83 protein-coding genes, 1 tRNA gene and 2 pseudogenes (2 of these 86 cut by a window edge) are annotated in these 115,343 nt (G+C 41.7%); 34 read left to right on the top strand and 52 right to left on the bottom strand.

Annotated features, from left to right (window positions below):
• Positions 1-728 carry the 3' portion of a murein L,D-transpeptidase catalytic domain family protein gene (locus tag AB5935_RS02130; RefSeq protein WP_007847751.1) on the top strand. It extends 70 nt beyond the left edge of the window, so only the last 728 of its 798 coding nucleotides appear in the window; the start codon falls outside the window, past its left edge; the stop codon is at positions 726-728.
• 121 nt (positions 729-849) lie between these two features.
• Here AB5935_RS02130 and dinD read toward each other — a convergent pair whose 3' ends face one another.
• Entirely contained in the window at positions 850-1,485 is a 636-nt protein-coding gene (dinD, locus tag AB5935_RS02125) for a DNA damage-inducible protein D (RefSeq protein WP_007847754.1), read from the bottom strand.
• 605 nt (positions 1,486-2,090) lie between these two features.
• Here dinD and AB5935_RS02120 point away from each other — a divergent pair.
• Complete coding sequence (locus AB5935_RS02120; RefSeq protein ID WP_007841737.1) at positions 2,091-3,323, top strand: nucleoside recognition domain-containing protein; 1,233 nt, start codon at positions 2,091-2,093, stop codon at positions 3,321-3,323.
• Here the strand turns inward: AB5935_RS02120 and AB5935_RS02115 are convergent.
• The 5 genes from AB5935_RS02115 to AB5935_RS02095 are packed head-to-tail and all read right to left on the bottom strand — an operon-like array spanning position 3,309 to position 10,934.
• Positions 3,309-4,661, bottom strand: coding sequence for a sensor histidine kinase (locus tag AB5935_RS02115; RefSeq protein WP_007841736.1), 1,353 nt, complete (start codon positions 4,659-4,661; stop codon positions 3,309-3,311). The genes AB5935_RS02120 and AB5935_RS02115 overlap by 15 nt on opposite strands.
• A 44-nt stretch (positions 4,662-4,705) precedes the next feature.
• Positions 4,706-5,380: a response regulator transcription factor gene (locus tag AB5935_RS02110; RefSeq protein WP_007834324.1), complete on the bottom strand. Its 675-nt coding sequence runs from the start codon at positions 5,378-5,380 to the stop codon at positions 4,706-4,708.
• A 39-nt stretch (positions 5,381-5,419) separates the two neighbouring features.
• Complete coding sequence (locus AB5935_RS02105) at positions 5,420-8,545, bottom strand: efflux RND transporter permease subunit (RefSeq protein WP_038608414.1); 3,126 nt, start codon at positions 8,543-8,545, stop codon at positions 5,420-5,422.
• 9 nt (positions 8,546-8,554) lie between these two features.
• The gene (locus AB5935_RS02100; RefSeq protein ID WP_008674560.1) at positions 8,555-9,652 is read right to left on the bottom strand and encodes an efflux RND transporter periplasmic adaptor subunit; all 1,098 of its coding nucleotides are present in this window, start codon (positions 9,650-9,652) and stop codon (positions 8,555-8,557) included.
• Positions 9,653-9,680: 28 nt separating this feature from the next.
• Positions 9,681-10,934 (bottom strand): TolC family protein, encoded by a 1,254-nt coding sequence (locus tag AB5935_RS02095; RefSeq protein WP_038608411.1) that lies wholly within the window; start codon positions 10,932-10,934, stop codon positions 9,681-9,683.
• Between the two features lie 170 nt (positions 10,935-11,104).
• On the opposite strand from AB5935_RS02095, the gene ybeY reads away from it, so the two are divergent.
• The 9 genes from ybeY (at position 11,105) to deoC (ending at position 20,674) form a co-directional block, all read left to right on the top strand.
• Positions 11,105-11,521 carry an rRNA maturation RNase YbeY gene (gene ybeY, locus AB5935_RS02090; protein ID WP_007834320.1) on the top strand — a complete coding sequence of 139 codons (417 nt, stop codon included), beginning with the start codon at positions 11,105-11,107 and terminating at the stop codon, positions 11,519-11,521.
• 234 nt (positions 11,522-11,755) lie between these two features.
• Positions 11,756-12,289: a hypothetical protein gene (locus AB5935_RS02085; protein ID WP_007834318.1), complete on the top strand. Its 534-nt coding sequence runs from the start codon at positions 11,756-11,758 to the stop codon at positions 12,287-12,289.
• 25 nt (positions 12,290-12,314) lie between these two features.
• Positions 12,315-14,015: a flotillin family protein gene (locus AB5935_RS02080; RefSeq protein ID WP_007841733.1), complete on the top strand. Its 1,701-nt coding sequence runs from the start codon at positions 12,315-12,317 to the stop codon at positions 14,013-14,015.
• 146 nt (positions 14,016-14,161) lie between these two features.
• A complete protein-coding gene (mnmG, locus tag AB5935_RS02075) occupies positions 14,162-16,033 on the top strand; it encodes a tRNA uridine-5-carboxymethylaminomethyl(34) synthesis enzyme MnmG (RefSeq protein WP_038608408.1) in 1,872 nt (623 codons plus the stop codon).
• 59 nt (positions 16,034-16,092) lie between these two features.
• Complete coding sequence (locus tag AB5935_RS02070; RefSeq protein ID WP_008654056.1) at positions 16,093-16,617, top strand: adenine phosphoribosyltransferase; 525 nt, start codon at positions 16,093-16,095, stop codon at positions 16,615-16,617.
• Positions 16,618-16,970: 353 nt separating this feature from the next.
• On the top strand, positions 16,971-18,791 hold the full coding sequence (gene uvrC, locus AB5935_RS02065; RefSeq protein ID WP_038608405.1) for an excinuclease ABC subunit UvrC: 1,821 nt from the start codon (positions 16,971-16,973) through the stop codon (positions 18,789-18,791).
• 156 nt (positions 18,792-18,947) lie between these two features.
• A complete protein-coding gene (gene dtd, locus AB5935_RS02060) occupies positions 18,948-19,400 on the top strand; it encodes a D-aminoacyl-tRNA deacylase (protein ID WP_007834310.1) in 453 nt (150 codons plus the stop codon).
• Positions 19,400-19,720 carry a nucleotide pyrophosphohydrolase gene (locus AB5935_RS02055; RefSeq protein WP_038608402.1) on the top strand — a complete coding sequence of 107 codons (321 nt, stop codon included), beginning with the start codon at positions 19,400-19,402 and terminating at the stop codon, positions 19,718-19,720. The genes dtd and AB5935_RS02055 overlap by 1 nt, the downstream gene beginning before the upstream one ends.
• Before the next feature lie 6 nt (positions 19,721-19,726).
• A complete protein-coding gene (deoC, locus tag AB5935_RS02050) occupies positions 19,727-20,674 on the top strand; it encodes a deoxyribose-phosphate aldolase (protein ID WP_007834308.1) in 948 nt (315 codons plus the stop codon).
• A gap of 180 nt (positions 20,675-20,854) precedes the next feature.
• Here deoC and AB5935_RS02045 read toward each other — a convergent pair whose 3' ends face one another.
• On the bottom strand, positions 20,855-21,829 hold the full coding sequence (locus AB5935_RS02045) for a polyprenyl synthetase family protein (protein ID WP_007834307.1): 975 nt from the start codon (positions 21,827-21,829) through the stop codon (positions 20,855-20,857).
• A 91-nt stretch (positions 21,830-21,920) separates the two neighbouring features.
• Between AB5935_RS02045 and polA the strand changes: the two genes are divergently transcribed.
• The 6 genes from polA to AB5935_RS02015 all read left to right on the top strand — a co-directional run bounded on the left by polA (position 21,921) and on the right by AB5935_RS02015 (position 29,352).
• Positions 21,921-24,836 (top strand): DNA polymerase I, encoded by a 2,916-nt coding sequence (gene polA / locus AB5935_RS02040; protein ID WP_008654057.1) that lies wholly within the window; start codon positions 21,921-21,923, stop codon positions 24,834-24,836.
• 309 nt (positions 24,837-25,145) lie between these two features.
• Entirely contained in the window at positions 25,146-25,532 is a 387-nt protein-coding gene (locus AB5935_RS02035; RefSeq protein ID WP_007834304.1) for a DUF3836 domain-containing protein, read from the top strand.
• A 198-nt stretch (positions 25,533-25,730) separates the two neighbouring features.
• Positions 25,731-26,834 (top strand): redox-regulated ATPase YchF, encoded by a 1,104-nt coding sequence (gene ychF / locus AB5935_RS02030; RefSeq protein ID WP_007834303.1) that lies wholly within the window; start codon positions 25,731-25,733, stop codon positions 26,832-26,834.
• A 131-nt stretch (positions 26,835-26,965) separates the two neighbouring features.
• Positions 26,966-27,877 carry a ketopantoate reductase family protein gene (locus AB5935_RS02025; RefSeq protein ID WP_007834302.1) on the top strand — a complete coding sequence of 304 codons (912 nt, stop codon included), beginning with the start codon at positions 26,966-26,968 and terminating at the stop codon, positions 27,875-27,877.
• Positions 27,874-28,695 (top strand): prolipoprotein diacylglyceryl transferase, encoded by an 822-nt coding sequence (gene lgt / locus AB5935_RS02020; protein WP_005843938.1) that lies wholly within the window; start codon positions 27,874-27,876, stop codon positions 28,693-28,695. Before AB5935_RS02025 ends, lgt begins: the two co-directional genes overlap by 4 nt.
• The gene (locus AB5935_RS02015; RefSeq protein ID WP_005849885.1) at positions 28,696-29,352 is read left to right on the top strand and encodes a chloramphenicol acetyltransferase; all 657 of its coding nucleotides are present in this window, start codon (positions 28,696-28,698) and stop codon (positions 29,350-29,352) included.
• Positions 29,353-29,587: 235 nt separating this feature from the next.
• Here AB5935_RS02015 and AB5935_RS02010 read toward each other — a convergent pair whose 3' ends face one another.
• The 6 genes and pseudogenes from AB5935_RS02010 to mutS all read right to left on the bottom strand — a co-directional run bounded on the left by AB5935_RS02010 (position 29,588) and on the right by mutS (position 39,864).
• Positions 29,588-30,286, bottom strand: coding sequence for a porin family protein (locus AB5935_RS02010; RefSeq protein WP_038608399.1), 699 nt, complete (start codon positions 30,284-30,286; stop codon positions 29,588-29,590).
• 670 nt (positions 30,287-30,956) lie between these two features.
• A pseudogene (locus AB5935_RS02005) lies at positions 30,957-32,610 on the bottom strand (hypothetical protein).
• Positions 32,611-32,718: 108 nt separating this feature from the next.
• Positions 32,719-34,386, bottom strand: a complete 1,668-nt coding sequence (locus tag AB5935_RS02000) for a tetratricopeptide repeat protein (protein ID WP_038608396.1) — start codon at positions 34,384-34,386, stop codon at positions 32,719-32,721.
• A 42-nt stretch (positions 34,387-34,428) separates the two neighbouring features.
• Positions 34,429-35,016 (bottom strand): outer membrane beta-barrel protein, encoded by a 588-nt coding sequence (locus AB5935_RS01995; protein ID WP_007834292.1) that lies wholly within the window; start codon positions 35,014-35,016, stop codon positions 34,429-34,431.
• A gap of 206 nt (positions 35,017-35,222) precedes the next feature.
• A complete protein-coding gene (locus tag AB5935_RS01990) occupies positions 35,223-37,202 on the bottom strand; it encodes a family 20 glycosylhydrolase (RefSeq protein WP_007847805.1) in 1,980 nt (659 codons plus the stop codon).
• A gap of 49 nt (positions 37,203-37,251) precedes the next feature.
• Positions 37,252-39,864 carry a DNA mismatch repair protein MutS gene (mutS, locus tag AB5935_RS01985; protein ID WP_007841697.1) on the bottom strand — a complete coding sequence of 871 codons (2,613 nt, stop codon included), beginning with the start codon at positions 39,862-39,864 and terminating at the stop codon, positions 37,252-37,254.
• Between the two features lie 118 nt (positions 39,865-39,982).
• On the opposite strand from mutS, the gene AB5935_RS01980 reads away from it, so the two are divergent.
• Positions 39,983-40,489, top strand: a complete 507-nt coding sequence (locus tag AB5935_RS01980; protein WP_007847810.1) for a flavin reductase family protein — start codon at positions 39,983-39,985, stop codon at positions 40,487-40,489.
• A 194-nt stretch (positions 40,490-40,683) separates the two neighbouring features.
• Here AB5935_RS01980 and AB5935_RS01975 read toward each other — a convergent pair whose 3' ends face one another.
• The 7 genes from AB5935_RS01975 to AB5935_RS01945 all read right to left on the bottom strand — a co-directional run bounded on the left by AB5935_RS01975 (position 40,684) and on the right by AB5935_RS01945 (position 50,711).
• Entirely contained in the window at positions 40,684-44,016 is a 3,333-nt protein-coding gene (locus AB5935_RS01975) for a hypothetical protein (protein WP_007841695.1), read from the bottom strand.
• A gap of 19 nt (positions 44,017-44,035) precedes the next feature.
• The gene (locus AB5935_RS01970) at positions 44,036-45,283 is read right to left on the bottom strand and encodes an ATPase (RefSeq protein WP_149940829.1); all 1,248 of its coding nucleotides are present in this window, start codon (positions 45,281-45,283) and stop codon (positions 44,036-44,038) included.
• Entirely contained in the window at positions 45,280-46,296 is a 1,017-nt protein-coding gene (locus tag AB5935_RS01965; protein ID WP_008654070.1) for a FimB/Mfa2 family fimbrial subunit, read from the bottom strand. Before AB5935_RS01965 ends, AB5935_RS01970 begins: the two co-directional genes overlap by 4 nt.
• Positions 46,297-46,324: 28 nt before the next feature.
• On the bottom strand, positions 46,325-47,941 hold the full coding sequence (locus AB5935_RS01960) for an Mfa1 family fimbria major subunit (RefSeq protein WP_007841692.1): 1,617 nt from the start codon (positions 47,939-47,941) through the stop codon (positions 46,325-46,327).
• 23 nt (positions 47,942-47,964) lie between these two features.
• Positions 47,965-49,383 carry a DUF3868 domain-containing protein gene (locus tag AB5935_RS01955; RefSeq protein ID WP_007841690.1) on the bottom strand — a complete coding sequence of 473 codons (1,419 nt, stop codon included), beginning with the start codon at positions 49,381-49,383 and terminating at the stop codon, positions 47,965-47,967.
• A gap of 12 nt (positions 49,384-49,395) precedes the next feature.
• A complete protein-coding gene (locus AB5935_RS01950) occupies positions 49,396-49,983 on the bottom strand; it encodes a DUF3575 domain-containing protein (RefSeq protein WP_007834282.1) in 588 nt (195 codons plus the stop codon).
• 657 nt (positions 49,984-50,640) lie between these two features.
• Positions 50,641-50,711 (bottom strand) — tRNA-Gln (locus tag AB5935_RS01945).
• Positions 50,712-50,845: 134 nt separating this feature from the next.
• Here AB5935_RS01945 and AB5935_RS01940 point away from each other — a divergent pair.
• Positions 50,846-54,100 (top strand): S41 family peptidase, encoded by a 3,255-nt coding sequence (locus AB5935_RS01940; RefSeq protein WP_038608393.1) that lies wholly within the window; start codon positions 50,846-50,848, stop codon positions 54,098-54,100.
• Between the two features lie 92 nt (positions 54,101-54,192).
• Here AB5935_RS01940 and tyrS read toward each other — a convergent pair whose 3' ends face one another.
• The 8 genes from tyrS to metK all read right to left on the bottom strand — a co-directional run bounded on the left by tyrS (position 54,193) and on the right by metK (position 60,478).
• Positions 54,193-55,485 carry a tyrosine--tRNA ligase gene (gene tyrS, locus AB5935_RS01935; RefSeq protein WP_347145288.1) on the bottom strand — a complete coding sequence of 431 codons (1,293 nt, stop codon included), beginning with the start codon at positions 55,483-55,485 and terminating at the stop codon, positions 54,193-54,195.
• Between the two features lie 78 nt (positions 55,486-55,563).
• Positions 55,564-56,193 (bottom strand): TatD family hydrolase, encoded by a 630-nt coding sequence (locus AB5935_RS01930; RefSeq protein ID WP_007841686.1) that lies wholly within the window; start codon positions 56,191-56,193, stop codon positions 55,564-55,566.
• A gap of 14 nt (positions 56,194-56,207) precedes the next feature.
• Positions 56,208-56,429 carry a membrane protein insertion efficiency factor YidD gene (gene yidD / locus AB5935_RS01925; RefSeq protein ID WP_005843973.1) on the bottom strand — a complete coding sequence of 74 codons (222 nt, stop codon included), beginning with the start codon at positions 56,427-56,429 and terminating at the stop codon, positions 56,208-56,210.
• Entirely contained in the window at positions 56,426-56,818 is a 393-nt protein-coding gene (rnpA, locus tag AB5935_RS01920) for a ribonuclease P protein component (protein WP_007834276.1), read from the bottom strand. Before rnpA ends, yidD begins: the two co-directional genes overlap by 4 nt.
• A 102-nt stretch (positions 56,819-56,920) precedes the next feature.
• Positions 56,921-57,670 carry a uroporphyrinogen-III synthase gene (locus AB5935_RS01915; RefSeq protein ID WP_007834273.1) on the bottom strand — a complete coding sequence of 250 codons (750 nt, stop codon included), beginning with the start codon at positions 57,668-57,670 and terminating at the stop codon, positions 56,921-56,923.
• A gap of 4 nt (positions 57,671-57,674) precedes the next feature.
• Positions 57,675-58,487 (bottom strand): DUF4271 domain-containing protein, encoded by an 813-nt coding sequence (locus tag AB5935_RS01910; protein WP_234246047.1) that lies wholly within the window; start codon positions 58,485-58,487, stop codon positions 57,675-57,677.
• Positions 58,484-59,071 carry a TIGR00730 family Rossman fold protein gene (locus AB5935_RS01905; protein WP_347145289.1) on the bottom strand — a complete coding sequence of 196 codons (588 nt, stop codon included), beginning with the start codon at positions 59,069-59,071 and terminating at the stop codon, positions 58,484-58,486. Before AB5935_RS01905 ends, AB5935_RS01910 begins: the two co-directional genes overlap by 4 nt.
• 114 nt (positions 59,072-59,185) lie before the next feature.
• A complete protein-coding gene (gene metK / locus AB5935_RS01900; protein ID WP_007834270.1) occupies positions 59,186-60,478 on the bottom strand; it encodes a methionine adenosyltransferase in 1,293 nt (430 codons plus the stop codon).
• Positions 60,479-60,755: 277 nt separating this feature from the next.
• On the opposite strand from metK, the gene AB5935_RS01895 reads away from it, so the two are divergent.
• A complete protein-coding gene (locus AB5935_RS01895; RefSeq protein ID WP_007834269.1) occupies positions 60,756-62,132 on the top strand; it encodes an MFS transporter in 1,377 nt (458 codons plus the stop codon).
• 90 nt (positions 62,133-62,222) lie between these two features.
• On the opposite strand, the gene AB5935_RS01890 is transcribed toward AB5935_RS01895, so the two are convergent.
• The 5 genes from AB5935_RS01890 to AB5935_RS01870 form a co-directional block, all read right to left on the bottom strand.
• Entirely contained in the window at positions 62,223-63,224 is a 1,002-nt protein-coding gene (locus AB5935_RS01890) for a GRP family sugar transporter (protein WP_038605208.1), read from the bottom strand.
• A gap of 36 nt (positions 63,225-63,260) precedes the next feature.
• A complete protein-coding gene (locus AB5935_RS01885; protein WP_250884328.1) occupies positions 63,261-64,760 on the bottom strand; it encodes an ADP-ribosylglycohydrolase family protein in 1,500 nt (499 codons plus the stop codon).
• A 62-nt stretch (positions 64,761-64,822) separates the two neighbouring features.
• The gene (gene rbsK, locus AB5935_RS01880; RefSeq protein ID WP_007847821.1) at positions 64,823-65,746 is read right to left on the bottom strand and encodes a ribokinase; all 924 of its coding nucleotides are present in this window, start codon (positions 65,744-65,746) and stop codon (positions 64,823-64,825) included.
• Between the two features lie 14 nt (positions 65,747-65,760).
• Positions 65,761-67,278, bottom strand: coding sequence for a RagB/SusD family nutrient uptake outer membrane protein (locus tag AB5935_RS01875; protein ID WP_007847823.1), 1,518 nt, complete (start codon positions 67,276-67,278; stop codon positions 65,761-65,763).
• Between the two features lie 33 nt (positions 67,279-67,311).
• Positions 67,312-70,326, bottom strand: a complete 3,015-nt coding sequence (locus AB5935_RS01870; protein ID WP_007847826.1) for a SusC/RagA family TonB-linked outer membrane protein — start codon at positions 70,324-70,326, stop codon at positions 67,312-67,314.
• A 485-nt stretch (positions 70,327-70,811) separates the two neighbouring features.
• On the opposite strand from AB5935_RS01870, the gene AB5935_RS01865 reads away from it, so the two are divergent.
• From AB5935_RS01865 to AB5935_RS01825, 9 genes are all read left to right on the top strand, one after another.
• Positions 70,812-72,344: a hypothetical protein gene (locus tag AB5935_RS01865; RefSeq protein ID WP_038605214.1), complete on the top strand. Its 1,533-nt coding sequence runs from the start codon at positions 70,812-70,814 to the stop codon at positions 72,342-72,344.
• A gap of 102 nt (positions 72,345-72,446) precedes the next feature.
• A complete protein-coding gene (locus AB5935_RS01860; protein ID WP_195370161.1) occupies positions 72,447-73,190 on the top strand; it encodes an endonuclease/exonuclease/phosphatase family protein in 744 nt (247 codons plus the stop codon).
• Between the two features lie 14 nt (positions 73,191-73,204).
• Positions 73,205-74,347 carry an acyltransferase gene (locus AB5935_RS01855; RefSeq protein WP_005849916.1) on the top strand — a complete coding sequence of 381 codons (1,143 nt, stop codon included), beginning with the start codon at positions 73,205-73,207 and terminating at the stop codon, positions 74,345-74,347.
• Positions 74,348-74,705: 358 nt separating this feature from the next.
• A complete protein-coding gene (locus AB5935_RS01850; RefSeq protein WP_368327320.1) occupies positions 74,706-76,583 on the top strand; it encodes a tetratricopeptide repeat protein in 1,878 nt (625 codons plus the stop codon).
• 182 nt (positions 76,584-76,765) lie between these two features.
• Positions 76,766-77,134, top strand: a complete 369-nt coding sequence (locus tag AB5935_RS01845; protein ID WP_007834262.1) for a DUF3244 domain-containing protein — start codon at positions 76,766-76,768, stop codon at positions 77,132-77,134.
• A gap of 11 nt (positions 77,135-77,145) precedes the next feature.
• Entirely contained in the window at positions 77,146-77,718 is a 573-nt protein-coding gene (locus AB5935_RS01840) for a hypothetical protein (protein WP_007834261.1), read from the top strand.
• A 29-nt stretch (positions 77,719-77,747) separates the two neighbouring features.
• On the top strand, positions 77,748-78,608 hold the full coding sequence (locus tag AB5935_RS01835) for a thiol-activated cytolysin family protein (protein ID WP_007841675.1): 861 nt from the start codon (positions 77,748-77,750) through the stop codon (positions 78,606-78,608).
• 12 nt (positions 78,609-78,620) lie between these two features.
• Positions 78,621-80,168 (top strand): thiol-activated cytolysin family protein, encoded by a 1,548-nt coding sequence (locus tag AB5935_RS01830; protein ID WP_007834258.1) that lies wholly within the window; start codon positions 78,621-78,623, stop codon positions 80,166-80,168.
• Between the two features lie 12 nt (positions 80,169-80,180).
• Positions 80,181-81,233, top strand: a complete 1,053-nt coding sequence (locus AB5935_RS01825; RefSeq protein WP_007841673.1) for a thiol-activated cytolysin family protein — start codon at positions 80,181-80,183, stop codon at positions 81,231-81,233.
• A gap of 345 nt (positions 81,234-81,578) precedes the next feature.
• On the opposite strand, the gene folK is transcribed toward AB5935_RS01825, so the two are convergent.
• Genes folK through AB5935_RS01790 form a run of 7 tightly spaced genes read right to left on the bottom strand, consistent with a single transcriptional unit; the run spans position 81,579 to position 86,687 of the window.
• A complete protein-coding gene (gene folK, locus AB5935_RS01820; RefSeq protein WP_005844011.1) occupies positions 81,579-82,025 on the bottom strand; it encodes a 2-amino-4-hydroxy-6-hydroxymethyldihydropteridine diphosphokinase in 447 nt (148 codons plus the stop codon).
• A gap of 18 nt (positions 82,026-82,043) precedes the next feature.
• Positions 82,044-83,099 (bottom strand): tRNA preQ1(34) S-adenosylmethionine ribosyltransferase-isomerase QueA, encoded by a 1,056-nt coding sequence (gene queA, locus AB5935_RS01815; RefSeq protein WP_007834254.1) that lies wholly within the window; start codon positions 83,097-83,099, stop codon positions 82,044-82,046.
• Positions 83,100-83,110: 11 nt separating this feature from the next.
• On the bottom strand, positions 83,111-83,818 hold the full coding sequence (gene truB / locus AB5935_RS01810; RefSeq protein ID WP_005844015.1) for a tRNA pseudouridine(55) synthase TruB: 708 nt from the start codon (positions 83,816-83,818) through the stop codon (positions 83,111-83,113).
• A 4-nt stretch (positions 83,819-83,822) separates the two neighbouring features.
• Positions 83,823-84,623 carry an undecaprenyl-diphosphate phosphatase gene (locus AB5935_RS01805; RefSeq protein WP_007834252.1) on the bottom strand — a complete coding sequence of 267 codons (801 nt, stop codon included), beginning with the start codon at positions 84,621-84,623 and terminating at the stop codon, positions 83,823-83,825.
• 37 nt (positions 84,624-84,660) lie between these two features.
• Positions 84,661-84,906, bottom strand: coding sequence for a DUF3098 domain-containing protein (locus AB5935_RS01800; protein WP_005844019.1), 246 nt, complete (start codon positions 84,904-84,906; stop codon positions 84,661-84,663).
• A 12-nt stretch (positions 84,907-84,918) separates the two neighbouring features.
• Positions 84,919-85,788 (bottom strand): cell division protein FtsX, encoded by an 870-nt coding sequence (locus AB5935_RS01795; protein WP_005844021.1) that lies wholly within the window; start codon positions 85,786-85,788, stop codon positions 84,919-84,921.
• A gap of 2 nt (positions 85,789-85,790) precedes the next feature.
• The gene (locus AB5935_RS01790) at positions 85,791-86,687 is read right to left on the bottom strand and encodes a class I SAM-dependent methyltransferase (protein WP_007834249.1); all 897 of its coding nucleotides are present in this window, start codon (positions 86,685-86,687) and stop codon (positions 85,791-85,793) included.
• A 137-nt stretch (positions 86,688-86,824) separates the two neighbouring features.
• Between AB5935_RS01790 and AB5935_RS01785 the strand changes: the two genes are divergently transcribed.
• Positions 86,825-87,061, top strand: a complete 237-nt coding sequence (locus AB5935_RS01785; protein ID WP_007841667.1) for a PspC domain-containing protein — start codon at positions 86,825-86,827, stop codon at positions 87,059-87,061.
• Between the two features lie 9 nt (positions 87,062-87,070).
• Here AB5935_RS01785 and AB5935_RS01780 read toward each other — a convergent pair whose 3' ends face one another.
• Positions 87,071-87,472, bottom strand: coding sequence for an FKBP-type peptidyl-prolyl cis-trans isomerase (locus AB5935_RS01780; RefSeq protein ID WP_007834245.1), 402 nt, complete (start codon positions 87,470-87,472; stop codon positions 87,071-87,073).
• Positions 87,472-88,842, bottom strand: a complete 1,371-nt coding sequence (miaB, locus tag AB5935_RS01775) for a tRNA (N6-isopentenyl adenosine(37)-C2)-methylthiotransferase MiaB (protein ID WP_007841664.1) — start codon at positions 88,840-88,842, stop codon at positions 87,472-87,474. The genes AB5935_RS01780 and miaB overlap by 1 nt, the downstream gene beginning before the upstream one ends.
• A gap of 337 nt (positions 88,843-89,179) precedes the next feature.
• Between miaB and AB5935_RS01770 the strand changes: the two genes are divergently transcribed.
• The 3 genes from AB5935_RS01770 to xyl3A all read left to right on the top strand — a co-directional run bounded on the left by AB5935_RS01770 (position 89,180) and on the right by xyl3A (position 93,841).
• Positions 89,180-89,530, top strand: coding sequence for a hypothetical protein (locus AB5935_RS01770; protein WP_007847872.1), 351 nt, complete (start codon positions 89,180-89,182; stop codon positions 89,528-89,530).
• 38 nt (positions 89,531-89,568) lie between these two features.
• Entirely contained in the window at positions 89,569-91,062 is a 1,494-nt protein-coding gene (locus tag AB5935_RS01765; RefSeq protein WP_007834239.1) for an acetyl-CoA hydrolase/transferase family protein, read from the top strand.
• A gap of 184 nt (positions 91,063-91,246) precedes the next feature.
• Positions 91,247-93,841, top strand: coding sequence for a xylan 1,4-beta-xylosidase (gene xyl3A, locus AB5935_RS01760; RefSeq protein WP_038605225.1), 2,595 nt, complete (start codon positions 91,247-91,249; stop codon positions 93,839-93,841).
• Positions 93,842-93,929: 88 nt separating this feature from the next.
• On the opposite strand, the gene abc-f is transcribed toward xyl3A, so the two are convergent.
• The 7 genes from abc-f to AB5935_RS01725 form a co-directional block, all read right to left on the bottom strand.
• Complete coding sequence (gene abc-f, locus AB5935_RS01755) at positions 93,930-95,522, bottom strand: ribosomal protection-like ABC-F family protein (protein ID WP_368327319.1); 1,593 nt, start codon at positions 95,520-95,522, stop codon at positions 93,930-93,932.
• A 256-nt stretch (positions 95,523-95,778) separates the two neighbouring features.
• On the bottom strand, positions 95,779-97,305 hold the full coding sequence (locus tag AB5935_RS01750; protein WP_005844037.1) for an arylsulfatase: 1,527 nt from the start codon (positions 97,303-97,305) through the stop codon (positions 95,779-95,781).
• Positions 97,306-97,415: 110 nt separating this feature from the next.
• The gene (locus tag AB5935_RS01745; RefSeq protein WP_007834230.1) at positions 97,416-98,837 is read right to left on the bottom strand and encodes a sulfatase; all 1,422 of its coding nucleotides are present in this window, start codon (positions 98,835-98,837) and stop codon (positions 97,416-97,418) included.
• A gap of 94 nt (positions 98,838-98,931) precedes the next feature.
• Positions 98,932-100,854, bottom strand: a complete 1,923-nt coding sequence (locus AB5935_RS01740) for a RagB/SusD family nutrient uptake outer membrane protein (RefSeq protein WP_007834228.1) — start codon at positions 100,852-100,854, stop codon at positions 98,932-98,934.
• 21 nt (positions 100,855-100,875) lie between these two features.
• Positions 100,876-104,403: a TonB-dependent receptor gene (locus AB5935_RS01735; protein WP_007834225.1), complete on the bottom strand. Its 3,528-nt coding sequence runs from the start codon at positions 104,401-104,403 to the stop codon at positions 100,876-100,878.
• Between the two features lie 64 nt (positions 104,404-104,467).
• Complete coding sequence (locus tag AB5935_RS01730; RefSeq protein ID WP_007847886.1) at positions 104,468-105,478, bottom strand: FecR family protein; 1,011 nt, start codon at positions 105,476-105,478, stop codon at positions 104,468-104,470.
• Between the two features lie 88 nt (positions 105,479-105,566).
• Positions 105,567-106,154 (bottom strand): RNA polymerase sigma-70 factor, encoded by a 588-nt coding sequence (locus AB5935_RS01725; RefSeq protein WP_005844047.1) that lies wholly within the window; start codon positions 106,152-106,154, stop codon positions 105,567-105,569.
• A 178-nt stretch (positions 106,155-106,332) separates the two neighbouring features.
• Here AB5935_RS01725 and AB5935_RS01720 point away from each other — a divergent pair, with 178 nt between their 5' ends.
• The gene (locus tag AB5935_RS01720; RefSeq protein ID WP_038608352.1) at positions 106,333-109,557 is read left to right on the top strand and encodes a S41 family peptidase; all 3,225 of its coding nucleotides are present in this window, start codon (positions 106,333-106,335) and stop codon (positions 109,555-109,557) included.
• A gap of 62 nt (positions 109,558-109,619) precedes the next feature.
• On the opposite strand, the gene AB5935_RS01715 is transcribed toward AB5935_RS01720, so the two are convergent.
• The 3 genes and pseudogenes from AB5935_RS01715 to AB5935_RS01705 form a co-directional block, all read right to left on the bottom strand.
• On the bottom strand, positions 109,620-111,401 hold the full coding sequence (locus AB5935_RS01715; RefSeq protein ID WP_007847896.1) for a RagB/SusD family nutrient uptake outer membrane protein: 1,782 nt from the start codon (positions 111,399-111,401) through the stop codon (positions 109,620-109,622).
• 14 nt (positions 111,402-111,415) lie between these two features.
• Positions 111,416-114,469, bottom strand: a pseudogene (locus AB5935_RS01710) (SusC/RagA family TonB-linked outer membrane protein).
• A gap of 33 nt (positions 114,470-114,502) precedes the next feature.
• Positions 114,503-115,343, bottom strand: partial view of a sugar-binding domain-containing protein gene (locus AB5935_RS01705; protein WP_007847900.1) — the 3' end only. It continues 1,598 nt past the right edge of the window; only the last 841 of its 2,439 coding nucleotides appear in the window; the start codon falls outside the window, past its right edge — the gene reads right to left on this strand; the stop codon is at positions 114,503-114,505.

The raw sequence follows: 115,343 nt of genomic DNA, 5'->3' as shown, positions 1-115,343 counted from the left end.
TATTCCTCTTTCCGTCGAGCAATGTATCGACCCGGACGGCTACACCCGAAAAGAAAGTTGCTACATCTGTCCCTACACCTCAAAAAATGGACGGCGAACAATTATTTGAAGATATGCAATTGGGAGGGGTGGTCAATTTCCTGGCATTCCGACAGGCTGTGGCAGGATACAACTTGATTAAACAAAAAAGCAAATCCATACTGACATTGATTGATTTCACCAAACCCTCTACCGAAAAACGTTTGTTTGTCTTTGATATGGAACAGAAAAAGATGCTATACTCATCAGTGGTCTCTCATGGAAAAAACAGCGGTGAGAACTATGCTACCTCTTTCTCCAACGAAGTCGGCTCTTATAAAAGTTCCCTCGGCTTCTATCTTACCGGAAACACATATCAAGGTAAAAACGGATACTCTCTTTTATTAGACGGGCTGGAAAAAGGCATAAATGACCGGGCCCGTGAACGTGCCATTGTGGTTCATGGCGCCGCATACGCCAATCCATCCGTTTGCAAATCGGGTAGATTAGGACGGAGTTTCGGTTGTCCGGCTTTGCCACAGGCACTGACCAAACCTATTATCAATACGATAAAAGGGGGAAGCGTACTCTTTATTTATGCCAATAATAAAGAGTATATGGCTAAAAGTTCTATTTTGCCTAACCAGACATCACAAGAATTATTTACTGAAGCATGTGAAAGTGAGCAAACCGTTTCAGCCCATTTATAGTTTCTCCTCAAGCGGTTCCTTCATTATTTCTTAGTTATTTTCTTTTCTTCTGATTTCAAACGGTGTTCTACTTTCTTTAAATCTTCGCCTGCAGGCAATTGTTCCGGATAGATTCCTCGGCTTACCCCATCATATTCCGAACAGCCGTATTATTCTCAATATGTTCTTTTTCAATTGATGACTGTCCATAAAGATCTTTTTGTTGTACGTTAATAGAAGTCATCTCAGCAGCAAAATCTTTTGCCTTAATGCTGATGGTTGGTAAGAAATCGACCAGCGGACGACTGTGGGGCGCACCAAGTTTACATTTTAGCAACGCTGTGTCAAGACGAAACAAGGCTTTATCTCCTTTTGAACGGATAATGGCAAAACCTTTACTATCTACTCCGCGTTCATAAAACACACCCGATAACAGCTTTTCCGTTTCAGTCAATTTAGTCCGTGCTTGAACCCGCTCATAATCCAACAGATGTTGTTCCACCAATTCTGCACGCCTTGTCTGAACAGCAAAGTAGTTTTGAGCAAAAGCTATAGCCGGTTTACGCGCATCACCATTTTGAGCAGTCAAATAACAGGCATAACGGGTAAGATAGATATCATCTATCTCTCTTTCTGCACCTTTAGGTAAACTTATCATTTTGCTGACGTCAGCAAAATGATAGGTCACATCTTCACCTGCATTCGTGCAAGCAGCTTTCGCTTTATTGATGATAGCCTCAAAGTTTCTCCACTGGGTATAACCCAATAAGGAATACAACTCGCGTGCACTCCAACACTCTACTCCATGATAATCACAAACGATACTTTCAAACTGCTTGAACTAATCTTTTATTTCCTCGGTTTTCATCATATATTCTCCCATATTACTTGTTATTACATCAATGCCCTCCTTCTACTACAGAATTCACACTACATATTTGCACAAATATAACCTTTTATTATCAGATCCGATCAACAAAACTCTTTTTCCTAACTATTTCGATTCTTATATTATCCGTTTCTTCTAGAACAGACTTATTTCAAGAGTTATTTTACATCTCATTAGTATCCATTTCAAAGCATATTTAAATCCATAAAGAACATTTTTCTTTATATACCCGACAAATAGCAAACCATCAAACGTCTTTTTACTCTTTTTGATATTCTTCAAACTCGCGAGAATCGCTTAAACGCTTCCTTCTCGTCCCGTTCATCGAAATAATCAAATGAGAGAGTAGTTTGCTCTTAAAATCATTTCATACTATTTTGCTATCGTGTTCAAACAAAGATTGGAAATAAAAATAAGAGAATTGAATCTTTTCTAATTCAAAAACGAATAAATTGACTACTTTTGTCCGAGTTATTACTAATAAAACTAGCGATATGGTTCTGAACTACATTTGGATAGCCTTTTTTCTGATAGCCTTCGTAGTAGCGTTGATGCGACTCGTTTTCCTTGGCGACACACAAGTGTTTCCCGAAATTATCAACTCTACTTTCAGTTCTTCCAAAACTGCATTTGAAATTTCACTGGGACTGACCGGTGTCCTTTCCCTTTGGCTGGGTATCATGAGAATAGGCGAACAAGGCGGAGTCATCGCTCTGTTTTCCCGATTGCTGGGACCTCTGTTCAGTAAACTTTTTCCCGATATCCCCAAAGGACATCCTGTGACAGGTAGCATCTTTATGAATCTGGCAGCCAATATGCTGGGACTAGATAATGCCGCCACTCCCTTAGGACTGAAAGCAATGGAGGGCCTGCAAGAACTGAACCCCAAGAAAGATACTGCCAGTAATCCCATGATTATGTTCCTGGTACTGAATACTTCGGGGCTGACTCTGATTCCTATCAGCATCATGGTATATCGCGCTCAACTAGGTGCTGCCCAACCTACAGACATATTTGTCCCCATCCTGCTGGCAACCTTCTTCTCTACCTTGGCAGGTATTGTCGCTGTAAGCATTTATCAGAGAATCAACCTGTTTAACCGTACCATCCTCTTCTTCTTAGGGGGAATGAGTTTGCTGGTAGCAGGAATTATTTATTTCTTCAATACCTTGTCACGAAACCAGATAGATATTTACTCCACTACCTTTGCCAATGTCTTTCTATTTCTTATCATCATCGGCTTCATTGTAGCAGGGATCAGAAAAAAAATCAATGTCTACGACTCCTTTGTTGAAGGGGCCAAAGAAGGATTCAACACTGCCATACGCATCATTCCTTACCTGGTAGCCATACTGGTAGGCATCGGTGTCTTCCGTGCATCGGGTGCGATGGACTATTTGATTGACGGCATTGACAGAGCCGTAAAGCTATGCGGTATCGACAGTGATTTCGTAGGAGCACTCCCCACAGCACTGATGAAACCATTGAGTGGAAGCGGAGCACGCGGATTGATGGTGGATGCCATGACTACATACGGTCCCGATTCTTTCGTAGGCAGACTGGCCTGTATCTTTCAAGGTTCCACAGACACTACCTTTTATATCCTGGCAGTATATTTCGGTAGCGTAGGAGTAGTGAGGACACGCCACGCCGTTCCTTGCGGACTACTGGCCGATTTGGCCGGAGTGATTGCGGCTATTCTTATCTGTTATTTATTCTTCGGCTAGGGACAGAGGAAAAGTTATACTTACGGTGGTAAAATGTCCCTCTTCCGAATGGATTCCCATTTGGCCGCCGTAAGTAGATATAATTTTCAAAGAAAGGCTTAGCCCGATGCCTTGCCCCTTGTAAGAACGTGTATTACTAGCACGATAGAAAGATTGAAAAATCAATTCTACCTCTTCTTGAGGAATACCAATACCCTGGTCCCTGATTTCCACCACTCTCCGGCCCTCCTTTTCGAACAAGCTGATTTCCACATCCTTATCCGAATATTTACAGGCATTATCCACTACATTCTGAAGGGCTATTCCCAATAAATAAGGATTGGCACGGACAATAAAGTCATTCTCCTCCCTAAGTGTGGAAGACAGACGAATACGAGGACGGCCGGCATACTGCTCCCTCAGCATCCGAGGCAGGCAAACATCCTCTACCGTATTTGCTAGAATATCCTTATCCTGACGGGATAAAAACAGCAAAGACTTTATCAGCAGAGAAATACGTTTGCTCTCTACCGAGATACGTTCCAAAGAATCCATATATTCCGAAGTGCTACGCTCTTTCAGAAGGGCTATTTCGCACTCCCCCTGAATAGCAGTAAGCGGGTTGTTCAATTCATGGGAAGCGTTGCTGACAAATGATTTCTCGGATTTAAACGCTGTGTCAATACGATCCAGCATCCCATTCAGTGACACAATCAGCTGATCCAGCTCATCCTTGTTCCCATAGCTTCTCAGACGTACATTCAGGTTATTGGCGCGAATACGCTTCAATTCTTTCAAGATATGTTGCAGGGGAGTAAGAATCCGGTTAGAATAAACACGCCCGATAAAAAAAATAAAAATAGAACTGATGACAACGAGAGTAACCGAAAGTAGCAAAATATGCTCCTGTATCTCCTTGCCATAAGTGTTTTCAGAGAAGACAAAGACAATAAAATATCCTTCATTATCCGGATAATAGAGAGCCGCACCCAATTCTTTCTTATATTTAAAAGTCACCGGAGTACCGTCACCATGAAAAAGTCTTTCCTGCTGACTGGCATTGAGATATTTTCCCAACGTGTCCTTGACGTGTGCCAACGTGTCCATATTCAATAATACTTCCCTTGCTTGCGGCAGCAGCTCATCATATTTCTGCTGGATTAACCGATAGCTCTGTTCGTCAACTTCATCTTTTTCCCAATATTTCTGAGCAGTGATAAATGCCTTCTCCCGCAAATAAGACTCATACAGACGGTTGATATAGCGAGAGCTGAACAAATAGAACACGCTCATCACCATGATAATGGCACACATCGTAATGAGGGAATAAAACAAAGCTATTTTAGGTCCAATCTTCATGTCTATCCTTTCTTTTAAGTTTCTCTATATCCTAAAGATACTTTTCAATCAGTCATCATATAGCCCACACCCACCACTGTATGTATCAACTTGTCCTCAAAACCTTTATCTATTTTGGCGCGCAAATAATTCACATATACATCCACTACATTCGTATTGGTGTCAAAATTCTTATCCCACACATCACGTAATAGCGTAAGCCGGGAAAGCACCGCCCTTTGATGCAACAAAAAATACTCTAATAACCGATATTCCTTTACCGTAAGATCAATATCCATGTTTCCCCGGCGAGCACGCCGCAACGTACAGTCCAAAATCAAATCCCCACAAACCAATTGCTGTACAGGAACCTCCTTACTCCGGCGGAGCAAAGCCTTGATACGCGCCTCGAGTTCCTGAAAGCTAAACGGTTTCACCAGATAATCATCCGCTCCGGCATCCAGTCCTTTCACAATATCGTCTGTAGTTCCAAGCGCCGTCAGCATAACAACAGGAGAGTGATAGCCGAAACGCTGCCGGTACATGCGGCACAGTTCCAATCCGTTCATACCCGGCATAATGATATCCAATATCAACAAATCAAAAGACTCATTCTGAAGCAGTTCCCATCCCGCATTACCATCGTACACCACAGAGACCTCGTGACCGAACTCACGAAGCCCTCTTTCAATGAACGAGGCAATATTTATCTCATCCTCTACCAATATTATTTTTGCCATAAACAAATCTGTTTTTCTGTCGGTTGCAAATATACATCATTATAATTTTCTTTGCAGCAGATTACCTTCTTTATCATACAACATCTTGCTATAAACCCACTCCACAATCAGCGGAAATACGAACAAGGCAAAAAAAGTGGCTCCTATCAAACCGCCAATAATAACAATAGCTAGCGGGCGCTGTGATTCGGAACCTATGCCATGACTCATGGCAGCAGGCATCAACCCGATAGCCGCCATGGCCGCCGTCATTACAATGGAACGGATACGCGAGCGCATTCCTGTTTTCACCGCATCCGGCAAGGATAGCCGTGTATGCAGATTATGCTTGATATCCGAAATCATAATCACCCCATTCTGAATACAGATACCGAATAAAGCAATGAAACCGATCCCCGCAGAAATTGAGAAATTAAATCCCGTCAGCAACAATGCGGCAATACCTCCCACGGCTGCAAAAGGTACATTCAGCAGCACCAGTCCTGCATCTCTGGCATTCGAAAAAAGTACAAACAGAATGACAAAGATAATAGCGATACTCACAGGAACCACCTGGGCCAAACGCTTGGACGCCCGTTGCTGGTTCTCAAAATCTCCCGTCCATTTCAAAGAATATCCTTCAGGAAGATGGATCGCGGCATTTACTTTCTTTTGTGCCTCTGCCACCGCCGTTCCCATGTCCCGTCCCCGCACGGAGAATTTGACCGCACAGAAACGAGTGTGGTTGTCCCTGAAAATAAGTAAGGGTCCTGTAATGGTACGGATATCCGCCAATTCCTTGACAGGTATCATGGCTCCATCGCTGGCCGGAACCAATATCTTGCCTATCTGATCTTCGTTCTGACGGAATTCCGGATTATAACGCACCATAATATTGAACTTCCGTTCATCTTCATAAAGTAAAGAGGCCGATTTTCCGCCGATAGCCATCTCGATGATGGACTGCACATCTTCTTTCGCTACCCCGTATCGTGCCAGTTTCTGTTCATCCAGTTCGATACGCAGTTCAGGCTGGCCGATGTTACGGATTACTCCCAAATCTTCAATACCTTCCACAGTCCCCAAAATCTTATCAATCTGTACGGCAAGTTTCTGTGACTCATATAAGTCCTTGCCGAACACTTTCACCGCAATAGAGCCCTTTACCCCCGATGCCGCCTCCTCCACATTATCCGATATAGGCTGTGAGAAGTTGAAGTCGATGCCCGGATAAATGGATAAATCCTGCTGCATCTTATCAATCAGTTCCAGTTTGGTCAGTTTGCTCTCCCATTCTTTCTCGGGATAGATGTCTACATGAAATTCAATATTATAGAAACCGGTCGCATCTGTTCCGTCATTCGGTCGTCCGGTTTGGGACATCACTTGTCTCACTTCGGGATAAGCCATCAGTTTACGACGCATGGTGTTGGCCAGCTCCACCGATTCATCCAAAGCGATGCTTTGCGGAAGCGTGGCGCGTACATAAATGGAACCTTCATTCAGCTGAGGAAGAAACTCCGTTCCCAAGACAGTAAAAAGCCACAATCCGAAAACCGCCACCACCGTAGAGAGTCCGATAGTGAGACTGCGACGGGCATGAAACCGGTCGAACAGCAACGAAGCTTTTTCATTGATAAAACGGACGATACAGTTATTCCTCTCACGGACATCACGTTTCAGCAACATAGAAGACAGGACAGGAACCAGTGTCAAAGTGAAGATCAAAGCCCCCAGCAGTGCGAATCCCAATGTATATGCCAACGGAGAGAACATCTTTCCTTCCACTTTCTGAAAAGAGAATATAGGCACCAACGCTGTGATAATAATCAATTTGGAGAAGAACACCGCTTTCGCCTTATCTTTGGCAGTGCTCCGGATAAGCCCCATTTTCGACATCCGGTTGAACGCAGGCATTCCCACCTCGTACGCTTTTCTGTCCAGCGCCACAAAAACCCCTTCTACCATCACCACGGCGCCATCAATGATGATGCCGAAATCTATCGCTCCCATAGAAAGCAGATTAGCAGACATTCCCATCGCTCTAAGGCAGATAAAGGCAAAGAGCAGCGCCAACGGAATCACGATGCCGACAATCACTGTCGTCCGCCAATCCGCCATAAAAATTAAAACGATAAACGTAACTAACAATATACCCTCAATAAGATTATGAGTCACCGTATGAACAGCCAGATTGACTAAGTTCTCACGGTCATAGAATGGAACAATCTCCACATCTTCGGGCAGAATCCCTGTATTCAGTTCTGCTATTTTATGCTTCAAGGCAGCAATCACCTCACCCGGATTTTCTCCTTTCCGCATGACGATAATGCCTTGCACCACATCATCTTCCTCCATGCGTCCTACTTGTCCCAGTCTGGGCAAACAGGATTCGTGCACATCCGCCAAATGACGGACCAATACAGGCGTACCGTTGATATTCTTCACTACAATATTCCGGATTTCCTCCAAATCATTGATTAATCCGATTCCACGCACCACATAGGCCTGTGAGCTCTTAGTAATCACATCTCCTCCGACATTGATATTACTCTTTGCAATAGCATCATACAGTTCCAATGAAGTAATACCGTAATTTATCAGTTGATGGGGATTCACACTGACTTCGAAAGTCTTTACCTCGCCACCGAAACTCACAATATCAGCCACACCCGGCACAGCACGGAGATTGCGGTCTATCACCCAGTCCTGAATTGTTTTCAATTCGCGCACATCACGCTTGCCACTGCGCAAAGTGTAGCGGTAAATCTCTCCCGTCGGGCCATAAAGCGGCTGTACTTCAGGAGTGACCCCTTCCGGTAAATCAGCATCATTCAACAAGTTATACACCTGCTGGCGAGCTGTGAAATCATCGACATCGTCCTCAAACATCACATTGATAACAGACAGACCGAAAAGAGTGGTAGAACGGATATCAGTCTTCTTCTGAACAGGATTCATCGCTATTTCAACAGGGATAGTGATGAATTTCTCCACCTCTTCCGCACTTCTCCCCGGCCACTGGGTGATTATGGTCACTTTCGTGTTCGTCACATCGGGAAAAGCATCTACAGGTGTATGTTTGAAAGATATCGCCCCTGCAATGACCGCTATCGTGGTACAGAAAAATATAAAAAATTTATTTTTCAGTGAAAAAGCTACTATATTATCAATAAACTTATGCATACTTTCCTTCTATTTAGAATCGTCATTCAAAGCATTATAAACCAACAGAACATTTTTGTTAAGAATCTTATCGCCTCCGGTAACACCGGAACGGAGATAGCATTCCTTATCCGACCGCTTGTAAATCTCCACCTCTTTCACCTGAAGACTGCCGTCGCCGTCTACCGCTACCACATAATTCTTCCCATTCTCAAAAACCAGCGAATGAGGGTCTATCCGTGCCATCCGTTCCTCGGATGCCTTGCAAGTCACCTTTACATTGGTAAACATACCCGGCTTCAGCAGATAATCCTTATTTTGCAATTTTATGCGCACGCTCATCGTTTTACTCTCGTCATTCAGCACCTGATACACTTTGTCTATAGTGCCTCCGAAACTCCTGTTCCGATAAGCCAGTGTAGTAATCTCCACCCTGTCTCCTGCACATACTTTGCTGATATCACTTTCATAGACATCGGCCATCACCCAGACATTCTCCAACCCCGATACAGTAAATAATTCCTCACTCTGGTCTGAACGTATCTGCATATCTTTGCTGATGTTTTTATTGACAATAAATCCCGCTACCGGAGACTTCACTTGATAAATGGAATTACCCAACAGATGATAAATGGAGAAAACTTCCTTCACCCTTTTATCCTCCGCCTCGGCTGCGGCCAGTTCTTGCTTTGCCTGGAGCATATCGCGCTCCGAAGCTATGCCCGAAACATACATGTCCTGAGTCGCATCCATGGCACGCCGGGCGGTAAGCACTTGTTGGGCAGCATCTTTCTGCTGTTTCTCATAGTCGGCCACTTCCCCGCTACGGATTACGGCCAGAACCTCACCTTTTTGCACATAATCTCCCGTTTCCGCATGGACTTCCGTCACCGTCCCCCCGAATATGGGATACACCCGTGCCACCTGTTCTTGGTTGAAAGTAACACGACCGTTCAGGGTAAGTTCCATCGTGACCTCCTGTATACTTACAGTATCAATGGCCACTACTTGTTTCAAACTGTCTGTCAGGAAGATCCCCCCATTGGTCGTGTCTGTTTGTTCAGCCGGTGCCGAACAGTTACAAAGAAGAGGAAAAAATAAGCCCAGTAAAAAGATATTCTGATTCATTGTTGTTCTCTGATTGATAAGTTAGTTATTAATAATTAAATACATTTTGTCCGATAACTCGGTTCAAATTCTCCATAGCCAGAAGCAAGTCCTTACGTGTGTCATATAACTGTATACAAGTTTCTTTATAACTCTCATAATAGTCTATAAATTCCAACAGACTGATACTACGTTTCCGGAACGTTTCATTCACTCCCGCTATCAGTTTCTCAAAGTTCTGCTCCAAATCACTATCCACCGACTGATAAAGATTCATCGCCTTCTCCAGCTGCGAATAAGCGGTAAAAAGCTCCATCTCCGCTTTTCCCATGGCATACTCCTTTTCCTTATCCGCTTTCATGATTTCGATGCGGGCCGACTTTATATTACCCTGATTACGGTTAAATATAGGAACAGAGAAACTGATCCCCACAGCAAAGTAATTATTGATAAAATTACCGGCACGGTCATAAGTCCCTTTAAAGGATACTTCGGGAAAAGCCAGCGACTTCTGAAGTTTAAGGTTCGCCTGCGAAGCACGGATATAGGTACGGGCCAGTTTTAAATCGGGACGTCCAGTCATACGTGCCATCAAGTCCGCATAAGAGAGTTGTGACAAGTCCAGCTGTTTCAACATACTTTCATCCAGTAGCAGTTCAGGACGCGCATCAGCAGGAAGGCTCAGAAGAAGGTTCAATTCTCCCCGGGCGGCAACCAGCTGATTCTCCTGCTCATTCCTTTCCTTCTTCAATGAAAGCAACATGGCCTCCAGACGCGAGGCTTCCATCAGTGAAATGTTTCCTTTCTGTTGTTGAAGTTTCATCTCAGCCAGAAGGCGCTCCAACGAAGTTATTTCTTTTTCATAAACAACCATATTTCTAGTCAGAAAATAAGTCTCGACAAATCGTTCGTTCAGCTCACTATGCAAGGTGCGCATGATTTCCTGAAACTGATATCCGGCCATTTCCTTGTTCACTTTTTCCAGACGGATACGGTTACTACGCTGCCCGGCAATACTGATAACCTGCTCTATCTCCACTCCTGACTCCCCGTCCTTTCCCATGTCAAAGTATTTTCCATTCAGCCTATTGTACACATTTTGCTCTAACGAGATAACGGGATTCTCAAAAAGTCTGGCCTGCAATACCTGTGCCTGAGCAATGTCCATATCATACCGGGCTGCAATAAGAGACAGGTTCTGCTTCAGAAAAAGCTGTCCGGCATCTTTCAGAGTCAAGGTCTGTGCCTGCAGTATTCCTGTCATTATGCCTATAAAAAAGAAAAGAATAGCACGTTGTTTCATTGTTTTCTGTTTTTGGGTGACAAAAGTACAACGCCCTTTTCCCGATGAGAAGTGAAACCGATTATAATCAACTCAGACCAGATTAGAAAGTTATTAGAAAATATCCCGAAAGTGAACCGCTAACAAGATACTTTACCTATCTTTGCCTGTCATTTCTAATTTGTTATTCTATGATAAGTTATCAAACCGATGGGGTAAAGATGCCCGATATCAAAAAGAAAGAAACCACCGAATGGATTAAAGAGGTAGCCGCCTGCTATGGAAAAAGAGTGGGAGAAATCGCTTATATCTTCTGCTCGGACGATAAAATACTGGAAGTAAACCAGCAGTATCTGCAACATGATTATTACACGGATATCATCACTTTCGACTATTGCGAAGGTAATCGCATTTCCGGTGATTTATTCATCAGTCTGGATACTGTCCGCACCAATGCGGAACAGTTTGAGCAACCCTACGACCGCGAGCTTCACCGGGTGATTATTCATGGTATCCTGCACTTGTGCGGCATCAACGACAAAGGGCCCGGTGAACGGGAGATTATGGAAGCTGCCGAGAACAAGGCGCTGGCATTGGTTTCCCTATAACAGGACATACAAGGTAGAACAACCTATAAAAGTTACGGGCATAGTTCGCACGAATGATTGCCCGTAACTTTTCAAAGACATGCCAATAGTTAGGGAAAACTTTCCGCCGGACGGATAAAAACGTCGAAAGCTATACATGCAGCTACATTTATTCCCTTATCTTCTTGCTTTTCCGGATTAATTGCTTTATTTTGTGAATTGAAAAAACAGATAAACACAAAATATATCACTCAAATGGAAGCTAACGTATATTTTTTCGCTGCATTAGTAAGTACGGGAATCTTTCTTCTGCAATTCATCTTATCCATCTTTTTCGGCAATATGGACACCGACATAGACGTCAATGCCGACGGCAACGCCGATATAGACATGAGCAGCGTACTCTCCTTCAAAGGGCTGATTCATTTCTGCATGGGTTTCGGTTGGTTCATGTATTTATGCCAGCCTCCCTACATTGTCTTGCATTATCTGGGCGCCGTGATAAGCGGCAGCTTTTTTGTTTTCGTCCTAGCTTGGATTTATAAACTCTGCTATAAGCTGAAACAAGAAAATAAGCCCGAACAGGGAGAAGAATTAATAGGCAGGAAATGCGAAATATATACCCGCTGTCAGGAACAAGGACAGGCAGGAACAGAATACGTGGTCTATATCGCCATCAATGGTGCACAAAGAGAACTTACCGTGCGGAGCATACAGGGTAAAAGCTATCAGGAAGGCGATATCCTCACACTGAAGGATTACAAGGAAGGAATCTATTATATTGATTAAATAAACCCTAAAAACGCAATCATTTATGGATGAGCAGATTCTCATTTATGCAGCTATTCTGGTAGCTGTCATCGTCCTGACCATCGTCGGGATTTTAAGTCGTTACCGCAAGTGCAAGAGCGACGAGGTATTGGTAGTATATGGTAAGACCGGCGATAAGAAATCGGCTAAACTGTATCACGGAGGAGCCGCTTTTGTATGGCCCATCATTCAGGGATACTCTTTCCTGAACATGAAACCCATGCAGATTGACTGCAAACTGACCGGCGCCATCTCCAAACAAAACATCCGCGTAGATGTGCCCACTACCATCACTGTGGCCGTAAGCACAGAGCCCGAAGTCATGCAGAATGCGGCCGAACGCTTGCTGGGACTGAACATCGAGGCACAACAGGAACTGATTAAAGACGTTGTTTACGGACAAATGCGTCTGGTCATCGCCGATATGACTATCGAACAACTGAACAGCGACCGTGATACATTCCTTGAGAACTGCCGCAAAAACATCGATTCCGAATTGAAGAAATTCGGCCTTTACCTGATGAACATCAACATCAGCGACATCCGTGATGAAGCCGACTATATCGTCAATCTGGGAAAAGAAGCCGAAGCGAAAGCCAAGAATGAAGCCTTAGCCAACATTGAAGAACAGCAGAAACTGGGGGCCATCAAGATTGCAGAACAGCAAAAAGAGCGCGCCACCAAAGTAGCGGAAACCAACCGCGACAAGAACACTCAACTGGCCGATACGCAACGTGACGAGGAGATTAAAGTAGCCATAGCCGACAAGGAACGTGAATCGAAAGTAGCGGAAGAAAACGCCGAAAAAGAATCACGTATCGCCAAAGCCAGCGCCTCTATGGAAGTGAACAAGGAACAGGCGCGTACCGAACAGGAGAGTCGTACTGCAGAGCTCCAGTCCGATATGGAGATAAAGCAGGCGGAAGCACAAAAGAAATCGGCCATCGGGCAAAATAACGCTGCCAAAGAGGTTGCCGAAAGTAATGCGGAACTGGAAGTTACCAAGGCGGAAGCCTCTAGAAAAGCCGGTGAAGCACAGGCCAGAACGCAAGCTGCCGTCCTCACTGCACAGGAAAACGCACAGCGTGAGATAGAAGAAGCGAAAGCCCGCAAAGTAGAACAGGCCTTAAAAGCGGATAAGATTGTTCCTGCCGAAATAGCCAAACAGCAAGCTATCTTGGATGCGGACGCATTGGCTGAGCAAATAAAACGTAAGGCAAATGCAGAAGCGGAAGCTATCCTGGCCAAAGCACAGGCGGAAGCCAAGGCTATCCAGATGAAGCTGGAGGCAGAAGCGGAAGGTAAGAAGAAGTCCTTGCTGGCCGAAGCTGAAGGCTTCGAGGCCATGGTGAAAGCTGCCGAACGCAATCCCGAAATCGCCATCCAATACAAGATGGTTGACCAATGGAAGGAAATCGCTTCGGAACAGGTTAAGGCATTTGAACATATTCAACTGGGGAATATTACTGTTTTTGACGGCGGCAACGGCACGACATCTAATTTCTTGCAGAACGTCGTCAGCAAAGTAGCTCCTGCACTGGGTATTCTAGACAAGCTTCCCATTCATGATACCTATCAGAACATTGTCAATCCTTCCTCGAAAGAAAACGCACAGAATGAGCCGGAGAAAGAGGAGTTTGAACCGGTAGACAAGGACGGAAAGAAACGCCCGTCCGACACCCCTCCTGCTCCGGACAAGAAATAACAGGAAATAGTTTACTTTAGAAATAGTGTTTGTATGATGTGGCGGCAGAAGCAGATTTCTGTCGCCACACATTCTTTTTAACCGTATTATCACCGCTTTACAGAGTAAAATTCGTAATTTTGCAATCGGTAAAAAGAAATAAATCAATGGATTTTAAGTACGACGTTATTGTAATAGGCGCCGGACACGCAGGCTGTGAGGCAGCTGCGGCCGCAGCCAACATGGGTTCGAAGACCTGCCTGATTACCATGGATATGAACAAAATCGGGCAAATGAGTTGTAACCCTGCCGTAGGTGGAATTGCCAAGGGACAAATCGTAAGAGAGATAGACGCATTAGGTGGCTATATGGGACTGGTTACAGACCGTACAGCCATACAGTTCCGTATGCTTAACCGTTCCAAAGGTCCCGCTATGTGGAGCCCCCGTGCCCAGTGTGACCGCGGCAAGTTTATCTGGGCATGGCGCGAGATTCTGGAGAACACTCCCAATCTGCACATTTGGCAAGATACTGTAGAAGAACTAATCGTGGAAAACGGTGAAGCGACCGGAGTCATGACTTGCTGGGGAGTGACTTTCCATGCAAAATGTATCGTGCTCACCGCAGGAACCTTCCTGAACGGACTGATGCACATCGGGCATAAACAACTGGCAGGAGGACGCATGGCCGAACCAGCTTCCTACCATCTGACCGAATCAATCACCCGCCACGGAATCACCGCCGGACGTATGAAGACCGGTACGCCTGTCCGCATAGACGGACGCAGCGTACACTATGAGCTGATGGAAACACAGGACGGAGAAAACGACTTCCACCGCTTTTCGTTCATGAGCGAACCGCGCAAGCTGAAACAACTGCAATGCTGGACCTGCTTTACCAACGAAGAGGTGCACGAGGTACTGCGCAAAGGTCTGCCCGACTCTCCCCTTTTCAACGGACAAATCCAAAGCATCGGACCGCGTTATTGTCCCAGCATAGAAACCAAAATCGTAACCTTCCCCGACAAGCCGCAACATCAGCTTTTCCTGGAACCCGAAGGAGAAACCACACAAGAACTTTACCTGAACGGGTTCTCTTCTTCACTGCCCATGGACATACAGTTGGCGGCATTGAAGAAAGTACCTGCATTTAAGGACTTGGTAGTTTATCGTCCGGGATACGCTATCGAATACGATTACTTCGACCCTACCCAACTGAAACATACGTTGGAATCGAAAATAATAAAGAACCTGTTCCTTGCCGGACAAGTAAACGGGACCACCGGTTACGAAGAAGCAGGCGGACAGGGAATCATTGCCGGTATCAACGCACACATCAACTGCCACGGTGGCGAGCCGTTCACACTGGGACGGGACGAGGCCTACATCGGTGTCTTGATTGACGATCTGGTTACAAAAGGTGTGGACGAACCTTATCGTATGTTCACCTCCCGTGCCGAATACCGCATCCTGCTCCGACAAGACGATGCAGATATGCGCCTCACTGAACGTGCCTACAAACTAGGTCTGGTAAAACAAGACCGTTACGAACATCTTTGCAGCAAACGGGAAGCCGTGAACCAAATCATCGACTTTGCCAAGACCTTCTCCATTAAAGCCGCATTAATCAATGATGCTTTGGAAAGTTTGGGTACTGCCCGTCTGACACACGGCTGCAAACTAATCGACCTGCTGAACCGTCCGCAGATTACCATCGAAAATATAGCCGGGTACATTCCGGCTTTCAAAGCCATGCTGGACCAAATTACCGACCGTAAAGAAGAAGTGATTGAAGCCGCCGAAGTACTGATCAAATATCAGGGATACATTGACCGCGAGCGAATGATCGCAGAAAAGATACATCGCTTGGAAGCCATCCGCATTAAAGGCAAGTTCGACTACAACTCATTGAATTCGCTCTCTACCGAAGCCCGGCAGAAACTGATGAAGATAGATCCCGAAACATTGGCCCAAGCCAGCCGCATACCGGGTATCTCTCCTAGCGACATCAACGTCCTACTAGTTCTGCTGGGGCGGTGAAACAAGGTATGTTTCACGTGAAACAAGTAATTTAATAGACTAACAATAAAACACTGGTTATGAGCAAAGAAACGCTTAAAGCAAACTTAAGAGAAATTCCAGATTTCCCCATTCCGGGAATTCTGTTTTATGATGTGACAACCTTGTTCAAAAATGCCGAGTGCTTGCAGGAAATGCTGGACACTTTATATGAAATGTACAAGGACAAAGGTATCACCAAAGTAGTAGGTATAGAGTCGCGCGGCTTCATTATGGGCGGTGCTCTGGCGGCACGTTTAGGAGCCGGATTCGTAATGGCACGCAAGCCGGGCAAACTCCCTGCAGAGGTTGTAGAAGAAACGTATGCTAAAGAGTACGGAACCGATACCATTCAAATACATAAGGATGCCATCAATGAAAACGATGTAGTTCTGCTGCACGATGATTTATTGGCTACCGGTGGAACCATGGCGGCCACTCATCGGTTAGTACAAAGATGTGGTGCCAAAAAGATCTTCATCAACTTCATTATCGAGTTGGGAGGTCTGAACGGCAGAAAGGCATTCCCCGAAAATATCACGGTGGATACGCTGCTTACTTTATAACGCCGCACAATCTGCCCGTAAAAAAGCGAAGTCCGTCCCGAGTCACTATAGAAAGACAACAATGGATGGACAACGAAAAGATATGGACGATGAAGCCGAAAGATATATATCTTCAAGCTGTAAGATATATAATGTTACAGCTTGAAGATTTATAAGATGATTACCCACAATCATACCACGAAATGCTATTTTGAGATGTTTCCACCGTAGGGGCGAACACATGGGGACACCCCTACGGAAGCGCTCATTTGTCCGGAAAACAATCGTTTGTCATTTAACTCAAAATTCAGCAACGAGGTATTTTTATATCGAGCTTACATTAACATATAATCAGGTAATACCAATATACACTTATGGAAAAAGAAGAGATTACAACCAATGACTATCTGAAAGGAATCGTACTAAACCTGCCCGACAGCCCGGGCATTTACCAATACCTAAACTCCGAAGGAACCATTATCTACGTTGGAAAAGCAAAAAACTTGAAACGAAGAGTCTCTTCTTACTTCAACAGAGAGCACCCCAACGGCAAGACACGCCTGCTGGTCAGCAAGATTTCAGACATCCGTTATATCGTGGTAAAGACAGAGGAAGACGCCCTTTTGTTAGAGAATAATCTGATAAAGAAATACAAACCGCGCTACAACGTATTGCTGAAAGATGATAAGACCTACCCTTCCATTTGTGTAAGCAATGAGTATTTTCCACGCATCTTCAAGACCCGGAAAATCATCCGTAACGGCTCCTCCTACTATGGTCCGTACAGCCACATGCCCTCCATGCTTGCCGTGATGGACCTGATAAAAAAGCTCTATCCCATCCGCACTTGCAAACTCAACCTGAGTCCAGAGAACATTCGTGCCGGCAAGTTCAACGTATGTCTGGAATATCATATAAAGAACTGCAAAGGGCCCTGCATCGGACAACAATCGCATGAGGAATACATGAAGAATATCGGTGAAATCAAAGATATCCTGAAAGGAGATACACAAATTGTAAGTGACCTGCTGATGGAGGAAATGCAAGCGCTTGCCGCCGAAATGAAATTTGAGGAAGCACAGAAAATAAAAGAGAAATATGACTTGATAGAAAACTATCGCTCCAAGAGCGAAGTGGTCAACTCCATCATCCATAATGTGGATGTATTTTCCATTGAAATGGAAGAAAATTCAGCCTATATCAACTATCTGCATATCACTAACGGATGCATCAACCAAGCCTTCACTTTCGAGTACAAGAAACGTCTGAACGAAACAAAAGAAGAGCTTTTACAACTGGGCATTATCGAAATGCGTGAACGATATAAGAGCACTTCCCGCGAAATCATCGTACCTTTTGAAGTGGATATGGAAATGAACAACGTCACCTTCACCGTTCCCCAACGAGGAGAAAAGAAGCATTTGCTGGACCTCTCCGTAATGAACGTGAAGCAGTATAAAGTAGACCGTTTGAAACAGGCGGAAAAGTTAAATCCAGAACAAAGAAGCGTCCGTCTGATGAAAGAAATCCAAGAGCAGCTACATATGAAGAAGATGCCGAACCACATTGAATGTTTCGACAACTCCAACATTCAGGGTTCGGACGCAGTGGCCGCCTGTGTAGTCTTCAAAAAGGCAAAACCAAGCAAGAAGGATTACCGGAAATACATCATCAAGACAGTGACCGGACCCGACGATTACGCCTCTATGAAAGAGGTGGTACGCCGCCGGTATAGCCGCGCCATAGAGGAAGGTTCCCCCCTGCCCGACCTCATCATTACCGACGGTGGAAAGGGGCAAATGGAAGTAGTGAGAGAAGTGATAGAAGACGAACTCCATTTGGATATCCCCATAGCCGGACTGGCCAAAGACCGCAAGCACCGCACCTCGGAATTGCTATACGGTTTTCCTCCGCTGACCATCGGTGTAAAACAAAGCACTCCCTTGTTCCATCTGTTGGAGAATATACAGAACGAAGTACACCGCTTCGCCATCACCTTCCATCGGGACAAGCGCAGCAAGAGCCAGGTGGCATCCGCTTTAGACAACATCAAGGGAATAGGTGAGAAAAGAAAGACCGCCCTGCTGAAAACATTCAAAAGCGTCAGCCGCATCAAGCAAGCCTCACTGGAAGAGATTGCAGCCGTGGTAGGTGAAGCAGCCGCTAAAAATATCAAAGAAAACCTCACAGAATAAAAGGGATTTCCTACCTTTGCATACATCCATTGCAAGGATATGCCGCCCTCATAACTGTCAAGCCAAGAGGTCGGCAATGTTTCCACCCACCATAGTAGGCGGACATAATACCGGTAAACGGCAAGCATTTTCTAATAATAAATAAAGGATATAAATATGAGAGTAGTTATTCAACGAGTAAGCCACGCCTCTGTTACCATAGAAGGTGTATGCAAATCGGCGATAAAAGAAGGATTCATGATATTGGTTGGTATCGAAGAAGCTGATACACAAGAAGATGCTGACTGGTTATGCAAAAAGATAATAGGATTGAGAGTCTTTGACGATGAAAACGGAGTGATGAATAAATCCATTCGGGAGGTAGAAGGCAACATTCTGGTTATCAGCCAGTTCACATTGCACGCATCTACAAAGAAAGGGAACCGTCCCTCCTACATCCGTGCCGCAAAACACGATATAGCCATTCCTCTCTACGATTATTTCTGCCGGGAACTAAGCATCGGTTTAGGCAAAGAAGTAGGAACCGGAGAATTCGGAGCAGACATGAAAGTTGAACTTCTGAACAACGGGCCTGTTACTATATGTATGGACACTAAAAACAAAGAATAATGACACTGGAAGAAGCACAAAAAGAGGTGGACAGCTGGATTAAAACGTACGGTGTACGCTACTTCAGCGAACTGACCAATATGACCGTCCTGACCGAGGAAGTAGGCGAACTGGCACGTGTGATGGCACGTAAATATGGAGACCAATCTTTCAAACAAGGAGAGAAAGACAACCTTGCCGATGAAATGGCAGACGTATTGTGGGTCCTTATCTGTCTGGCCAACCAGACCGGAGTAAACCTGACCGAAGCCTTCCGTCAAAACTTGAAGAAGAAAACAAATAGAGATAAAGACAGACATAAAAACAACCCCAAATTATAAAGAATTATGGAACATAATCACGAATTCGAAGGTGGACATGAACATCGTCATGACCACGATCATGGACCCGAGCACAGTAAGTACGAGGAAGCACTTGCCAAGTATAACATCCGTTTGCGCGATGAGGATGTAAAAGCGAAAACTGCCCTACTCATCGAAAAACATGTAGCAGAAAACAATACACCGGACGTAAAGAAATTCCTGTTCCATTGCATTGACCTGACCACTTTAAAGTGCACTGATTCGGATGAAAGTGTAATGAAATTCACCGGAAAAGTAAATGAATTTGTTGACAAGTACCCTGATCTGGACAATGTAGCCGCAATCTGTGTATATCCTAATATGGCAGAAGTAGTCAACGACACCTTGGAGGCAGACCATGTAAACATAGCCTGTGTATCGGGTGGTTTCCCTTCATCACAAACATTTACTGAAGTAAAGGTAGCCGAAACAGCCATGGCTCTCCATACCGGAGCTGATGAAATAGATATCGTTATCCCGGTAGGCAAGTTCCTGAGTGGGGATTACGAAGGAATGTGCGATGAAATAGAAGAATTAAAAGCTGTATGTGGTGAGCACCACCTGAAAGTAATTCTAGAAACTGGAGCACTGGGGAGCGCATCCAACATCAAAAAAGCGTCCATTCTATCGATGTATTCCGGAGCCGATTTCATCAAGACCTCTACCGGAAAGGAAAACCCCGCCGCTACTCCTGAAGCCGCCTTGGTGATGTGCGAGGCTATCAAAGAATACTATATGACAACAGGCCGCAAAGTAGGATTCAAACCCGCCGGAGGAATTAATACCGTACACGATGCTTTGGTTTACTATACCATTGTAAAAGAAGTGTTAGGTGAAGAATGGCTGACAAACGAGCTATTCCGCTTAGGAACAAGCCGCCTGGCCAATCTGCTTCTCTCAGAAATTGTAGGTCAGGAAACCAAGTTCTTCTAAACAAAGAACCGTTTCACTATTTAAATAACAACCACATTTAAAGTGACCGGAATGAGCCTTATCTATTCCGGTTATTTTAAACTACCAAAGAAAGGCGTACCTCAAAAAGCTCGGGCGTGGTCCTTATCGTATAAAGGATCACGCCCGAACTTTTTGAGGTACATATCTTCAACAATCGTACTATTTATCTCTTTCAATCACATAATCAATATAAGCAGTCAAAGCATCTTTTACAGCTTGACCGGCTGATTGTGGAAGTAAAGCCAACGCTTTATTACGATAATCCACCATTGCCTGTCTGGCATACTCTATCCCTCCCTTCACCTTAGTATATTCGATGAAACGGGCAATATCTTCATCCGAAGCGTCTAATGACCGGATACATAACGCCAGTTTCCGCATCTCCTCATCATCAAACGTATTTAACACATACAAAGCCGGCAATGTCAGCTTCCCTTCACGCATATCGTTTCCGGTAGGTTTACCTATCTCATCAGAAGAATAATAGTCAAAGATATCATCCTTTATCTGGAAAGCAATACCAATCATTTCGCCAAACAGACGAGCATTTTTCACCATTTCATCGGATGCATGAACCGAAATAGCCCCCGCTTCCGCACTGGCAGTAAACAATGCAGCCGTCTTTTTACGAATGACATCATAATACACTTCTTCCGAGAACTCAGAAGCATTAATATTCGCCAATTGAATAATCTCGCCTTCAGATAAGTTCTGTCCCAAACAAGCCACCAAATCTACAATTGTAATCTCGCGGGTCATGGCAGAATGCTTCAGGCTGGTTGCCAGCATATAGTCGCCTACCAGAACCGACACCTTATTATTATAGATAGCATTTACCGAAGACTGCCCACGGCGCTTGTCACTCTCATCCACCACATCATCGTGCACCAGGCTGGCCGTATGGAGCAACTCCAATGAAAGGGCCGCATGAAGCGTAGAATCATTGATTTCACCGAATAGTTTAGCAATCAACAACGCCAATATGGGACGCATCATCTTGCCATTTCTCTGCTTAATATAGGATAACACCTCACTAAGTAAAGAATTGGAACTTTGGAGCGAAGAGTCAAACAACCTTCTAAATTCCTCAAACTCCTTGTCAATAGGCAATTTGATTTGCTGTAATTTGTCCATGCAGGTTAATTTGTGCACAAAAGTAGTAATAAAAGACGGAATACGGTATTTTTTTGTACTTTTACAATGAAAAAACTAAAGATTTTTAAGAATGGACAAACTTTTTCTATTAGATGCTTATGCATTAATATACCGCGCGTATTACGCTTTCATCAAAAGCCCGCGCATTAACTCCAAGGGTTTCAACACTTCAGCCGTACTGGGATTTGTCAATACACTGGAAGAGGTCTTGAAGAAAGAAAATCCTACGCACATCGGTGTGGCATTTGATCCCGCCGGTCCCACCTTCCGGCACGAGGCCTATGAACAGTATAAGGCACAACGTGAAGAAACACCCGAAGTAATCCGTTTGTCCGTACCCATTATAAAGGATATTATCCGGGCCTATCGTATTCCTATTCTGGAAGTACCGGGATACGAGGCTGACGACGTGATCGGTACACTGGCCACCGAAGCCGGCAAACGAGGGATCACTACTTATATGATGACACCAGACAAAGACTATGGTCAACTGGTGGGCGGAAATGTCTTCATGTACCGTCCCAAGCATACAGGCGGTTTTGAAGTGATGGGCATAGAAGAGGTAAAGGCAAAGTTCGATATCCAGTCACCCGCACAAATCATTGATATGCTGGGACTGATGGGCGATAGTTCCGACAACATTCCCGGTTGTCCGGGAGTGGGCGAGAAAACAGCACAAAAGTTAATCGCGCAATATGGCAGCATCGAGAATCTTCTCTCCCACTCTGCCGAACTGAAAGGAGCCTTGAAAACCAAAGTGGAAGCCAACCGGAAAATGATTGAGTTCTCCAAGTTTCTGGCAACTATCAAAATTGATGTCCCCATCACATTGAACATGGACGAACTGAAAAGAGAAGAACCAAATGAAGAGGAACTACGGAAGATTTTTGAAGAGATGGAGTTCCGTACCCTCATCGACCGCGTTTTCAACCGAAACAAGAAATCCGCCTTCGCCGGAACATACACCGATGCGACCGGAAACGATCTGCAAGGACGAAACCGCACACCGGAAGGAAGCGCCCGGCAGGGAAACATGCCGGACGGTTCGGGACAACTCTCCCTTTTCGGTGAACCGGCTTCGAATGGCAAATCGCCCGCTTCTCCGTCTTCCCCTCAAGGCAATCTCTTTGCAGAATTTACCAACGGAGGGACGGAAAGTGAGAAATATTCGAATCTAGCATGTTTAGATAATTTAAAATACGACTATCAACTCATTGATACAGAAGAGAAAAGATCTGAATTATTACAAAACTTACTTACAAAAGAAATTTTCAGTCTAGACACAGAAACAACAGGAACCGATCCCATCACCGCAGAACTCGTGGGAATGAGCTTCAGCTATGCCGAAAATCAAGCATTTTATGTCCCTGTACCTGCCGATCGGACCGAAGCGCAAAAAATAGTTAATGAGTTCCGGCCGGCTTTCGAAAAAGAAGGAGCGTTGAAAGTAGGACAAAATATAAAATACGATATGCTGGTATTGGGCAACTACGGAACTGAAGTGCGCGGTCCCCTGTTCGATACCATGGTGGCACATTATGTACTACAACCGGAATTGCGCCACAATATGGACTACCTTGCCGAAATCTACCTGCATTATCAGACTATCCACATCGAAGAACTGATTGGTCCCAAAGGCAAAGGTCAGAAGAATATGCGCGATCTCTCCCCCGAAGCTATCTATAAGTACGCGTGCGAGGATGCTGATGTCACACTGAAATTGAAAAACATCTTGGAACAGGAATTGAAAACCAACGATGCGGAAAAACTCTTCTACGAAATAGAAATGCCCCTGGTCCCCGTACTTGCTTATATAGAACGCAACGGCGTGCGTGTAGACACTGAAGCCTTAAAACAGACCTCGGAACATTTCACCGCCCGCATGAACCAAATAGAAGAAGAAGTGCACCAACTGGCAGGTACGGATTTCAACATAGCCTCACCCAAACAGGTAGGTGAAGTGCTGTTTGACAAGCTGCGTATCGTGGAGAAAGCCAAGAAAACCAAAACCGGACAATATGTCACCAGTGAAGAAGTATTGGAAAGCCTGCGAGGGAAACACGAAATAGTAGGCAAGATATTGGAACACCGCGGTCTGAAGAAGCTTCTCGGTACTTATATTGATGCTCTGCCCCTATTGATTAATAAAGAAACAGGTAAAATTCATACTTCGTTCAATCAAACGGTCACTGCTACCGGCCGGCTCAGTTCCAGCAACCCGAACCTTCAGAACATCCCCATCCGCAACGAAGACGGCAAGGAAATCCGTAAGGCCTTCATTCCCGATGATGGTTGCGAATTTTTCTCCGCCGACTATTCACAGATTGAGTTACGCATTATGGCACACCTTAGCGGAGACGCCAATATGATAGAGGCTTTCAAGGAAGGAGATGACATTCATGCCGCCACCGCAGCAAAAGTATATAAGATAAGTATAGACAAAGTTACCCGCGAACAACGCAGTAAAGCAAAAACAGCTAATTTCGGTATCATCTACGGCATCAGCGTATTCGGACTGGCAGAACGTATGAATGTAGACCGCAAAGAGGCAAAAGAACTAATAGACGGCTATTTCGAAACTTATCCCCAAATAAAGGAATATATGGACAAAAGCATCGACCTTGCCCGCAGGCAAGGATATATTGAAACCATATTCGGCCGTAAACGATATCTTCCGGATATCAATTCCAGAAATTCGGTTGTGCGCGGATATGCCGAACGAAATGCCATCAATGCTCCTATCCAGGGAAGTGCAGCCGATATTATCAAGGCAGCTATGGTACGCATATACCAGCGCTTTCAATCTGAAAATATAAAGTCCAAAATGATACTTCAGGTACATGATGAGTTAAATTTCAGCGTTCTACCCGAAGAAAAGGAAAAAGTACAGAAAATTGTGATTGAAGAGATGGAAAATGCCTACCATATGCAAGTACCTTTACGCGCAGACTGCGGTTGGGGAAGCAACTGGCTTGAAGCGCATTAAAGCATATAGAAACCAACTATTCGCAAGATATATAGTACTATATATAAGGTATTTATATCATAAAAGCTCAATGGTCTTTTCCAATCCATTGAGCTTTTCATTTGCCATCCCGAACGTAAATGAAAAACACAAACACAAGATAATTGTAATAAATAGATCTTATACAATTATTAATATTTGTTTAATCAGTGACATTTTGCAAAAATATAATCATTTTTTAGCAGAAATGTTAGGAGATTCAATTTTCTTTCGTACATTTGCACCGTTTTTAAAAACAATATGAAAGTAACAATCTAACATATCAATATCATGAAGAAGATCAATTTTTTGAAAGGAATGCTCGTTGTAGCAATTTTATTTATTGCTAACCTTACAGTTTTTGCAGGAAATCCGGGTGACAACCTGATTTACAATGCAGAAGAAGTAAATGGAGTAATTGTTTCGGAAACGATTTTTAAAATGGAAGGCACCATGCTTACTAATTATATGAAGCACAATTACAAGTATGATGCCAACAACCAACGCACAGAGGACGAGGCGCAAAAATGGAACAGTAACAAAAATCGCTGGGAAAATGACCTCTGCATTCGTTATACTTATGGCAACAAAAGTATGACTACTGAATATTACAAATGGAACTCTAAAAAGAAAGAATATATATTAGTACCCGAAATGACCGTAACTATGGACAAATAAATCTATTCTAACAATCTAACACTTTTCATAAAAACTCTACGAAAGGGCAACCGTGACGGTTGCCCTTTTTGTTTCGTGACGGGCAGTCTTTTCGCATATAAAAAAGCCAAATCTGACTTCAATATGAAGCCTGATACAAAAAGAATGGTTATCTTTGCAAACAAATAGATAGATAATAATCAAAAAAACAAATAGATAATGGCTTTACAATGTGGCATTGTCGGTCTTCCAAACGTAGGAAAGTCGACACTTTTTAATTGTTTATCGAATGCAAAGGCTCAAGCAGCCAACTTCCCTTTCTGTACCATCGAACCGAATGTAGGTGTCATCACCGTTCCTGATGAACGCCTGACCAAACTTGCCGAACTGGTTCATCCGGGACGTATCGTTCCCACTACTGTAGAAATTGTTGACATTGCAGGACTTGTAAAAGGAGCTAGCAAAGGTGAAGGGTTGGGAAACAAGTTTCTGGCAAATATCCGTGAAACAGATGCTATTCTGCACGTACTCCGCTGTTTTGATGATGAAAATGTGACTCATGTAGACGGTAGTGTAGATCCGGTCCGTGACAAAGAAATCATTGACACCGAACTCCAGCTGAAAGATTTGGAGACCATTGAAAGCCGTATCCAAAAAGTACAAAAACAGGCACAGACGGGCGGTGACAAACAAGCTAAACAAATGTACGACATCCTTGTTAAATACAAAGACGCATTGGAACAAGGCAAATCTGCGCGTACCGTACAATTTGACAGCAAAGACGAACAGAAAATCGCAAAAGAACTGTTCTTGCTAACCAGCAAACCAGTGATGTACGTATGCAACGTGGACGAAGCAAGCGCTGCTACCGGCAATAAATATGTAGAACAAGTACGCGAAGCCGTAAAAGAAGAGAATGCAGAAATTCTAGTCGTAGCCGCCAAAACCGAAGCCGATATCGCAGAACTCGAAACCTATGAAGACCGCCAAATGTTCCTTCAGGAAGTCGGTCTGGAAGAATCAGGTGTAAATCGTCTGATCAAATCGGCTTACCACCTGCTGGAACTGGAAACCTTCATCACCGCCGGAGAAATGGAGGTAAAAGCCTGGACCTACCGCAAAGGATGGAAAGCACCCCAATGCGCAGGGGTCATCCACACCGATTTCGAGAAAGGATTTATCCGCGCCGAGGTGATCAAGTACGAGGACTACATTAAATATGGTTCGGAAGCCGCCGTGAAAGAGGCTGGAAAAATGGGCGTGGAAGGTAAAGAATACGTAGTGCAGGACGGTGACATCATGCACTTCCGCTTCAATGTATAAACCGTAGGTAAATCAAAACGCAAAAGACTTATCACAGCCATGCTATGAATGAAAAAACATCAGGGAACCAGCAAAACTAATGGCAGACTGATAAGTCAGTGTTTTGTTTCCTAAAACAAAATACAACTAACATGGAAAAATATTTAATCGTGGGAACCGGCGGCGTTGGAGGAAGCATCGCCGGTTTCCTTGCTTTAGCAGGAAAAGATGTAACATGCATTGCCCGTGGCAAGCATCTGGAAGCCATTCGTGAAAAAGGACTTCACCTAAGATCAGACTTGAAAGGTAATCACTTTCTGCCTGTACAAGCCTGCACAGCCGAGGAATACAACGAGAAAGCCAACGTAATTTTTGTATGCGTAAAGGGCTACTCCCTAGATTCCATCAAAGATCTGTTGGAAAAAGCCTCGGATAAAGATACCTTGATTATCCCCATCCTGAATGTTTACGGTACAGGTCCCCGTATCGGGCAACTTGTTTCACATGTAACAGTACTAGACGGATGCATCTACATCGTAGGTTTCGTCTCCGGACCGGGTGAAATCACACAAATGGGCAAAATATTCCGACTGGTTTTCGGCGCACGTCCCCAACAGGGTGTGGCTCCGGAACGTCTGGAAACCATTGCCGATGTACTAAGAAAAGCAGGGATCAAAGCCGATATTTCGGATGATATCAATCGCGACACCTTCATCAAATGGTCATTCATCTCGGCTATGGCCTGCACAGGTGCCTACCATGATGTCCCAATGGGTCCTCTGCAACATCCCGGAGCAGAACGCGACACTTTCATCGGTCTGTCCAAGGAAAGTTCTGAAATAGGCCGCAAAATGGGAATTACCTATGCGGAAGACCCGATAGAATACAACTTAAAAGTGATTGACAAATTAGACCCAGACAGTACCGCATCCATGCAAAAAGATATAGCCAAAGGACATGAGTCCGAAATACAAGGACTATTGTTTGATATGATCGCACTGGGCGAAAAGATGGATGTGGATATGCCCACTTACCGCAAAGTTGCACAAAAATTCAAGATATGAATACACTGTCAGCCATTCTTTGGAATCCCGATATAGAAATCTTTTCCATTTTCGGCATTTCCATCCGTTATTACTCCGTATTGTTCGTTACAGGGCTTTCATTGGCCTACTGGGTGATATACAAACTCTACCAAGACCAAAAAATTCCTTACGAAAAATTTGATTCCCTGTTCGTTTACTGCCTGCTGGGTATTGTTATCGGTGCTCGCCTGGGACATTGTCTGTTCTATGAACCAGGCTATTGGCTCTCTCACCCTGTAGAAATGCTGTTGCCCGTCAAGATTACCGATTCTGGGATAAAATGGACCGGTTATCAAGGTCTTGCCAGCCATGGAGGAACCATCGGACTAATGCTCGCCTTATGGATCTATTCACGCCGTGTAAAATTGAAGTTCCTGACTGTACTAGACAATATAGCCATCGCCACCCCGCTGGCAGGTTGTTTTATCCGTTTAGGTAACCTGATGAATGGTGAAATAGTAGGTACGGTAACTCATGTTCCTTGGGCGTTCATTTTTCCGCACGAAGATATGCAACCCCGCCACCCGGCACAACTCTACGAAGCCATCGCCTATCTTCTGATTTTTATCATAGGCTTGCGGTTGTATAAAAAGTACAAAACCACGCTATACCCCGGTTTCTATTTCGGCTACTGCCTCACTACCATATTCACCTTCCGCTTCCTTGTGGAGTTTATAAAAGCCAGCCAGGAAGCCTTTGAAGACAGTATGATGCTGAACATGGGGCAATGGCTCAGCATTCCGTTCATACTGCTGGGAGCGCACTTCATGTACCATTCTTTTAAACCCGTAAAATAAATGAAACATATAATAGATATTGAAACTTGGGAACGCCGGGACAATTATAATTTTTTCCGCAACTTCCATAATTCATGGATATCCATTACCAGTGAAGTGGATTGCACTGAAGCATTTCCAGCTGCAAAAGCCGCCAAGCGCTCTTTTTTCCTGTATTACCTGTATGCTGTGCTACGTGCTGCCAATGAAGTGAAAGAATTCCGTTTCCGTACAGATAAAAACGGACAGGTGGTCTATCACGATCAGGTGGACATCATATCACCTATCGCTGTACCCGGCAAGACTTTCTACACAGTCCGCATCCCTTACCATGCAGATTTTGAACGGTTTTATGCCGAAGCATATCACATCGTCCATAACATCCCCGAAGAGGGTGACCCGTATGGAGCCGAAAAAGTCATTAAAGAACAGGGAGATTTTGATATTATCCAACTGAGTGCCACGCCTCAGCTTTATTTCACTTCACTCACCTATACACAAATGGCTCCCGACCATCCATTAGACTATCCGCTGATGAATGCCGGCAAAGTAGTGCCACGCGAAGGAAGACTGGTAATGCCCATCGCTTTCACTGTAAACCATGCTTTTGTGGACGGAGCGCACATAGGACAACTCTTTCAGAAAATAGAGGAGATATTGAAAGAGCTGGCTCAATAAATAGAGGGGTCTCAAAAGGCATAAAGATCCCTGTCGGACACGTATGTATGCATTTCCCTACATATACGTTCACATATATCCATAAAAGAATAAATAACCAGAAAAAGAAGACAATCTGTCAAAATGCCGATGCACGAGAATACGATGAAAATACACAAACTGTATCCTTTGAAACAGGACACCCTCATACACCGGCATTATCATTTTGACAGATTGCCAGTTTAATTAAATCAGTTTAGAAACGATAGCCCACAGAGAACTGGAAAGTTGAATTCCGCAAACCATTTTGTGCCTGTATCTTTTTTATTCCGACCCTATAATCAAAACTTATCGTATAATGATCGGCAATAACAGCCTTCATTCCAACAATGCCCCCATAATCCCAACGGCGGAAAGCCTGAAGATTAGCACTATTATTGGGCTCCCCGGCTTTATAGGAAAAACCATCCAAGGGCTTCCATTTTGCAGGCTCGGTAGTTATATTATCCCCCTCTTGGTGAATAACATCCAAAGAACAGTTTCCAGCACCAAATCCGTAAGAAGCATAAACTCCAACCGACGGAATGAGGCTGAGTTTATCCGAAACCCGAATATTATATCCCATTTTTAACGGCAAAATCAGATTATTTATCTTTATCTCTGTCTTAGGAAAATAAGTAACCATGTGATCCATCATTTTCATGGTACTTCTATTCTGCAACCAAGACAAACCGGACATTAACATCCAATGCTTTCCTATCTCGTAGTCCACAGTCACCCCCAATTGAAAGCCGGGCTTCATTCCACCTACCTGTTCGGCTTTATATCCGTCAGAACCGGAAACCAGATAATGAGACAGGTTCATTCCACCTTCCACACCAACTTTTACCTGTGCAGACAAAGGCAATACACACATGGTAGCCAACACCACCACTACAATCATTTTAGTCTTCATACTTATTTTTTTATTTGATGTTGCAAAATTAGAAAGAAGATATAAGCATAAAGCTCTATCCATATAACATCACTCACCTATACAACACTAAAAATCAACCATATAACATATTTTATCATAACATGAGCAATAAAATAAGATTCAGATATGAACTTCACATTATCAATAACCTTAGATTATCAACTAAAATATTATCATACAGCCTTAATTGGAATTACTTAAAAACTTAAATTTATCTGAGTCGAGTAAGCACTTCCTTTATCACACTTAGGAAGTACAGCTGTTTTTTCAAATGCGTTATTCATAACTACACCTTTTCATTACCATCCTTATCTAGCATAGTAATATCAGCATCATTTAATGAGAACTGAGATGTGAGATACAAACAGTCATTTATATCTTCGGCTTGTATTGAAAAAAATAAAAGGAATTCTAGTAGCCACCTTCTCATAAACTTTGCAAACTGCATGAGGCTTCTTTTGGTGATGCTCCGAAGCAAAAACTCCCAAACTCAAGGAAACTAAAAATAACATCAATAATAACTTTGCTTTCATACTTCTTTTTGTTTAAAAATGATGCCGCAAAGTTAGAGGGAAAGGAAAGAACGTACAACTATTTGCTGTGACATAATATTTCTATAAAACACTGATAAACAATATATTTCAGTTTATCACTCTGACATTTTCTTTTTTAGACGCGATTTCCTTTGATTGAGGGCTACCGTATCCGTATGTCCGAAACATAAAGAAATGGCCAACGGAGAAATACCCGCTTCTTGCAGGCAAAGGACCAACAAGTCATCCTCCGTCAGTTGGGAGTATTGTGCTTGCAAAGGAGAAATATAATCAGCATAGATTTCAAAGGTCGTTTTCTTCAGTTTGTCCAATTCAGCAGCTGCCATCACCTTACGGATTTTCTTATTCACCTGCTGCTGGTCAGACAATGACATCACCTTTTTGTATATAGAAGTCTGCTGGAATAACCATGTACGAAGTGCCAACTTTTCTTTCTTCAATTGAGTTATCAATTGCTCTTTTTGGGCAATTTCATCAAGATTTTGGTTTTCCCTATCCTGTAACAGTGCAAGAGCGGATTCATTTTCTTCTATGCGCTGCTGCATCACATTCTGTTTCTCATCAGCATATTGTAATGCTTGCCGATAGAGTGCCTGCTGGTTATTTTTCTTATTTATCCAACGTTGGTAAATCAAAGCAACGACAAAGCAAATAATAATGGCTGAAAAAACAATACGCCCTATAACCTTTCTGGATTTTATTTGCTCATCCTTTACTTCCAATGCTGTCTGATTTTTATAGACTATATGCTGCACTTCAGACAATCGCTCACTAGCATCCAATGAATCCTGAACCATGACAAAAGTATCTAGATAGTGATAGGCGGACTTGAAATTTCCTAGCTTAGCTTCCATTACGGCAAGTGACCAGTAAGACATAGAAAGGGATGGAGAAAAGAGCAGGCTTTTCTCTAAATAATACCTAGCAGAATCATATTGTCCTAAACCAATGTACAAATCACCTATATTATAGAAATAACCGCTAAATATTTTATTTTCATCAGATATATTTTGCAAAACTTTATAGGCATAAACCACGGCAGAATCGATGTTTTCAAATCGTCCATAATACAGACTTAAATTGTGCCAAGAAGTGAGTATCATGCTTGTATCTTTAGAACGCATAGCATATTCCACAGACTTTCTCTGATAAGTTATAGCAGAATCCTGCATATCCCTCATACCATAAATATATCCAATGTTATGATAGGCAATAGCAGTATCTTTAGCACTAAAAGAATAAAGAAGAGCTTGATTTTGTATTTCCAACGCCTTGTCGTACAATTCACAATCACCATACCCCTAACATACTATAAATCAATCTTCTACATTTTAAATCTTGCGGATAATTCTGCAACACTTCCAACGCTTTCAAATTATGCTCTATCGCCGACATTTCATCATTCATCTGCGCCAGCAGCCTTCCCTTATACATCAATGCCACAGCCTTCTCCCTATCATCATCTCCATAATAATCCAAGGCGAAATTCAATAAGGAATCGCAAGGTAATAAGGGTAGTTTGTTCTTGTCCGTAGCCTCAGCCAGCAACAAAGCATAGTATGCCTTGTCTACTTCCGGCAAATCCTCTAAAACAGATATATTTTTTAAAATAGTCAATGCACTGTCCGGCTTCATTTCCAACAATGAATCTACTTGCTGTAACATCGGATTGGAAGAATGGTGGTTACAGGCAAACAAACAGACAGCCAGCAAACTGACGAAATTTAAATATATAATAAATGAACGCATAGTAATTTTGTCTTTTAGCTTTCTATGCACAAAGATAGCAAAATGCCTTTATAACCTGATATACAAACATCTATTAAAAAAACATTATGCAAATTCTGTAACACACAGTTATTCCATCTTACTTTTCATACGATATTTGCGTTGCGCTACAATCTGTGTATCATTATTACCAAAGCATAAAGCGATGGCAAAAGGAGATAAATCCGCCAATTGCAGACATAGCAAAAGGACATCATCTTCGTTCAACTTGGGATACCGGGTATGCAGTTGCTCTATGTAATCAGCATAAATCTGTCCTATAATCACTCTGAGTTGGCGTTGCTCAGCATTGGTGAGCACTGCAATACGCTCTTTGTGATGCTTTTGCTGGTTGGCCAGTTTGTCTATTTTCGTATAGAGGGCACTTTGCCGGAACAACCAGTTGCGCAATTTCTCTTTCTCCATCTTCATGGCCTCTATAGCCCGTTCCTTCTCTTCTATTTCCTCGGCACGGCTTTCTTGTTTCTGTTTCAATTCGGCTATCACCTCTTCATGTTGAGCAATATTCTGCTGCATATCCATCAGGTTCTGTTTCAGCTTCTGCAACAGATATTTATAGTTGGATTGCTGTATCTTCTTGTTCTTCAGTATCTGTTGATAAATAATCACAATGACCAGCAGCAACACCACAGCTATCATCGCAATGGTGTATATCCTCCGTTTAGCCTTGAACTGTTCTTTCCTTACTTGCGCGTCGGCATTCCAGCGATAGGTCTTCTTCTCCAGTTCCGTGGCCACATTGGTGGAATAGATGGAATCTTCCAACTCGGTGCTGATTTCCAGATATTCCAAAGCTTTCTCCACATTTCCCTGCTGCTTAGCTATGGCATACAAGTCAAAGAAAGAGAGATACCGGATATGAATATCGACAGCTTCCTTGCTCCGGTTCAAATAATAAAGAGCCGAATCAAGCTGCCCGTTATTATAATAAAATTCCCCTAGATTCCAAAGACACTGCAAGCTGTCTTCTCTAAGACGACAAGCATCGTATGCCCTTTTCAGACAAGTAATAGCTATACTGGTCCGTCCTGTACGTCCGCATAAATCCCCTATATTTCCATAAAGAGAATGCAAAAGGAAACTATCAGTAGAAAGAGAAAGCTGCAAAGCGCGTTGCTGGCAGATAAAAGCGGAGTCTATATTTCCATAGCCGATATAAGCTACCCCCAGATTGCTGAGTGAACTGATGAAATGACGGTTATGCCGTGCCAGCGAATCATTATAACAAGCCTTGACATACATATCTTTGGCCTGTGCGTACAAGTTCTGTTTGCCATACAGCCCACCCAACATATTATATACAAACCCCTTCCAATAGAATTCACATGGATAGGCGGAAAGGATTTCAAGCGCCATACGGTAACTTTTCAGGGCATCGGCATAGTTTTCCATTTCCTGTTGCACTTTACCCTTATACAGAAGAGCTATAGCATGTTCTTTGGCTTCTTCATGGTATACATGGAGGGCTAAATTCAATAATGAGTCACAAGGAAGCAGTGAATAACCATTTTTATCCGCAGCCTCAGCCAGCAGCAAAGCGTAATCGGCCTTGTCTTCCGGGGTCATACCGATCAGGGAAGAGATGGATTTCAATAATGAAAACGCACTGTCGGCATGTTCTTCCATCAAGTATCCTGCTTGCCGCAAAGTAGGATGTTCCGTGCGCTGCAAAGTACAGGAAAGACAAAACCAACATAGAAGGCAAACAATACCCGGCTGTTTTATATAAACATACATGCAACTCTATTTTTATTCTCCGGCGACAAAGATACAGAAAACTCAGAACTTATATCCTACACCGGCCGATAAACTGACATTCCGCCCGAAAGGCCTCTTACGAAGAGAACATTTACCATCGATAGTGTAAATGAAATGCTCGGATTCCAATGAAACCCCGGTCCTTCCACCGTAAGTAAAATGATCTGGAAAATCCTGATGCCACCAGCCCAAACTAGAGTGCATTCCGTTGCCATAGGCGTAGTCAATGGATTTATCCCTGCCAAACATAGCATAGGACAGATACGGTCCCGCATTGATGCGCAAATTCCATTTGTTATTTAAAGCAACATTATAAGAAGCAAGGATAGGAAGCTCCAAATTGAATTTACTAAAAAAGGAATCGGTACCAAGCCTTGTCTTGGATCTGAATTCTTCATAAGTAAATAATAATTGTGGCTGTACATACCATGAGTTTTTAACATGAACGTCATACATTCCTCCGGCATAACCGCCTAGGCTGAAGCGTGCATCCCTGGACAAAGATTTAGAAAAAAGTCCGCCTCCTACAATACCCCAGCTATTCTGTGCGGAAGCGGGAAGAATAAAGCAGGCTAAAAGCATGCAAAGTAGAATTTGTTTTATTTTCATCGGGTTTGTTGCTTAAGTTTAATAATGCAAAGTAAGGTATAAAGCCCTTTTCATGAAAATAAAACAGATAACATTTATCGCATATAAAACATTGATAATAAACAATATAACACTATTAAAGATAACATTCGGAGAAATTTCACTCCTATTGGGCATAGGGACAGGTCTAAAACCTGCCCCTACACAGCAAGAGAAAGAAATATCTTTTATTGCATGCAATTTATATTCCGCAACTTCCCTCTGAACCCATTCTGCACATCCCCTATCTGCCGCATGGGAAACACCAAAGTTTCCTGCATATACATCTTGTCCTTGCGTTTATGAGTATAGTTGTAAAACTGTTTGACACGTCCTTCCAAACGTTCCGCTTTCTCACCGTTTATGTAAAGAGTAGTACCTTTGTGGTCTCCCTCTATGCGTACCTTCGTCCATGCTCCGGCAGGCAGTGTAGCAGCGTGGAATACAAACGTATAGCCGTCACGGCTGAAAGCCAGCTTTCCCTTATTTTCCCAATTGGCATATACGGTGGAATGAGGGCCTTTAAACAAAATACCGTTGATATTTTGTTCTTTGTCCGGATTTATTTCAAATTCTACCGCGTATGGATAGCCTATTTCCGGCAACATAGTGGCAATGCTGTCCGTACCGTTCAAAGACAGTTCTTCATTCTGCCCCGGAAAGACTACCTCACCCTGCACACGCCCCAGCAGGTTGATACCGGGAGCTTCAGGCATCTGTTTGCACAATTTCTCAAATTCTTCGTAAGAAACCATTTCATTCTTACCTCTCCACATTTTCTCGGCCAGTACCTGGGCGGCTGGGAATGTACGGAAATGCACATCCTGTTGTGACACACCGTTGCCACAATGGTCATTCCATACGGCAAACATACCTCCCAACAGTCCCGGAGTTCCTTCAGGCAACTCTTCCTTAGGATTCACTTTACCCACACGCCATTGCTCATACAGCCATTTCGTGTCCAGGAAATCACGATAATATCCGGCAGCCGGAACAATATAAAGATAAGCATCACACGTATTGATAATCTTATATCCGTCTTTCAAAGAAGCATTAGGATCAATCCAGTCGTATGACCAGGCATTGATAGTCACATTATCTGCTTTCACCGGAGTGTTTCCTTTCAACCAGCGCAGTGCTCCCCACATACGGACATTCTTCCCGTATTTCTCTATATACTTCAGATACCGGTCTGTAAAATAGCGGAATTTTTCAGCTTCCTTGGCATTGTACTCGTCTGTACCGATATGTACATCGGGACCTATGAAAACCGGTTTCTCGCCAGAAAGATACTCATCCAGCAAAGAATCTACAAAACGATAGGTTTCCTCCTTGTATAAATCCAAATGATCCATTCCATATTTATCACTGCCTATCTCGGGTTTATAATGTGTAAAGGCCAATGAATGAGCCGGAATATCAATCTCCGGAATCACATTCACACCATATTCCATGCCCAGACGTTGCAGGTCGGTGAATTCTTTCTTGGTATAAGAACCATCCTTGGCGGTCAGCCCCGGAAAACGTTCACTCTCCAGGCGGAAAGCAGCGTAGGTCTTGTTCCAGTCGTTATCAAAGAACTGTACAAAACCATTGTCATTGAGATGGATCTGAAATTCATTCAGTTTATAGAACGATAGTATTTTGACATATTGCCGCAGGAAATCCATTGTGAAGAACTTGCGGCCCACATCCAGCATGAAGCCACGACTGGGATATTGCGGCCAGTCACGGGCAACTCCTTTGGGCAACTGTCCTTTTTCATTATAAAGAATCTGCAACAAACTCCGGGTTCCCCAAAAGGCTCCCTGACGAGCCGGCGCTTCGATACCGGCATAGCGTCCAGCAGTCAGCACATACCCTTCCTCTCCCAATTGTTTGTCGGGTTTCATCAATGAAAGATAAATATCATTCTTTCCCGGTTTCCCGGTCCTAATGGTGTAGTTCCAATCCAACAGGTCTTTCAAGTCCTGTGCCAGCACAGTCGCCACACTTTTCAGTGCCGCCTCATCGGCAGGAGCTACAACAATACTGCCTTCAGCAGGCAATACGAGTTTTCCACTTCCCCCCTTCCACTCTTGCAGGGCGGGAATTACTTTCGGACATGTTTCCTTGGCCGAAACACATAGACACAAGGCCAACATCCATAAGGTTAGTAGGTGTTTCATGATAATGATTAATGGTTAGTAATTAATGGTTAATGAAAAATGAAGGCATTTATTTGCCTTTTACTATCTTCTTGATATCATTCAGCTTATTCAATGCTTCAAGAGGGGTCAGATTATTGACATCCAAATTCAGAATCTCATCCCGTATCTGACCCAATACCGGATCATCCAACTGGAAGAAGCTGAGCTGCATTCCGCTCCGGCCGGACGCTATCTCAGCCGTAGGCTTGGCAATGCCCTGCTGGCGGTTGTCCGTTTCCAGTTGATGCAGAATATCATTGGCACGCTTCACAATACTTTTCGGCATACCTGCCATCTTTGCCACATGAATACCGAAAGAATGTTCGCTGCCGCCACGTTCCAGTTTGCGCAGAAAAATCACTTTATTATCTATCTCCTTCACAGATACATTATAATTCTTGATGCGCTTGAAAGATTTCTCCATCTCGTTCAACTCATGATAATGAGTGGCAAACAGTGTACGTGCCTTGGCTTTAGGATGCTCGTGAATATGCTCCACAATAGCCCAAGCAATGGAAATACCATCATAAGTGGAGGTTCCGCGCCCCAACTCATCAAACAGCACCAAACTGCGGCTAGAAAGGTTGTTCAAAATATTTGCCGCCTCATTCATTTCAACCATAAAGGTAGATTCGCCCACAGAAATATTATCGCTGGCTCCCACACGGGTGAATATTTTATCCACCATACCGATCCGCGCACTTTCGGCAGGAACAAAACTACCCATCTGCGCCAACAAGGTAATCAGCGCAGTCTGGCGTAGCAAAGCCGACTTACCCGCCATATTGGGACCGGTAATGATAATGATTTGCTGGGTTTCCGAGTCCAGAAAGACATCATTGGCAATATACTTCTCCCCTACCGGAAGCTGCTTCTCGATGACAGGATGACGGCCTTGCCTGATGTCAATCACCTCACTGTCCTCCACAACAGGACGGATATAATTGTTCTCTCTCGCCACATTCGCAAAAGCCAGCAGGCAGTCCAAACGGGCAATCTGATTGGCATTAATCTGAATGGCGGGAATAAACTCTGCCAAAGCGATCACCAATTCGTTATAGAGCTTTGTTTCAAGTACTAAAATCTTATCTTCGGCACCCAAGATCTTTTCTTCGTATTCTTTCAGTTCCTGAGTAATATAGCGTTCCGCATTCACCAGTGTCTGTTTACGGATCCAGTCGGCAGGTACCTTGTCCTTATGCGTGTTACGCACCTCAATATAGTAACCAAACACATTGTTATAAGCAATTTTCAAGCTGGGAATGCCGGTCAGCTCACTTTCACGTTGCTGTACTTTAAGCAGATAATCCTTGCCGGAAAAAGCTATCTGCCGTAGTTCATCCAGTTCTGCATTCACCCCGTCTGCTATCACACCACCTTTATTCACCAGCAAAGGAGGATCATTCTTAACCTCTTTCGCTATCTTTTCACGGATAGACAGACATAAATTCAGTTGTTCCCCAATACGGCGGAGACTCCCGTTATCCGCATTCAAACAGGCATTCTTAATCGGCTCGATGGCTTGCAAAGCTACTTTAAGTTGCACCACCTCGCGTGGAGAGATTCGTCCTACGGCAGCTTTCGAAACAATACGTTCCAAATCTCCTATCAGATGTAGTTTCTCTTCTATGAACTCTTTGAAATCCGGCTCGCGGAAGAAGTATTCCACTACATCCAGACGCTCATTGACAGGCTTCTCATCTTTCAACGGAAAGACTACCCAGCGTTTTAGCAGACGGGCTCCCATAGGACTGATAGTGCGGTCGATCACATCCAGCAGACTGGTTCCGCCCTCATTCATGCTACCTATGAGTTCCAAGCTCCGTACCGTGAACTTATCCAGACGCACATAACGGTCTTCCTCTATACGAGAAAGAGAAGTAATATGACCGATCTGATAATGCTGCGTCATATTGAGGTATTGCAAAATAGCGCCCGAAGCTACAATACCATTCTTAAGATGCTCCACCCCGAAACCTTTTAAGTTCTTGGTCTCAAAGTGCTTCAACAGCTTCTCGCGCGAAGAACTTTCATTAAACACCCAGTCATCCAACTCAAAAGTAAAAAACTTGCTTCCGAAATTTCCTTCAAACATCCCCCGTTTACCACGTTCGAAAAGCACCTCTTTGGGGGCGAAATTATTTAATAACTTGTCTATATAGTCAAAAGGCCCCTCTGCGGTAAGGAATTCACCGGTAGAGATATCAAGGAAGGCCACACCACAACTAGCTTTCCCAAAATGAACGGCAGCCAGAAAATTATTTTCTTTGTAAGAAAGAACATTGTCATTGATGGCTACACCCGGGGTCACCAATTCGGTGATACCGCGCTTCACCAATTTCTTAGTCATCTTGGGATCTTCCAATTGGTCACAAATGGCCACCCGCTTGCCGGCACGTACCAGCTTGGGCAAATACGTGTCCAATGCATGGAAAGGAAAGCCGGCCATTTCTACGCTCTTTGCCTGTCCATTGGCCCGCTTGGTCAGCGTAATACCCAAAATCTCTGAGGCAACAATAGCGTCTTCTGAATAAGTTTCATAAAAATCCCCGCACCTGAATAGCATAATCGCATCGGGATGCTTTGCCTTCAACTCAAAAAACTGCTTCATCATCGGGGTTAAAACTACATCATTTACCACTGTATCGTCCTTTCTTTTTTTAAATTAATATTTCTCGCAAAGATAATAATTAGCAAATTTAATCTGAAACAGTAAAAGAAAAAATTATATCTTTGTACTAGCTAAAAATACGGAAACAATGAAAGAAATAAAAGTAAACGAACTGACTGACAATCTGTTCGAAACAATCAGCAAGGAATGGATGTTGGTAACTGCCGGTACCAAAGACAAATTCAACACTATGACGGCAAACTGGGGAGGTACAGGATTTCTATGGAACCGTCCGGTAGCCTTTATCTTTATCCGCCCCGAGCGTTATACATTCGACTTTATAGAGCAGAATGACTATCTCACTCTCTCTTTTCTAGGTGAAGAGCATAAAGAAGTGCATAAAATATGCGGTTCCAAATCGGGACGTGACATGGATAAAGTAAAAGCGACAGGACTATCTCCCTTGTTCACCGAGAACGGGAGCATTATTTTTGAGCAGGCGCGGCTGACTTTTGAATGCAAGAAATTGTATGCCGACCTGATCAAGCCCAGAAACTTTATCGACAAGAGCATTACAGACCGATGGTACGGGGAATCGCACGGTGGTTTTCACAAGATGTATGTGGTGGAAATTGTAAATGTGCTGCATCGTTAATCCCGGTAGTTTTCAAGAACACCCTACACATAGGGTGGTAGCAGTGGCAGCAGAAAATGAAACTTTAAGAGAAGAGCGTCACCAGAAATATTTGCAAACATTCACGCACGTACATGAACAACATACAGGACAATCGAATCCAAGTTCCAGCAACTTTGGATCGATTGTTCTGTTTATATTTGCCTAAAAAGAAACTAATTTGGATCTTCTACGCAACGGATGAAGCAGGCGTCACTGTTATTTCCATTAAACACATTAGCCTCATATATTCTGTTAAAGTCAAATGTAAAATAATTAATATCCCAACCTACAGTCGTTCCCCATGTTCCTGTTCCAGTAACATCCTCTGTCCAATAAATAGCACCGGGCCGCATATAGAGGTCATAAAATAACGGAGCGGTAGATGCATCAGTATAGAATCCATTAGGATTCGTTGGGAATATCTGAGTTTGCCCGCAAGAATAACGCAGAACTCCATTTCCTTCTTTAGCTTTTCTATGACCATATCCGGAAGCCCCCACCGGAAGAAAGATATGATTACCCGTATTTCTATTATAAACAAAGCATCCACGTATTCCACGGTCTTTTATAGCACTTCCACCGAAGTAATATGCTTGATCTTCTTGATATCCGTATGCATCCACAATGTTTGTTTTGGGTTCCGTAGATTCATCCCCATAAAGCACACCATAACCTTGCGCAATCATTTCGTTTTCAAACAATGCCTCATAATCCTCTATTTGAGCAATACGAGTACTCGTCAAGTCAAGCCCCCAAGAAGCCTCTTTATTATTTGCAGGCTGATTTGTTATCTCCATCCACTTCTTGATTTCACCACCTACCAATTCATACCTATTCTGATTTGATACAGGATCAGGGAAATCCTTGGAGGTTACATCTATCATTGGAATCTTACTGGAATACTGATTCTTTGCAGCAATAGGCTGATCAAGATTTTTATATTTAAACAAAGAGCCTTCATCCAACGGATTAGAAGCTTCCCTATTCTTGCTGACCAGATTCGACACATGCCATGCCGGCTTGTCGGATAACAACTTCTGCGGCCGGTTTCCTTGGTGCACGAAAATAAGATGTTCGCAGGTGTAATTATGATATTCCACACGCACTATCGCATTCCTATTGGGGGCATCCGCTGCTATTGTTCCATTAAAATTAATATCAAATTTAATATCCGAACCAGTAACACCATGTATAACCCCCTTTTCATCCTGACTTGTATTTTCTGTATCTGAAACAGAAAGACTGATAAATCCACGATTAGGATCTGTATAAGGGGGATCTCCTCTATCAGCCTCTGTTTGTGCATTTACAACATACGCTTTCCAAGGTCCTTCGGATGAAAAAGGAATAAACTCTGTTGCATTTTCCCTTGGCAATCGCAATAAAGTTACATGAAAAGGCTCATTTTTGTTATTGCTTCTATAAATGCCTTTGGGATTCACAAGTCTTCGTACTTGATATATATCGACAGTTTCTTCAAGTGTATGTTCTATGTCTGACACTTTTACCGTAGCGGTAATTTTAACTTTTGCATGCCGCTGATAAGCCACATACGGATTATTTCCTGTATAACCCGTTTTAATATGCATCTGTTTGGCGCGAGTATATAAAGGAATAGAAGCAAGTAAATGATCGTCATTTTCAGTTATACTGTAATTACCGTCTGCTTCCTCATGTGTTCCATTTCCCACTACATATTTACGAACTCCTTTATTTGTTGTCTCATAATAGTCCTTATTGCTACTGATATTTACCATTGCTCCTTCTGGTAGACCGGAGGGTACCTGATCCTTAGCATTCCCTTCTTGATTACAAGCTAGAACTCTGGCAGCAGTTTTACGAAGTGAAAGAAATCCATTCCATGGTTGATTTAGCGATGAGTTACTTGGATTTTCAGCATAATCATATTGTCTGGCATAATCCAACCCACCTTTCGCCAAAGGAAGTGTTCCATACGGTGCCCAATTATTCGTGAGAATCTCAGCTTTTAAAGACGTAAGTGTACCTCCTCCCGTATTAATCTTTACCGGAAGATTCATCGTACGGTTATAAAGATAAGAGATATAATAAGGATTCGGAACCTCGATACCCGGCTCCGGTTCTTCATACTCTATATGCCAGTCTGCATCATTGGCATATCCCTTGAACTTCAAAGTCAGTTTGTAGTGATGGTTACGCTCCGCATTATAATCGGTTATCACATCTTTTCCTAACATAAAGCGGTACTTGATAGGACCTCTACCCACTTTCTTATCATTGATAGAAACATAAAAAGCATCCACTTCTATATAGGTTCCGTATGGCTTGGCATCTTTCCATGCTTCATTGTTCTCTTGACCTCCGTTAGGATAGGTCGGTTCGGTCTTATTAAGGGTATTTGCAACCACCTGACGTTTATCACTAGGAGTACCTTCTTTACCCTTACCCTGCATATTCTCATAAAAATAAAGAGCGTTGGTAATTTCGGTATGCACATCCGCCAACTTTTTGGGATGATATGCGTTTTCACCCTGTTCTTTACTGCCGAATAGAGGTTTCCCCTTCGTAATACGGGCTTCGTATGTTTCCTTAAAATCACTTATAGTCGGCTCGGTGTCACCTTCATAATATTTTATGGTTTCACCATTTTTTATCAAATCAAGCTTTACTCCTTCGTCCCTATCCTTCGGTTGATAGTTTTCCGGAACTGCAGGATTATCCTGTCCCAGACAACAATTCTGCGGGATGTCCTTTATGGTCACCGATTTCAAATAAATGAAAACACCCTCTTCCAGTTTACTGCCATCGTATGCAATCGTTACCTTGGAAGCTGCACGGCGTATCCAGGAATGCAACTTCATGCCCTTTTTATTGATAGTGATCAATTCACTGTTATTCTCTTGCCCCACTATGGTGAAATGACCGAACATCTGACTGTTCTTAGCCACATCAGCAACATCCCAAGTAAGAGAAATGCTTTTTAATCCTTCTTTCGTTGCAATAGCTGTCTTATACTTTGCAACCTCCTCTGCAGCACCATTTTCCTTCCCATGCGCCTGAACCGCCTTCTTAAAGTCCTCTCCCATATTGGCTACCGCATAGATGTAATAACGTCCGTAAGGAATGGTCAATTTGAGATTCGCTTGTGGGGTTTTCGTTTCGGCTATAGTGCCACCATCAGGTGCATCCCCATCCTTGCGTGTTACCTCATTCACATAAAACTGTCCATCAGTCGGGTTTGCATTGCTTATCGATTCCAACGAATGTCCCTCTACAAAATTTCCTTCCGTGTCATACAACAACACACACAAATCCTGAATGGACTTGATAGCATCACCCGCCGTACGCGATTTGCCCGCAAGCCCCTCCACCAGTGGCCGGAAGTCCACCTGTGCTATTATTGTGGTTTCTCCTTCGGGAATAGGTTCCCCGTCCGTGTACAGCAGATCGTCCTTGCACGAGGTAACGGCAAGCATCAACAGACCGCATACCAACCAAACACAACGCATCGCTTTATTTTTCATCATTCTCTTCTCCTTATTTTCATTATATTCCAAATTCAGGTTCAAGTACCACTTCGCCGTATGGACGCAAATCCACCTGCCATGATATGTCATTCGCATCATTGATGGTGATGCGCACCACCACATGGGTATTGCGAGGCAAAGCAGAAAGATTCGGAAAGAAACTTTCCAAGGTGAACTCCCCGAAGGAAGTGTTTCCGGCCCTGTCGCCTAACACCTCACCACTATTATCCTTTGTATCCAGCGTAATAGCGGTCTTGTAGGAAGTCTTATAATTATTGCCATTCGTATTATCTGAATATGTGTCATTGGCATTCTCATACTTTCCTTCCGACAGGTAGAATGAAGGTAGTTTGACCGGCTCCGTTGATTTTGCTGTCAATTTCTTATTCTCCTTGTATAGCTGATTAAACGGTGTATATTTAGCTGCCGGTACTTGGAAATCAGTCACATTTTCCGCATCATCGTACGTCATACCATTAGGCAGAAGATATTCATGGGAAGCCGACTTATCTATTCTGATTACACTCAACCAGTAATCCCGGCTACTCTTGTTCGTTATCTCATACGTGAATTTTACGGCAGCACGGGTAAGTTTCAATGTGATCTCCTTCTTTTTCAGTACCACTTTCTCACCCTCTTCACCGGTCTGTCCCTGCTCCCCATTGTCAGGTTCCAGACCTTCGTCATCCAGCATCACCGTATGACATTCGCTCATAGGTAGCGGGTGAGTTTTATCGAAAGCCCCCACATTGTCAAACGACAACACAAGCCCTGCCATCTGCTCCTTGGCAAGAAATTTGTCTCCGGGTTTAAAGTCGCCCCAAGCTTTGGATACCCGAGACACCTCACCCTCCACAGCGGGAAGTTCCACCGAAGCACTCCCCTCGTTACCCAGCAGGTAAATAGTCTTTTCCTCATTGCCCTGCACCTTCAGGCGGATTTTTCCATACCGGTCGCTCACAGAAGCATTCTTCAAATCAAGATAGACATTATGTTCCACCCTGCCATCCGGACGAACCAGAATGACACGCAGCGTATGCATCTTCTCGGCTTCCGTCACCTCACCATACATTTCTTCCTCCGCACGTCCGGAAACAGAACGTCCGGATGCGGAAGCATCTCTCAGGGCGACATTGATATCCAGATAGACCGCATCAGGCCCGTTAGATAACGAAAGCCCCTCATCACTTCTGCTGTCACATCCGCACATCAGGAGGAAGCAGACGCCCAGCACGACCACGGTATATCCCCAATCCTTTATTCTCATAATTCTGCATCATTAATTCTTACTATCCAGTCATTGACAACAATATGGGTACGTATCCAATTGTGATTATTATCCAAGAAAAATATCAATGACCAGTTATTTTCACGGTCCAGGAATTCCTGATCACCCATTTTGTCGAAGTGATCACTCTTCAGTAGCAGCAGATACTCGTTCAGCGGAATGTTCAGTACCTGCGCATTGTCACTATTACGGGTGATGGTCAGGCGCGTATGATTGCCGGCAACCAGTCGCGAGGTAGAAAACTCGGCGTATGCCACTGTCACTGTTTCATCACCTTCTTCTGTCACTCCCACTGTACGTTGCCCTTGTGTCCATGGAGCATAGACTTGTCCGCCATTGCTTATCAGACTGTTATCGGGAGCAAACAAGGTGTTGTCATCCGTAATACGGAAAGTAAAGTTCTTGTCGTCCACCTCGCCGCCGTTCATCTGCTGAAGCACCACACGGATGTTGTTGGTGTTCTTCATCAGGTACACAGTCGCTTCCTCGTAAGCGCCATTGTCCACACTCATGTCCAGCGAGCCGTGGAACAAGGGATGCAGATCGGTTTCCGAAACACGTCCGGCATTATGCATCTCTACACGCAAATCCTGCATGATTGAACCGATGCCGGGAACCGCCTTGAACGAAAAAGAGGTTTTCGGACAAGTCAGCCCGCCGTATGCAATGAAATGATAACTACCTTTCTCCAAATCGAGGGTCATGCGGTAATTCTCATCTTTCAGTTCGTCACCTGTACCGATATAAGTAACCAGGTAGTTGCCCTGTTCGTCATAGACCAACAGAGCCAGACAGTCCACCTGCGAATGGAATGCATTGGCATACTCCATATTATAGTCATAGACAAAACGCAAACGGACACCTTGCGAGCAGGGTTCCAGATCATTGTATATGCCATGGCAGGAGGACAACAATGCAGCTACCGCCAGCACGGTGCAAAGCACCATGCCCGGCAATCTTAATGTATGTATGAATCTTGTTGTCTTATTCATTGTTTAATAGGGTATAATAAGTACTTATTTAGAACTCTATGTCATTTATGCGGACCACCCAAGGACGCACTTCTACGGTTACTTCGATGTAGAGGTCATTTCGTTCATCCGGATTGTTCGGATCGAACGGATCGGGATCATCTTTAGGACCCGGCGAGGTAGGATGGCCATAGCCGTTAATTTTGTTCACCATCAGTTTGTACACATTGTTGCGCACCACAGCGAACTCCATCGGTCCCATCAGGTTAGGATCATTATTGTCATTATGACGGTTCCAATAGCAATAATACATTTCATAGTCACCGCTTCCGTTCGGGCGTAAAACAGTGAATCCTGCTTTGCCAAATTCAGCATCGGCAGCGGGTGTTTCCCCTATTTGGGCATAAGCGGCTCTCAGGCTCTCATCTGCGTTGGCAGCATTAGCCACATCTTTCACTTTCTCCCAAGTACCATACAACACATTGTTATATACAAAAATGGGCTGATCACCGGTTACGCCATAAGTTGACTTGTTAAATTGTAGTTTTCCCTTGAAAATCACACCGGTAGAGATACCGTTTTTCTGATTACTGTTAGGAGCAGGGATGGTATTCTCGGTTGCATAACGCCAAATTTTGTATCCGTTGCGATTGCCTGTGTTCCAAGATTCGTCATTGTCTTCTTCGGTCAAAGAAGATATCTTTGTGAATTTATTTTCCCATTCAGCTGCCGATCTAGCAAAAAAGTTATTATAAAAATAGTTACCTTTATAAGTTTCTCCGACATTACCGTTCTTTTCCCTTGCATCCGTGTCCACCACATAGTTGTTTGAAGTTTCCTGTCCACACAAGTCTATATCATCCGCAAGTCCGTTAGCAGACACCCGGCGCAGATGATAGAAACTCTTGCTGATATTGACCATTACCATATCAGTCAGCAGGACTTTGACGCCATTGGTGCTCTCCAGCACATAAGTGTTAGTAGCCTCTGTAGTGGGATAGCTGCTCGCTTTGAAATCAAAACGTGCGCAAGCACGTTCCACCGAGATGGTACCCAGAGAAAGACGATTGGACTCAGTATATTGTTCCCAGTTCCAAATCGTATTCGGGGTAGAATTTGCCACTTTCACCAAATTGTGGTTAGACATCAGGAAAGCGTCTTTTTTCCAGATTTCATCGTTGTCTGTTAATAATTCAGGTTCATCCGACAGCGTATGAATACTATGGGTCAGATCATTGATATTGATAGAAGAAATGGGATTACAGAAAGCATAAGCGTAAATCTCTCCTGTTTTGTATGTCTCCAATGCACTTCTGTCCAAAGTTGTCACAAGTCTGGGGTATTTTCCATCCTCTTTAGGTTCCACATCCAGACGTTGACTGACAATGAGAGATCCGTCAGCCTTTGTCAGCACCAACAATATCTCCTTGACACTATTCTCATAATTCTTGCCCACTTCAGCACCGCCAGTAGAATTGCTTCCGTTTCCATCCTCGCCATCTGTTGTCGTGCTCCTTGAACTGCTTCCCTGCATCAGTTGCACCCCGAATTCCACATATACATCATTCTCAGCATTGGCCGGCTGAGACACATTTGCCTCATCTGAGCATGCCCACAAACACAATGCTGCAAGCCCGGACATCAAAATCTTACTAAACTTTTTCATATTGATTCCTTATTTTCTTATTATTACTTCTTATCAATTTTGTTAATCTGTTCCAGTGCATCGGCAGCCTCTTTCACACCCATGCTTTGTGCCTGCGACAACAAGCGGCGTGCCTGTACATAGTCTTTGTCCAGTCCGGCAAGTACACCGCGCGCATATACCGCCTCAGGCGTGCCGCCTGCCTTTGCCACATACTTACGCGCCGAAACAAGATCACCGCGAGACATCGCCACATTGGAAGCGTTCAGATTTGCCGTAGCATCATCAGGATAGAGACGAACCATGGTTTCGAACACCTCATTATACTCGTCACTGCCTGCCGGATAGCTCTCCGCCACACGATAAAATTCATTCAAACTCAACTTACCCGGGGCAGTACGCCAAATGCGACGCGCCTCTTCTATATCAGTATAAGCACGGACTACATATTCCACCGTATAGTCCGAGTGACGAAGACCGGGATAGACCTCACGAAGCAGAAACTGATAGTCCCGGGGATAACGCGCCTTGATTTTCTGTTCACGTGCATCCGGATCACCACCGCTGTGCACCAACTCCAAAATGCCATAACGATCCGGAAGTGTACAAGTTTTCAAATAACGCTCCAGTCCTGCCCAGTCCTCAGGCTCGTAGTCTGTAGCCATGACACCAGACGGGAAATTATACAAACGCTGTACATAATCCTTCAATGTTTCCGTACGTCCTTGGGCAAGGCGGGTGTTATTGGCATAACTACCCTCAGGAGAAGCATAGCCCTTAATGCGGATAGAAGTGATGCGGGTATCAGCATCATTGCGCACGGTGTCTATCGTGGCACGGATCTTAGCAAGTTCTATCGGATTACGACGGTAATCCTCGTAAATTTCCGTGCGGTTCACTGGAAAATCAATATAAGCGGAACCTTTCAGTTCACGAGTTTTCAGCTCCTCTGCTTTCGGAACACAATAAACAAAGATCGGAGAGAAAATCTTCGGGTGAAAATCCAGCGTAGTCAACGGCGAACGGTCGGACAAAAGTACCTCGCACAAACAACCACACACCTCATCGCCAAGCTCAAGAGTAGCGTCGGCCATCCATTCAGCATATGGCACCATGGCGCTATAATGAATTACCCGGTCATGACCGGCACGAAACAGTGAAATACCCACACCTGGAGCAGCATCATTGCGTAAATGGAAATAATAACGGTTACGACCTGCCAGCACTACAGGAGAAAGAAACAATTCATTATTCTCCGCACGGAGCACAGGAGCAAAAGATACTTCACGGGAAGACGGCATATCAATACCTGCCACATCAATATTCATTGACACAAGCAGATTCTCACCGCTACGAGCAATATTCAGACCGTCTACTTTTACACGTCCCAACGTCAGAATAGTCTGGCTGTTTATTCCTATTATGCAAAATAACAAAAGAAGTATACATAGTAATTTCTTCATAAGCAGTATCTTTTAAAATACGTAGATCAGGTTTAGTGCGACCTTTGTAGGGCCTACATAGTGATGGGATTTGCCATCAATCAGTTTGGTGCCGCAATCGGCACAGGGATAGGCATCGAAACGGGTATAGGCATAACCCACACCGATTTCGGCCTCCACGTTCCAGTAGCGGGAAAGAATCCACGAATAACCGTAAGCAATACCGGCACCTACAAACCATCCTTGATAACGACGATCAGAAAGTTTGGACAAATCACTACCCAAAAACGAAATGTCATTCTTCAGGTTACCCACATTGTATTGTCCACCGTGAGCATGAACGCCCACAAAATGACCGGTAAAACGATCACAGAACCAATAACGTGCCTCAGGTTGCAACATCCAATGTTTCCACGTACGACCATGCGAACGGACCCACCCATTATAGTTGCCTGATACATCAAGCGTCCATCTGGGGGCAAGACCAACCTCAGCACCCAAATTGATAGTGCCTGAGGCGTCATAAAGGATATTGCTCTTCAACGCGATATCCTGCGCCTTCACAAATGCACTTCCACCAAGCAGGAAAGAAAGCAAGATTGCATAATTTTTTAACTTCATTATATCTATAATTTATATCAATTCATGCTACGTTACGATATATCTCTTGGCAAGAGATATACTCTTCATGATTAATACACTGAAATACAGATAGTTATAAAATAAATATCCTTCACCAAATACATATATAAACTTTGATTATCATAACTTTTTATTTCTTTAATATAGAATTATCGTTGTTTTTTATTGCTTATTACCAGTAATTTACGTATTTTTGCAATATACTTTATAGATCTCTTGCCAAGAGATATGTAGATATTGTAACTATTTTTATTTGTCATATTCCCGATATTCAGTACCCTATTCATTCTTATTTTTACTTTAATATAGACAGATACCGCATTCTTTAAATATAGAAGAGAAAAGCAAATATGAATCAAACAACAGAAACAGGAGAAATTTCAAAAATAAATCTGTAGTATAAAAGGAGAATGGCTCTAACTTTTTTATAAAAACAATATCTTAAACACTTAGACTTTTATTTTTGTATCTTTGTTCTTACTCAGACAAGTCACCCAAAGCAATGAGAGCAAATTGTTGGCATCCAATTGGGCCCTGATTATAGGGCTATTTTTAAAACTGTGACGACCGGATACGAAAAAAACCCGTCAAACTATATGTTTAACGGGCTTTTGTTTCATTTCGGATTGAAAATTGTTGGACTACCAAGATTCGAACTTGGACAAACAGAACCAAAACCTGTTGTGCTACCATTACACCATAGTCCAATCATTATGTGCTTTCCTTGGAAAGCGGTGCAAAGATACGTTTTTCCTGCAATATAGTCCAAATATTTTCGCACTTTTTTTTGCAATAAAGTGCAAATGCTTAACTTTGCGTACAAACTAAAAGAAATAAATACATGAAAAAACTTCTAACTTGCCTTGCTTTAAGCCTTGTTGCAGCAAGCAGTTATGCAGCTACACCTTTATGGCTGCGTGACGTGCAAATTTCCCCCGACGGCACGGAAATTGCATTCTGTTATAAAGGAGATATCTATAAAGTACCCTCCAACGGAGGAACTGCCACCCAACTCACTACGCAAGCCTCATATGAGTGTAACCCCATCTGGTCACCGGATAGTAAACAAATTGCCTTCGCCAGTGACCGCAATGGTAATTTCGACCTGTTTGTCATGTCGGCCGATGGCGGAGCAGCCCGGCGTCTTACCACCCATTCGGCTTCCGAAATACCGTCAACCTTCACCACCGACGGCAACTATATCCTGTTCTCGGCCTCCATCCAAGACCCTGCCAACAGTGCCTTGTTCCCTACCTCAGCTATGACAGAACTATACAAAGTCCCTGTAACCGGCGGACGTACCGAACAGGTGCTGGGTACTCCCGCAGAAATGGTCTGCTTTGACAAATCAGGAAAAACATTTCTCTACCAAGACCGCAAAGGTTTTGAAGACGAATGGCGCAAACACCACACCTCGTCCATCACCCGTGACGTATGGTTATATAATTCGGAAAACGGCAAGCATACCAACCTGACCGCCCATGCAGGCGAAGACCGTAACCCTGTATTTGCACCCGACGGACAAACCGTTTATTTCCTGAGCGAACGAAACGGCGGTACATTCAACGTATATTCCTTTCCAATAAGTAGTCCTCAATCATTGGAAACGGTCACCAACTTCAAGACTCATCCGGTCCGCTTCCTGTCAATGGGTAGCAACGGCACTCTCTGTTATACGTATGATGGAGAAATATACACTCAAAAACAAGGAGATAAACCGCAGAAAGTCAAGATCGATATCACCCGTGATGACCAAAATACAATAGCGGATCTGAATTTCAGTAATGGAGCGACCTCAGCTACCGTATCACCGGACGGCAAACAAATTGCTTTCATTGTACGAGGTGAAGTATTCGTCACTTCTGCCGATTATAATACTACCAAGCAAATCACACATACCCCTGCCCGTGAAGCAGGACTTACTTTCTCACCGGACAACCGTACTTTAGCGTACGCCAGTGAACGCAACGGAAACTGGGAACTTTACATGGCCAAGATTGCACGTAAGGAGGAAGCTAACTTCCCCAATGCGACTACCATTGAAGAAGAAGTACTCCTGCCTTCGGACAAGACAGAACGTACCTATCCGCAATTCTCGCCGGACGGGAAGGAACTAGCCTTTATAGAAGACCGTAACCGGTTGATGGTGCTTAATCTGGAAACCAAAAAGGTACGTCAGGTCACTGACGGCTCCACCTGGTTCAGCACCGGCGGTGGCTTTGACTATTCATGGTCACCGGATGGCAAATGGTTCACATTGGAATTTATCGGAAACCGGCATGATCCATATTCCGATATAGGTATGGTGAATGCACAAGGAGGAAAAATTATCAATCTGACCAATAGCGGCTATACCAGTGGCTCCCCCCGCTGGGTACTAGATGGTAATGCCATTTTATTCATTACCGAACGTTATGGTATGCGTGCCCATGCTTCATGGGGATCACTAAACGATGTGATGCTGGTATTTATGAACCAAGATGCGTATGACAAGTTCCGCCTGAGCAAAGAAGATTACGAATTGCAAAAAGAACTGGAAAAAGAACAAAAGAACACAACCGAAACCAAGAAAAACGGTAAAAAGAAAGGTGATAACAAAGAAAAATCCGAAGAGAAGAAAGAGGAAAAAGTAAAGGACATCGTGGTGGAACTGAACAACATCGAGGACCGCATCGTACGCCTTACTCCCAACTCTTCCGATTTGGGGAGCGCCATTATCACAAAAGACGGTGAAACCTTATATTACCTCTCTGCCTTCGAAGGCGGCTATGACCTGTGGAAAATGAATCTGCGCAAGAAAGACACCAAGTTACTCCATAAAATGGATGCCGGATGGGCCAACATGGAAATGGACAAGGATGGAAAGAACTTATTCTTGCTAGGTAGCAACACGATGCAGAAAATGGGTACTAATTCTGAAAGCTTGAAACCCATCAGCTATCAAGCCCACGTGAAGATGGACCTCGCAGCCGAACGTGACTATATGTTCAACCACGTATACAAACAAGAACAAAAACGCTTCTACAACCTGAACATGCACGGAATAGACTGGGATACTATGACCAAAGCCTATCGCAAGTTCCTGCCGCATATCAATAATAATTATGACTTTGCGGAGTTGTTGAGCGAATATCTGGGCGAACTGAACGTTTCACACACAGGAGGACGTTACCGTCCGCGCCTGAAAGGAGATGCCACCGCTACCTTAGGATTATTGTATGACTGGAATCATAATGGCAAAGGTCTGTTGATTTCTGAGGTAGTGGAAAAAGGCCCCTTCGACCACGCCCGTTCCAAAGTGAAAGCCGGAGATATCATTGAAAAGATCGACGGTCAGGAAATCACTCCCGAAAGCGATTACTCTGTTCTGTTGAACGGTAAAGCCAGAAAGAAAACACTGGTTACGCTTTATAACCCGCAGACCAAAGAACGTTGGGAAGAAGTAGTTGTTCCTATCAGCAATGGCGTTTTGAATGACTTACTTTACGCACGCTGGGTAAAACAACGGGCAGCCGATGTAGACAAATGGTCGAACGGCCGTTTGGGATACGTGCACATTGAATCCATGGGAGATGACAGCTTCCGTTCCGTTTATTCAGATATTCTGGGCAAGTACAATAACCGTGAAGGTATCGTCATCGATACCCGTTTCAATGGCGGAGGACGCCTGCACGAGGATATCGAGATTCTATTCAGCGGAAAGAAATACTTTACACAAGTAGTTCGTGGACGTGAAGCTTGCGATATGCCCAGCCGCCGTTGGAACAAACCGAGTATCATGGTGCAGTGCGAGGCTAACTACAGCAACGCACATGGCACTCCATGGGTATATAGCCATCAAAAAATAGGCAAACTGGTAGGTATGCCTGTACCGGGAACCATGACCAGCGTATCTTGGGAAACATTGCAAGATCCGACACTGGTATTCGGCATTCCTGTTATCGGCTATCGCTTGCCGGATGGAAGCTATCTGGAAAACTCACAACTGGAGCCGGATATCAAAGTGGCTAACTCACCGGAAACAGTAGTGAAAGGTGAAGATACCCAGTTGAAAGCTGCGGTAGACGAGTTGTTGAAAGAGATAGACGGGAAATAAGGAGAAAAAAGATACAAAAAACCGGAAGAAGAAAACCTATCATTTCTCCTTCCGGCTTTTATTTTTATCTATAAAAGAAATTCTCTTTTTTCTTATTTGGCAATCACCAAATAATAATTCTTCTTCCCGCGCTGAACCAGCAGGTATTTTTCGTCCAGCAGATCAGCAGTTGTAATTACCTGGTCAAAGGCATTTAATTTCTCCTTATTCAACGAAACACCACCGCCCTGTACAAGCTTACGCATTTCACCTTTTGAAGCGAAAACAGCGGCATTATCAACAAACAGGTCTACTGCTTTCACCCCTTCGGCCAATACATCCTTGGACACTTCAAACTGAGGAACACCTTCGAACACTGCCAGCAACGTGTCTTCATCCAGTTTTTTCAATGCTTCGGAAGTGGCGTTACCAAACAGAATGCCTGATGCCTCAACAGCCGCATTATAATCTTCTTCCGAATGAACCATCACAGTCACTTCCTTAGCCAGACGCTTCTGCAATACACGCAGATGCGGAGCTTCAGCATGTTCTGCTGTCAATGCTTCCACTTCTTCCTGACTCAGTGACGTGAAAATCTTTATATAACGTGCGGCATCCTCGTCACTTACATTCAACCAGAACTGATAGAACTTATAAGGAGAAGTATAACGGGGGTCCAACCAAATATTACCAGATTCAGTCTTACCGAACTTACCACCATCAGCTTTTGTAATCAACGGACAAGTCAATGCAAACACTTCACCGCCATTGGTACGACGAATCAGCTCGGCCCCGGTAGTAATATTACCCCATTGGTCCGAACCACCCATCTGAAGTTTGCAGCCCTTTGTTTCATAAAGATGCAAGAAATCGTATCCCTGCAACAGCTGGTAAGTAAATTCTGTAAATGACAAACCGTCACGAGCCTCACCGTTCAAACGTTTCTGTACAGAATCCTTAGCCATCATATAATTTACGGTGATATGCTTACCTATCTCACGGGCGAAATCAAGGAAAGTAAAGTCCTTCATCCAGTCGTAATTGTTCACCAATTCGGCTTTGTTAGGAGCATCGCTCTCAAAGTCAAGGAACTTAGCCAACTGTTTCTTGATACAAGCCACATTGTGACGCAATGTTTCTTCAGTCAGCAGATTACGTTCCTGCGATTTGCCGGAAGGGTCACCAATCATACCGGTCGCACCGCCCACCAATGCCAACGGCTTGTGACCGCAACGCTGGAAATGACGCAGCATCATCACACCACACAGGTGACCGATATGCAAAGAATCAGCCGTAGGATCAATACCCAGATAAGCTGTTACTTGTTCTTTAGCCAATAACTCCTCGGTGCCCGGCATCATCGTGTGCACCATTCCACGCCATGTTAATTCTTCTACAAAATTCATCGAATGATTATCTATTTAAATGTTTGATTTATACTTTAATGCCACAAAAGTACGACTCTTTATCTGAAGAAACAACTCTTATCGCTGAAAAAAGATTTTCCGTGTGTTTTCACTTATTCTATCACACAACAAGGAGACTGCCACATCTTTCGCCTCTGCCATTTGCCCGATAACCGTGCGGATATCCAGCGGACTTTCATCTGTTTCGGCCAATAAACGCTCTAAAGGCACATTCTGCAGCACATCAGGCTGATACTTTTCCCCCAAGGAGAAATAAATGTCTTCTTGCATCAGCCGACAGGCAATATTCAAATTATTACGGAAACCGTGTACCACCCAGGGCATCTGCGGCCGATACCGCTTTTTCAACTCAATCAGCTCATTAAACGCCTTCACACAATGAATCACCAACGGCTTTCCTACTGACTCACTCAATAAAATTTGTCGGATTAGCACCTCTTTTTGCAGCAAGATATCAGCCGAAGCCAACTTATCCAGACCTGCCTCCCCTATTGCCAAAACAGATGGATGGCCAGCCGCATCCTCCAGCCGTTTCCAATCCTCCGGCTCAGTTTCCAAAACCTTCCACGGATGAATACCTATGGAATAGTAGCAGCCTTCCGCAGGCTCAAATAGTCCGGGTTCTACATTGAGAATATTTTCTCCCGGAATGCCCTCTTTATGATGTGTATGAATATCCAGCAACATAGGAACAACAGATTTTACGGAACCGGATCATAGCCCGACCCACCCCACGGATGACAACGCAATATCCGACGAACCGCCAGGTATAATCCCTTAAAAGGTCCGTGTTTTTTAATAGCCTCAATAGCGTATTCCGAACAGGTAGGTACAAAACGGCATGAAGGAGGAGTCATCGGAGAAATGTACCCCCGATAGAAATAAACGGGCAACAGCAACAGATAGGAAAGTATCTTTTTCATTCCAATCTTTCCACTATATGAAACAGCAACTTCTTCACTTTCTCCTCCACTTCTGCAGAAGAATGAATATGGTTATCCAGCCATATAAAGGCGATAATCAGTCTTTTGTTCCGGGAAGCTAGCGCATCCAGCAACAAATGCTTGTTCTTCCGATAAGCCTCACGTACCTGACGTTTCACCAAATTACGCTTTACCGCACGTTTAAACCGCTTCTTGGGCACACTAATCAGAATAGAAGCTGCCGCCATATCTTCCTCCACAGGCTCTACCGACATATACACCACACGTAGCGGAAAAGCCGGAAAAGACTTGCTTCCACCTAAAAAAAGACGCTCAATCAATGTCTTACTATTCAAACGCTCTTTTTTACCGAGTGTATATTCTACCATAATCTTCTTTCTTTTATTAAAATAAAGAAACCGAGGGTTTCGAATCACAAAGTTACAACTTTATTGATACAAAACCCCCGGTTTTGGGATATAAACTAAAAATTAATCCTTATTGCGCTCGCGGATAAACATATCCAATGCCGCAGTCATGGACGGAGCCTCTACAGTAGGAGCTTCCAAATCCAACCGCAATCCGGCATCCTTTACCGCTTTAGCAGTAGCAGGACCAAAACACCCTATCGCAATTTCCTTTTGGTCGAACTCCGGAAAATTCTTCATCAAAGAATTGATTCCTGCAGGACTGAAAAACAACAGCATATCGTAATCGAACTCTTCCTCGGGAGTAAAATCATTACTTACCGTACGATACATTACTACCTCCGTATGCTGAATTTTATTTTTATCCAATAAAGTTTTGATCTCATCATTGTGTACATCAGACATCGGCACCAAATATTTTTCCGTATTGTGCTTTACGATAGAAGGCACCAAATCTGCGAATTTACCGGTCGCGCCGAAGAATACTTTACGCTTGCGATACTGAACATATTTCTGAATGTACAAAGCAATGGTTTCGGACGTACAGAAATATTTCATTGTTTCGGGCACAGTAACACGCAATTCTGCACACAGATTGAAGAAATGGTCAATAGCGTGCCGCGATGTAAAAATCACAGCGGTATGATCAAGAATAGAGACTTTTTGCTGTCTGAACTCTTTGGCCGACAAGCTCTCAACTTTGATGAACGGGCGGAAATCAATTTTCACACCGTACTTCTCAGCAATATCATAATATGGCGACTTTTCAGAAGTCGGCTTCGGCTGAGATACGAGGACTTTTTTTATTTTCAATGTACTAAAAATTTAAAACCAAAATGTTGTTCGCTAAGATAATCCCTTTCCACAGAACAAAATCAGGGAGTATTTCAAGGGCACAAAAGTACAGAATTAAATGGAAAGCGCCATGAAATTTGTTGAAAAAGTTACTAAAGCACTTATAAAACAGCAGAATTTTAGCAATTATTATAACAAAACCGATAAAATAAGGAGCAATTTGTGGTGACAGATCGAAATACACAATCAAAAGTACAATTGGAAAAAGTAAAAATCCGGCCCCAATTATAACATTAAAGTAAGATTCCAGCCAAATAATATTGCGTGTTTTGTTAAAGAAAATCCAATTTACAAAGCTATAAAGAATCCATTTGATGACAAAGAAAAAAACTATATAACCAATGTAAATACTTAGCAATAAATAATGAGGAACCGTACGGAAAAGGAGCAGGTCGTGATCAGAAAAATAATCGTACACGCAAAAACCGGATAATATACAGGTTTGCAATATCAGCACCAATGTATAACGCACATCAGATGCAGTAGTATCATCAAACAAACTGGCACGCTCTTTAGACAAAGCAAAATTCTTAAATTGCTGTTCAAGGTGTTTCTTGCCATGTGCCAGCACGTATGATACCAGAATAAAACAAAGAAACAACACGCTGGTCACCATCCAGTCCGAACGCAGTTGATAGGGCAACTCCATTCCTCTCATCCCGTCTTCCTTGGACGTATGACACACGTTGTGTGTCAAAGCCGTATCAACACGGCTCTGCTCTTCCGTATAAAGTTGGAGAATATACGCTATTCCGGGATGGCAGGTTTCACTCATATCGCTGCAAATTTACGTATTTCTTTGCTCCAAACAGGCGTTGTATAAAGCAAATTTATTGCTTCTTCGGCTGTTGAAGCCACCTTCCAGATCGCAACATGCTCTTTACGCATAAAATTTTCGTCCACCGCCCTTTGCAGCATTTCAAGCAAAGAGTCATAGAATCCATTGATATTCAAGATGATTATCGGATTTAGGTAAAGTCCCAGCTGCTTCCAGGTGATGATTTCAAGCAATTCCTCCAATGTGCCGCAACCTCCGGGCAATGCAATGACGCCATCGGACAAATCGGCCATCATCCGTTTGCGCTCGTGCATGGTTTCTGTCTCAATCAATCGGGTCAGCCCTGTATGGTGCCATCCCTGCTCCACCATAAAATGAGGGATTACCCCTGTCACCGTACCGCCCACCTCCAATGTTGCATCTGAAGTAGCCGCCATCAGGCCGATACAGCCTGCCCCGTTAATCAGATTGATCTTCTTTTCAGCCAAAAGACGTCCTAATTCTTCCGCTACATCAAAATACACCTTTGCTATCTTTGTGCTGGAGGCACTATATACACATACATTCTTTATATCATTCATATAAATCCTTATGTTTTCGGGCGGATCCAATCCTCCCCTGTCAGTCAATGATGCTCATTGCCGCAGGAACGAATTGAATTCGCCCGTATACATCACCATATTCGAATCCGTTTCTTACAAACCGAACGCTTCCTTTATCTTATCCACATAATCCAACTTCTCCCAAGTGAATAGTTCCACTTCCAGCGTCTTTGCTTCATGATACATGGATTCGTATGTCTTGGTCACTACTTTCGGCTCACGTCCCATGTGACCGTAAGAAGCTGTTTCCTCATAAATAGGATTACGCAGTTTCAAACGCTCTTCAATGGCTTTCGGACGCAGATCGAACAGTTGGTCTATTTTCTTAGCAATCTCTCCGTCGCTCAGTTTCACATTGCTGCGGCCGTACGTATTTACATAGATATTGATAGGACGGGCCACACCAATGGCGTATGACACCTGCACCAGCATTTCATCGGCAACACCGGCAGCAACCATATTCTTTGCGATATGGCGTGCTGCATAAGCAGCACTGCGGTCTACCTTACTGGGGTCTTTTCCTGAGAACGCCCCACCACCGTGAGCACCTTTTCCACCGTATGTATCCACAATAATCTTACGGCCTGTCAAACCGGTATCTCCATGAGGACCGCCGATCACAAACTTACCTGTAGGGTTCACATGATAAACTATCTGGTCATTGAACAAAGCCAATACTTCTTCATTATGAATTTCGGCAATGACACGTGGCATCAGGATTTCAATCACATCCTGACGAATCTTAGCCAACATCTCTTCGTCAGCCTTCAACTGAGCTTCTTTGGAAGAATCAGCCGGAGTTACAAACTCGTCATGCTGGGTAGAAACCACAATCGTATCAATGCGTACCGGTTTGCCGTTATCATCGTATTCAATAGTAACCTGGCTCTTGGCGTCGGGACGGAGATAAGTCATCACTTTCCCTTCACGACGGATTTCGGCCAATACCATCAACAGTTTATGAGCCAAGTCCAGTGACAGCGGCATATAATTTTCCGTTTCATTGGTAGCATAACCAAACATCATTCCCTGGTCGCCTGCCCCTTGATTCATAGGGTCCTCGCGTTCCACGCCACGGTTAATGTCCGCACTTTGTTCGTGAATGGCAGAGAATACGCCGCACGAGTTTCCTTCGAACATATATTCGCTCTTGGTATAGCCGATACGGTTAATCACTTCACGTGCAATGCGCTGCAAATCTACATACGCCTTGGTTTTCACTTCTCCAGCCAGTACCACCTGTCCGGTAGTCACCAGGGTTTCGCAAGCTACTTTCGAACTGGGGTCAAACGCCAACAGTTTGTCAAGCACAGCGTCCGATATTTGATCGGCCACTTTGTCGGGGTGTCCTTCAGACACCGATTCGGATGTGAATAAATATCCCATTCTAATTTGAAAATTAAGAATTAAAAATTAAAAGTTAATTCGTTAACCACCTTGGGAAGTTATCAGAGTAGATAGATGTAAATAAGAAAGTCAATGTATTTTTTAGCATTTTTTTCTGTGGTTGCAAGCTACTCAAATCTCTCCACTGTTTTTAACGGCTGCAAAGATAAGCATTATTCCTTAACCATTCTATAAATTCCCGGTTCTTTAACATTGGAATCGTAATTATTTAGAAGAAATTAAACCTAATCTGGCCGATTTCCGTTATTTTTGCATCATGAGCAAAGAAAAGATCGCATTTATACCTAAACAATATTTTGCGGTGGTAGCCGTACTGCTGGCTATCATGATGTCCGTACTGGACGGAACCATTATGAATATCGCATTACCCACGCTGGCACACGATTTCGATGTCACCCCCGCCAATGCCATCTGGATTATTAATGCCTACCAATTGGTGATTACCATGACCTTACTATCATTTGCCTCATTAGGTGATATTTATGGTTACAGACGAATATTCCTGACTGGTATCTCCATTTTTGTGGGTGCCTCTGCGGCCTGCGCCCTCTCGGACTCTTTCTGGATGCTGACCGTTTCCCGTATCATTCAAGGTTTCGGTGCAGCCTGTGTGATGAGTGTCAATACCGCCCTTATCCGTTTAATTTACCCGCCGCAGATACTAGGACGCGGAATGGGGGTAAATGCCATGGTGGTAGCTGTTTCGGCTGCTGCAGGCCCGTCCATCGCAGGCAGTATCCTGACATTGGGAAGCTGGCATTGGTTATTCGTAATTAATATACCTTTGGGATTGGCTGCATTAGTAATCGGGCATCGGTTATTACCGCATAATCCGGCTTCAGATGTAAAACATAAGTTTGATAGAATCAGTGCAATAGCCAACGCATTGACTTTCGGCTTGTTAATTTATACCTTGGAAGGTTTTGCACACGCTGAGAACAGAAAATTCATTGCCATACAATTGGTATTGTTAATCATAATCGGCACTTATTTCATCCGTCGCCAACTGAAGGAAACAACCCCTATCCTGCCTGTAGATTTGCTGAAGATTCCTATTTTCGCTCTTTCTATCGGTACTTCCATCACTTCATTCACCGCCCAGATGCTGGCTATGGTTTCCTTACCTTTTTTTATGCAGAATATATTGGGATACAGCGCCGTAGAGATCGGTTTGTTACTTACCCCCTGGCCATTGGCTACCATCTTGACCGCACCACTTGCAGGCAGACTGGTAGAGAAAGTACATCCCGGATTGCTAGGAGGTATCGGCATGACTATCTTCGCTACCGGCCTATTCACACTCTATTTGCTTCCCACCCATCCGGCAGAATGGAATATCATCTGGCGAATGGCACTCTGTGGTATGGGCTTCGGGCTGTTCCAGACGCCCAATAATGTAACCATTGTTTCTTCCGCACCCACTCATAGAAGCGGTGGAGCCAGCGGTATGCTAGGTACGGCGCGTCTGTTAGGTCAGACTTTGGGGACCACATTGGTTGCTTTGTTGTTCCGTATATTCGCCGAAGGACATCGGGCGCAGGCTTGTTTGTTATTAGCCATATTCTTTGCCATTGCCGCAGGTGTGGTAAGCAGTATCCGTATGACACAAGCTTCTCCGGCAGGAAAGAAATAAAGGGAAACGGTAAAGGAGGGTATCCCCAATTTGAACACCCTCCTACTTTCAACCAACCTATTTTACAACCTAACCTAAATTTTACCCAACCTATGCTCCGGCATATATTAAAAATCCCAATCCTATAATAAATAGAAAAAACATCGCAATATTCAATTGATTCGAAACCTTTGGAGCACCTTTAAATTCTCTCCAAATCAAAATTCCCCATAAGGCCGAAACTAAAGTTGCCCCTTGTCCAAGTCCATAAGAAATGGCCGCACCAGCTTTTTCCGAGGCTATCATACTGAAAGACTGTCCTACACACCAAACAACACCACCTAGTATGCCTACCATATGCGTAGTCATTGTCCCTTTGAAATAGTCTTTCATAGAAACCGGTTTACCTTCTACCGGATGCTTCATAGCAACAGTATTGAAAATAAAATTACTTAAAAAGACTCCCAGCGCAAAAACAAATACAGCAGTATAAGGGGTCAACTTCCCAACTTCAGGCAAAGCAAAATTGCTCAGATCCATGGAAGCTGCCACAAAACGATAGAAAAAAGACATTATCACCCCTGCCGCTATGGATATAAAGATGCCTTTCGTCGTAAGATTTTTCTGTCCTGTCTGTGCTTTCTTATAAGCAAAGCCGTTTAGTATAATGGCAACAGTAATCAATAAAACACCGACAAAAATATAAAGTGGCTCTCCTTTAGCTGCACCAAAATAATTGATCAGTACCCCTAGCACCAATGCCAATCCTACTCCCAGCGGAAATGCTACAGACATGCCACAAAGAGCAATAGCAGCAGAAAGAAGGATATTGGAGGCATTAAATATTACTCCTCCCAAAAATGCGCTGAAGATATTGCCTGTATCCGCTTGCGTCAGGTCTGCAACAAAACCACGCCCTTCCTCACCTATACTTCCCAAAGTAAAAGCTGAAATAATAGAAAAAAGTAACAATCCTAATACATAGTCCCAATAAAAGAACTCATAACGCCATGTCTTTGCCGCCAGTTTCTGAGTATTTCCCCAAGATCCCCAACAAAGCATTGTCACAAAGCAAAATAATATTGCTATGGAATAATCTTGTATAATAAACATAAGATTAGTGTCTTAAATGGTTAATGGATTCAATAATTAACGCTGGTTTATGCGTGGAGCATCCGAGAATATAATAGTCTTACTACAACGTATATCCGCATCCTCGACAGGATTCAACCATTTAAAGGAAACTGTATGTTTTCCTTTAGGCAAACCATATATCCAGAACAACTCATGGCGTCGTACCCGATAAGATGCAGGCAATTTTATAGTTTCTACCAACTGATCGTCAACAAAAGCTTCTATCACTGCCACATAACTCTCATCTTTCGCCCTGACATTTCCAGCTAAAATCAGTCCGGTCCCCTCAAAAGTGAGATCTCCAACCTCTTTTAAAGTCTTTCCCTGACCACGCCCATAAGCAACCACTTCAACCGGATAAAGTCCTTCAAATGATTTTTCGTAACGGACTGCGGTAGGAGCTTGAGTTTTTATTGTTACGCTCTCCGCTTCTACTTTGCCGCCATTACGTTCTATAACCTGTAAAGCCTGGTCAAAACTCATTTTATAAGCTTTATTTAATGAAATGGTAGTATATGCAAAATCCATATCTTCCACCTCTTTCAGATTAGGCATCCAATATTCCGGAATATGACTATATCCCAGCATAGTTCCCAATATACCTGCAGCTGATGCCGGATTACAATCCGAATCCTGCCCGCAACGGGTAGCAATATCCATTGTCTTGGCAAAATCACCTTGCCCGTACAGTAAACCTATTACAATATAAGCGCTATTAATCGTGGCATCAATATTAAATGGAACAAAGATGCCTTCAGGGCAAGCCTTGTCTTCACTATATTTCTTTTCACATTCCAGCCAAGTCTGCTTCCAGTCATCAGGATATTGCCTATACCATTGAATAACATCATTAATACACTGATAATATAGACTCTGTTGTGGAATTGTTTTCAAAGCCTCAGTTACAATATACTCTATATCATCGGAAACAAAAGCCAGTGTATACATAGCCCCCACATAAACACCACCATACCAACCATCGCCATAATTCATAATATGACCTATTTTATCAGAAATTTCAGATGCTGTATTGGGCATGCCGGGGCTCATCAAACCTGCGTAATCAGCTTCTATCTGATAGTCAATATCGTCAGCATGGGGATTATTCTTCCAATGACCAGATTCGGGAGGCATAATACCATTCAGAATATTGTAACGTGCAGCCTGATTGGCATGCCACAGCACATAACCTGCGTTGGCAAAAGCCACAGCAAATGAATCGACCGGAGCATCCAATCCCAAACGGTCAAATACATCCACAAAGGTCAGATCCATATAAACATCATCATACAAACCCGGTTCATTTTCATAATACCATTTAATATACCCATCCGGCCAATTGATAGGAATATAATCTTGTATCATTGTCCCCGGATATCTGAACTCTGTAGGACCACCATACGTGCAACCTATTGTTTGACCAGCCCATCCTCCTTTAATCTTATCAAATAACTTAGCCTTGGTCATTGTTACTTCAACAGGAACCGCCCGGTTTTGCTTATCTATACAAGCCATACCAGCCAATGCTGATAAAAATAACCAAGTGCATAATAGTACATTCTTTTTCATGTTGTTTTTCATTTTTCAGGGTTAAACACATCCACTTCATTTCTATAAGGTGCTGATGACTGTGCACCTACTCTTGTCACGGCAATTGCCGATGTCTTACAAGCAAAGCGAGTTGCCTCTATCCAATCACGACCTTCGGAAATAGCAAGCACCAATGCTCCATTAAAAATATCGCCTGCCCCCGTTGTATCTACAGCCTTCACTTTATAGGACGGAACCAATTCACAAATAGTGTCAGTACAAACAAACGCTCCTTTCGATCCCATCGTAATTATTACGTTCTTCACCCCTTTAGCTTTTATCAAATTAGCAGCCTTGGTAACCGAATCAATATCCGTGATTTTCTGTCCACAAATAAGTTCTGCTTCCGTTTCATTAGGAGTAATAAGATAAAGAGCACTTAATAGTTCTTCGGACAAAGGTTGGGCAGGAGCAGGATTTAAAATAACTTTTTTATTCTGCTTTTTGGCAACTTTGGCTACATATTCAACCGTTTCCATCGGAATTTCCAATTGCAACAGAATAATATCCGCCTCATCAATAGCAGACCTGGCCTTTGCCAAGTCAGTAGGAGTAAGATTCATATTGGCACCGGGAGCGACAGTTATACAATTTTCAGCTTTATGATCAACCGTAATCATAGCTATACCGGAAGGATATTTGGAATCCGAGAAAATATACGAAGTATCAATCCCTTCATCCTCAAATAATTGATGTGATTGATGACCAAAAACATCTCTACCAGTTTTGCATATGAAAGTAATCTTTCCCCCCAACCGAGCAATGGCAACAGCCTGATTAGCCCCTTTTCCACCCGGATTCATAAAAAAAGTTCCACCTAAAATTGTTTCCCCTAATACTGGAAGATGATCTGTTTGAATCACCATATCAGTATTTGCACTGCCCACAACCAATATTTTTTGTTGTTTCATATCATATATTTTTTTTAATTAGTATATCCAGGTTCTTGTTGTAGGGTAGGATTAGAAAGTAACGCCCAATACGGTATCGGGAACAGTTTTTTGTAATCCTCTGAGGGTTCTTTAAAATCCCAGGCTTTTCCCCATGTTCCGAAACGAATCTGGTCTTGCCTACGCAATCCCTCCCATGCAAATTCACGCCCTCTTTCTGCTAAGATTTCATCCAGGGTCAATTGACTTGCTGTATATTCAGCTACACCTGCCCGCCGCCTTACTTCATTAAATAACGGAAGCGCTTCGGTTGCTTTTCCCATACGTACCAATGCCTCACCTTCCATCATTAACACATCAGCATAACGATAAATCACAAAATCATTACTCATAGAGCCCTGCAAACCATCTTCATATTCATATTTTGCACAACGTGCACCATCTTCCGTTTTAGCCGGATTCTGTGGATCATACAAAGAAGTAACACTGACGTTATAACTGAACGGCTCGCCACGATACATCAGCGGATTACCGCTTTTATCATATTGCGGGCCTGCCAACCATGATTTTCTACGTACATCATTCTCATCATAGCTATTATACAATGACTCAGTGACACAAAAACCATCCCAACAAAAATCAACAATACCAAATGTTTGTTGGCTCAGAGTATACAAGGTTTCCTGATGTAGCTTGAAATTATAAGTCCAATCACCCGAAGTTTGGACATTATCATATACCACTACCATAATGTTCTCCTTTGAATTCTCGTTATTAACTTTGAAATTGGCAAAATAATCAGACTCCAGTGTCATACCCAGTTTTCTTACCTTCGCGCAAACATCTACTGTTTCCTGCCACATCTCTTTACCAATCCATTCCTCCGCATTAATATAGAGCTTGGCTAATACTGTATATGCCATAGCCTGAGTCGGTCGTCCATAGTTACTGGTAGCCGGTATAGCCGGAAGGGCTTCTACGTTTTCCTTCAGTTCCTTTTCAATCCACGGGAACAAGAATTGGCGGTCTTTTTGTGGTGGTAATCCCTCATCTTTAAAATTATCAGTAAAAGGTATGTTGCCGAATAAATCAATGCCATTCATATAGAACCACGCACGCATTACTTTTACTTCGGCAATCAAATTGGGTTTGGAAGCAAAATCCACTGGAGATTCCTCAATCATGTAAAGAATCTGATTGCATAAGGCCACCCCTCCAAAAATAAAATCCCAAGCATTGTTATTCACATGCGAATGGAAGTTATGGGAGTGCAAATCAATCCACACGCCATTATCCCACCAAAGATTGCCCTCGCGGAACGGACAAATGGCCTCATCAGCACTGATAGTCAGTGCCCCCCACATATTAAAATAATGAGTATATTGTTTCATATAATCATAAATCCGTCCAATATTCATCACCATCTCCTGCTCGTTCTTAAAGAAATCATCAGTTTGAATATATGAATAAACGTCTTCATCCAGATTGGTACAAGACTGGAAACAATTGCCGGTACATACAGCCAACAAAGCAGATATAACTATTTTTTTCATGAGATACAATTTAACAGGTTAATCCATCAATTATCAGAATGTTATATTTAAGCCCAGCAGATAAGTTTTAGTCCGGGGATAAAAAGTGTACCATTCGATACCCGGTTCCAAACCTGCCAAATGAACTTCTGGATCCATGCCTTTATATTTGGTCAAAGTCAGCAGATTCTGACCGGTCACATAAATCCTCATCTTAGAAATAACCTTACCTTTCAAAGGCACATTATATCCCAACGTAAGGTTATCAAGCTTCACAAAAGAACCGTCTTCAATAAAGCGTGAAGAATAAATGGCTCCACCTTTATATTCGGGATGGTCTAAGGTCGATTTCAGAATATTATTACTACCAAAATAGCTGAATCCTTCATAATACAACCGACTCATATTCAATACATCATTTCCTACTGAGCCACGGAATAAGAAACTCAAATCAAAATTTTTATAAGAAAATGAATTCTGAATAGAGAAAGTAAAATCAGGATAAGCGTTACCAATTACCTGGTTGTCTCCATCCGATAATTTCCCGTCATCATCCAAATCTTCAAAAATATTATCTCCGTTTGCATCAAATCCCAACCATTTAGGGCCATAGAAATTACCGATAGGCTCATCTTCTACAATACGTTGTGTATACGTCTTCAAGTCTTCACTGAAATAACCGGTATTCATCTGTACCATAGCATATTCATTATTGGAGAAACTAGCCAGTTTATTGGTATTACGAGCAAATGTCAGGTTCAGATTCCAAGTAAAATCTTTAGTCACAACCGGAGATGCGCCCAACGAAATTTCAATACCCGAATTATTTATCTGACCTACATTGGCGAACATCGTATCATACAAATTGGGGGGAACAGGAACTGTATATGAATTCAGCAAATCCTTTGTATGACGTACATAATAATCAATGGTTCCTATCAAACGTCCCTTCAGCACACTAAAATCAAGTCCCACATTGAATTCCTCTTTTTTCTCCCATTTCAAGTCTGGATTAGGATTACTATTCGGGTAAACCGTACTAGTCCACTTTCCATCATACAAAAAGCGAGAACCGAATGTAAGCAATGACAAAGACTGGTAATTATCAATATCCTGATTACCGGTAACACCGAATCCAGCACGCAATTTTAAGTCATCCAGCCATCTGAACTTTTTCATGAACTCTTCTTGCGTAATGCGCCACCCCAAGCTGACAGCCGGGAAGGTACCCCACTTGTTATTTGCCCCGAAACGGCTTGACCCTTCATAACGTACAGAAGCAGAAAGCAAATATTTATCGCTGAAATTATACATGACACGACCGAAAAATGAAATTAGTTTATTGGACTGCTTATTACTGGTAAGTGATGCTTTACCTGCAGACAACGCAGAACCTGCCCCCATATTATAGAATGAAAAAATATCAGTATCATATCCATAATTCATACCATAATAACGTTCATTCCAATAATCATAGTACGAATAACCAGCAATAGCCTGAATTTTATGGTCGCCAAAAGAGTGGTTAAAATCTGCATTCACTTCAAACTGCTTGCTGCTTGATAGAGAATTCGTGCTGGTAGCCCGGCCATTAGTACCGAAATCAATTGGATAATATTGGGTCTGGTAATACCCATTCCGAGTATTGGTTTCTACCAATGAAGCCAAAGCATTGATTTTCAAAGGATCAATAATCTTTAATGACGCATGTACACTTCCCGAGAACTCACGGTCTAATGTCTCATTAGTCGATTCATTTTGCATGGCAACCGGATTGTAATACTTAAACGGACCATCATTATAATAGTAACCGCCGGAAATCGGAGTTCTCCCTTCTGTATCATATACCGGTTCCGTAGGATTGCGTGTTACCGCCTGCTTCATCACTTCATATCCTGAAAAATTCTTTTTGGCAGTAGAATAAGAGATATTGTAATCCAGCTTTAACCGGTCATTTAAAGCAGTTTGTGACACATTGAAACGCATTCTTAATTGTTTGTTTCCCGAATTACGCACAATACCTTTATCATCATGCCAGGAAATATTTCCACGATAAGTCAGTTTTTCCGAGCCTCCTGATGCTGCAAGACTATAATACTGACTAAGGGGAGTGTCACGAGTGACCTCATCAAACCAATCCGTTGATGCTCCATAATCCAATGTAGCAGCCTGATTGGGGAGATATTCCTTCAAAGTAGAACGGAACTCATCAGCAGAAAGAAATTCCGGCTTTCTTGTAACACTTTGAGTAGTCCAATAACTGGAAAACTCAATCAAAGAGTGTCCGGGCTTTCCTTTGCGGGTAGTGACAAGAATAACGCCGTTGGTACCACGGGTACCATAGATAGCAGCTGCCGAACCATCTTTCAATACATCAATGGATTCAATATCATTGGCATTCAAATTGGCAAGATTTCCACCTTCAACGCCGTCAATCACAATTAGCGGCCCCGACCCTCCTTTCATCGTAGTCAAACCACGTAGCTGAATTTCAAATCCCCCCGTAGGATCCGCTCCATCCGGACGAGCAATATTCAATCCTGCAATCTGCCCTTGTAGCAGCTGGATAGGATTACTTATATTACCGGCTTTAAAATCATCCCTGCCAATAGAAGTAACAGAGCCTGTCAACTCCTTCTTAGTTGTGGTACCATAACCAATGACAACGACTTCGTCTATTGTTTTTACATCCTCAGACATTTGTACGTGAATGTCCGTCTGGTTTCCAACCTGGATTTCAGCAGTAATATAACCGATATAAGAACATACGAGAACAGCTGAATTTCCTCGGACATCCAATGTGAAGTTTCCGTCAAAATCAGTGATAACTCCGTTGGTTGTCCCTTTTTCCAACACACTTACACCAATCATAGGTTCATTGTTTACATCCACCACTCTACCCTTGATCTTCCTGTTTTGCTGAAGAGTTTCACTAACTGATGGTGTTGCGGCCATCAACGAGTATGCATTGCCCATACAAAACATACATAACACTATCGGCAGAATATTCATCTTACGACAAATGTCATCTCGATAGATTTTCGATAAATTAGAAAGTCTGTGTTTCATAATAGATCTTAATTAATAAAGGTTTATGCATCAAAATCTAATTTCTATTTCCGGATATAGATAATTATTACTTCGACGCATTGCAAATATAGATGGATAGAATCATAAAACAACATCCATTATTTACCTGTTTTGATAATCCCAAACAGGTTATTTATCTAATTTTTCTATACTACACTATATCATATATTATTGGTAACTAACATAATAAATCACATAGACGCCCTTTTCTTTTTCTATATTTCTGAGCACAAAAAACTTCTTGAGCCATAAAGTGCCGCTAGCCATCATTACACATATAGAATTATCTTACTTTTAACAATATATAATTTACTATTTATCAAATGATTATATATTCAATCAATAAAAGAATATCCTTTTAGGATTATTATTATAACATAAAAACATACGCTTATTTAATACTTTCACCACTTGTATATTCATAGATAATACCTATATTTGAAAAGACATATATTACATACTTTATGAATAAAGCCATCTCACTACTTGCTCTGATTAAATCCCTATCAAAAGCAGAAAAACGATATTTAAAGCTATACAGCAATCTGCAAAATGGAGAAAAAGGCTATCTTATTCTCTTTGAATTATTAGAGAACAATACCTCTATAGATGATATCTACAAGCAATTCTGTATAAAACAAAAAGGAAAAAGTTTCGATATGGCAGTCAAGCATCTATATAAAGTAGTACTTAATTGTTTAGTTCACCTGAATAAGCAACAGGATATCCAGACTCAAATTTTTGATTATATTTCAAAAGCCGGTATCTTATTTGAAAGAGAACTGCTAAATGAAGCCTTATCGGAACTTGAGAAAGCGGAAAAACTAGCTATCCATTATGAAAATGACTCATTGATACTATTGATACGCCGCACAGAACTAAAATATCTCAGTATGTATGACTTTACGGGTATGAGCGAAAAACAGGTGGTGGACAAACAAATGAAGATAAATGAAATAATGAGGTATACCCGCAGTGCCAATCTTCATACCCAATTATATGACATACTTAAATACCGGTTCACCTACAAAGGCTGCATCCGGTCCGACAAGCAAAAAGAGAACTTAAACGATCTGGTGCTAAGTGAGCTGAATCTCATTGCCAACTCCTCATATAAAGGCTTTGAAACAGAAAAACTACATCTACTTTTCCAGTCCACCTATTTCCTCAATTCCGGTAATTACAAGGCAGCCATACGCTTATATCAAGATTTGATCTTGCTCTTCGATGAAAACAAACACATGATTCTAAATCCTCCTTTGTATTATCTGAATGCTATCTTGGGAGTACTGGACAGTTTACAGTCCGTCGGATTATACAAGGAGATGCCCTTCTTCATTTCCAGACTAAAAGAAATGGAAAAGGGAGATTATTCAGCAGAATTCAGGCTAACAGTACAGGTCTACATCTACCTGTATGAATTTTACAGCTTATTCAATACAGGGAACTTCAAATCCGCACAAGAATTACAACAACAAAATGAGGAGCCCATCTTCAAAAAGATTTCATTATTAGAATTGAATTTGCAGTTACAATTATATCTAAGTCTGGTTATTCTACATATAGGTCTAAAAGACCTAAAAGAAGCACGTAAAAATATGAAGAAGATATTAAGTTCCGGTAAATCCCTCTATATATTCCCTACTTACAGAATAGCAAGACTAGTCAATCTTATTTTACAAGCTGAATTAGGGAATTATGATTATTTTGAGAATGAAATAAAGTCAATTAAAAGGAGTTCTTCTTTCGAAACAAAACAATATATCACAGAGAAGCTTCTTTTTAAATTCATTCAATCCTATCCATTACCCAAAAGCAAACAGTATAGAAATAAGCTTTGGAGTTACTATCAACAAAATATACAAAAAATAGAAGAAGACAAATATGAAAGGCCGTTATTAAAAACCTTTGATTTTTGCGCATGGATAAAAAGTAAACTGACAGATAATCCCTTTGATATAATTATAAAGGAGCAAAATGAAAAAATAATTATATAAAAGTATTTATCAATACATACTTTTCAGACAAGAATATGAAAATGACAATAAGAATTTATCTATCTTTGGAGAGAATTTAAACAATCAAAACCTGATGAATATATGAAAAAGACATTGCCCTTACTTTTTACCCTTCTTTTTGCCCTGTCGGCACAATCACAAAATTCCTTACGGCTAATGACCTATAACATTAAAAATGCAAACGGAATGGATGATGTATGCGACTTCCAACGCATAGCCGATGTAATCAATCATATCCACCCCGAAGTGGTAGCCTTGCAGGAACTAGACAGCATGACCCACCGCAGCGGACAAAAATACGTACTGGGCGAGATAGCCGGACGTACGCAAATGCACGCTTACTTTGCCCCTGCCATTGATTACGACGGAGGAAAATATGGTATCGGACTTCTCACCAAAGAAATTCCCGTCAGCCTGAAAACCATGACACTTCCCGGACGGGAAGAAGCACGTGCGCTGATTATGGCAGAGTTCGACAACTACATTTATTGTTGCACCCATCTGTCTCTCACCGAAGAAGACCGCATGGCCTCACTGGAGCTTATAAAAGACTTTGCCGCCGCTCATAAAAAACCTTTTTTCCTGGCCGGCGACCTGAATGCCGAACCCGAATCCGCATTCATAAAATACTTGCAACAGGATTTTCAGATACTTTCTGACGTAAACCAACATACATTTCCGGCTCCCGCCCCTACAGAAACCATTGATTATATTACAGCACTGAAACAGAACATGAAAGGCTTCACAGTAATCTCCGCACAGGTAGTAAATGAACCGGTAGCATCAGATCACCGTCCTTTAGTAATAGTGCTTGAACAAAAATAAACCCAACAGAAAATATGGAAATAAATAAAAGAGAGAACATCGGATGGATAGACTTGCTACGCGTCACCGCCTGTTTTTTAGTTGTATTCGCCCATTGCTGTGACCCTTTTGTGGCACGTTTTGACACAGACCGTCCTACTTTTCTGCAAGGGTGCGCATTGGGAAGTGCCGTACGCTGTTGCGTGCCCTTGTTTGTGATGATGACAGGAGTGCTGCTGTTTCCTGTACGAAACGGCATGAGTGAATTTTACAAAAAGCGGATCGGCCGCATTGTTGTCCCGCTTATCTTCTGGTCGGTCATGCTGCCTGTATTGTATTTCATTTATCTGAATTACATCACCACGACAGACAATCCTACCATAGACATGTCCGCCTTCACCCTGGAAATGACTATCACGAAGATTTGGACATTCATTTTCAATTTCAACTATGACACCACTCCTCTGTGGTATCTGTATATGCTGGTGGGACTCTACTTCATCATCCCCATCTTCCATGCATGGCTGGAGCGTGCTACCCGGAAAGATATCAAGCTATTTCTTTCCATCTGGGGCATCTCCTTATTTCTTCCCTACATAAAGATGGCCGCTCCCGCACTGGGATATATCGGCAACTGGGGCAATATGGATATCCTGGGAGTGTGCGACTGGAATGCATTCGGCTCATTTTATTATGTTTCCGGATTTATTGGCTACCTGATACTGGCCCATTATCTGGTAAAATACCCGCTGCAATGGAGTTGGAGAAAAACCCTGGCTATCGGTATCCCTATGTTTGTGACAGGGTACGCCATCACTTTCGGCGGCTACCTCATCATGCAGGAATATTTTCCGGGAAACTACGCCTATCTGGAAATAGTATGGCTTTTCGGAGGCATCAATGTATTTATGATGACATTTCCTGTTTTTGTCTGCATACAGAAGCTCAAAATACCTTCTTCGCCTGTTCTTTCAAAAGTGGCATCCATGACCTTCGGCATTTATCTGTGTCATTTCGTCTTCGTGCAAATGGGATATGACTTGTTCGCCTCGCTGTTGCCTCAGGGGATTCCTGCCATAATACACATTATTTGCATGGCCGTAACAGCCTTTCTCATCAGCTACCTGGTGGTCAGAGGGATGTATGCATGCAAATGGACCAGAAGATTTGTGGCGTAAAAACAACGGATTCAAAACACAAGGAGTTACAGTATCCAGTTGGCTGATTATTTCCTTCAAATTCTTCATTTACTTATTAAGTGTTGATAACCAATTATTTACCATGATTGATTTATTCATAAATTCTTCATCATTTTGTCATAGGATATTTCAATAGAAAGCACAACATTACAACCGTTATAAATGGCGCAAACAAAATGAATTCCGTTCCTGTAACTTGAGTGATTCCACCGGTATTTTCTCCCAATCTCTGCCTTTTCATTTAATCGTTTCACCTTAGTGATGAACTTTCATCACTAAGGTAATCAAACTTCATCACTAAAGTGATACAGTTTCTTCACTTTAGTGATAAAACTTGATGAAAAGGCAGAAGAACAAAATACAACAGACAGATTTCACTGACAAGACAAAGAGCTTTCATGCTTTCCCACCTCACTTCCAAAGGAGAAGCCACGGAAAGCATAAAAAACTGACTTTTCCCTCTATCAGATACAAGTTGCCCGGATTTATGACTATATTTGCAAAATCTGAACACATTCTTATGAAAGCTTTACTTTTGACAGGACTACTATTCATTCTCATCCTCCCCGGATGCAGAAAAGAGACAAGCATACTTCCGCTATTACAATCTGTAGAGGAACTGATTCCCATGTATGCCGATAGTGCTTCCGTGCTACTGGACAGCATACAAGCCCCCGATGAACTGACTGATAAGGACTTTGCCCACTGGTGTATGCTATGCGGTAAAGTAACGGACGAAGCAGCCACCGGATTACTCCCTATCTACCAATGGCAACGGGCACAACAATGGTTCACCGAACACGGCACGGCAGAAGAACAGGCGCAAATAGACTTGTATCTGGGCCGTGCTTATGTAGAAGATGGGGAGTATGATAAAGCAATGCAAATATATGCCGATGCGCTGCAACTGGCCAAAGGACATCAGGCCTATAATGTGGCAGGGTATATTTGTGCCTATATGGCAGATTTGTATGGTTTTAGAGATATAACCAGTGAACGTCTGGAGAAAAGAAAAGAGGCCAGTAACTTCTTCAAGAAAGCAAGGAACTACAAAAGCTATGCATACGCCTTAAAAGATTTAGCGTGTGAATGTACACTCACTGATTCTTTTAATTGCACCATACCCTTACTTCAAAAGGCTGATTCCATCTCACAACTACTGCATAACAAAGATTTAACAGCTGATGTAGCCAATGCTTTTGGAGTGATATATGAGGCACAAGAAAAATACAAGAATGCCGAAAGATATTTCTTAAAAGCCATTGAAACGGGCAGCAAAGAAAGCTATAAGGATTCTATCTCCCTATTACACATATATATAAAAGACAACCAACTGGCAAAAGCACACGAATGGATTGAAACGATAACCAAACACAATGATATCGCTTATTACTTCAATCAAGCTTACTACCTGCTTTATAAGGCAGAAGGAAAATACAAGGAAGCACTCCATTACAAAGAAATCTGTTCCGACATGCTCGATTCACTGACATTAGTTCAAAATGAGACAAAAGTATTGGAAATAGAAAAAAAGTATAACAACGCCAAGATACGGGAAGAGAACGAACTATTAAAGATTACACAGCAAAGGAATACAATCATCATCATTATTGCCATCTCCTTATTCTTACTATCAGTTGCAGGATATATCATTTACCGGCAGAGAAGCAAAGCCAAAATCTATTACCAGCAAACAATTCTAGATAAGATGAAAATAGAGCTCCTTCACTTATCTGCAGAACTAGAAGAAAAAAAGCAGATTTTGCAAAAAGCATTGGCAGACAAAGAGAATAATGCCCACAAACTACAACAGGAAATAGAAGTAATATCCTATAAATACAACCGGCTGCAAAAGCAAAGTCTGGAAACATCCACAGTTGGCAAGAAGCTTATTTCTTTGACTAAAAAAAATAGGCTTGAGGACTCCCAACTCCCTACTGACAAAACATGGCATTCCATAATGACGGAAGTAGACAAGATATATCCCCAATTTTACTCCCTACTAAAAGAGGCATTTCCCAACCTGACAGAATCAGAATATCAATATTGCTATCTCCATATTTTTGGATTTGACGCAAATGATGAAGCAAAATTGCTTGGCATCAATCCGGCTTCTGTACGAATGAAACGAACGAGAATTTATCAAGAGGTCCAACTAAAGCACGATAAAGAAACGTTTTTACGAGATTACATCATCAAAAACCTCTTAAAATAAATAGTTCTCATACAGGTCTTATTATCAGTGAATTATAAAACACTACATATACATCACTGTATATAACAATTTCTGTAACTCACTGATAATCAACAAATCTTGTATATACTATAACTCCCTCTTTTTGTCATTCATAATCCTATAATACCTAAGTTTGTACAAAACTAAAACGTAAAACGATTATGAACAAATTAAAAATAAGCTTGGCTTTGATAGCCTTAATTATTCCTCTATTATTATGCGCTAAAAAGCGAAATATAGAATTTATAAAACATGGCAACCATAGAATTCCAGTAGAGTCATTCATTCCGGTAAAAGCTTTCTTTGACGACTGCAATAAAGAATTAACCATCGAATTCGCACAGGACTGGGAAGCGGTAACCATCGAGATTAAATCAAAAGAAGGATATGTAGTATATAGAAACCTCTATATACCCCACTCCAATTCTTCTTTATCAACTTCTTTAGAGAATATTCCGGCAGGAATATATGAACTGACAATCACCGATGAAAAGGGAATATTGGCAGGAGAATTTATATACGAAAACTAAAGTCCAATATTATGAAAAAGAAAAAAAGCACTCTACTTATTGTAGGCATGTCCTTTCTCCTTTCAATAGGAACACTTATGTTTAGTTCTTGCGCAGACAAGGACGATCCCTCTCCTATTCTTCCCACACCGGAAGACACTTCTTACATATTGAAACTAAAGTTTTCTGAAAAAGTAGAATTTAAAGAAATACTCAATAAAAACGATATTCAAGACCTAACAGAAACAGAAACTGCATATTTCGGAGAACGAATCCAACGGTCTTGCCCCCATGAATTACAATTCGATAGGGACTCCCTTTCCATTGTAAAAACCAATAATATAGTAGAAAAGTATAAACTAAAATGGCAAGATAAAAAATTATTCATATACCAGAAGCCAATAGATAAATGGGAATACTGTGGAGAAAAAGACGAAAATGGAAGAGTAATACTCAATATAGGATTCTATATAATAAAAAACAATAATGACCAACGTACATTTATGGCAATAGGACAAGAGTATAATCTAATCTCTTATTCAGAACTAATGAATCAAGATTTCCTTTCCATTATATGGCTGAAAAGAAAATATACCTTTGAATAAATATGAGTATAAAACCTAAATACAAAGAAATGAAAACTAAAATAATATACACCATCGTATTTTTGATGATTGCTAAACTTGCTTATAGCCAAGAAGAGCAATATAGTGCAGATAAGTTTGTGGCAAAATGCCCCAATGAAATATTCATAGGAGCAATATTGGAAGCCAACAGCATCAATCAAGACACATATAAGTTCCTGAAAATATCAATGAATCCTATAAACATGGGGTACACCATTCCTATAAAGTCACAAACAATCACTCCTTCCTATAATAACATGATGAAAGCTATTCATGAAGCGTTAAAAACAAACGATGTTTTGAAAAGTAACTATTCTTTTTCATTCGTAATTAAAAAGATAAAATCATACCAAGAATTAGCTGTCAATTGGGGACAAAATATTAACCTTCAGCAACTATTAGGCATCACACCCGATTATAAGCCTCAAAAGAATATTATATTGATAGATATAAATCAAAGTTTTTTCAGCATTATAATGGATATGCCGGAATCACTAAGCACTGATCCACAAGTTTTGCAACAATTAGACAAGCTTGCATTTATAAACTCAATACAATTTGGCAGAAAAGTTATACTAGTTATTGAAAGTAATATTGATTATGACAAATTACAAGAAACTATTGACAATTTACTGAAGTCTAAGGAAGTTAGTCAAAAAGAACTAGCAATATTAGCCAATTCTAATATCAGATTGATGACTATTGGAAACAAAGGAATAAAAGATATCAACCCAGACAATCCTTTTACAAGCATACTTACTTATTTATCTTCAACAGTTACACCCGATGATTTCGGAGGACCTATATCATTTTCCGCCTCTAACATAAAAGATAATTCTGTATTTGTTAACTATTTCAATGTACAATAAATAATCATCATTATGAAAAGCATCCGTTCTATTTTACACATACTTCTAGGCGTAACGCTAATCTGCTCATGCAATGAAGCAACAGAATTAGCCCATATTACCCCTAATGTCAGTCTTATAAAATATAAAGATATTGTTAAAATAGACTCTTTATATACATATCCAGGAGATTCTCTATATCAGAATTGGATAAATCAATATAATAAGAATCTGGAAGACAAAACATCAAGATCACTTTCACCGGAAGATGATGCATTTTTCAATAAACAATATATTGTGAAAAGTACAGAAGCAACCGTTTTATATGGAAGAAATTACATATTTCCAGGATCCATTTTAGAAGGAAATAGCATTTCAAACCAAAATTATATACCGGTATTTATCAGCAACAGAAAACCCATAACAGTATCAATGACATTGGCACACAATACACCCAAACCCACTAGCAGAACTATAGAAGCACCCACTTTCTCTAAATTAAGTGATTATGTGGTTGAGATGGTAACCGATGGAAATTTCGAACAGAATCAGAAATTCATGTTCAGTTACAAGAGATTTAGCTTTTACGATGAAATTAAAACCGCATTCGGAACAAATATTAATACAAGAAAACTATTTTCTTCAAAAAGTGAAAGTTCAACAGAATACAGGGATAAAATACAAAAGTCAACAGGAATGTATGTTAAATTCTTCCAATCAAGTTTCACCGTCAACATGGATATTGCTCCTTTAAGTGACCAACCTATTCAAGGAAAAAGTGAATATGAGCCTGTTTATGTGAATTCATTGACTTATGGAAGACTGGGAATCATTGCCTTTGAAACAGACGAATCATACGAATTCGCAGAAACGTGTATAAAAAAAGAATTTGATAGAATCTTCAGTAAGAAAACAACTACTCTGAATAAAGAAGAAGAAAAATTCTTTGAAAATACAGAATTCAAAGTGCTAATTATAGGGGGAGATAGTAATCTGGCCGTACAAACATTTAAAGGATATAGCCATTTCCTAAATTTAATATATAATTCAAAATTCACAGAAACAAGCTATGGTGTACCTATTACATGTTCTTTCTCCTATGCCAATTCACATGGATTGGTTGAAACTGAATTTATCAATACTATCCATATAGAACCTTTATATGTAAAGCCAAGTCGTGAAAATAATTCATACTTACCTGATTATTCCAACAAAAGCGATTATCATTCGTCAAGCCAACTTTATTTGTATTTTTATAAAGATAGAGAAAAGACAAAACCTTCCCAACCCTATATAGATATTATCTTCAATATAAGTATGTTTGAAAATAAATGCAACTATGAACCCAATTATAAAAACTGGCCTATGATAAATGCAAATTGTACAGATAAGACAGAGAGAATTATAATGAGAAACATTGATTTTAAATCAAAAATATATGTTGGCTATAATTCATCATATTACGAAAGTACAGGTTCCATGCCTATGGAACCTAACGAACCTATGCGAATGTGGAATGCAACTGAATACACTCGTGAATATTCGCTGCTCAACAGCCCATTCTATCAAATAATCTATTAAAAATTTAATCCTATGAAAAAGTATTTTTATTTTGCAATTGTTTTCCTTGTAATGTTTTCTTGTGAAAACGAAGATTTAGATGAAATTTCTTCGAAAGCAAATAATACAGCAAACATTGCTCCACTAAGTTCTCTTTACTATGATGGAATATATGAAATTAGAGATGGTAAAGAGGTAGATTTAACATTACAACAGTATCTATCAAGATCCACCCAAGAATTTTATGAAATAGCAAGCTTGAACCCTGCTTATACATATTTAGGCTCTGTTTTACAAGCTGAATCTATTAATACCGGAGAATACCGTTCTGTTGCATATCCAAATGCTTTAAAACCAGAAATCAGAATTGCATTCTCATTGCCTATCAAATCAAGAGTAATAAAACCTAAGTTTACCTCATTTAATGATGCAGTTATAGACGCTATCACAGATGCAGGTAAAGATTTTAGTGGAAAACAATCGCAAGTTTTCTCATATAAAATGAAAGAATTTAATTATTACAAAGAGGTAAATATGGCTTTTGGAGCTAATATAAAAATAGGACAGCTTTTTTCAATTACAACTTCTGTTGAGAGTGATAAAAAACAAAGTAATACCGCTTTATTTGTTGATTTCAGCCAAATCTATTTTAATGTAGCTATGGATATCCCAGATGATGGAAACATATTTCTCAATGAAACAGAACGCCAAAAATATCTAAATCAAAAACCTGTATATGTGAATTCTGTGAATATGGGACGAAAAGGAGTAATGATAGTAGAATCTGAAGAATCATATAGTGAAATTTCTGTATCAATTCGAGCAGCATTCAATGCAGGAATAGTAAACGGAGAACTATCACTAGACTCAAAGACAAAAGAAATGCTAAAACGTGCTCAGATCTATATTTATATTATAGGTGGTAACGGAGAGGACGCAGCTAAAGTTGTTACTGGATTTCCTGCATTTCAAGATTTTATAATAAAAGGAGGAGTATATAGTAAAGAAATATATGGAGTCCCTATTTCTTTCTCTGGTGCTAATGCAGCCGATAACTCCATGTTCATTTCCCAAATTAAGATCTAATATTCCATGTGCTGATTGTTATTTGATAAGTATTAACAATCAGCACTATTTTTTACTAATATATTTATATCTAATGACTATGAAAACCTCTTATAGAAAAATATACTTATTCCTATTATTACTAACATCTTATTCTTGTAATGATTTAACAGAAACAAATATGAGCATAGATATTATATCCATGACAAAATATAATAACATTATAAACATTGATTCATCTGAAACATTTATGAAGGATTCTATTACGAATCCTTCATAACAATACACTATCAATCAGCTATCTACACCACAATGACGGATTTGAAGAATTTTCCGTCCTCTTTTAATTAATATACTCTTACAGGTTTAAAGCTCCCCCAGCCTTTTTCCCAATACCGGATGCACTACATCCGATGCAATCTCCGCCAGCGGGTCCATGACAAACCTCCGTTCAGTCATCAGGGGATGAGGGATTTCCAATTCCGGCGTATGCAGTATTAAATCACCGTACAACAAAATATCTATATCAATCAGGCGGTCACTATAATTACCTCCCGCCGACTTCTTCATCCGGCCTAATTCACGCTCTATCTCCTGTGTTTCCCGCAATATATCCAAGGGAGGAAGCACACTCTCCACGCAACAGGCGGCATTCAGAAAAGAATTTTCAGAAGAAAACCCCCAAGGGGCAGTAACATAAAAAGCGGAAAGGGCAGTAACCTCCCCTATCCGCTCATTTATCTTCCGGACAGCAACATGCAGATTTGATTCTTTATCACCCAGATTGGTTCCAAGTCCCAAATAAACCCTCATACGCTGCTCCAACCGGTATTACTTATCCAAAATCAACATAGCATCGCCATAAGTACCGAAACGGTAATCTTCCTTCAATGCTGTGTGATAAGCCTCCATCACCAGATCATAACCACCGTAGGCAGCTACCAGCATCAGCAAAGTGGAGAGAGGCAGGTGAAAGTTAGTAACCATGCTGTTGGCTACCGAGAAATCATAAGGAGGGAAAATGAACTTATTGGTCCATCCGTCAAATTCTTTCAGATGACCATCCGTACCTACCGCAGTCTCTATCGTGCGCATCACTGTCGTTCCTACCGCACAAATATTCTTTCCTTCATCCTTGGCATTATTCACAATACGGCACGCATCCGCATTGACATACATCTGCTCCGAATCCATCTTATGCTTGGTAAGGTCCTCCACATCAATCTCGCGGAAATTACCCAGTCCGGCATGCATCGTCACAAAAGCAAAGTCTATACCTTTGATTTCCATACGCTTCATCAACTCGCGGCTGAAATGAAGTCCGGCAGTGGGAGCTGTCACAGCCCCTTCGTTCTTGGCAAAGATAGTCTGGAAACGTTCGGTATCTTCCTCTTCTACCGGACGACGGATGAAACTGGGCAGCGGAGCCTCTCCCAACGCATACAATGCTTTCTTGAACTCGTCGTGAGAGCCGTCATACAGGAAACGCAGGGTACGTCCGCGGGAAGTGGTGTTGTCAATCACTTCGGCCACCATGGAATCATCGTCACCAAAATAAAGCTTGTTACCGATACGGATCTTACGGGCAGGATCTACCAGCACATCCCACAAGCGAAGTTCCTCATTCAGCTCGCGCAACAAAAATACCTCGATACGGGCACCGGTCTTTTCCTTATTTCCATACAAACGCGCAGGGAAAACTTTCGTATCATTAAAGATAAACACATCTTTATCATCAAAATAGTCCAGGATATCCTTGAATACCTTGTGTTCAATCTTACCTGTTGATTTGTGAACAACCATCAGGCGCGACTCATCTCTATACTTAGCCGGATGCAAAGCTATTTTATCCTCCGGCAGTTTAAATTTAAATTGCGACAGTTTCATCTTATCTCTCCTTATTCGTTTATAACTTCTTCAATCTCTTGTTGGTCAAGCCATTCCGGAAAACTTTCCACCGACAAACAGTCTTCCAGTCTCACATCCCCCACCCGGGTACGTATCAGCCCTGTCAAATGAGCACCGCTATTCAAAGCTTCGCCAATATCACGGGCCAATGCACGGATATAAGTGCCCTTGCTGCACACTACCCTGATTTTAATCTCAGGCAGATTACATTCCAGCAACTCTATCTCGTCTATAATCAACGTCTTGGCTTTCAACTCCACATCCTCACCTTTTCGAGCCAAATCGTAAGCGCGTTTACCATCTACCTTACAAGCCGAGAAAACAGGCGGAATCTGTTCTATCCTGCCGATAAAACGCTGCAAGGCTTCCTCTACCAACTCGCGGGTGATATGTTCCGTAGGATAGGTAGCATCTATCTCCTTCTCCAGGTCGAATGAAGGTGTGGTAGCCCCTAACTGCAAGGTGGCAATGTATTCTTTGGTATGATACTGGAACTCTTCGATGCGTTTCGTTGCCTTGCCTGTACAAATAATCATCACCCCGGTAGCCAGCGGGTCTAATGTCCCGGCATGTCCCACTTTTATTTTCTTCACGCCCAGTTTGCGGCAAATATGGTATCTTATCTTGTTTACCACTGCAAATGAGGTCCATTTCAGCGGTTTATCAAAGTATAATACTTCTCCTTCTTTAAAATTCATCCAATTACATCAATGTGCACGCTATCGTAACGGCACCGGCTATGGCACAATAGATAGCAAAATAAATCAACTTACCTTTCTTCACAATATTAATCATCCACTTACAAGCTACACAGCCCGATATGAAAGCTGCCAGAAAACCTACAATCAATGACAATACAGATATATCTGATGTGCCGGCTGCAGCTCCTTTTACAATCTTCATACCATCCAGCAACGCCTCACCCAATATAGGAGGAATCACCATCAGGAAAGAGAACTGAGCCAGTTTCGCCTTGTTGTCTCCCAACAACAAACCGGTAGCAATGGTAGTACCCGAACGGGATAATCCCGGCATCACGGCACAAGCCTGTGCCAGACCTATAATAAACGCATCCTTCATGCTGATGTTCTCTTTCAAACGAGGTTTTGCATAATAAGAGAAAGTAAGAAGCAAAGCTGTCAATAACAGCATACAACCTACAATGAGCAAGCCGGAACCGAAAATTTCTTCCACATAATCTTTAAAAAACACACCCACAATACCGATAGGAATCATGGATACCAGGATATTGATCACATATTTTGTCTCCGCATTCATCTCAAACTTGAACAAGCCACGGAATATCCAGCCTATTTCTTTCCATAATATAACCAAAGTACTGAGTACCGTAGCCACATGCACTGCTATGGTAAAAGTCAGATTATCTTCCCCTTGTATGCCAAACAATGCCGAACCGATAGCCAGATGACCACTACTGCTGACCGGCAAATACTCTGTCAATCCTTGGAGCAAACCAAGGATCAATGCCTCAAACCATTCCATTCTTTAAATAAAAATTGAGAATTAAAAATTAAAAAAATCAAGAGTTAACCACTTCTGTCTTGTCCTTTGGCTTGCGGACAATGCCATAAATCATAAATATAAAGCCAAAGAAACATACTGCGGGCGCCACTTTGATGCGACGTACACTAAAAATATCCGGCTCAAAATATCCTTCTGTCGAACTAGGTCCTGTCATCAGCAGAAAACCGACAATAATCACTGCCATACCTATGGCAAGCAATATAAAATTAGTTTTATCAAAGGCGAATTTTTGTCTATCCATATCCTTTTATTATTAAATGTAATACAACGCACTAGCTTTCATGCGCAAGTATTTATTGATTGATATATATGCACACATAAAGGTAATAACCACACCAAACACAAAAACAGAACCCATTACCATAAGCATGGTCATAGGGGTAATAATCTCAATCAATTCGGGTTCATATCTTACTAACGCATAGGCCATTCCTATCAATGCCGCATCTGCCATGGCAGCGGCCAGTATCCCTATCCATATATTCCGCACCAAAAAAGGACGACGGATAAATCCCCAGCTTGCCCCTACCAGTTTCATGGTATGAATCAGAAAACGTTTGGAATAAATGGCCAGACGGATGGTGTTATTAATCAGCGCAAAAGAAATAAGGGTAAGCAGCGCAGCCAGTCCCAATAGCAAAAAACTGATTTTCCGTATATTGCTGTTCACTGCATCCAGTAAATCCTGAGGATAGTTGATTTCCATAACTTTCTTGTTCTGCATAATTTTCTGCTCTATCCAAGAAATGCTGTCCGAATTGGCATAATCGGCATTCAGTTTTATTTCAATAGAAGCTGTAAAAGGATTATATCCCAAGAATTCAGCCGGGTCTGTACCCATCGCTTCGCTCTGCTCTTTCAACGCCTGCTCCTTCGATATATAGGAAGTTTCTTTCACAAAAGGTTCCTCATTCAATTTTTTCTGGAATTTCAAAGCGTCCGCTTCTTTCATATCATCGCTGATGAGTACGGAGAAACTGATGTTCTCGCGTACATACTTGGATAAGTTATTGGCAGACAGCACAAAGAATACCACCATCCCCAACAAGAGCAACACCAGCATTGTACTGATGCTGGAGGTAATGAACTGCATATCGAAAAAGGACCCTGATTTTTTTCCCATAATCACTTCTTTCTGAATACATAAATCATTGAACTACTGCGTTCTTTTTTCGCCAGTGAACTGAACCAGGCCAACAGGCCCGTCCACATTCCCTTCAAAAAGGACAAACGGCTGCCTTTATATCTTTCCGTCAACATGGATACATAAAAAGCATCAAAAGGCATCGGATGCTGTTCCGCTAATTTAAAACCATGCTTGACGCCGAATTGTTGCATGACGGAAGGTGTAAAATGCCATAAATGACGGGGCACATCGTATGCTGCCCACCATTCCTTATATTTTTCCGCATCATACGAACTGGGATTAGGCACAGCCACTATCAATACTCCCCTCTCTTTCAAAAGTTTGAATAATTTTTCCCACGTTTCATTCAGATGTTCCAGATGCTCCATCACATGCCATAGAGTAATGGCATCAAAAGAATGATCGGCATATCCCGCCAAAGCATCCTCCGTATCTACATCCAGTTCAAAATGCTCTTTGGCAAACGCACGCGCCTGCGGACTTTTCTCTATAGCTTTCACCCGCCATCCGCGCTCCTTCATTGTATTACTGAAATATCCGGTACCGGTACCAATGTCTAACAAAGTACCTTTACTCAAACCGGATGTCCGTTTTATCAGCTTGGCTTTGCGTGACAGCATATACTTGCGTACCTCATGGTATACACGGTTCATCAGCCCCTTGCGGATATCAGTGTGTGAAATATAATCGGGAGTCTCATAATATCGCCCTATCTCGGCTTCCACGGGTGCACCTTGTGTAAAAATAAAGCCACAATCATCGCAGCGAACCAAATTGAATTGTTCACCCGAAGCATAGTGATCCGTACAAGTGATTGCATGTCCCAAATGTTTTCCGCCGCACAACGGACAAGTATTTATTTTGAGTATATCCACTTTTTGCCCTAATTTGCTGCAAAATAACAAATAAATTGAATGAGAAGAACTATCCTTTAAGTACTTTTAAGAGTATAAGTTAATAATTCGTTTTTACTTTTCCTACATTTATGCAGATAACTTCAAAAGAGACAGAAATGGAAAATAAAAAACTGACCCGTTCCAACAACAGAATGCTAGCCGGAGTATGTGCGGGACTGGCTGATTATTTTGGCTGGGATGTTACGATAGTGCGCATTATCTATTCATTTGCCACGGTTTTCACAGCCTTTTCGGGCATTATTGTCTATATAATCTTATGGATTGTTATGCCCGAAAAGAAATATCGTGACGGTTACGAAGACCGGATGAATGACAGGCTGCATAACCGATAACCGGAGGCATTATGCAATGCCCAGCAGTTCCACTTCAAATATTAATGTAGAGAAAGCAGGAATCGGCCCGCTTGTACGGCTACCATACCCCATAGTATAAGGAATATAAACCACCCATTTATCTCCTACATGCATACGTTGAAGCGCCAGCTGCCATCCCTCTATGACATCACACAGCCGGAAAGCTTCGGGACAGTTACGGTCATAGGAGTTATCAAACTCTTTCCCGTTTATCAGACTACCCCGATAATGAACGGTGACAATACTACGGATCGTAGGTGAAACTGTACCCGTACCTGTCTGCAATACTTTATAAAACATATTACAAGGTAAAGAACAAATACCTTCCTGTGTAGAAAGAACTTGCAAATATTGCAAGTTCTTTTCCTTATATTCTTCTTTTTTCCCCATCAGAACACCTCTTCTCCTTTCAATGTAGCCGAACTGGCTTCAGTAATGCGTACATGGACAAAATCACCGATACGATGATTCCCACGATCAAAGACTACCACCTTGTTTTGCTGTGTACGGCCAAAAAGCTGTTCTCTGGAACGCTTGGAAACACCTTCTACCATCACTTCGAAGGTCTTACCCACATCACGGGCATTACTTTCAGCAGAAAGACGGTTCTGCAATTCAATGATTTCATTCAGCCGACGTATCTTAACCTCTTCGGGTACGTCATCCGGCAGATGTTTGGAAGCATATGTTCCGGGACGTTCGGAATATTTAAACATAAAGGCGGAATCATACGCACATTCACGCATCAAGGATAGAGATTCCTGATGGTCTTCTTCCGTTTCCGAATGATAGCCGGAGAAAATATCAGTACTCAGACCACAATCGGGAATGATACGGCGAATAGCCGCTACCCTTTCCAAATACCACTCACGGGTATATTTGCGGTTCATCAGCTTCAATATACGCGAACTGCCGCTCTGTACCGGTAAATGAATATGCTTGCATACATTAGGCGTTTCCGCAATGACTTGCAAGGTTTCATCACTCATATCCTTGGGATGTGAAGTGGTAAAACGAACACGCATGTCCGGAACCGCTTCGGCCACTGTGCGGAGCAGCATCGGGAAAGTAATTATTTCACCCTCTTTCTCAAAACGATAAGAATTTACATTCTGTCCTAGCAACGTTACTTCTTTATAACCTTTGGCTGCCAAGTCACGCACCTCATTCAGAATACTTTCCACATCACGGCTGCGCTCACGCCCACGGGTATACGGCACAATACAATAATGACAGAAATTATTGCAACCACGCATAATGGATACAAACCCGGAGATATGATTGCCGCAAATACGGGACGGAATTACCTCACGATAGGTTTCTGTAGTAGAAAGCTCCACATTAATGGCTTTCTCCCCCGCTTCAACCGAAGCGACCAAATCGGGCAAAGTGAGATAGGCATCCGGTCCTACGACAAGATCTACATGATGGTTCTCGATCAAATCATCTTTTACACGTTCTGCCATGCAGCCCAACACACCGACAATCAGATTCCGACGTTTGTTTTTCTTCATAGAATGGAAAAACTCCAGACGGTTCAGAATCTTTTGTTCTGCATTGTCGCGAATAGAACAGGTATTCATAAATACAGCGTCCGCTTCATCCAATGTTTCGCATACATGGTAGCCTGCCATTTGCATAATAGAAGCAATCACTTCACTATCAGCAACATTCATCTGGCATCCGTAGGTTTCAATAAACAATTTTTTGTTCTCGGAATCAGTTGCAGATTTAAAGTCTGCTCCTGTTGTTTCTTTCATATTTTCTCTGTTTTATGGTTTCGTAGGCAAAGATACGGAGTTACCGACAAATTAAACGAATAAAAGAGCCGAAAATTGGATATTATAAGAGATTTATGCATTTAACTGTTAAATAATTATAACCAGTGAACAAAAAAGACCGTTAACGTTACCAACGTATTATTATAATTCGCATATTTGCTTCCGAAAAACATTAGATTTTTTCATAGTTAAGGTTTAGGTTAAAAAAATAGGGGAAGACAACTGTGAAGTTCTCTTCCTTTTTTTATGTCCTTTTATAGAGTTGGTTATGAAATATTTTTCTAACTTTGAGCATTCATTATATAATAAGGAAAGTATGGATATCATTCAGGTTCTCATATTTATAGTAATCATTGTTGTGGCTATCGTACAACAAATCTCAAAAGCCGGCAAAGAGAAGAAAACACCTTCCCCCAAGGAAGTGCTTGCAGATATGTTTCCTGAAATAGAGCAGGAAAGCATGGAAGAAAAGGTGTCTGTTTCTCCAGCTCCGGCGGTTCGCAAACCTCAGTCCTCCCGTATGCAGAACCAGTCAATAATCAGAAAAGCGGTCGCTCCACCTCTGGCAGAAAATAAGAGGGAAAACCGGACTCCTATAAAACTGAGTACTAAAGAAGAGGCGCGGCGTGCTTTCATTTATTCAGAAATTTTTAATCGAAAATATTAATAACAACTATACTAATAAAGAATAACACATTGAATATCATGGGATTTAATATTATTTCCGCAGCCGAAGCAGCCAGCTACATCAAGCATGGCTACAATATTGGACTTAGTGGCTTTACTCCAGCAGGAACACCCAAAGCCGTAACCCCCGAAGTCGCCAAAATAGCAGAAGAAGAACATGCCAAAGGTAATCCTTTCCAAATTAGTATTTTTACCGGCGCCTCTACAGGGGATGCTACAGACGGGATCTTGTCCAGAGTAAAAGCAATCCGTTACCGTGCTCCCTACACAACCAACCCCGATTTTCGTAAAGCCGTGAATAACGGTGAAATAGCATATAATGACATCCACTTGTCACAAATGGCACAGGAAGTACGTTATGGCTTCATGGGCAAAGTAGATGTTGCCATTCTGGAAGCATGCGAAATCACACCCGACGGCAAAGTATACCTGACAGCTGCCGGAGGTATCGCTCCAACCATCGCACGTCTGGCAGATAAAGTAATTATCGAGCTGAACGCCGCCCACAGTAAAAACGGTATGGGGCTGCATGATGTTTATGAACCGCTTGATCCGCCTTACCGCCGTGAAATTCCCATCTTCAAGCCCAGTGACCGCATCGGTTTACCTTACGTACAGGTAGATCCGAAGAAAATCATCGGAGTAGTGGAAGTGAACACACCTGACCAGGCCCGTTCATTCACCGCACCGGATCCTATCACCGACCAAATCGGACAAAACGTTGCCGACTTCCTGGCTGCTGATATGAAACGAGGCATTATTCCTGCAAGCTTCCTGCCATTGCAGAGTGGGGTAGGAAACATCGCCAATGCCGTATTGGGCGCTTTGGGACGAGACAAGACAATCCCTGCTTTTGAAATGTATACCGAAGTACTGCAAGATGCAGTAGTGGATCTGATTCGTCAAGGACGTGTGAAATTTGGAAGTACTTGTTCATTGACTGTCACAAACGAATGTCTGCAAGGAATTTATGATGACATCGACTTCTTCCGTGACAAACTGGTAATGCGTCCATCCGAAATCTCAAATAACCCGGAAGTTATACGCCGCCTCGGTGTTATCTCTATCAATACTGCTATCGAAGCAGACATTTATGGCAATGTAAACTCTACTCACATCAGCGGCACTAAGATGATGAACGGCATCGGTGGTTCTGGTGACTTTACCCGCAATGCCTATATTTCCATCTTTACTTGTCCGTCTGTGGCAAAAGAAGGAAAAATCAGTGCCATCGTTCCTATGGTTTCTCATGAAGATCACAGCGAACACGATGTCAATATTATCATTACCGAACAAGGTGTTGCCGATTTACGAGGAAAGAGCCCGGTAGAACGCGCCCAAGCCATCATCGAAAACTGTGCACATCCAGACTATAAGAACATTCTTTGGGACTATGTAAAAATGTCTTCCAAAGGACAGACTCCTCATTGTATTTCTGCCGCACTGGCTATGCATGATACACTGGCCAAGAAAGGGGATATGCGCTTGATAGACTGGGCAGAATATAAATAGTCATTATTTGCTGTTTTCAATACATCTCCGGTCAGCCTATATACCTGACCGGAGTTTTTTTATATATTCCTCACCTTTTCGTACAAAAAACAATATCTCCCACCATTTTAGTCAAAAAATACACGGACTATTCTCATAATTATTCTATTTTTGCCATGTAACTAATCATTTTTACTATTTTACTATGAGAAACAGAATTCTATATTTATTTGCTTCCCTTGTGATTCTGAGCGGTTGCGGTAACCAACCGGCTTATAAAAACAGTAATTTATCTCCTGAAGAACGGGCAGAAGATTTATTGCAGCAACTTACATTAGAAGAAAAAGTAGCTTTAATGATGGACAACTCCAAACCTGTCGAAAGATTGGGCATCAAACCTTATAATTGGTGGAATGAGGCCTTGCACGGAGTGGCACGAAGCGGACTGGCTACAGTCTTTCCACAACCCATAGGAATGGCCGCTTCCTTTGAACCCGACGCCATACATACCATTTATACGGCAGTATCGGATGAGGCGCGGGCCAAAAATACAGCTTACTCGGCTGCAGGAAGCTACGAGCGTTATCAAGGTCTGACTATGTGGACACCCACCGTCAATATTTATCGCGATCCCAGATGGGGGAGAGGTATTGAAACGTATGGGGAAGATCCTTATCTGACAAGTGTCATGGGGGTAAATGTAGTGAAAGGACTACAATGCACGGATGCAAATCAAAAATACGATAAAATACACGCTTGCGCCAAGCACTTTGCCGTTCACTCGGGACCGGAATGGAACCGGCACGAATTCAATGCCGAAAATATAAAACCACGTGACTTGCATGAAACTTATCTGGTTCCTTTCGAAGCCTTGGTAAAGGAAGGAAAAGTAAAAGAAGTAATGTGTGCCTACAATCGTCTGGAAGGAGATCCTTGTTGCGGAAGCGACCGCCTGCTGATGCAAATTCTCCGTCAGGAATGGGGATATGAAGGTATTGTACTCTCAGACTGTGGCGCCATTGACGATTTCTATCGGGAAAAAGGACATAAAACACATCCGGACGCTGAATCGGCCTCTGCCGCCGCAGTATTAAGCGGTACGGATCTGGAATGTGGTTCTAGTTATAAAGCATTAGTAGAAAGCGCTAAAAAAGGATTAATCAGTGAAAAGGATATTGATGTATCCGTAAAACGATTATTAAAAGCACGCTTTGAATTGGGTGAAATGGACGATCCCAGTAAAGTGGAATGGACTAAAATTCCTTATTCTGTGGTTTGCTCGGCAGAACATGATTCCCTGTCACTAGATATAGCACGCAAATCAATGACGCTGTTACTGAACAAAAATAATATCCTGCCACTGAAACGCGGTGGACAAACCATCGCCGTCATGGGACCTAACGCAAATGACTCTGTGATGCAATGGGGTAATTATAACGGTACTCCCAAACATACGATCACCTTATTGGAAGGTATCCGCTCAGCCATGGGAGAGAATGACAAACTGATCTATGAACAAGGTTGCAGCTGGGTAGAACGCTCATTAATCAGAAGCGTTTTCAGCCAGTGTACTTCTAAAGAAGGTCCAGGGTTCTCCGCCCGCTATTGGAACAACAAGGAATATGAAGGAAATACGGCAGCCACCGCACAACTCACCACCCCGTTCCGCCTTTGTACCTCGGGAGCCACCGTATTTGCCCCCGGTGTGAACCTGACCGATTTCTCGGCCATCTATCAAAGTGTGTTCACCCCCCAAGAAACAGGAGAGGTTATTTTCAACTTTTATAGTTGTGGAGCTACACAATTATTGATAAATGGTGAAGAAGTAAAGAAATTCACCAACAAACATGGGGGCAGGGGACAAGCTTACGCCATGCATGCAGAAGCCGGCAAGCCATACGATATAGAAATCCGCTTCCAATACTTTAGTGGAGACGCACAGTTGAATTTTGATCTTGGGTTTAAAGAAGAAGTCAACATTAAGAATACGGTAGCAAAAGTGAAAGATGCTGATATAGTTATATTTGCAGGCGGTATATCTCCAAGTTTGGAAGGAGAGGAGATGGGTGTCAATTTACCGGGATTCCGCAAAGGAGACCGTACTGACATCGAGCTTCCGGCTGTTCAGCGTGAATTAATAAAAGCACTCTGTGATGCCGGGAAAAAAGTTATTTTCGTTAATTTTTCCGGATCACCCATTGCTATGGAGCCCGAAACCCAATATTGTCAGGCTATTTTACAAGCATGGTATCCGGGACAATCCGGAGGTAAAGCTGCCGCCGAAGTCTTGTTTGGAGATTACAATCCTGCAGGACGACTGCCCGTTACTTTTTACCGGAATATAGCGCAATTGCCTGACTTTGAAGATTATAATATGACAGGACGCACTTACCGTTATTTTAAAGGTGATCCTCTTTTCCCGTTCGGTTATGGTTTGAGTTATACCACTTTTAACTATGGTAACATCAAACTGGAGCAAACGATTAAAGTAGGGGAAACTGCCAAAATGGTTATTCCTGTAACCAATACTGGTAATCGTGACGGGGAAGAAGTAGTACAGGTATATCTGAAAAAACAAGAAGATACGGAAGGACCGGCTAAAACGCTGCGTGCTTTCAAACGTGTACAAATTCCTGCAGGAAAAACAGTCAATGTAGAATTAGAGTTAACACCCAAACAATTGGAATGGTGGGACGCGCAGACAAATACCATGCGCACCATAGCCGGAAACTTCGATATAATGGTAGGGGGTAATTCTAAAGATGCTGAATTACAAGTAAAGACGCTGACACTGCAATAATAACTCCGAATAAAATAAATCAAGTCTGCGGCATTTTTGTCAAACTCTATATTTAAAACAAAAATGCCGCACTTGATAAAATAAAACATCAGAATAACTCAATCTGCTTATCTGCCTTTATTTGTTGCACAAAATAGTTGTCATGACTCACCACCAACAAAGTGCCTTGATAATCCTTCAAAGTTTCGGTCAAGATCTCCATACTCAGAATATCAATATTATTAGTAGGTTCATCCACAATAAAAACATCGGGGGCCTGTGCACTCACCATAAGACAACAGAGAGAAAGTTTCATCTTCTCACCTCCACTCAGATAGCTACACTTCTTGTTCCATGTGGAAACAGGAAACAAAAAACGGTTGAGAATCGTTCTCAATTCATTATCATACAATTCACTATTGAATAAAGCAAGTTGTTCTAATACCGACAAATCATTACGAATTGTAGAATATTCCTGATCAAGATAAACGTACGTCAGCCCTTCTGCCTGTATCAAAGAACCTTGAGTAGGAGCAAGACTTCCGGTTATCAACCTCAATAAAGTTGTTTTACCACTACCATTACTTCCTTTCAAATGAATACGGTCACCACTTTTGATGGTAAACTCAAGAGGAGAAGACCACAAAGGATTTTCTCCATACGAATAATTCACACTTGAAGCTACGATAAGTATCTTACCGATATGCAAAGAAGATGAATTGAAATTTACTTTCATCGTCTTCATATCAGGTAAAGCTTTACGCAGTTCTACTGTTTTTCCTGCCAAAACACGGATCTTATCAGCATGAACATCTCCTAAACGGACAGCACTTTTCTCAGCCTGATCCCTGAATGTATGCATTGCCATCTTTCCGACTCCTTTCTTCACATTTTGTTTTTTACCTCGCACATCATGCTTTTGTTGACGCTCCATTACCTCACGTGCCTGCTTCCGGGCTTTTTGTAATTGCTTTTCATTCTCCTCCAACCGGGTTTGCAGAGCTTCTACAGCCAATTTCTTCTGTTCTTTATAGAAATCGTAATTTCCAGCATAATAAGTGACACCTTTTGCAGTAAGCTCATAGGTAGAAGAAAGTAAATTGAGTAATGTCCGGTCATGGCTGACAACCAGTATCCCTGCTGCAGCAGTAGTTATAAAACGGTACAGCCGGATACGGCTTTCGTCATCCAAATGATTGGTAGGCTCATCCATCAAAATAAAAGCAGGAGAGTATATAGTAATTCCTGCTAGAAAAACTTTTGTTTTCTCACCGCCACTCAACAAATGCATGGGATAGGAAAGAGGTACTCCTACCAACCCCCATTCATTCAAAGCAGCAACCGCTTTCTCTTCTATTTTCCAGTCATCCGCCAAAGCCGTAAAATGCTCTATCGAAGCATCTCCCTGTAAAATGGCATGAAGTGCATATAACTTTCTTTCTATTCCCAATGCCCCGGCTACTGTCAAATGATTAAACTGACCAAAATGCTGTGGAATAGAATAGGGGATATCCGGACATATAATTTGTCCTTCAGAAGGTAATAGCTCTTTAGTTATCAATCGCATCAAGGTAGATTTTCCCGAACCGTTGTTTCCGATGAGGGCTACTTTTTGCCCTTTACTGATAGTAAAACTGACATTACTAAAAAGCACATCTTTATCCGGATGCATATAAGTAATGGACTGTACATGTATACACATACTCTTTCTAAGAATTTTAAATATGAATACTGAAAAGTTCGTAGTTGGAATAAGAAGACAACTATTGCGCAACAAACGAAATTATTTCGCCTGCTGTCCCAACGTAAAAACAAATAGTTGTATGGAAATGAATGTTTTAAATTCTCATCGGAATATTTTTAAATTTGCGAGGCAAAGATAGCAGGTTTATGGAACATAAAAAAATATTCCCCAATCTAAATGAATAGATTGAGGAATATCAGAATAAAAAATCTATTTATTCAAATGAAGGCAAAGTCACAGAGAAATGAGGATTCGGAGTATGCTGTGTTCTGATAATCTCTTTCATTTGTTTCACAATATCCGGATGTCCGGCAGCGATATCATGGTCTTCATGAATATCTGTAGCAAGATTGTAAAGGAAAGGAGTCCCTTTTTTCACTACCATCTTCCAGTCTCCCATACGTACACCAATCTGATCGGTTTCATCAAATTCCCAATACAAGAAATCATGTTTCTTCTGTCCTTCCTGTCCTAACAAAGTCGGAGCAAAAGAAATACCATCAAAATAATCCATGTCTTTTTTCTTGTTAGTGTACTTCTTCACATAATTCTTCACACCTGCCAAGTCACAAAATGTAGGCATCAAGTCATAGAAAGCTAACTGATGATCATTAACCGTTCCTTCGGGTACTTTACCCGGCCAACGCACAATGAACGGAATACGAATCCCCCCTTCATAACATTGACGTTTCAATCCACGAAGTTTGCCATCACGACCAAAGAAGGTAGGGTCAGCTCCCCCTTCTTCATGGGGGCCGTTATCACTGGTAAAAATCACAATGGTATTTTCGTCCAGTCCTTTCTCCTTTAATTTGTTCAAAACTTCTCCTACATAATAATCCAAGCGAGTAATCATGCCGGCAAACTGCGCATGGGTGTGTACCGACGGATTATATCTTGATCCTTCCTGTCCACCCCAAGTTTTATCTTCAAAAAACTTCTTTTGATAACCTGTCAGAATAGAATCTTCGGGCTGCGCCAGCTCTGCATGAGGAAGCGTATAAGTAAAAATACCAAAGAAAGGTTGCTTGCCATCCTGTTTATCCAACCATTTCATTGCTTCTTCATGGATCATATCCGCAGAATATTGCGGACGTTTGAAATAGTCCTTACCAAACATAGGATAGTTGATATTCTCATCCATCACTACACGAACCACTGCCGTATCACCAGCCGATTTACTATACCGGTTCAGGAAATTCGGATAATATAAATGAGCCTGAAACTGACAAATATAACCATAATATTCATCAATACCCCGTTTGTCCGGCGTAGACACAGATCCCTCATAGCCCCCTGCCCATTTACCAAACATACCGGTAGTATAACCGTTATCTTTCATTATTTCAGGTATAATCACATGACCGGGATCGTATGGATGTTGCCCCACCACGGCATATTCCTTATTATTTCCATACATCACAACAGGGGCATCGCGCCAGTACTCTTTGTTCCCACGTACTTCACAATGTCCGGAATGTTGTCCGGTCATAAATGACGCACGTGATGGAGCACTCACCGGACTACCGGCATACGCTTGTGTAAAACGCATACCTTCTTTAGCCATATTATCAATATTCGGTGTACTGATGTAGGACTGACCATAACACCCTAAATCACCATAACCCATATCATCACACATAATATAAATGATATTCGGTTTAGGAGTTTTCTGAGCATAAGCGCCTAATAGAGGAAATGCTAATCCACTGGTTAAAAGAAAGAGGTTTCGATTTTTCATATATTCTGTTTTTTACTGAATTTAATAATTACTACTCCTGCTATAAACATCGGCAATTTAGAGAAAATATCCTAGGCTGCAAAGCTATAGAAGAAAAAAATATCATTCACCTACTCTCGATAATAAGGATTCAATTTCACAGGAATAGGAGCATGAGTTTCTTGAATCCACTTCATCAGTTTCTGATAAAGTTCTCCTCGCTTTACAGGATTTGAACCTGATAGATCTTGTGATTCTCCCAGATCATTCTTCAAATTAAACAGTTCCATAGACTTATCTTCATAATGATATATCAATTTCCAATCACCTGAACGAATACTGGAATAAGGTTTTGCACGGAAATCTCTTCCCCCGTTTAAATAAGACTCCAAATAAGCCGGAAAATGCCAGAAAAGATCACGTTCCGTCTCATTATTATTTATAAGCGTAAAAATATCTTTTCCATCTAAGTTAGCAGGAATCTTACCCTGTGCCAAAGTAACAAAAGTTGGATAAAAATCAACTCCTGTTATTGGAACAGATGAACGGATGCCTCCTTCTATTTTACCAGTCCACCTTATAATCAACGGCACACGGCTCCCACCTTCATAAGGCATTCCCTTTCCTCCATTTAACGGATAATTGTCTGTCACTGGTTCCGAACCTCCATTATCTGAATAAAAAATGACTATTGTACGATCTGCTATTCCTAATGTCTTAATAACTTGGCATATCCTACCAACACTATCATCTAGTTTTTCAATCATTGCAGCATATATAGGATTCTTATGATATTTACCGGGAGTTTTATTACGATATTTATTTATCAATGAATCAGGTGCTTGCAAAACCGTATGTACGGCATGATGGGACAAATGTAAGAAAAAAGGACCTTCACTATGAGATTTTATAAAAGAAACAGCTTCTTCAGTCAACCGATCAGTAAGATATTCACCCAATATACCTTCTTCTAATCCCACATGACATTTACTTTTATCAGGCAGACAATAGGGATAAAAATAAGAATAGGGAGCTCCTGCTCTATTACCGCCCACATTCCATATAAATCCCTGTGACAAGGGTCCTGTACCGTCCTCATCATCCCCCAAATGCCACTTCCCGATATGACCACACTGATAACCCTGTTCTTGCAAAGCCTCGGCCATAGTCACAAAGTCGGCACAGACATCTTCTACATTGGGAATAGCTATATATTTACGTTTGGTACGATCACCACGGTCGGGAGGACTAACTGTATATACTCCATGGCGTGGCGTGTACATTCCTGTCATCATACAAGCACGGCTAGGTGCTGAATTGGCGGCTGCAGCGTAAGCATTGTCAAACAATATTCCTTCTGTAGCAAGACGGTCTATATTAGGAGTTTCATAATAATCACTGCCCATTACACCCAAATCCGTCCAACCTAAATCATCAGCCAAAATAAACACGATATTAGGTTTTTCTTTTGTAACTATATCGATAGAAAAGCTCTGTTGTATTCCTACGGTACACAACACTACAGTAGTCAATCCTATTTTCTGAAATCTCATTTTATTTCGATTTTTCTAAGTTTAAAAACCAAACAAGACCGTCTCCATACGTTATTCCGCATTTGAGACAGCCTCATTCGTATCACACTATAAATTACCAACCAGGATTCTGTTCCAGTTCTGGGTTCAATAATATTTCGGTAGTCGGTACTTGATACAAATAATATTTATCTAACCAACCTTTACCTTCTTTTAGAGGATCATTGAAAAGATACAAATTACCTTCCGTCAATGAACCGTCAGTTCCATCAGAATAACCAGTTTCAGGATTATATAAAGTCATATTATTTTTCATTGCCTCTTCTTTACTCATCCAAAGACCAGTTGCAGGTTTATTGAGGAACCACGGAGCCATACGCCAACGACGGATATCATAAATACCAAATCCCTCACCCATCAATTCTATAATACGTTCGCGACGAATTTCCCATAAGACAGGATCAACCAAAATACCACTTTCATTACCTTTAGGATAGTATTTTCCACGGTTAGGATCAAAACTATCATTAATGTCAGCAACCACCATTTTGACTACACCGGCACGATCACGCAACTTATTGATTGTTTTGTCTGCAACCCCTTGGTCAAATACTCCCAATTCAAATTTGGCTTCAGCTTCATTCAACAGGACTTCTTCAATTTTAAAAATAGGTTTGTCAGCTGTATTCAAATTACCATTATTAAAGCTGGTTTCCCAGTTATCCCAATTCTTCCATACATAGTAGCCTGAACGGCAAGTCACAAATGCTCCAGTACCTAATCTTGGTATTTCAGGTACAAGTGATGCACTCCAGTTCTGCCCAGGCAAACGTTTCATACCAACACCCGGGTTACTGCAACTTTCATTTGCTCCCATAATATCAATATATTCACGGTCTGCCGGATTGTCTGTATACGACCAGGTAGGATAGTCGCCTTTTCCAGATTTTACTTTATAAGGAGGTATAACCGTGTGATACAAACGCGGGTCACGGTCACGAAATACCGCATACATGTCCTTATTTCCATGGTAGCCCGATCCGTCAGCCAAAATCGGCTTGCCATTCTTCATCAAATAAAGATCTACCGTATTCTGGTTCATCTCCACATAGTGTGAAGAAGTATGTTCAATATAACTCATGCCCATAGGATTTATATCCTTCACATAAGATTTATAGAGAATGATACCTGGAACTTGTCCCAAATCCTCTGTTGTCCACATTTCACCATATCCGGCACCGGGTTGACCGTCTGTTCCTGTGTAAAGAGTAGGATAAGCGGCCATTAATAACTCGGATGCGCGTACACACTCTTGCAGATATTTTTCAGCATCACCCAATTCATGATATTTCCTCCATGTACCTTCACGTAATCCGAAACGCGAAATAACGGCACGTACACAATCTTGGTTAATCGTATTGTCCCCATCCTGTGATGTGAAATTTCCAATATTCTGTTCCGCCCATTGCAGACGTTCCAATACCTTGTCGGCTACGGTTTTTCTATCCACACGAGGTCCATAAGCTTCGGGAGAATCTTCCTGCAATACCTGGTCCACCCAAGGCACATCGCCAAAACGATCTATCAATTCCATATACCAAAAAGAATGAAAAAAATATCCTACTGCACGCCAATGGTCTTTCTGAGCCTCTGTCATACTAGAATTATCAATGTGTGAAAGCATGATATTGACACGGCGGATAAATGATTTAAAATCCCAGCCATTACCGGATGCTACACTGGCAACTGTCTGATAAGCAAATTCATTGTAGCCACTTTCATATTTTTGCTGAAAGTATCCTGCTGCCATATCGCCCTTATACTGTCCGTCTTGTCCGAATCCTTGTAAGGAAGTGCGAATAGTATTATTTGTAAACATCTCATAACAAGGCCACATAAAAGCCTTGAAGTTATCGTAGGAATTGAATGCATTATTCTCCGTCAAGTCTGTAACAGGAGTCTTTTCCAAGAAACTATCATTACAACTAGAGAGGCTGATTCCTGCGAGAATTGCTAAACTTATAAATAATCTTTTCATATACTCGTACTAATTTAAGGTTTATAATGTAAGATTAAGCCCAAAGGATACTGTGCGGAATGCGGGATAATCCCATTTCAGCGTTTCCGGGTCGATACCCTTTGGCAATGATGAGAACGTTGCCAGATTTTCTACACTGACAAAAGCACGTAACTGCGACAAAGATATTTTGGTAATCCATGCTTTGGGGAATGTATATGACAAAGTAACATTCTTGATACGCAGATAAGAAGCATCGGACAAGTACTTGTCTGACTGGCGGTAATTAGAGCCTTGGTTACCATAGTTGCCATAAATACGTGGGAACTCAGCATTAGGATTAACTGCTGTGTAATCACCATTGGCAGCATCTACCGGTTGCCAGTAATCACCCAAACCTTTATATAAAGGAATAAACTTAAAGTCAGAATATAATGGGAAAGTCAATGTATTGGCAATCCATTTATCGCGTTTACCGGTTCCTTGCAAAAAGGCACTCAAATCAAAACCTTTATAGTTTAATCCTAGATTAATACCATAAAGATAACGAGGAGTTTCATTACCAATCACTTTACGGTCGCCCGGATTATTCAACGTATTGTTACCGCTGGAAATCATATTTGTCCCTCTTTCATCATCCATTAAGTTCTTGAACTTCACATCACCCGGACGAGGATTATAGCCATCTATGCTTGGAACGCCATCCTTTAATTTCCATGAAGAAGTATCGACAAAATCGTCTACGGTATAATAACCATCTGTTTCATATCCCCAGATTTCGCCTAATTCCTTACCTTTATAAAACTCCCAAAATGTATATGTTCCACCCGTCAGCGCATTCGTCTTTTGGCTGCTTAATATGTAGGATGAGTTACTGTCATACTTCACAATCTTTGACTTGCTGTCGGACAGGTTGAAACCGACTCGGTAGCTCACCTTTCCAATCTGGTCGCGCCAATTGAAACTCAGTTCCCAGCCACGTGTACGCATATCTGCCGTATTCTGATAAGGAGCATCCGCACCTACTACAGCAGGCAATTGCACACCCGGAGCAAGCATGCCGTTCGTATTACGCTGATACCAGTCAAAAGTACCTGTAAAGCGATTACTGAACATAGAGAAATCAATACCGATGTCTAATGTCCCTACCTTTTCCCAAGTAAAGTTACGACTTACCAATGAAGGAATAGAAGTAATAGCGGTTACATAATTACCATTGGATATCCAACCATTGTATTTATTATTCACCGCCATAGTTGGAATAAACGAATAAGCAGGCACGTTCTGGTTACCAATCATACCATAAGAAGCACGTAGCTTCAAAGAACCTAACCAATTCTGAGTACTTTCCATGAATTTTTCCTGTGCAATGTTCCAACCGGCCGAAACAGAGGGGAAGAAACCGTAACGTGATTCTTTAGGAAACTTAGAAGAACCGTCATAACGTCCGTTTACTTCCAGCAAATATTTATCCTGATAGTTGTAATTCACACGGAAGAATCCGCCGCGAACAGAAAACTCATTATACTTGTCCGTAGCTTTCAATGTAGATGTACCCGAACCCAATGAAGGCACCTCAATAACAGCTTGTCCATAGGATAAAGCCTCCATTGTTTCCTGATAACTGGATTCTTGATTGAAACCTGCCATTATCTTAAACTGATGATTACCCAATGAGAAATCATAAGTACCATACAAGTTGATTGAGTTATAGTCGGTATATCTTTTCTTTTTTTGTAAATAGTCATTGGTCGGAGTCGTGTCTTTACCACCTTGCACAGTAGTATATACCACACTTCCCGTATACCAGCTATAATCATATATATTCTTGTCGAAAGTATATTCAAATGCTATTTCAAATCCCTTTAATGGCTTCAATATAGACTTCAGGAAAATACGAGGATTGTCATACAATGTTTTTTCTGGATTGGACCAACGTATCTGATTGGACGGAGTAAAGAAAGGTAATCCATCGCCTGCAGCAGAAATACCTTCCGGCATATTGCCTTCCGGATAGAAAGAAGCAAGACGAGTACTGTAAACAGCGCCCAAAGCAGACTTTGGCTCCATTCTTTTACTATGTGCATAGCTAAAAGTGGCTTCCTGAGTAAACCATTTTGTAACATTGGCAGATATAAATCCACTGACATTCATTCGTCTGTATTTATCCTTGTCAGTAATCAGCACACCGTCATTATCAATAAATCCGGCAGAAAGACGATAACGGAGCTTATCAGTACCACCTGTCATTGATATATTATGTGTATGCTGGAAACTAGTCTCAAGCATGTTCTTCACCAAGTCCTTTTCATTCATATAATAAACAGCCCCATCCGTATCTTTAAAGATACCATCGCCGACAGTAGGAATAGAAGACGGATTATTACGATATTGCTCCAAATATCCCATCCATTTGCTTACACTAGGCGAACCCATTGTCCAGAATTGATCTCCGGCTGCATCAGAATAGGCCTGCAAATATTCCATCAACGGTGCCTGTTCTGGCAAATTCATGGCAGTTGCAAAGGCAAAGTTATTATTATAATTCAGTTGGAAAGAAGTTTCTCCTTTCGGACGTTTGGTAGTAACCAAAATTACACCACCGGCAGCACGGGCACCATAAATGGCAGCTGAAGCAGCATCTTTCAACACTGTAACCGTTTCAATATCCTCAGGATTAACCATATCCAAGTCTCCTTCCACATTGTCAATCAAAATCAAAGGCTTGATAGCACTACCATAAGAACCATCATCATTTTTAATACCTACAGAATAAGCGCCACGAATCTGGAATGACTTACTTTTACCTGGAGCATTGCCATCACTAGACACAAACAAGCCGGGAACCGTACCTTGCAATGCATCAGCAGCTTGTGACAAAGGACGATTGCCTATCACTTCATCCATCTTGACCGAGGCAACGGCTCCTGTCAGGTTTGCTTTTTTCTGCGAACCGTATCCCACTACCACCACTTCATCTAAAGTTTCAGTGTCCTCACGTAATACCACCTGAATAGTTTTTGTATCACGTACAGTTACCTCTTGAGATTTATAACCAATATAACTGATTTGTAACTTCACAGGAAATTCAGAAACTTCTAAAGAAAATTTTCCATCAAAATCTGTGATACACCCGTTAGTAGATCCCATTACCACAACAGAAGCACCAATAACTGGTTCTTTTGCCACATCCATAACCAATCCGGTAATTGCATTTTGTCTTGATTGCTGGGGTTTATAAACAGAAATATGCTCCCCTTCCACTTTATAACGGATATTTTTCCCTACAAACAACATCTCAAGCACCTCTTCCACACTTTTATTTTTAACATCAATAGATACTTTCTCATTCATATTAATATCATTATTACGAACAAGGAAAGAGTAGCCGGTCTGTTTTTCAATCTCATAAAAAACCCGACTCAAAGCCACTGAACGCTGTTGTATAGAAAGTTTTGCCTCCTGAATAGGCAATGCGGCCATAGTGACATTTCCCCATAGTAGAAATGAAACTATCCATACAAGAGAGAGGCAATGCCCCCTACGAACTTTACAAAAGTTTTTTTTCATACTTAGAATTTTTAGTTAACAATTATTTAAGCATGTACTTTTCACAGTACTTTTTATCTATCAGTTACCGGTCTGTAATAACTATTGTTTTTCCTTTCTTTCTCCACATAAACTTATTATCCACATCTAAATAAGAAAGAATTTCATCCAAAGTCAGATTCGTATCTATACTTCCTGAAAAATATTCAGTATACACTTTCCGAGACTGCACAAGTATCTGTACATCATATTTTTTCCCGATTGTTTTCAAAATATCAAATAACTTTTCATTAACAAATACCAGTCTTCCTGTAGTCCATGCTGCTTGAGATACCGCATCTATCTTTCTCATAGACAATACCTTATCATTTTTATTATAAACAGCTTGCTCATCAGGAGAAAGAAGAATATTCTTTTTAGCATCTGAAGTAGTGTAAACATTCACACTACCTTCCACAAGGCTCACTTTTATTTCCGCATCATCAGGATAAGAAGCCACATTAAATGTTGTACCTAATACTTTTATATTCAATTCCCCCGTATGAACAATAAAAGGCTTGAGCATATTTCTAGAAACTTTGAAATAAGCCTCACCTGAAAGAAAAACTTTCCGGTCAGTCCGCTGCTGCAAAGAAACATCATACTTTAAAACCGTCCCCCCATTCAGAAAAACAATGGTACTATCAGGCAATAATAATTTCGAACTGGCCCCCTGGGGAACCTCAATCTGACAATAAGAAGGAGTAAGAACTTCTGGACTAGACGAATGATATAAATAAAAGAATGTTATACTACAACCAATCAGTAAAGTCCATATAGCAACGCTTCTCCAAACGCTTATTTTACGGAAAAAAGAATGTTTACGAGAAGAATAGAAATTCAATGTATCACACAATTGCTCAAAGTTTTGCTCTTTCCTGCGTGCAAACCAAGAAGAGGATGCCAATGCATAAGAACGGGCTATTTCACGATATTTTTCGCGACAAGCATTCTCTCTTTTCAGTAATATAGTTAGTTTCTGCATATCTTCAGACGAGATTTCGCCTTTCAGATAATCCAGCATTATTCGTTCAAATTCATCTATTTGGCTGTTCATTTTATATCTTTGGAATTATCTACTATAGATAATACACAAGCAACAGACAAAACATTTAAGCCAAAAACAGATTTTTTTCATTCTTTTTTTAGAAAAGAAAAAATAATAGAATCCCTACTCTAGATCCCACCTTTTCTCTTATTTTATCCATGGCATTTTTTACATGTACTCTGACTGTATTGACTGAAATATTATTTTTATCTGCAATCTCTTGAGGAGTCAGATTGGAATAAAGATATTGCTCAAAAATGAACCTGCATTTATCAGGCAAGGAAGACACTATATTTTGGACTGATTTTTCCAAATCAGCTAATTCCATTTCTTGCAAAGGCGAACACTCGGAAGCACAAAATTCTTCTTGATACTCAAGTAATGCTTCACGGTATTCATCTATAATTCTTTCACGGCTGTGAAGCGAACGGAGGTAATTCAAACACCCGTTCTGAATAGCACGTATCAAATAAGCATGAATAGGAAAAGATAACTCACCACGCCTATACCATATTTTAGCAAAAGTTTCATTAACTATATCTTGCGCTTCCACAGGGTTAAAGATATAAGAATTAGCACAAGCACAGAGATAGACAAAATAGCTATTATATAAAACCTCAAAAGCTTTTTCTTCTCCTTTGTTTATTCTTTCAATCAAATCTTTATCTACTATACTTGCATCCATCTTTATTAAGACTATTAATATTGCAAATATAGCATTTCTTAAAAACATCATGCCAATAAAACTATTTCTTATTAAAAAACTCTAGTAATAATCAACTGAAAAAAGAAATAAGTTCCAGCTCATAATCTGAAGAATAATACCTAACTTTGTTTCCGACGAAAATCAAACCCTAAATAAAATGAACAAAAAGCTATTATTCTCCCTGTTACTGGCAGGAACAGCTTTCACCGGACATGCCGATGAGGCTAGATTACTCCGTTTTCCCGCTACCAATGGCTCCGACATTGTCTTTTCTTACGCCGGAGATCTGTACAAAGCACCTTTGAATGGAGGAGAAGCACAAAAGCTGACTTCCCATATCGGTTATGAAATGTTCGCACGTTTTTCTCCGGATGGAAAATCAATTGCTTTCACCGGTCAATATGACGGTAACACTGAAGTATATCTGATTCCAACTGACGGAGGCGAACCCCAACGACTTACCTACACAGCAACAAACAACCGGGATGACTTAGGAGATCGAATGGGTCCCAATAACATAGTAATGACTTGGACGCCGGATGGAAAAAACATAGTCTACCGCAATCGTATCAGTGACGGTTTTGATGGCAAACTATGGAGCATATCGAAAAACGGAGGAATGCCCGAAGTGATTCCATTACCCGAAGGAGGTTTTTGCAGCTATTCCCCCGATGGAAAAAAGCTGGCTTACAACCGGGTTATGCGAGAATTCCGTAATTGGAAATATTATCGCGGTGGCATGGCAGATGACATTTGGATTTATGATCCGGCTGCTAAAAAAGTAGAGAATATCACCAATAATATTGCACAAGATATTATCCCTATGTGGATAGGAGAGGAAATCTACTTTATTTCCGATCGGGATCGCACCATGAATATCTTTGTTTATAATATCCGGACCAAACAAACTGAAAAAGTAACTAACTATACGGATTATGATGTAAAATTCCCCAGCAGTAACGGACAAATTATTGTCTATGAACATGGAGGATACCTCTATAAACTGGATCCTAAAACGCGCAAATCAGAAAAAATCTCCATCACGCTGACTTCAGACAATATCTATGCCCGAAAAGAAATGAAACGGGTAGCAGATAACCTGACTGCCGCCAGCCTTTCACCGGATGGCCACCGTCTGGTAGTAACTGCTCGCGGAGAAGTATTCGATATCCCTGCCGAAAAAGGGGTAACCCGTGATATCACCCGCACCCCGGGAGCCAATGAACGGGAAGGAGAATGGAGTCCGAACGGTAAACAAATAGCCTATATCAGTGACCGTACCGGTGAAACTGAAATCTGGCTACAATCTGTCGAAGGGGGTGATCCCATCCAACTGACCCAAAACAATGATACTTATATCCGCCAACTGATATGGAGCCCGGACAGCAAGAAAATACTTTATACCGACCGTAAAAACCGTATCGTAGAAGTTGATATTGCCTCAAAAGCGAAACGGACTGTCATGCAGAATCCGGAAGGAGAGTTCTATGAAGTGAACTATTCACCAGACAGCCAATGGATTACCTATACTAAATCCGGAGCTAATAACATGAGTGTCATTTATGTATACCATCTGACTTCAGGTAAGGAATATCCGGTGACCGAAAAATGGTACAGTTCTTCTTCACCTGTCTTCAGCACGGATGGAAAATACCTCATATTCAGTTCCGAAAGAGATTTTAATCCCATCTACAGCCAGACAGAATGGAATCATGCCTATAATCGTATGGGAGGAGTCTATATGGCCATGCTCGCCAATGACACACCGTCACCTTTATTACCTTCGGATGAAATGGTCAGCATAGAACAACAGACTACCGATGCGGCCAATAAAAAACCGGAAGCCACAAATAATACAGTTAAAATAGATCCGGAAGGCTTGCCCGGAAGACTGATTAAATTACCTTTACAAGCAGGTAACTACGATAATTTCTATTCAGACGGTAAAAAAGTGTGGTATGCCAGTGGTAGAAGTACCAAAGTATATGATTTGGCTAAACAAAAAGAAGAAATCGTAGCCGAAGGAGCATATATGGATGTAGCTGCCAATCATAAGAAAGCATTGTTCTTTAAAGGAAATAATCTGTATATCTGTGATTTTCCATGCACTAAAGCCTCATTGGAAGAGAATATTAACTTAAGCGATATGGTTGCTCCCATTGATTACAGTCAAGAATGGGCTCAGATATTCGATGAAACATGGCGGGCTTTCCGTGACGGATTCTATCTGGAAAATATGCATGGAGTAGACTGGAATGCGATTAAAGAAAAATATGCTGTATTAGTTCCTCATGCAAAAACCCGTCTGGACTTGAACTATATCATCGGTGAGATGATTGCCGAGCTGGCTTGCGGACACGCTTATGTGAATCCGGGTGAAATAAAAGGTCCCGAACGTATTCCAATGGGATTACTGGGAGCTGAACTGAGTCGTGACAAGAGTGGCTTCTACCGTATTGACAAAATCCTACCGGGTGCAATTTACAGTCAGAAACTGCGTTCTCCCCTTACAGAACCGGGTATCGGAGTAAAAGAAGGAGATTATATCACAGCTATTGATGGCATCTCAACAGCTACTGTTGATAACATTTACAGTCTGCTAGCAGGCAAAGCCAATGTATTGACTGAACTAAGCATAAACCGTACCGCATCAAGTAAAGGAGTACGTAAAGTGGTCATTAAACCATTAGACAATGAATACCCATTGTATCATTATAACTGGGTACAGAATAATATCAAAAAAGTGGAAGAAGCAACTAATGGTCGTGTAGGTTACGTCTATATTCCCGATATGGGACCGGACGGTCTGAATGAATTCGCCCGCTACTTCTATCCCCAACTCGATAAAGAAGCCTTGATTATTGATGACCGTGCCAATGGAGGTGGTAATGTATCTCCAATGATTATCGAACGTTTGCTTCGTGAACCCTATCGCCTGACCATGCGTCGTGGATCAACCAAAATCGGTACCATTCCTGATGCAACACTAGTGGGTCCGAAAGTATTGCTAATCAATAAATACTCGGCTTCGGACGGTGACTTGTTCCCATGGAGTTTTAAGGCAAATAAAATCGGTAAAGTTATCGGTACTCGTACATGGGGTGGCATTATCGGTATCAGTGGCCCGTTGCCTTATATGGATGGTACGGATGTACGTGTTCCGTTCTTTACCAATTATGATGCAAAGACCGGTCAATGGATAGTGGAGAACCATGGAGTAGATCCCGATATTCTGATTGATAATGACCCGGTAAAAGAACAGTTAGGTGAAGACCAGCAGTTGAATAAAGCCATTGAGGTAATTCTACAAGAGTTAAAGGATCGCAAACCATTACCTCCCGTTCCGGCTCCGAGAACTTATAAGGATTTGGGAGTGGAATAAAAAATCATTCTTTTTAATAAAGCCCGTAGCCATCATTAAGCTACGGGCTTATCTATGATTTTTTAATATAATGGATTTTGTATCAATAAATCATTTTTCTGCATTTCATCCAAATAAATAGGGAGTAAATAAGACTTATCATTCCATTTCCTCTCCTGCACATCAATAATGGAATAATTAGGCTCTGTAACTCCATAAGGATAGCGAATATCTATTCCTTGAACATTCTTAATCACTTCAGGTGCAATCATCCAACGGCGGATATCAAAATAACGATGTTGTTCATAAGCTAATTCTATTTTACGTTCATTACGATAATGTTCTTTCAAGACATCTCCCATTTCAGAATCTGGTATGTCAGGCATTCCCGCTCTTGTACGAATCATATTGATATACTTACGGGCTTCAGCATCTTCACCTAATTCTATGCATGCTTCAGCATAATTCAACAAAACTTCAGCATAACGTATCTGACGCCAAGGATAAGGTTGTTTATCATACTGATGATTAACTGAAGGATCTAAAAACTTACGCATATAATATCCTGTATAAGAACCATTCCAATCTTCAATAGGGCCTTGGCGAGTGTCTAAACCTGGTGTATAACTTCCATCTGACTGCTGATAATAAGCAGTTTGTACTATTCCTTCAGGATCACTACCTACTGTATCATCCGGACGTTGACGCCAATAAGAACCATTATACATAATAGAAGCATAGAAGCGAGGATCTCGATTTTGATAAGGGTAAGCTGCTTGTTGTGGATTATCCCAACTAAATTTGCTGCCATCTGCCATTTCATAAGAATCAACTAATTGTCCAGTAGGAGTATTTCCGCCCCAACCATGAAAACCATTGGGACTATTGAACAAACCAACACGAGGCAATTGAAAATCACTGCTATTATGATTTACATAATCATAATATTGTACCATAATATCTTCATCCGAATTATGACATAAGAAAATATCAGCATAGTTTTGAGTAGCTTCCTCTCTATTTTTCCATCCTCCATTTTCACCATACAGATGATATATACCTAAATCCATAACAGCTTTAGCAGCCTTTTTGGCCCGTTGCCAACGTTCCGTACGATCACCTCCCACATACCCTATAAGTTCAGGATGCTCATAACCGGATGCCCATAAAGACTGAGAAACAAATAAATCACTAGCCGCATAAAGCAGGACACGGGCTTTCAAAGCCATAGCAGCACCTTTCGTTGCACGGGCTTTATCTCCGTTCAAAGGCAAAATAGAAGCTGCTTCATCTAAATCTTTCACAATAAAATCTACCGTTTCTTCAAACGTATTACGAGCTACGAGTAAATCATCAGAAGGAGTAAAAGACTTCTCAATCAAAGGGATACCACCCCATTGGCTCAACAACCAATAATAAAAATAAGCACGTAAATAATGTACTTCACCCTTCAGTTTATCGACAACATCTCCTTCTAAAGCATATTTCTCTGCATTTTCAAAAAAGATATTACAGGCACGAATATTTTTATAAAGATTGGTCCAAGTTATATTATGGAAGGTTATAATCCAAAAATTAGGGGCAAGAATACCTTGATAGCTCGGACTCAATTCACTCATCACTACCGGCTGACTTTCCCATGCCCAAACCTCCATTGATTCATCACACAAAGAAGAAAGCATTACGGTATGAAATCCCCATTTCTGTCCCTCGTAAATATTATTAACAAAAGAGGTTATTAATGACTCATCCGTCCAGACAACTGCATCTGAATAACGGTCTACTGGGTCCACATCCAAAAAATCATCATTGCATGCTGTTAGCATAAAACATAGCAATACAAGTAATCCATATAAACGTTTCATATTTTTCATTTTATTTAAAAAGTAAGGTTTACTCCAAAATTTATCACTTTATTCAACGGATAATTATATCCCGATCCACTTGTATTTTCGGGATCATAATCCTTCATATCAGGACTGAATGTCAGCAAGTTATAAGCATTAATATAAATACGTAAATGTTCCACACCTATTTTCTTACTCCATATAGATGGTACAGTATATCCCAATTCTATATTCTTCAGACGTATATAATCAGTTTTATGCAACCAGAATGTATTCTGCTGATTTATAAAATATTCATTACTTCGATTATAGGTACGGGGAGAATCAGCATCAGGGTTTTCCTCTGTCCAACGGTTATCATAAAAACTCTTTAAGAAATTGGCAAAATCACCCGATTCTGTCGTTTGATAGAAAACTCCCCCCATAGCACCTTGCAGCAAAAATGAGAGATCAAAATCCTTATATCCTAAATCTACATTCAATCCACCTGTAAATCGTGGAGTACGACTCTTATCATTACGAACACGGTCATTGCCATCTATCACATCGTCCCCATTTACATCTTTGAAAATAATATCCCCCGGACGTGCACCGGCCCAATGAGGATACGCGTCTACAGCTGCCTGATCTTTAAATATGCCGATAGCTTCGTAATAAAGTCCCGAATCGATAGGTTTGCCTGTGGACTTCTGCCATTCTGGAGTACCAGGTGCCTCATCCCAAAAAAGAATTTTGTTTTTAGCATAAACCCCATTCAAGTTTATACCCAACCGAAAATCTTTAAAATTTCTACGATAATCAATATTGAAATCTACCCCTTGATTTTGTACTTTCCCTAAGTTTTCATCAGGAAGTACCAATCCGGAAGTGCTCGGAACAGAAGCATTTCGTTTCCATAAAATATCACTGCGTTTATTATAAAAATAGTCAATGGTAAATGCCAAATCTCCATTCAAAAATTGTAAATCAAAACCTATATTCTTTTGTGTAGCTGTTTCCCAAGTCACATTTTGATTAGGAGCTACTCCTTCTTTCAATGCTTGGTTCATCGTTGCACCATTATTAGTCAAATACATCAAATCATTGAAAGTATAGGAAGCCAAATACTGATAAGGATCAATCAAATCATTTCCTGTCTGTCCCCATGATGCCCGTACTTTGGCAAAACTAATAAAGGGCAATTTCTTTTTGAAAAAATCTTCTTCAGATATTACATATCCTAATGAAATACCTGGAAAGAATCCGAATTTATTAGAACGATCAAAAATATAGGAACCTTGATAGCGTCAAACAAACTCTACCAAATATTTAGACTTATAAGCGTAGTTCACACGACCAAAATAATTTAAACGGGCTTCCTCATACCCTGTACCTGTATTATTCATTTCATCCTGACCACCAGCAAAAAGCTGGTCAATAGCGGCAGAAAGAAAATAACGACGATAAGCTTCAAATGAATCCCCCTTATCCGTGATACGTTCTACACCTGCTAGAATATTTACATCATGATCTTGAGCAAATGTATGGCTATAACTAGCGATACCACTCAATAATACCCCCAAATTGTCTTCCATTGATTCTGTCAGACGAGGATCACTAAACCCTTTCTTTCCTTCCACCAATAGGGGCTGGCCATTTTCATCCATCGAAGTCCCATCCCATGAATACAAATACCAAGGTTTTTGCCATATTTTACGAAAACGGAACGTCTTATCAAGTGACGCAGTAGCCTTCAAAGTCAATCCCTCCACATAAGGCACCTTGATATTAACTCCGAAATCCCCATTTAACACATAACGCTTATCACGTTCATAACCAGTTTGATTGGTACATATAACTACCGGATTATCACCAAATTCAATGTCGGGTCCCGGACGGCCGTCAGGCCAATAAGCCGGTGAATTAGGTTTAGATCGCATCAGCATACGGAAAATATTCTCTGCAGAACGGGTTGGATATTTCCGATCTTCCATTCTTCCTGTTACATTGACATAAGTATCAACATATTTATTAATTTTCATATCAAGATTCATCTTCAAGTCATACTGATGGTAATTTGACCCACTATGACGATAAAATGCATCTTGTCCTTTGGCTGATACGCTAACAAAATATTTCACATTCTCTGTACCACCATCAATAGTAGCATTGGCATAAGTTTGTGGAGACCATGATTTCAATGTTTCATTAAACCAGTCCGTATCCGGATGTCCCCAAGGATCGGAACCATCAGCATATAATCTAAGATCATCTACCGTATAGCGGCCCTTATTACCGGCATACTTATCTATTTCATTCATCAAAGTAGCATATTCCACAGCATTGGTCATTTCCGGTATTACAGTAGGAGCAGCTATTCCATAATTATAAGTAAAACCTACTCTCGGCTTGCCTGCTTTTCCTCGTTTTGTTGTAATCAAAATAACTCCATTGGCAGCTTGAGCACCATAAATAGCTGCTGAAGCATCTTTTAATACAGACATCGTTTCAATAGTACTTGGATCAATACGCTCCAAAGAACGTCCGGGTACTCCATCAACAACTACTAACGGATCAGCTTTTCCAAAGGTATTAACCCCACGAACAGTAATAGTAGCACCATCATATCCTGGTTCTGAAGTGTTGGAAACAGCGACCACGCCCGGTAAACGTCCGGCTAATCCTTGTGATACATTCGTCACTGGAGTTTTTGCCAGCTTCTCACCACCTACACTCGTTACAGAGCCGGATAATGTAGCTTTCTTTTGGGCCCCATACCCCACAATCACCACCTCATCTAATAATTCAGTATCTTCCTTCAAAAATATATCCAGATATGTTTTTCCATTTATCGGAACTTCCTGAACTAAATATCCCACATAAGAAATACGCAATACAACTCCTTTAGGAACAGAAAGCGTAAAGTTACCATCCAAATCAGTTACAGTACCATTTGAAGTACCTATTTCCAAAATAGAAACCCCCATAAGAGGTTCTTTTAATTTAGAGTCCATCACCCTACCTTTTACAGTCTGGTTTTGCGCCCAAGCTGTATTGGATATACTCAATACCAAAAACAGCAATAAAACAAAACGAAATGTTTTCATACTATTATATTTAGAATTAAACAAAGGTTATTATTATTTACTTGTACGAATGGATACAGTAGCCGGAACCAATCCGGGAGAAGTCACTTTCAACATTATCTTACCTTCTTTCCGTGTACTTTTTACTACCACTATAGCACGCCCTTTCCATGCTTTCCGCTGATAACCGATATAGCTATCCGTGTCTTTCAAATCAGCATTTCCCACAGCCACTATAGTACCTGCCCCTTTCACTTCAAAAGTTAATTGATTATCAGCATTCGGCTCCAGAATGCCTTCCTTATCTAATATTTCTACTGTGATAAAACTCAAATCCTGACCATTTGCCTTTATTTTTGTACGATCGGCCGTTAATTGAATTTTCACAGGTTTTCCGGCAGTCTGTAAGATCGTTTTCTCTATTTCTATCTCGGATTCCACACCTACCGCCTTCAATATTCCTGGCTCGTATGAAACAGGAAAGACTGCTTTGAATTGCTGTTCCTTCCCTGTGAATTTCTCGCCTATCAGCTTATCATTCAAATACAGACGTACTTTGGGATATCGGGAATAAATCTCCACCTCTATTTCTTTTCCTTCATGTCCCGGCCAATTCCAGCTTTCCCAAGTAGGCCAGACAGACCATAAGGTTTCCTTCACCTTACCATAATAATTATCCGGCTCTTTTACAGCCAAGTAAAGTTTCTTATCAGGATTATACAACAAGTCACGATAATGTGATATAGGTTTCCTCCAACCTGTCAAATCAATATCTCCACAATAGGCCCCATGCCAAGGATAATGGTTACGTTGATAGTGTTCACCTTCCGACTCACCTGCATAATAAAATCGCCCGATACCCGATTCACCTAAATAATCAATAGCCGTCCAAACA

The sequence above is a fragment of the Phocaeicola sp. RTP21198st1_B8_RTP21198_201120 genome (genome assembly GCF_040929485.1).
Lineage (GTDB): Bacteria > Bacteroidota > Bacteroidia > Bacteroidales > Bacteroidaceae > Phocaeicola > Phocaeicola dorei.
Note: the sequence above shows the minus strand (reverse complement) of the source record. Positions and strands in the feature narration are given on the sequence as shown.

Bases quoted from the DNA above. Each gene is read 5' to 3' on its own strand.
- AB5935_RS01720 (WP_038608352.1), top strand. From the start codon at position 106,333: ATGAACAAAAAGCTATTATTCTCCCTGTTACTGGCAGGAACAGCTTTC.
- AB5935_RS01875 (WP_007847823.1), bottom strand. From the start codon at position 67,278: ATGAAAAAAATAGTTATATCTGCTTTGTTGGCTGTATGTACCGGCAAT.
- AB5935_RS02085 (WP_007834318.1), top strand. From the start codon at position 11,756: ATGGAAGCTAACGTATATTTTTTCGCTGCATTAGTAAGTACGGGAATC.
- rnpA (WP_007834276.1), bottom strand. From the start codon at position 56,818: ATGGTAGAATATACACTCGGTAAAAAAGAGCGTTTGAATAGTAAGACA.
- AB5935_RS01870 (WP_007847826.1), bottom strand. From the start codon at position 70,326: ATGAAACACAGACTTTCTAATTTATCGAAAATCTATCGAGATGACATT.
- queA (WP_007834254.1), bottom strand. From the start codon at position 83,099: ATGAAACTGTCGCAATTTAAATTTAAACTGCCGGAGGATAAAATAGCT.
- AB5935_RS01830 (WP_007834258.1), top strand. From the start codon at position 78,621: ATGAAAAGCATCCGTTCTATTTTACACATACTTCTAGGCGTAACGCTA.
- AB5935_RS01885 (WP_250884328.1), bottom strand. From the start codon at position 64,760: ATGGCTTGTATAGATAAGCAAAACCGGGCGGTTCCTGTTGAAGTAACA.
- AB5935_RS02015 (WP_005849885.1), top strand. From the start codon at position 28,696: ATGAAACATATAATAGATATTGAAACTTGGGAACGCCGGGACAATTAT.
- AB5935_RS02095 (WP_038608411.1), bottom strand. From the start codon at position 10,934: ATGAAACAACGTGCTATTCTTTTCTTTTTTATAGGCATAATGACAGGA.
- polA (WP_008654057.1), top strand. From the start codon at position 21,921: ATGGACAAACTTTTTCTATTAGATGCTTATGCATTAATATACCGCGCG.
- AB5935_RS01840 (WP_007834261.1), top strand. From the start codon at position 77,146: ATGAAAAAGAAAAAAAGCACTCTACTTATTGTAGGCATGTCCTTTCTC.
- AB5935_RS01940 (WP_038608393.1), top strand. From the start codon at position 50,846: ATGAAAAAACTTCTAACTTGCCTTGCTTTAAGCCTTGTTGCAGCAAGC.
- mnmG (WP_038608408.1), top strand. From the start codon at position 14,162: ATGGATTTTAAGTACGACGTTATTGTAATAGGCGCCGGACACGCAGGC.
- lgt (WP_005843938.1), top strand. From the start codon at position 27,874: ATGAATACACTGTCAGCCATTCTTTGGAATCCCGATATAGAAATCTTT.
- AB5935_RS01950 (WP_007834282.1), bottom strand. From the start codon at position 49,983: ATGAAGTTAAAAAATTATGCAATCTTGCTTTCTTTCCTGCTTGGTGGA.
- AB5935_RS01765 (WP_007834239.1), top strand. From the start codon at position 89,569: ATGGGATTTAATATTATTTCCGCAGCCGAAGCAGCCAGCTACATCAAG.
- metK (WP_007834270.1), bottom strand. From the start codon at position 60,478: ATGGGATATTTATTCACATCCGAATCGGTGTCTGAAGGACACCCCGAC.
- AB5935_RS02010 (WP_038608399.1), bottom strand. From the start codon at position 30,286: ATGAAGACTAAAATGATTGTAGTGGTGGTGTTGGCTACCATGTGTGTA.
- AB5935_RS01770 (WP_007847872.1), top strand. From the start codon at position 89,180: ATGGATATCATTCAGGTTCTCATATTTATAGTAATCATTGTTGTGGCT.
- AB5935_RS02000 (WP_038608396.1), bottom strand. From the start codon at position 34,386: ATGTATGTTTATATAAAACAGCCGGGTATTGTTTGCCTTCTATGTTGG.
- AB5935_RS01850 (WP_368327320.1), top strand. From the start codon at position 74,706: ATGAAAAGGCAGAAGAACAAAATACAACAGACAGATTTCACTGACAAG.
- AB5935_RS01730 (WP_007847886.1), bottom strand. From the start codon at position 105,478: ATGAACAGCCAAATAGATGAATTTGAACGAATAATGCTGGATTATCTG.
- xyl3A (WP_038605225.1), top strand. From the start codon at position 91,247: ATGAGAAACAGAATTCTATATTTATTTGCTTCCCTTGTGATTCTGAGC.
- ychF (WP_007834303.1), top strand. From the start codon at position 25,731: ATGGCTTTACAATGTGGCATTGTCGGTCTTCCAAACGTAGGAAAGTCG.
- AB5935_RS01910 (WP_234246047.1), bottom strand. From the start codon at position 58,487: ATGAGTGAAACCTGCCATCCCGGAATAGCGTATATTCTCCAACTTTAT.
- tyrS (WP_347145288.1), bottom strand. From the start codon at position 55,485: ATGAATTTTGTAGAAGAATTAACATGGCGTGGAATGGTGCACACGATG.
- AB5935_RS02055 (WP_038608402.1), top strand. From the start codon at position 19,400: ATGACACTGGAAGAAGCACAAAAAGAGGTGGACAGCTGGATTAAAACG.
- AB5935_RS02035 (WP_007834304.1), top strand. From the start codon at position 25,146: ATGAAGAAGATCAATTTTTTGAAAGGAATGCTCGTTGTAGCAATTTTA.
- AB5935_RS01800 (WP_005844019.1), bottom strand. From the start codon at position 84,906: ATGGATAGACAAAAATTCGCCTTTGATAAAACTAATTTTATATTGCTT.
- abc-f (WP_368327319.1), bottom strand. From the start codon at position 95,522: ATGTGTATACATGTACAGTCCATTACTTATATGCATCCGGATAAAGAT.
- AB5935_RS01750 (WP_005844037.1), bottom strand. From the start codon at position 97,305: ATGAAAAATCGAAACCTCTTTCTTTTAACCAGTGGATTAGCATTTCCT.
- AB5935_RS01930 (WP_007841686.1), bottom strand. From the start codon at position 56,193: ATGTTGCTGGATATTCATACACATCATAAAGAGGGCATTCCGGGAGAA.
- AB5935_RS01860 (WP_195370161.1), top strand. From the start codon at position 72,447: ATGAAAAAGACATTGCCCTTACTTTTTACCCTTCTTTTTGCCCTGTCG.
- rbsK (WP_007847821.1), bottom strand. From the start codon at position 65,746: ATGAAACAACAAAAAATATTGGTTGTGGGCAGTGCAAATACTGATATG.
- AB5935_RS01905 (WP_347145289.1), bottom strand. From the start codon at position 59,071: ATGAATGATATAAAGAATGTATGTGTATATAGTGCCTCCAGCACAAAG.
- AB5935_RS01715 (WP_007847896.1), bottom strand. From the start codon at position 111,401: ATGAAACGTTTATATGGATTACTTGTATTGCTATGTTTTATGCTAACA.
- ybeY (WP_007834320.1), top strand. From the start codon at position 11,105: ATGATAAGTTATCAAACCGATGGGGTAAAGATGCCCGATATCAAAAAG.
- AB5935_RS02045 (WP_007834307.1), bottom strand. From the start codon at position 21,829: ATGGACAAATTACAGCAAATCAAATTGCCTATTGACAAGGAGTTTGAG.
- uvrC (WP_038608405.1), top strand. From the start codon at position 16,971: ATGGAAAAAGAAGAGATTACAACCAATGACTATCTGAAAGGAATCGTA.
- AB5935_RS01995 (WP_007834292.1), bottom strand. From the start codon at position 35,016: ATGAAAATAAAACAAATTCTACTTTGCATGCTTTTAGCCTGCTTTATT.
- AB5935_RS02100 (WP_008674560.1), bottom strand. From the start codon at position 9,652: ATGAATCAGAATATCTTTTTACTGGGCTTATTTTTTCCTCTTCTTTGT.
- AB5935_RS01960 (WP_007841692.1), bottom strand. From the start codon at position 47,941: ATGAAAAAGTTTAGTAAGATTTTGATGTCCGGGCTTGCAGCATTGTGT.
- miaB (WP_007841664.1), bottom strand. From the start codon at position 88,842: ATGAAAGAAACAACAGGAGCAGACTTTAAATCTGCAACTGATTCCGAG.
- AB5935_RS02120 (WP_007841737.1), top strand. From the start codon at position 2,091: ATGGTTCTGAACTACATTTGGATAGCCTTTTTTCTGATAGCCTTCGTA.
- AB5935_RS01740 (WP_007834228.1), bottom strand. From the start codon at position 100,854: ATGAAAAGATTATTTATAAGTTTAGCAATTCTCGCAGGAATCAGCCTC.
- AB5935_RS02070 (WP_008654056.1), top strand. From the start codon at position 16,093: ATGAGCAAAGAAACGCTTAAAGCAAACTTAAGAGAAATTCCAGATTTC.
- AB5935_RS01980 (WP_007847810.1), top strand. From the start codon at position 39,983: ATGAAAGAAATAAAAGTAAACGAACTGACTGACAATCTGTTCGAAACA.
- AB5935_RS02110 (WP_007834324.1), bottom strand. From the start codon at position 5,380: ATGGCAAAAATAATATTGGTAGAGGATGAGATAAATATTGCCTCGTTC.
- dtd (WP_007834310.1), top strand. From the start codon at position 18,948: ATGAGAGTAGTTATTCAACGAGTAAGCCACGCCTCTGTTACCATAGAA.
- AB5935_RS01835 (WP_007841675.1), top strand. From the start codon at position 77,748: ATGAAAACTAAAATAATATACACCATCGTATTTTTGATGATTGCTAAA.
- AB5935_RS01975 (WP_007841695.1), bottom strand. From the start codon at position 44,016: ATGATGAAAAATAAAGCGATGCGTTGTGTTTGGTTGGTATGCGGTCTG.
- AB5935_RS01780 (WP_007834245.1), bottom strand. From the start codon at position 87,472: ATGGGGAAAAAAGAAGAATATAAGGAAAAGAACTTGCAATATTTGCAA.
- AB5935_RS01735 (WP_007834225.1), bottom strand. From the start codon at position 104,403: ATGAAAAAAAACTTTTGTAAAGTTCGTAGGGGGCATTGCCTCTCTCTT.
- AB5935_RS01825 (WP_007841673.1), top strand. From the start codon at position 80,181: ATGAAAAAGTATTTTTATTTTGCAATTGTTTTCCTTGTAATGTTTTCT.
- AB5935_RS01805 (WP_007834252.1), bottom strand. From the start codon at position 84,623: ATGGAATGGTTTGAGGCATTGATCCTTGGTTTGCTCCAAGGATTGACA.
- AB5935_RS01725 (WP_005844047.1), bottom strand. From the start codon at position 106,154: ATGGATGCAAGTATAGTAGATAAAGATTTGATTGAAAGAATAAACAAA.
- AB5935_RS01990 (WP_007847805.1), bottom strand. From the start codon at position 37,202: ATGAAACACCTACTAACCTTATGGATGTTGGCCTTGTGTCTATGTGTT.
- truB (WP_005844015.1), bottom strand. From the start codon at position 83,818: ATGAATTTTAAAGAAGGAGAAGTATTATACTTTGATAAACCGCTGAAA.
- AB5935_RS01795 (WP_005844021.1), bottom strand. From the start codon at position 85,788: ATGGGAAAAAAATCAGGGTCCTTTTTCGATATGCAGTTCATTACCTCC.
- yidD (WP_005843973.1), bottom strand. From the start codon at position 56,429: ATGAAAAAGATACTTTCCTATCTGTTGCTGTTGCCCGTTTATTTCTAT.
- AB5935_RS01890 (WP_038605208.1), bottom strand. From the start codon at position 63,224: ATGTTTATTATACAAGATTATTCCATAGCAATATTATTTTGCTTTGTG.
- AB5935_RS02105 (WP_038608414.1), bottom strand. From the start codon at position 8,545: ATGCATAAGTTTATTGATAATATAGTAGCTTTTTCACTGAAAAATAAA.
- AB5935_RS01745 (WP_007834230.1), bottom strand. From the start codon at position 98,837: ATGAGATTTCAGAAAATAGGATTGACTACTGTAGTGTTGTGTACCGTA.
- AB5935_RS01895 (WP_007834269.1), top strand. From the start codon at position 60,756: ATGAGCAAAGAAAAGATCGCATTTATACCTAAACAATATTTTGCGGTG.
- AB5935_RS01855 (WP_005849916.1), top strand. From the start codon at position 73,205: ATGGAAATAAATAAAAGAGAGAACATCGGATGGATAGACTTGCTACGC.
- AB5935_RS01785 (WP_007841667.1), top strand. From the start codon at position 86,825: ATGGAAAATAAAAAACTGACCCGTTCCAACAACAGAATGCTAGCCGGA.
- AB5935_RS01845 (WP_007834262.1), top strand. From the start codon at position 76,766: ATGAACAAATTAAAAATAAGCTTGGCTTTGATAGCCTTAATTATTCCT.
- AB5935_RS02115 (WP_007841736.1), bottom strand. From the start codon at position 4,661: ATGAAGATTGGACCTAAAATAGCTTTGTTTTATTCCCTCATTACGATG.
- AB5935_RS01865 (WP_038605214.1), top strand. From the start codon at position 70,812: ATGAATAAAGCCATCTCACTACTTGCTCTGATTAAATCCCTATCAAAA.
- AB5935_RS01965 (WP_008654070.1), bottom strand. From the start codon at position 46,296: ATGAATAAGACAACAAGATTCATACATACATTAAGATTGCCGGGCATG.
- AB5935_RS01970 (WP_149940829.1), bottom strand. From the start codon at position 45,283: ATGAGAATAAAGGATTGGGGATATACCGTGGTCGTGCTGGGCGTCTGC.
- AB5935_RS02025 (WP_007834302.1), top strand. From the start codon at position 26,966: ATGGAAAAATATTTAATCGTGGGAACCGGCGGCGTTGGAGGAAGCATC.
- deoC (WP_007834308.1), top strand. From the start codon at position 19,727: ATGGAACATAATCACGAATTCGAAGGTGGACATGAACATCGTCATGAC.
- AB5935_RS02080 (WP_007841733.1), top strand. From the start codon at position 12,315: ATGGATGAGCAGATTCTCATTTATGCAGCTATTCTGGTAGCTGTCATC.
- AB5935_RS01955 (WP_007841690.1), bottom strand. From the start codon at position 49,383: ATGAAGAAATTACTATGTATACTTCTTTTGTTATTTTGCATAATAGGA.
- folK (WP_005844011.1), bottom strand. From the start codon at position 82,025: ATGAGGGTTTATTTGGGACTTGGAACCAATCTGGGTGATAAAGAATCA.